This window comes from Tenacibaculum piscium (assembly GCF_021390715.1).
GTDB lineage: Bacteria > Bacteroidota > Bacteroidia > Flavobacteriales > Flavobacteriaceae > Polaribacter > Polaribacter piscius.
The window spans coordinates 1-115,343 of record NZ_JAJGWT010000002.1 but is presented as its reverse complement, the minus strand read 5'-3'; the positions used below and the strand labels follow the sequence as shown (position 1 = coordinate 115,343).

93 protein-coding genes and 1 rRNA gene are annotated in these 115,343 nt (G+C 31.3%); 67 read left to right on the top strand and 27 right to left on the bottom strand.

Translation table 11 applies throughout. The features are described from left to right. Positions 1 to 76 precede the first annotated feature (76 nt). From L0U77_RS02680 to atpG, 24 genes are all read left to right on the top strand, one after another. The gene (locus L0U77_RS02680; protein ID WP_233898874.1) at positions 77 to 1,054 is read left to right on the top strand and encodes a hypothetical protein; all 978 of its coding nucleotides are present in this window, start codon (positions 77 to 79) and stop codon (positions 1,052 to 1,054) included. A gap of 135 nt (positions 1,055 to 1,189) precedes the next feature. After that, positions 1,190 to 2,035 carry an MBL fold metallo-hydrolase gene (locus tag L0U77_RS02675; protein ID WP_233900693.1) on the top strand — a complete coding sequence of 282 codons (846 nt, stop codon included), beginning with the start codon at positions 1,190 to 1,192 and terminating at the stop codon, positions 2,033 to 2,035. 10 nt (positions 2,036 to 2,045) lie between these two features. Then, positions 2,046 to 3,686: a S8 family serine peptidase gene (locus L0U77_RS02670; protein WP_101918571.1), complete on the top strand. Its 1,641-nt coding sequence runs from the start codon at positions 2,046 to 2,048 to the stop codon at positions 3,684 to 3,686. Positions 3,687 to 3,811: 125 nt separating this feature from the next. Continuing rightward, entirely contained in the window at positions 3,812 to 5,683 is a 1,872-nt protein-coding gene (locus L0U77_RS02665) for a M1 family metallopeptidase (protein WP_233900692.1), read from the top strand. Between the two features lie 123 nt (positions 5,684 to 5,806). Continuing rightward, positions 5,807 to 7,507: a glutamine--tRNA ligase/YqeY domain fusion protein gene (locus L0U77_RS02660; RefSeq protein ID WP_233861569.1), complete on the top strand. Its 1,701-nt coding sequence runs from the start codon at positions 5,807 to 5,809 to the stop codon at positions 7,505 to 7,507. 177 nt (positions 7,508 to 7,684) lie between these two features. Continuing rightward, a complete protein-coding gene (locus L0U77_RS02655; protein ID WP_233900691.1) occupies positions 7,685 to 8,251 on the top strand; it encodes a hypothetical protein in 567 nt (188 codons plus the stop codon). Between the two features lie 292 nt (positions 8,252 to 8,543). Then, positions 8,544 to 10,268, top strand: coding sequence for a PSP1 domain-containing protein (locus L0U77_RS02650; RefSeq protein ID WP_233897635.1), 1,725 nt, complete (start codon positions 8,544 to 8,546; stop codon positions 10,266 to 10,268). A gap of 24 nt (positions 10,269 to 10,292) precedes the next feature. After that, positions 10,293 to 10,781: a gliding motility lipoprotein GldH gene (locus L0U77_RS02645; RefSeq protein WP_233897636.1), complete on the top strand. Its 489-nt coding sequence runs from the start codon at positions 10,293 to 10,295 to the stop codon at positions 10,779 to 10,781. Further along, a complete protein-coding gene (locus L0U77_RS02640; protein WP_233898868.1) occupies positions 10,781 to 13,084 on the top strand; it encodes a transglycosylase domain-containing protein in 2,304 nt (767 codons plus the stop codon). Before L0U77_RS02645 ends, L0U77_RS02640 begins: the two co-directional genes overlap by 1 nt. Before the next feature lie 93 nt (positions 13,085 to 13,177). Then, entirely contained in the window at positions 13,178 to 13,882 is a 705-nt protein-coding gene (locus L0U77_RS02635; RefSeq protein WP_101918578.1) for a CoA transferase subunit A, read from the top strand. A gap of 2 nt (positions 13,883 to 13,884) precedes the next feature. After that, positions 13,885 to 14,541, top strand: a complete 657-nt coding sequence (locus tag L0U77_RS02630) for a 3-oxoacid CoA-transferase subunit B (protein WP_101918579.1) — start codon at positions 13,885 to 13,887, stop codon at positions 14,539 to 14,541. A 7-nt stretch (positions 14,542 to 14,548) separates the two neighbouring features. Then, positions 14,549 to 15,310 (top strand): exodeoxyribonuclease III, encoded by a 762-nt coding sequence (locus L0U77_RS02625; protein ID WP_101918580.1) that lies wholly within the window; start codon positions 14,549 to 14,551, stop codon positions 15,308 to 15,310. 95 nt (positions 15,311 to 15,405) lie between these two features. After that, entirely contained in the window at positions 15,406 to 17,007 is a 1,602-nt protein-coding gene (locus L0U77_RS02620) for a lytic transglycosylase domain-containing protein (RefSeq protein WP_233900690.1), read from the top strand. Positions 17,008 to 17,043: 36 nt separating this feature from the next. Beyond that, a complete protein-coding gene (locus L0U77_RS02615; RefSeq protein ID WP_233900689.1) occupies positions 17,044 to 18,036 on the top strand; it encodes a DUF4837 family protein in 993 nt (330 codons plus the stop codon). Positions 18,037 to 18,171: 135 nt separating this feature from the next. Further along, entirely contained in the window at positions 18,172 to 20,457 is a 2,286-nt protein-coding gene (porW, locus tag L0U77_RS02610; protein WP_233900688.1) for a type IX secretion system periplasmic lipoprotein PorW/SprE, read from the top strand. A gap of 11 nt (positions 20,458 to 20,468) precedes the next feature. Next, positions 20,469 to 20,876 carry a bactofilin family protein gene (locus L0U77_RS02605; RefSeq protein WP_101918584.1) on the top strand — a complete coding sequence of 136 codons (408 nt, stop codon included), beginning with the start codon at positions 20,469 to 20,471 and terminating at the stop codon, positions 20,874 to 20,876. Then, on the top strand, positions 20,845 to 21,066 hold the full coding sequence (locus L0U77_RS02600) for an AtpZ/AtpI family protein (RefSeq protein WP_101918585.1): 222 nt from the start codon (positions 20,845 to 20,847) through the stop codon (positions 21,064 to 21,066). Before L0U77_RS02605 ends, L0U77_RS02600 begins: the two co-directional genes overlap by 32 nt. Positions 21,067 to 21,119: 53 nt before the next feature. Next, on the top strand, positions 21,120 to 21,500 hold the full coding sequence (locus tag L0U77_RS02595) for a DUF6168 family protein (protein ID WP_233861561.1): 381 nt from the start codon (positions 21,120 to 21,122) through the stop codon (positions 21,498 to 21,500). Positions 21,501 to 21,638: 138 nt separating this feature from the next. Continuing rightward, positions 21,639 to 22,808 carry a F0F1 ATP synthase subunit A gene (atpB, locus tag L0U77_RS02590; RefSeq protein ID WP_101918587.1) on the top strand — a complete coding sequence of 390 codons (1,170 nt, stop codon included), beginning with the start codon at positions 21,639 to 21,641 and terminating at the stop codon, positions 22,806 to 22,808. A gap of 42 nt (positions 22,809 to 22,850) precedes the next feature. Continuing rightward, the gene (atpE, locus tag L0U77_RS02585; protein WP_101918588.1) at positions 22,851 to 23,039 is read left to right on the top strand and encodes an ATP synthase F0 subunit C; all 189 of its coding nucleotides are present in this window, start codon (positions 22,851 to 22,853) and stop codon (positions 23,037 to 23,039) included. A gap of 91 nt (positions 23,040 to 23,130) precedes the next feature. After that, complete coding sequence (locus tag L0U77_RS02580) at positions 23,131 to 23,628, top strand: F0F1 ATP synthase subunit B (RefSeq protein WP_233883295.1); 498 nt, start codon at positions 23,131 to 23,133, stop codon at positions 23,626 to 23,628. Between the two features lie 7 nt (positions 23,629 to 23,635). Beyond that, the gene (gene atpH / locus L0U77_RS02575) at positions 23,636 to 24,193 is read left to right on the top strand and encodes an ATP synthase F1 subunit delta (RefSeq protein ID WP_233861556.1); all 558 of its coding nucleotides are present in this window, start codon (positions 23,636 to 23,638) and stop codon (positions 24,191 to 24,193) included. A 21-nt stretch (positions 24,194 to 24,214) separates the two neighbouring features. Beyond that, positions 24,215 to 25,795 carry a F0F1 ATP synthase subunit alpha gene (gene atpA, locus L0U77_RS02570; RefSeq protein WP_101918591.1) on the top strand — a complete coding sequence of 527 codons (1,581 nt, stop codon included), beginning with the start codon at positions 24,215 to 24,217 and terminating at the stop codon, positions 25,793 to 25,795. Between the two features lie 89 nt (positions 25,796 to 25,884). After that, entirely contained in the window at positions 25,885 to 26,757 is an 873-nt protein-coding gene (gene atpG, locus L0U77_RS02565; protein ID WP_233898864.1) for an ATP synthase F1 subunit gamma, read from the top strand. A 177-nt stretch (positions 26,758 to 26,934) separates the two neighbouring features. On the opposite strand, the gene dxs is transcribed toward atpG, so the two are convergent. Next, complete coding sequence (dxs, locus tag L0U77_RS02560; protein WP_233900687.1) at positions 26,935 to 28,713, bottom strand: 1-deoxy-D-xylulose-5-phosphate synthase; 1,779 nt, start codon at positions 28,711 to 28,713, stop codon at positions 26,935 to 26,937. Between the two features lie 41 nt (positions 28,714 to 28,754). Between dxs and rsmI the strand changes: the two genes are divergently transcribed. The 3 genes from rsmI to L0U77_RS02545 all read left to right on the top strand — a co-directional run bounded on the left by rsmI (position 28,755) and on the right by L0U77_RS02545 (position 31,278). Next, positions 28,755 to 29,423, top strand: a complete 669-nt coding sequence (gene rsmI, locus L0U77_RS02555; RefSeq protein WP_101918594.1) for a 16S rRNA (cytidine(1402)-2'-O)-methyltransferase — start codon at positions 28,755 to 28,757, stop codon at positions 29,421 to 29,423. Positions 29,424 to 29,523: 100 nt separating this feature from the next. Next, positions 29,524 to 30,573, top strand: a complete 1,050-nt coding sequence (locus L0U77_RS02550; RefSeq protein ID WP_233861550.1) for a ferredoxin--NADP reductase — start codon at positions 29,524 to 29,526, stop codon at positions 30,571 to 30,573. A gap of 33 nt (positions 30,574 to 30,606) precedes the next feature. Continuing rightward, positions 30,607 to 31,278 carry a LysE family translocator gene (locus tag L0U77_RS02545; protein WP_233883316.1) on the top strand — a complete coding sequence of 224 codons (672 nt, stop codon included), beginning with the start codon at positions 30,607 to 30,609 and terminating at the stop codon, positions 31,276 to 31,278. A gap of 9 nt (positions 31,279 to 31,287) precedes the next feature. Here the strand turns inward: L0U77_RS02545 and mgtE are convergent, their stop codons facing one another. From mgtE to trpS, 7 genes are all read right to left on the bottom strand, one after another. After that, positions 31,288 to 32,637: a magnesium transporter gene (gene mgtE, locus L0U77_RS02540; RefSeq protein WP_233883318.1), complete on the bottom strand. Its 1,350-nt coding sequence runs from the start codon at positions 32,635 to 32,637 to the stop codon at positions 31,288 to 31,290. 37 nt (positions 32,638 to 32,674) lie between these two features. After that, entirely contained in the window at positions 32,675 to 33,493 is an 819-nt protein-coding gene (rsmA, locus tag L0U77_RS02535; RefSeq protein WP_233883324.1) for a 16S rRNA (adenine(1518)-N(6)/adenine(1519)-N(6))-dimethyltransferase RsmA, read from the bottom strand. A 5-nt stretch (positions 33,494 to 33,498) separates the two neighbouring features. Then, a complete protein-coding gene (locus L0U77_RS02530; RefSeq protein WP_193699972.1) occupies positions 33,499 to 33,828 on the bottom strand; it encodes a DUF4286 family protein in 330 nt (109 codons plus the stop codon). A 78-nt stretch (positions 33,829 to 33,906) separates the two neighbouring features. After that, positions 33,907 to 35,718 carry a tetratricopeptide repeat protein gene (locus L0U77_RS02525; protein WP_233897644.1) on the bottom strand — a complete coding sequence of 604 codons (1,812 nt, stop codon included), beginning with the start codon at positions 35,716 to 35,718 and terminating at the stop codon, positions 33,907 to 33,909. 94 nt (positions 35,719 to 35,812) lie between these two features. Continuing rightward, positions 35,813 to 36,079 carry a type II toxin-antitoxin system RelE family toxin gene (locus L0U77_RS02520; RefSeq protein ID WP_101918601.1) on the bottom strand — a complete coding sequence of 89 codons (267 nt, stop codon included), beginning with the start codon at positions 36,077 to 36,079 and terminating at the stop codon, positions 35,813 to 35,815. A 1-nt stretch (position 36,080) separates the two neighbouring features. Next, entirely contained in the window at positions 36,081 to 36,329 is a 249-nt protein-coding gene (locus L0U77_RS02515; RefSeq protein WP_101918602.1) for a hypothetical protein, read from the bottom strand. Positions 36,330 to 36,454: 125 nt separating this feature from the next. Beyond that, the gene (gene trpS / locus L0U77_RS02510; RefSeq protein WP_233861538.1) at positions 36,455 to 37,423 is read right to left on the bottom strand and encodes a tryptophan--tRNA ligase; all 969 of its coding nucleotides are present in this window, start codon (positions 37,421 to 37,423) and stop codon (positions 36,455 to 36,457) included. A 114-nt stretch (positions 37,424 to 37,537) separates the two neighbouring features. Between trpS and L0U77_RS02505 the strand changes: the two genes are divergently transcribed. Then, positions 37,538 to 38,308, top strand: coding sequence for a lysophospholipid acyltransferase family protein (locus tag L0U77_RS02505; RefSeq protein ID WP_233883326.1), 771 nt, complete (start codon positions 37,538 to 37,540; stop codon positions 38,306 to 38,308). Positions 38,309 to 38,311: 3 nt separating this feature from the next. Then, positions 38,312 to 38,953, top strand: a complete 642-nt coding sequence (gene trhA, locus L0U77_RS02500) for a PAQR family membrane homeostasis protein TrhA (protein WP_233897645.1) — start codon at positions 38,312 to 38,314, stop codon at positions 38,951 to 38,953. A gap of 2 nt (positions 38,954 to 38,955) precedes the next feature. Here the strand turns inward: trhA and L0U77_RS02495 are convergent, their stop codons facing one another. Further along, positions 38,956 to 39,426: a CYTH domain-containing protein gene (locus tag L0U77_RS02495; protein ID WP_233883330.1), complete on the bottom strand. Its 471-nt coding sequence runs from the start codon at positions 39,424 to 39,426 to the stop codon at positions 38,956 to 38,958. A gap of 125 nt (positions 39,427 to 39,551) precedes the next feature. Between L0U77_RS02495 and recO the strand changes: the two genes are divergently transcribed. Genes recO through L0U77_RS02480 form a run of 3 tightly spaced genes read left to right on the top strand, consistent with a single transcriptional unit; the run spans position 39,552 to position 43,113 of the window. Continuing rightward, complete coding sequence (gene recO / locus L0U77_RS02490; RefSeq protein ID WP_233900686.1) at positions 39,552 to 40,283, top strand: DNA repair protein RecO; 732 nt, start codon at positions 39,552 to 39,554, stop codon at positions 40,281 to 40,283. A gap of 3 nt (positions 40,284 to 40,286) precedes the next feature. Beyond that, positions 40,287 to 42,830, top strand: a complete 2,544-nt coding sequence (locus L0U77_RS02485) for a TonB-dependent receptor (RefSeq protein WP_233897647.1) — start codon at positions 40,287 to 40,289, stop codon at positions 42,828 to 42,830. Between the two features lie 10 nt (positions 42,831 to 42,840). Then, positions 42,841 to 43,113 carry a DUF3817 domain-containing protein gene (locus tag L0U77_RS02480; protein WP_101918608.1) on the top strand — a complete coding sequence of 91 codons (273 nt, stop codon included), beginning with the start codon at positions 42,841 to 42,843 and terminating at the stop codon, positions 43,111 to 43,113. Between the two features lie 109 nt (positions 43,114 to 43,222). Here L0U77_RS02480 and L0U77_RS02475 read toward each other — a convergent pair whose 3' ends face one another. The 5 genes from L0U77_RS02475 to L0U77_RS02455 form a co-directional block, all read right to left on the bottom strand. Beyond that, positions 43,223 to 43,465: a MoaD/ThiS family protein gene (locus L0U77_RS02475; RefSeq protein ID WP_233897648.1), complete on the bottom strand. Its 243-nt coding sequence runs from the start codon at positions 43,463 to 43,465 to the stop codon at positions 43,223 to 43,225. 41 nt (positions 43,466 to 43,506) lie between these two features. Further along, entirely contained in the window at positions 43,507 to 45,768 is a 2,262-nt protein-coding gene (locus L0U77_RS02470; RefSeq protein ID WP_233897649.1) for a DUF5686 family protein, read from the bottom strand. Positions 45,769 to 45,807: 39 nt separating this feature from the next. Further along, a complete protein-coding gene (locus tag L0U77_RS02465; protein WP_233900685.1) occupies positions 45,808 to 48,510 on the bottom strand; it encodes an AsmA-like C-terminal region-containing protein in 2,703 nt (900 codons plus the stop codon). Between the two features lie 176 nt (positions 48,511 to 48,686). Continuing rightward, positions 48,687 to 49,301 carry a PAS domain-containing protein gene (locus L0U77_RS02460; RefSeq protein ID WP_233861513.1) on the bottom strand — a complete coding sequence of 205 codons (615 nt, stop codon included), beginning with the start codon at positions 49,299 to 49,301 and terminating at the stop codon, positions 48,687 to 48,689. 159 nt (positions 49,302 to 49,460) lie between these two features. Next, positions 49,461 to 50,096 (bottom strand): PAS domain-containing protein, encoded by a 636-nt coding sequence (locus tag L0U77_RS02455; RefSeq protein ID WP_101918613.1) that lies wholly within the window; start codon positions 50,094 to 50,096, stop codon positions 49,461 to 49,463. A 140-nt stretch (positions 50,097 to 50,236) separates the two neighbouring features. Here L0U77_RS02455 and L0U77_RS02450 point away from each other — a divergent pair, with 140 nt between their 5' ends. The 7 genes from L0U77_RS02450 (at position 50,237) to L0U77_RS02425 (ending at position 62,577) form a co-directional block, all read left to right on the top strand. Continuing rightward, positions 50,237 to 52,522, top strand: a complete 2,286-nt coding sequence (locus L0U77_RS02450) for an NADP-dependent malic enzyme (RefSeq protein ID WP_101918614.1) — start codon at positions 50,237 to 50,239, stop codon at positions 52,520 to 52,522. A gap of 58 nt (positions 52,523 to 52,580) precedes the next feature. Beyond that, on the top strand, positions 52,581 to 53,162 hold the full coding sequence (gene ruvA / locus L0U77_RS02445) for a Holliday junction branch migration protein RuvA (RefSeq protein WP_101918615.1): 582 nt from the start codon (positions 52,581 to 52,583) through the stop codon (positions 53,160 to 53,162). 6 nt (positions 53,163 to 53,168) lie between these two features. Then, on the top strand, positions 53,169 to 60,305 hold the full coding sequence (gene sov / locus L0U77_RS02440) for a T9SS outer membrane translocon Sov/SprA (RefSeq protein WP_233900684.1): 7,137 nt from the start codon (positions 53,169 to 53,171) through the stop codon (positions 60,303 to 60,305). A 48-nt stretch (positions 60,306 to 60,353) separates the two neighbouring features. Beyond that, positions 60,354 to 60,734, top strand: a complete 381-nt coding sequence (gcvH, locus tag L0U77_RS02435) for a glycine cleavage system protein GcvH (protein ID WP_101918616.1) — start codon at positions 60,354 to 60,356, stop codon at positions 60,732 to 60,734. Next, positions 60,700 to 61,077 (top strand): VanZ family protein, encoded by a 378-nt coding sequence (locus tag L0U77_RS11935; RefSeq protein WP_101918617.1) that lies wholly within the window; start codon positions 60,700 to 60,702, stop codon positions 61,075 to 61,077. Before gcvH ends, L0U77_RS11935 begins: the two co-directional genes overlap by 35 nt. Positions 61,078 to 61,149: 72 nt before the next feature. Continuing rightward, positions 61,150 to 61,875, top strand: coding sequence for an energy transducer TonB (locus tag L0U77_RS02430; protein WP_101918618.1), 726 nt, complete (start codon positions 61,150 to 61,152; stop codon positions 61,873 to 61,875). 117 nt (positions 61,876 to 61,992) lie between these two features. Next, positions 61,993 to 62,577 (top strand): acyltransferase, encoded by a 585-nt coding sequence (locus L0U77_RS02425; RefSeq protein ID WP_101918619.1) that lies wholly within the window; start codon positions 61,993 to 61,995, stop codon positions 62,575 to 62,577. A 107-nt stretch (positions 62,578 to 62,684) separates the two neighbouring features. Here the strand turns inward: L0U77_RS02425 and L0U77_RS02420 are convergent, their stop codons facing one another. Both L0U77_RS02420 and L0U77_RS11930 read right to left on the bottom strand, forming a co-directional pair. Next, on the bottom strand, positions 62,685 to 63,431 hold the full coding sequence (locus L0U77_RS02420; RefSeq protein ID WP_101918620.1) for a uroporphyrinogen-III synthase: 747 nt from the start codon (positions 63,429 to 63,431) through the stop codon (positions 62,685 to 62,687). 12 nt (positions 63,432 to 63,443) lie between these two features. Beyond that, the gene (locus tag L0U77_RS11930) at positions 63,444 to 64,082 is read right to left on the bottom strand and encodes a DUF4271 domain-containing protein (RefSeq protein WP_420895222.1); all 639 of its coding nucleotides are present in this window, start codon (positions 64,080 to 64,082) and stop codon (positions 63,444 to 63,446) included. 96 nt (positions 64,083 to 64,178) lie between these two features. Between L0U77_RS11930 and L0U77_RS02415 the strand changes: the two genes are divergently transcribed. From L0U77_RS02415 to L0U77_RS02405, 3 genes are read left to right on the top strand one after another with little or no spacing between them, the layout of a single operon-like run. Further along, complete coding sequence (locus L0U77_RS02415; RefSeq protein WP_101918622.1) at positions 64,179 to 64,901, top strand: polyprenol monophosphomannose synthase; 723 nt, start codon at positions 64,179 to 64,181, stop codon at positions 64,899 to 64,901. Between the two features lie 10 nt (positions 64,902 to 64,911). Further along, entirely contained in the window at positions 64,912 to 66,261 is a 1,350-nt protein-coding gene (locus tag L0U77_RS02410; RefSeq protein WP_233897653.1) for a dihydroorotase, read from the top strand. Positions 66,262 to 66,281: 20 nt separating this feature from the next. Then, a complete protein-coding gene (locus L0U77_RS02405; protein WP_233897654.1) occupies positions 66,282 to 66,710 on the top strand; it encodes a DUF4296 domain-containing protein in 429 nt (142 codons plus the stop codon). A 7-nt stretch (positions 66,711 to 66,717) separates the two neighbouring features. Here the strand turns inward: L0U77_RS02405 and L0U77_RS02400 are convergent, their stop codons facing one another. Then, entirely contained in the window at positions 66,718 to 67,719 is a 1,002-nt protein-coding gene (locus L0U77_RS02400; protein WP_233897655.1) for an NAD-dependent epimerase/dehydratase family protein, read from the bottom strand. Positions 67,720 to 67,815: 96 nt separating this feature from the next. Continuing rightward, positions 67,816 to 68,892: a hypothetical protein gene (locus tag L0U77_RS02395; protein ID WP_233897656.1), complete on the bottom strand. Its 1,077-nt coding sequence runs from the start codon at positions 68,890 to 68,892 to the stop codon at positions 67,816 to 67,818. Between the two features lie 211 nt (positions 68,893 to 69,103). Here L0U77_RS02395 and tyrS point away from each other — a divergent pair, with 211 nt between their 5' ends. From tyrS to L0U77_RS02360, 7 genes are all read left to right on the top strand, one after another. Next, positions 69,104 to 70,405, top strand: a complete 1,302-nt coding sequence (gene tyrS / locus L0U77_RS02390) for a tyrosine--tRNA ligase (protein ID WP_233897657.1) — start codon at positions 69,104 to 69,106, stop codon at positions 70,403 to 70,405. Between the two features lie 558 nt (positions 70,406 to 70,963). Next, positions 70,964 to 71,185, top strand: coding sequence for a hypothetical protein (locus tag L0U77_RS02385; protein ID WP_233897658.1), 222 nt, complete (start codon positions 70,964 to 70,966; stop codon positions 71,183 to 71,185). 114 nt (positions 71,186 to 71,299) lie between these two features. Continuing rightward, positions 71,300 to 72,190 (top strand): MbnP family protein, encoded by an 891-nt coding sequence (locus L0U77_RS02380; protein ID WP_101918629.1) that lies wholly within the window; start codon positions 71,300 to 71,302, stop codon positions 72,188 to 72,190. A 112-nt stretch (positions 72,191 to 72,302) separates the two neighbouring features. Beyond that, positions 72,303 to 73,340: a cytochrome-c peroxidase gene (locus tag L0U77_RS02375; protein ID WP_233883357.1), complete on the top strand. Its 1,038-nt coding sequence runs from the start codon at positions 72,303 to 72,305 to the stop codon at positions 73,338 to 73,340. Beyond that, entirely contained in the window at positions 73,303 to 74,298 is a 996-nt protein-coding gene (locus L0U77_RS02370; RefSeq protein WP_101918631.1) for a transporter family protein, read from the top strand. Before L0U77_RS02375 ends, L0U77_RS02370 begins: the two co-directional genes overlap by 38 nt. Positions 74,299 to 74,336: 38 nt before the next feature. Then, a complete protein-coding gene (locus tag L0U77_RS02365; RefSeq protein ID WP_233897659.1) occupies positions 74,337 to 77,417 on the top strand; it encodes a SusC/RagA family TonB-linked outer membrane protein in 3,081 nt (1,026 codons plus the stop codon). A gap of 13 nt (positions 77,418 to 77,430) precedes the next feature. After that, the gene (locus L0U77_RS02360; RefSeq protein ID WP_233897660.1) at positions 77,431 to 78,885 is read left to right on the top strand and encodes a RagB/SusD family nutrient uptake outer membrane protein; all 1,455 of its coding nucleotides are present in this window, start codon (positions 77,431 to 77,433) and stop codon (positions 78,883 to 78,885) included. 60 nt (positions 78,886 to 78,945) lie between these two features. On the opposite strand, the gene L0U77_RS02355 is transcribed toward L0U77_RS02360, so the two are convergent. Further along, on the bottom strand, positions 78,946 to 80,175 hold the full coding sequence (locus L0U77_RS02355) for a hypothetical protein (protein WP_233897661.1): 1,230 nt from the start codon (positions 80,173 to 80,175) through the stop codon (positions 78,946 to 78,948). Then, the gene (locus L0U77_RS02350) at positions 80,172 to 80,678 is read right to left on the bottom strand and encodes a peroxiredoxin family protein (RefSeq protein WP_233897662.1); all 507 of its coding nucleotides are present in this window, start codon (positions 80,676 to 80,678) and stop codon (positions 80,172 to 80,174) included. Before L0U77_RS02350 ends, L0U77_RS02355 begins: the two co-directional genes overlap by 4 nt. A 171-nt stretch (positions 80,679 to 80,849) precedes the next feature. Between L0U77_RS02350 and L0U77_RS02345 the strand changes: the two genes are divergently transcribed. The 6 genes from L0U77_RS02345 to L0U77_RS02320 all read left to right on the top strand — a co-directional run bounded on the left by L0U77_RS02345 (position 80,850) and on the right by L0U77_RS02320 (position 88,807). Then, positions 80,850 to 81,392: a DUF2911 domain-containing protein gene (locus L0U77_RS02345; protein ID WP_233883365.1), complete on the top strand. Its 543-nt coding sequence runs from the start codon at positions 80,850 to 80,852 to the stop codon at positions 81,390 to 81,392. Positions 81,393 to 81,543: 151 nt separating this feature from the next. Next, entirely contained in the window at positions 81,544 to 84,861 is a 3,318-nt protein-coding gene (locus L0U77_RS02340; RefSeq protein ID WP_233897663.1) for a class I tRNA ligase family protein, read from the top strand. 103 nt (positions 84,862 to 84,964) lie between these two features. Then, positions 84,965 to 85,585 (top strand): hypothetical protein, encoded by a 621-nt coding sequence (locus L0U77_RS02335; RefSeq protein WP_233883367.1) that lies wholly within the window; start codon positions 84,965 to 84,967, stop codon positions 85,583 to 85,585. A 99-nt stretch (positions 85,586 to 85,684) separates the two neighbouring features. Further along, positions 85,685 to 86,440: a hypothetical protein gene (locus tag L0U77_RS02330; protein WP_233900682.1), complete on the top strand. Its 756-nt coding sequence runs from the start codon at positions 85,685 to 85,687 to the stop codon at positions 86,438 to 86,440. Positions 86,441 to 86,710: 270 nt separating this feature from the next. Then, entirely contained in the window at positions 86,711 to 87,916 is a 1,206-nt protein-coding gene (locus tag L0U77_RS11920; RefSeq protein ID WP_233883369.1) for a GNAT family N-acetyltransferase, read from the top strand. Positions 87,917 to 87,931: 15 nt separating this feature from the next. After that, positions 87,932 to 88,807, top strand: coding sequence for an acyl-CoA thioesterase (locus tag L0U77_RS02320; RefSeq protein WP_233897666.1), 876 nt, complete (start codon positions 87,932 to 87,934; stop codon positions 88,805 to 88,807). Between the two features lie 239 nt (positions 88,808 to 89,046). Here L0U77_RS02320 and recJ read toward each other — a convergent pair whose 3' ends face one another. The 5 genes from recJ to L0U77_RS02295 all read right to left on the bottom strand — a co-directional run bounded on the left by recJ (position 89,047) and on the right by L0U77_RS02295 (position 93,832). Further along, entirely contained in the window at positions 89,047 to 90,732 is a 1,686-nt protein-coding gene (gene recJ / locus L0U77_RS02315; RefSeq protein WP_233900681.1) for a single-stranded-DNA-specific exonuclease RecJ, read from the bottom strand. A gap of 51 nt (positions 90,733 to 90,783) precedes the next feature. Then, the gene (locus L0U77_RS02310; protein WP_101918642.1) at positions 90,784 to 91,221 is read right to left on the bottom strand and encodes an OsmC family protein; all 438 of its coding nucleotides are present in this window, start codon (positions 91,219 to 91,221) and stop codon (positions 90,784 to 90,786) included. Between the two features lie 428 nt (positions 91,222 to 91,649). Then, entirely contained in the window at positions 91,650 to 92,054 is a 405-nt protein-coding gene (gene mscL, locus L0U77_RS02305) for a large conductance mechanosensitive channel protein MscL (protein WP_233883390.1), read from the bottom strand. Between the two features lie 52 nt (positions 92,055 to 92,106). Next, a complete protein-coding gene (gene alr / locus L0U77_RS02300) occupies positions 92,107 to 93,216 on the bottom strand; it encodes an alanine racemase (protein WP_101918644.1) in 1,110 nt (369 codons plus the stop codon). Continuing rightward, the gene (locus L0U77_RS02295; protein WP_233883374.1) at positions 93,209 to 93,832 is read right to left on the bottom strand and encodes a thymidine kinase; all 624 of its coding nucleotides are present in this window, start codon (positions 93,830 to 93,832) and stop codon (positions 93,209 to 93,211) included. Before L0U77_RS02295 ends, alr begins: the two co-directional genes overlap by 8 nt. Positions 93,833 to 93,933: 101 nt before the next feature. Here L0U77_RS02295 and L0U77_RS02290 point away from each other — a divergent pair, with 101 nt between their 5' ends. Next, the gene (locus L0U77_RS02290) at positions 93,934 to 95,148 is read left to right on the top strand and encodes a hypothetical protein (protein WP_145993246.1); all 1,215 of its coding nucleotides are present in this window, start codon (positions 93,934 to 93,936) and stop codon (positions 95,146 to 95,148) included. Between the two features lie 12 nt (positions 95,149 to 95,160). After that, entirely contained in the window at positions 95,161 to 95,907 is a 747-nt protein-coding gene (locus L0U77_RS02285; RefSeq protein ID WP_101918647.1) for a glycosyltransferase, read from the top strand. Between the two features lie 234 nt (positions 95,908 to 96,141). Here the strand turns inward: L0U77_RS02285 and L0U77_RS02280 are convergent, their stop codons facing one another. Next, positions 96,142 to 96,969 carry a universal stress protein gene (locus tag L0U77_RS02280; protein ID WP_233897669.1) on the bottom strand — a complete coding sequence of 276 codons (828 nt, stop codon included), beginning with the start codon at positions 96,967 to 96,969 and terminating at the stop codon, positions 96,142 to 96,144. A 177-nt stretch (positions 96,970 to 97,146) separates the two neighbouring features. On the opposite strand from L0U77_RS02280, the gene rimP reads away from it, so the two are divergent. The 4 genes from rimP to L0U77_RS02260 all read left to right on the top strand — a co-directional run bounded on the left by rimP (position 97,147) and on the right by L0U77_RS02260 (position 102,619). Then, a complete protein-coding gene (gene rimP, locus L0U77_RS02275) occupies positions 97,147 to 97,608 on the top strand; it encodes a ribosome assembly cofactor RimP (RefSeq protein WP_233883378.1) in 462 nt (153 codons plus the stop codon). Between the two features lie 12 nt (positions 97,609 to 97,620). Then, complete coding sequence (nusA, locus tag L0U77_RS02270) at positions 97,621 to 98,877, top strand: transcription termination factor NusA (RefSeq protein WP_233883380.1); 1,257 nt, start codon at positions 97,621 to 97,623, stop codon at positions 98,875 to 98,877. Between the two features lie 187 nt (positions 98,878 to 99,064). Next, positions 99,065 to 101,995, top strand: a complete 2,931-nt coding sequence (infB, locus tag L0U77_RS02265; RefSeq protein WP_233897670.1) for a translation initiation factor IF-2 — start codon at positions 99,065 to 99,067, stop codon at positions 101,993 to 101,995. A gap of 279 nt (positions 101,996 to 102,274) precedes the next feature. Further along, positions 102,275 to 102,619 carry a hypothetical protein gene (locus tag L0U77_RS02260; RefSeq protein ID WP_101918652.1) on the top strand — a complete coding sequence of 115 codons (345 nt, stop codon included), beginning with the start codon at positions 102,275 to 102,277 and terminating at the stop codon, positions 102,617 to 102,619. A 557-nt stretch (positions 102,620 to 103,176) separates the two neighbouring features. Here the strand turns inward: L0U77_RS02260 and L0U77_RS02255 are convergent. Then, positions 103,177 to 104,262 carry an endonuclease/exonuclease/phosphatase family protein gene (locus L0U77_RS02255; RefSeq protein WP_233897671.1) on the bottom strand — a complete coding sequence of 362 codons (1,086 nt, stop codon included), beginning with the start codon at positions 104,260 to 104,262 and terminating at the stop codon, positions 103,177 to 103,179. A 149-nt stretch (positions 104,263 to 104,411) separates the two neighbouring features. Between L0U77_RS02255 and L0U77_RS02250 the strand changes: the two genes are divergently transcribed. The 6 genes from L0U77_RS02250 to L0U77_RS02225 all read left to right on the top strand — a co-directional run. Further along, positions 104,412 to 107,228: a carboxypeptidase-like regulatory domain-containing protein gene (locus tag L0U77_RS02250; RefSeq protein WP_233897672.1), complete on the top strand. Its 2,817-nt coding sequence runs from the start codon at positions 104,412 to 104,414 to the stop codon at positions 107,226 to 107,228. A gap of 90 nt (positions 107,229 to 107,318) precedes the next feature. Continuing rightward, positions 107,319 to 109,379 (top strand): DUF5689 domain-containing protein, encoded by a 2,061-nt coding sequence (locus tag L0U77_RS02245; RefSeq protein ID WP_233897673.1) that lies wholly within the window; start codon positions 107,319 to 107,321, stop codon positions 109,377 to 109,379. Positions 109,380 to 109,463: 84 nt separating this feature from the next. Further along, a complete protein-coding gene (locus tag L0U77_RS02240) occupies positions 109,464 to 110,348 on the top strand; it encodes a metallophosphoesterase (RefSeq protein WP_101918656.1) in 885 nt (294 codons plus the stop codon). A gap of 233 nt (positions 110,349 to 110,581) precedes the next feature. Further along, on the top strand, positions 110,582 to 111,784 hold the full coding sequence (locus L0U77_RS02235) for a porin (protein ID WP_233900680.1): 1,203 nt from the start codon (positions 110,582 to 110,584) through the stop codon (positions 111,782 to 111,784). Positions 111,785 to 111,857: 73 nt separating this feature from the next. Next, positions 111,858 to 114,107 carry an inorganic phosphate transporter gene (locus L0U77_RS02230; protein WP_233883388.1) on the top strand — a complete coding sequence of 750 codons (2,250 nt, stop codon included), beginning with the start codon at positions 111,858 to 111,860 and terminating at the stop codon, positions 114,105 to 114,107. Positions 114,108 to 114,890: 783 nt separating this feature from the next. Beyond that, positions 114,891 to 115,343, top strand: a 16S ribosomal RNA gene (locus tag L0U77_RS02225); the annotation flags it as partial.

The window sequence follows — 115,343 nt, the reverse complement described above, 5'->3', positions numbered from 1 at the left end:
AAAACTTAACAATAAGTTCATGTAAAAATATTGTTAAAAAAATCAAAAAAAGTATATTTGTTCCTAAATTATTATTATGAAAAAGTTAGTATTAGTACCCTTCATTATTTTAGGTTTATTTCTCTTAGGCGCTTGTGGAGATGAAAAATCCGAAGCTAAAAAAACGCCTGAATCAGCAAAAAAAGAACTTAAAACCGTTGTTGATAATCAAAAAGAAGACAAAGTAGCAAGCTTTAATTACACACCAAAAAAACCTGTTAACGGAACCTTAAAAGGTGTCGTAGAATTAGGTGCTTCTGGTTTTAACTCTTTTATTGTTAAGGTTGATAAAGATAGCAATTACGAAGTTATCAGTAAAGAATTTGGAAATAGCCTTATTTTAGAAGGAATGACAAATGTTAATGAAGTGAGTAAAAAACTTAAAAATTATATTCAATCAATTATTGAATACGGCGTTAAATCCGAAGATATTCATTTTGTGGTAAGTTCTGGGGCAAAAATATCAGATACGTCTAAAATTATTATCAATCAATTAAAAACCATCGGATATGTAGTTAACGAAGTTACCGCAGAAGAAGAAGGGATTTATGCGTTGAAAGCTGTTTTACCAAATAATTTTAAAAGCATCGCTTATGTGGTAGATATCGGTTCTGGAAATACTAAAATTTCATATTATCAAGGGAAAGAAATAGTTGGTGAAAATTCTTATGGATCTAAATATTTTCAAAATAATATACCAGATAGTACCGTTTCGAAAGAAATAAAAAGCATCGCTGCACATATTCCTAAAGGAAAAAAATCATTATGCTTTATTATCGGAGGTGTACCATATAATATGGCAAAAGCTCTTAGAACGGATAAAAATAGGTTTACCATGCTAACTCCAGATGTAAGCCGTTATGATGATGTCGTAAAAAGAAAAGGGAAAAAAGTCGCAAGCGGATTAACTATCTTTAAAGCAATTGCAGAAGAAACAGGATGCAAAAGATTTGTATTTGATTGGGATGCTAACTTTACAATCGGATTTTTATTAGCCCTGAACGAAAACGAATAAATATCCTAATTCATTAAAAAAAAGCAAGCTTTAAAAAATAAAAATTTCAATTTTTTTAAAAGACGTTCTTATTAGAACGTCTTTTTTTGTTTTTATTAACAAAAAGTTTCCTTAAAATGCTGCATCTTTGTAAGTATGCAAATTTTTTCAATAGAAACTGGTAATTTTAAATTAGATGGAGGCGCTATGTTTGGCGTAGTTCCTAAAACGATTTGGCAAAAAACAAATCCTGCTGATGGTAATAATTTGATTTCCATGAGTATGCGATGTATGCTTGTTCAAAATGGTAATCGACTTACCTTAATCGATACTGGAATTGGAAGTAAACAATCCGATAAATTCTTCGGATATTATGCTATGTTTGGCGATTTTTCTTTAGATACTTCCTTAGCAAAACACGGTTTTCATAGAGATGACATTACAGACGTGTTTTTAACACATTTACATTTTGATCATTGTGGAGGCGTAATTCAATGGAATACCGATAAAACAGGCTATATGCCCGCTTTTAAAAATGCCAAAGTTTGGAGCAATCAAGAACATTGGAAATGGGCAACACAACCAAATCCTCGTGAAAAAGCATCGTTTCTAAAAGAAAATATACAACCAATTCAAGAAAATGGACAATTAAATTTTATCCAAAAAAATCAACAAAATCAACTCGATTTTGAGGTGCTTTTTATGGATGGACACACCGAAAAACAAATGCTTCCTAAAATTCAATATCAAGGAAAAACCATCGTTTTTATGGCCGATTTATTGCCAACCGTAGGGCATATTCCATTACCATATATTATGGGATATGATACCAGACCCTTACTATCAATAGAAGAAAAAAGAATTTTTTTAAACCAAGCTGCCGATAAAGAATTTTATTTATTCTTAGAGCATGATGCTTATAATGAGGTAATTACCGTTAAGCATACCGAAAAAGGAGTCCGTTTAAAAGAACGTTATAAATTTACAGATATATTTAATTAAGATAGAGATTATGAGAGTTTTAAAACCAATGTTTTATTCGGCAGTAGCAATTTCAATATTAACAAGTTGTTCATCCGTAAGTAAAATAGCCGTGCCTACAGGTAGTAATACTGTAGTAAATATTTCAGCAAAAAAAGCCGAACTAACAACCTACCAAAAAGATAATTGGCAACATTTAGATTTAGCAACCGATTCTATTCCTGGAATGAGTGTCGATAAAGCATACAGTTTCTTAAAAGGAAAGAAAAATGCCGCTGTTATTGTTGCTGTTGTAGATACAGGTACCGACTTAAAACATGAAGATTTAGCCGATGTTGCTTGGGTAAATACAAAAGAAATTCCAGCAAACGGAATTGATGATGATAAAAATGGCTATGTTGATGATATTCATGGTTGGAACTTCTTAGGAAAATCATACAAAGAACATTTGGAATATGAACGTATTTTAAGAAACCCTTCTTTAGTAGATGCCGCTACTTTATCCGAAGTAAAAGCAGTGCAAGAAACAAAAGTAGATGCCGCTAAAAAAACAAAAGATAGATACGCTAAATTAGTAACAGCCTGTGCAGATGCTGATAAAAATTTAACTAAATATTTTGGAAAATCAGACTATACAAAAGAAGCAGTTGCAGCGCTTAATACTAGTGATGTAAACTTAAATAAAGCCAAAGCATTAGCTAGTAATATGTTAGGCTATTTTGCTGATTTTAAAGAAGCTAAAGAATATTTTGAAAATGGAATTATCAAAGCACAAGGCGTAATTGCAGGTGATAATTTAAAAACAGATTATCGTGCAGTTGTAGGTGATAACCCATACGATATTAAGGATAAACCAGGATATGGTGATGCTAATACAGGACATTCTAAAAAAGGAGAAGCACATGGTTCGCATGTTTCTGGTATTATCGGGGCAACTCGTAATAACCAAATAGGAATGAATGGAGTTGCTGATAATGTAAAAATGATGGCAGTTCGTTCGGTTTCTGATGGAGATGAGTATGATAAAGATGTTGCTTTAGGAATCCGTTACGCAGTTGATAATGGCGCAAAAGTAATCAATACTAGTTTTGGTAAAGATTTTTCACCAAATAAAGAATGGGTTTATGATGCCATTAAATATGCCGCTAAAAAAGATGTATTAATCGTAAATGCCGCTGGTAACGATGGTAAAAATATCGATGTTGAAAAAACATTTCCAAATGATGCTCCAGATTTAGTCAATGAAATTGCAGATAATGTACTAACATTAGGAGCAATGAGCGCAAATTATAACAAAAACTTACCAGCAAGTTTTTCTAATTATGGAAAAATAAATGTAGATGTGTTCGCTCCTGGAGTAAACGTACATTCTACAACACCTGATGGTGAATATAAAAAGTTTAGTGGAACTTCAATGGCAGCACCTTCGGCAGCAGGAGTAGCAGCGTTAGTACGTTCGTATTATCCTGAATTATCGGCAAGTCAGGTAAAACATATTTTAATGAATTCTGGAACTAAAATTGATTTATTAGTAACAAAACCAGGTTCACAAACCAGAGAAAATCCTATGGGAGATTTAGTGCCTTTTGCTGATTTATCAGTTTCTGGACGTGTCGTAAATGCTTACAACGCAGTTAGAATGGCAGATAGAATGGTAAATGGAAGAAAATAATCAATTCTAAAAAATATCCAAATACCCAAAATAGTAAAAATTTAAAAAATACTAAAATTTTAAAAAGAGCATTATTTTGATGCTCTTTTTTTTTTGTATAAAAAATCAATATAACTTCTAATCATATGAAAAAAATAATCTTAGGACTTTCATTATTGTCGATGATTTCTTGTGCTTCAACAAGTGCAAAAAATATAAAAAACACGAAAAATCTAACTGAAAATAATCAACTAAAAATAGTCAATAATCCTATAATTAAAAATTATTGGCAACAACATGTCGATTATACGATGGATATTGATATGGACGTAAAAACCTATCAATATAAAGGAACGCAAAAATTAATATACACCAATAATTCACCCGATGAATTAAAAAAAGTGTTTTATCATTTATATTTTAATGCCTTTCAACCAAATTCTCAAATGGATGTGCGTTCAAAAAACATCAAAGATCCAGATAAAAGAGTTGGCGATAGAATTAGTAAATTATCAGCATCAGAAATAGGTTATATCAAAGTAAATTCTTTAAAACAAAACGGTGCAATAGTAAAACACCAAACTGTTGGAACTATTTTGGAGGTTACTTTAAATAAAGCAATTCAACCAGGAGAAAGCGTAACTTTTGATATGATTTTTGATGCACAAGTTCCTAAACAAATTCGTCGCTCTGGAAGAAATAGCGAAGAAGGCGTGGCATTATCTATGGCGCAGTGGTATCCGAAAATGGCAGAATATGATTTCGAAGGTTGGCATACGCCTCCGTACTTAGGACGTGAATTTCACGGTGTTTGGGGCGATTTTAACGTAACGCTTCATATTGATAAAAATTATACCGTTGGAGGAACTGGATATCTTCAAAATCCGCAGGAAGTAGGGCATGGATATGAAAATAAAAAAGATGCTCTAAAAATTCCTTCAGGACAAAAATTAACATGGAAGTTTACCGCACCAAACGTACACGATTTTACTTGGGCAGCCGATCCTGAATATAAACACGATATCTTGACTATGAAAAATGGTATCGATTTGCACTTTTTATACAAAAAAACATTAGATAAAAAATATCTGAAAAATTGGAAAAAATTACAGCCTAAAACCGCTGAATTAATGACCTATTTTAGTGAGAATATTGGGCAATATCCATATAAACAATATTCTGTAATTCAAGGTGGTGACGGTGGAATGGAATATGCAATGAGTACTTTAATTACAGGAAAACGTAACTGGGGAAGCCTATTTGGCGTTACAGCGCATGAGTTAGCACATACTTGGTTTCAGTTTTTATTAGCATCTAATGAAACTAAACATTCTTGGATGGATGAAGGTTTTACAACCTATATTTCTAACAAAGCCGAAAATGAAATTTTAGCTAAAAAGGATCAAAATCCACACGCTGGTTCTTACAGATATTATAATTATGTGGTAGAAAATAATTTAGAAGAATCTCTTTCTACACACGCCGACCGCTATCATACAAATATGGCGTACGGAATGGGAAGTTACTCAAAAGGAAATATTTTCTTAACGCATCTAGAATATATTATCGGAAAAGAAAATACGGCTAAAACCTTAAAAAAATATTTTACTGATTTCTCTTTTAAACATCCAACGCCAAACGATATCAAAAGAACGGCTGAAAAAGTTTCAGGAATTCAATTAGATTGGTTTTTAAACGAATGGACACAAACCACACACACCATTGATTATGGTGTAAAATCGGTAAACGGAAAAGAAATTACTTTAGAAAGAATTGGTAGAATGCCAATGCCTATTGATGTTGAGGTAGTTTATACTGATGGTTCGAAAGAATCTTTTAATATTCCGTTACGAATGATGCGTGGCGAAAAACCAACAAAAGCAACAATTATTGAAGATTGGACATTTGCACATCCAACCTATAGTTTTACTACTTCTAAAACTGTAAAATCAGTACAAATTGATGCTTCAAAATTAATGGCAGATGTTAATTTAGAAAATAATTCGTACGGTAAATAAAAAAGACAAACAAAATAATTTTAAGAAAAGCGAAAATCCTATATAGAATTTTCGCTTTTCTATTTTTAGGATAAAATTTTCTTCAACAATTTTCCGTAATTTTGCATCTCAATTCAACAAAAAATGTCAGAAGAAAAAAAATCATTGAATTTTTTAGAACAAATTATTGAAGAGGATTTGGCAAATGGAATGTCAAAAGAAAATTTACGTTTTCGTTTTCCTCCAGAACCTAATGGATATTTGCATATCGGACACACAAAAGCCATCGGAATTAGTTTCGGATTAGGACAGAAATATAACGCTCCCGTAAACTTGCGTTTTGATGATACAAATCCTGCCAAAGAAGAACAAGAATATGTAGATGCTATTAAAAAAGATGTCGCTTGGTTAGGATATCAATGGGATAAAGAATTGTATTCTTCTGATTATTTTCAGCAATTATACGATTGGGCTGTTTTATTGATAAAAGACGGAAAAGCCTATGTCGATAGTCAATCTTCTGAAGAAATGCGTGCTCAAAAAGGAACGCCAACGCAAGTAGGAACGAATAGTCCTTATAGAAATAGAAGTGTCGAAGAAAATTTAGACTTATTTAGCCGAATGAAAGCTGGTGAGTTTGAAGAAGGAATACATGTTTTACGTGCTAAAATTGATATGGAATCACCAAATATGTTATTGCGTGATCCGTTAATGTATCGTGTTTTGAAAAAAGCGCATCACCGAACAGGAAATGATTGGGTTATTTATCCAATGTACGATTGGACACACGGAGAAAGTGATTATTTAGAGCAAATTTCACACTCATTATGTTCTTTAGAATTTAAACCGCACAGAGATTTATATAACTGGTTTCGTGACAATGTGTACGAATATAGTAAAACGGAATTTCCAAATCCACCGAAACAACGTGAGTTTTCTCGTTTAAACTTAAGCTACACGATTATGAGTAAGCGTAAGTTATTAACTTTGGTAGAAAATGGCATTGTAAACGGATGGGATGACCCAAGAATGCCAACAATTTCTGGATTAAGAAGACGTGGATATACACCAGCTTCAATCCGTAATTTTATAGAAACCGTTGGAGTTTCTAAAAGAGAAAATGTCATTGATGTTTCTTTATTAGAGTTTAAAATCCGTGAAGATTTAAACAAAAAAGCCAACAGAGTTATGGGAGTTTTAGATCCTGTAAAAGTAATTATTGATAATTATCCTGAAGGTAGAGAAGAAATTCTTATTGCAGAAAATAATCCTGAAGATGAAAATTCTGGTACTAGAATTGTTCCTTTTTCAAGAGAAATTTATATCGAAAGAGAAGATTTTAGAGAAGAAGCAAATAGAAAATTCTTCCGATTAAAAATAGGAAAAGAAGTTCGTTTAAAAAATGCGTATTTTATAACGGCAACAAGTTGTGAAAAAGATGAAAATGGAGAAATTACCGTAATTCACTGTACGTATGATCCGTTAACAAAATCAGGAAGCGATACCGAAGAAAGCAAGCGTAAAGTAAAAGGAACGTTACATTGGGTTTCTATAAAACACGCCGTAAAAGCGGAGGTTAGAGTGTACGATAGATTATTTTCTGATGAAGCACCAGATTCACATAAAGATAAAGATTTTATGGAATTTGTAAATCCTAATTCATTAGAAAAAATTACTGCTTTTGTAGAACCAAGCTTGCAAACGGCAAAAATTGGTGAGCAATTTCAGTTTCAACGTTTAGGGTATTTTAATGTTGATGACGATTCGACTTCAGAAAATTTAGTTTTCAATAAAACAGTTGGATTAAAAGATAATTGGGCAAATGCAAATAAAAAAACCGATTAAATAGTCGTGTTTTTTAGCTTTATTTAAGTTGAAAAAATAAGATTACAAAAACCCTCCATTTTTATATAAAAATGGAGGGTTTTATATATTGTAAATTATTGATAAAATAGTTGTTTGTTTTATTTGTAGAACACACTGCTATTTACTTATATTTGTTTAAAATAAATTAAAACAAGCATGAAAAAATTTATATACCTGTTTTTATTAACCGTATCGTTTACCGCTTTTGCACAAACATCAGAAGAAAAAATTACACCAGCTAAAAATGAATTTAAAATAGACGCTTTCGACTTGGCTTTTATGAGAGCACTTGACGTTAGTTATGAGCGTGTAGATAATCAGAATATGGGGTATGGAGTTTCTTTGTTATTAAATTTTCAAGATGATGATCTTTATTACGAAAAATTTGCTGTAACACCTTTTTTTAGAATGTATTTTTTTAATAAACAAGATTATGGTGCAAGAGGATTTTTTGCAGAAGTATATACAAAGTTTGCTTCAGGAGAAAACCCAGAAGATTATTATGAGCCTGTTTATGATAATAATAATCACTCATCAACCTATAAAGAATATTATCATGATTTTTTTGATGTCTCTTTCGGAATGGCATTGGGTTGGAAATGGGTAAATAAAAATGGTTTTACCTTAGATGTTTCTTTAGGAGGTGGACGATATTTAGGCTTTGATAAGCATTCACCTGAATTTTCTGGTAGAGGAGGCGTTTCATTTGGATACCGTTTTTAATTTCATTAAAAATTTATAGTTAAAATATTATTTTTCAAAAACACCTAATAATTGACTTATCGTTAATTATTAGGTGTTTTTTTTGTCTGAGAATAATAATAAACAAATCGGATTTTATTTTCATTTTTTTTATACAAAAAATCCATTTTCCATTTTCGATAGAATATGTATCTTTACTGATTAAGAAAAGTTACGATAAAAATTTTATCTAACTGAAAATCAATAATAAAAAAGTGTTTTTTGATACTGGCAAAAATCAGATTTAAAAAATACTTCTAAAATATACTATTTTATGAGTTGTAACAGTTGTTCAACGAGCAAAGACGGAGTGCCAGGTGGTTGTAAAAGTAATGGAAATTGCGCTAGTGGTACCTGTGGAAGTGGCAATAAATTGGCCGTTTTTGATTGGTTATCGAATATGACTTTGCCAACAGGCGAAGCTCCTTTTAATATTTTTGAAGTTCGATTTAAAAACGGACGTAAACATTTTTATAAAAATACCGAAAAATTAACCCTTTCAATGGGCGATGTTGTGGCTGTTGAAGGATCATCTGGTCATGATATTGGTATTGTAGCCCTTGCAGGAGAACTTGTAAAGGTTCAAATGAAAAAAAGAAAAATTACCGCAGATAGCGAAGAAGTTCAAAAAATATATCGAAAAGCATCGCAAAAAGATATCGATATTTGGCATACCGCTAGAGACAGAGAACAAGAAACACAGCGAAAAGGAAGAGAAATTATTAGTCGCTTAGAACTAAAAATGAAACTTTCTGATGTTGAATATCAAGGAGATGGAACGAAAGCTACTTTTTATTATACCGCCGATGAACGTGTCGATTTTCGTCAATTAATTAGAGATTTAGCAGGTACTTTCTCCATTCGTGTAGAAATGCGTCAAGTAGGAATGCGTCAAGAGGCAGCTCGTTTAGGCGGTGTTGGTTCTTGTGGAAGAGAATTGTGTTGTTCTACCTGGTTAACCGATTTTAGAAAAGTAAATACCGCTGCTGCTAGGTATCAACAATTATCATTAAATCCGCTAAAATTAGCAGGGCAATGTGGTAAATTAAAATGTTGTTTAAATTTTGAGTTAGATACCTATTTAGATGCTTTGCAGAGTTTTCCCAAGCAAGATAAAATACTTAAAACCGAAAAAGGAGATGCTATTTTTGTAAAAATGGATATCTTTAAAAAAATACTTTGGTATACCTATAAAGAGGAAAGTTTTAAGTGGTTTAGAATCTCGTTAGAGCAAGTGCAAGAAATTATTGAACTCAATGAAAATAATGAACTTGCTTTGCCGTTAGATGAATATGAGTTAGAGATAAATCTAGCACCAGTAGTTGATTTTGAAAATGTCGTAGGCCAAGATAGTTTAACCCGTTTTGATACACCAAAAAAATCACGTAATAATAGAAGAAAATCAAGAAAACCCGTTGCCAGAAATGAAGGAAATCAACCTGTAAAAACACAACCAAATAAAAGACCGCAACGACCAGTACCAAAATCAGTAAGAAAACCTGTCGCTAGAAAAGAAGGAGAACAACCCATAAAAGCACAGCCAAATAAAAGACCACAACGACCAGTAACACCAAGATCAGCAAGAAAACCTGTCGCCAGGAAAGAAGGAGAACAACCCGTAAAAGCACAGCCAAATAAAAGACCACAACGTTCAACACCAAGACCAGTAAAAAAACCTGTTGCTAGAAAAGAAGGAGAACAGCCTGTAAAAGCACAACCAAATAAAAGGCCACAACGAATACAACGACCAACTCGTAAACCTATTGATAAAAAAGAAACAGCGCAATCTGTTCAAAAACAACCTAATAAAAGAACACCTGTAAAAATAACAAAAGACAATGTAGCTAAAAACGTAGCGACAACGTCTAACGAAAAAAACGTTTCAGGACAACATAAAAAACCAAACCCAAGAAGAAATCAACCACAAAGAAGAAAAAATACCAACGAAAATAGTAACGAAAACTCTAACGAAAATACCAACCAAAAAAAGGAGTCATAAAGCAAATTATAAAACGATCATAAAATGAAAAAGAATCGTGTATTTATCTTTTTTTTAATGCTAATAGGAATCATATCATGTGATTCTAAAGCAGAATATGATACGTATCTGACATTGCCAAATAATCATTGGAATAAAAAAAATGCCATCGAATTTAATTTTGAAATAAAAGATACCATCAACAAAAAAAACCTTTTTATAAATCTTAGAAATAATAACGAATATCAATATCAAAATCTATTTCTAATTACACAATTAAAATTCCCTGACGGACAAATAATTGTAGATACATTAGAGTATGATATGGCTGATGTTACCGGTAAATTTTTAGGGAAAGGACTCGCAACTATCAAAGAAAATAAACTCTTTTATAAAGAAAATATACAGTTTCCAAAGACAGGGAAATATACCTTTAAAATAGCACAAGCTATGAGAAAAAATAACCAAATTAAAGGAATTGAAAATCTTAAAGGTATTTCGGAAGTAGGATTTAGAATTGAAAAATTACAATAATGACAGAAAATAAAACAACCAAGAAAACAACCAATTATAGTGCCTATATCAAATGGTTTTGGGGAATATTATTAAGTGGATTACTTTTCGTTTCCTTACTATTCTTATTAGCATCTTGGGGAACTTTTGGAGCGTTACCTTCTTTTGAAGAACTCGAAAATCCTAAAAGTGATTTGGCTACAGAAGTGATTTCTGCCGATGGAAAAACCCTAGGGAAATACTACGTAAAAGCAAATAGAACCCCAATTTTATACAAGGATTTACCCGAAAATTTAATCAAAGCTCTAGTGGCTACCGAAGATGAACGCTTTTATCAACATTCTGGTATCGACTTTAAAGGTACCGCAAGAGCTATCGCTAATTTAGGTAGAAAAGGAGGCGCAAGTACCATCACCCAACAATTAGCTAAAAATCTATTTAATAAAGGAGGATCTAGTAATATTTTTAAACGTCTTTCTCAAAAATTAAAAGAATGGGTTGTGGCTATAAAATTAGAGCGTCAATATACCAAAGAAGAAATTGCCACAATGTACCTAAATACACAAGGATTTCTTTTTAATGCAACTGGTATTCGTTCGGCAGCACGTATTTATTTTGGTAAAGAACCTAAAGAATTAGATTTACAAGAATCAGCTATTTTAGTAGCGATGTTAAAAAATCCGAGGCAATACAACCCTTACAGAGAACGCTCTAAAAACAAATCCTTACAGCGTAGAAATGTCGTGTTTGCGCAAATGGCAAAAAATGAAGTTATCACACAGCAACAAAAAGATTCGCTACAAAAATTACCCCTAAAAATAAACTTTACACCAGAGAGTCATAGTGATGGATTGGCAACCTATTTTAGAGAAAATTTAAAACAACGCTTGAAAATATGGGCAAAAGAAAACCCAAAACCAAATGGCGAGTTTTATAATATCTATAAAGATGGCTTAAAAATACATGTTACGATTGATTCTAGAATGCAAAAATATGCAGAAGAAGCAACGACAGAACACATGGCAAATTTGCAATCATTTTTCTTTAAAGAACAACAAGAAAATAAAAATGCGCCGTTTTATGAATTAGATAAAGCACAAATTTTGAATATAATGAAAAGAGGAAAACGAAGCTCTACACGTTATAGACGCATGAAATCAGATGGAAAAAGTGAAAAAGAAATTGAAAAATCGTTTAATACCGATACCGATATGCGTGTCTTTTCTTGGAAAGGTGCCATTGATACCGTGATGACACCCTATGATTCTATCCGTTATTATAAGCATTTTTTACGCTCTGGTTTAGTTTCTATCGAACCACAAACAGGACATATTAAAGCATGGGTTGGTGGTATCAGTCATAAATATTTTAAATATGATGCCGTAGAACAACAAAAACGTCAAGTTGGTTCTACTTTTAAACCGTTCGTATATGCAACGGCAATTAATCAACTAAAAATGTCGCCTTGCGATAAATTACCAAATATTCTATATACCATTCCTAAGGAAAAATACGGAATGCCCAAAGATTGGACACCTAGTAATGCTAGTAATAGATACGGAGGAGAATTAACTCTAAAACAAGCATTAGCAGGTTCTGTAAACGTGATAACTGCACAATTAATTGATAAAGTATCGCCTATAAATGTAGCACGTTTAGCACAATCTGCAGGAATAAAATCAACTATTGATCCCAATCCAGCAATCGCTTTAGGAGCCGTAGATTTATCATTAATAGAAATGGTTAGCGCTTATTCAACATTTGCCAATAAAGGATTGCGTGTAAGCCCAATGATGATTACCAGAATTGAAGATAAAAACGGTACTGTACTACAAGAATTTGTTCCGCAAACAAAAGAAGTTTTAAGCGAAGAATCTGCTTATGTAGTGCTGGATTTATTAAAAGGTGTTACACAATCGGGTTCAGGAGCACGTTTGCGTTCTGGTTGGACGCGAAGAAAAGATGCCAATACAGGTTTTCCATATAAATTCACAAACCCAATTGCAGGAAAAACTGGAACTACACAAAATCAATCTGATGGTTGGTTTATGGGCGTTGTTCCCAATTTAGCAACAGGAATTTGGACAGGAGGAGAAGATAGAGCAACCCATTTTAAAGGAATCGGTTTAGGGCAAGGAGCAACCATGTCATTACCTACCTGGGGATTATACATGCGAAAATGTTATGCAGATTCAACATTGCATATCAGTAAAAAAGATTTTGAAAAACCAACAGGAGAATTAACAATTACCATTAACTGTAATGAAGTAAAAAAGAATACCGATAACAATCAAGAAAATCAAGAAGGAGATACCGATTTTTAAGAAAATTATTATTAAATAGATAGCAACAAAATAGTCGTTTTCAAAATAATATATCGCTAATTAAGATTAATAAAACTAAAAACAGCAACTAAGATGATTCATAAAAAAGTAAATAACGTACAAGAAGCACTCATGGACGTAAAAAACGGAATGACTTTTATGGTAGGTGGTTTCGGTTTATGTGGTATCCCAGAAAATGCCATTGCTGAATTAGTAAAATTAAATGTTAGCGAGGTAACTTGCATCTCAAATAATGCTGGTGTTGATGATTTTGGCTTAGGGTTATTACTTCAAAATAAACAAATAAAAAAAATGATAGCATCGTATGTTGGCGAAAATCAAGAATTTGAACGTCAAATGCTCTCAGGAGAACTTGAAGTCGAATTAACTCCTCAAGGAACTTTAGCAGAAAAATGTAGGGCAGCTCAAGCAGGTTTTCCAGCATTTTATACGCCAGCAGGATACGGAACAGAAGTCGCAGAAGGAAAAGAAACTCGTGAATTTGATGGGAAAATGTACGTGTTAGAATCTGCTTTTAAAGCCGATTTTGCCTTTGTAAAAGCATGGAAAGGAGATACTGCTGGAAATTTAATCTTTAAAGGAACAGCACGTAATTTTAACCCGAATATGTGCGGCGCAGCAACAATTACCGTAGCTGAGGTCGAAGAATTAGTACCCGCAGGAACACTTGATCCCAATCAAATACATATTCCAGGTATTTTTGTACAACGTATTTTTCAGGGAGAAAATTATCAAAAAAGAATTGAACAACGAACTGTAACTCCTAAAATACACTAAAAATGGCGTTATCAAAAGAACAAATAGCACAAAGAATTGCAAAAGAATTACAAGATAAATGGTATGTTAATTTAGGAATCGGAATTCCTACCTTAGTTGCAAATTACATTCCTGAAGGAATTGAAGTAGAATTTCAATCTGAAAATGGATTGCTAGGAATGGGACCTTTTCCAATAGAAGGAACCGAAGATGCCGACCTTATAAATGCAGGAAAACAAACCGTAACCGTATTAGATGGTGGCGCTATTTTTGATTCAGCAATGAGCTTTGCAATGATCCGAGGAAAACACGTGCAATTAACCGTTTTAGGTGCCATGGAAGTTGCACAAAATGGTGATATCGCCAACTGGAAAATCCCTGGAAAAATGGTAAAAGGAATGGGCGGTGCTATGGATTTAGTAGCATCGGCAGAAAATATTATTGTAGCGATGATGCACACTAATAAACGTGGCGAATCTAAACTTTTAGAAAAATGCTCTCTGCCCTTAACCGGCGTTGGTTGTGTTACAAAAATAGTGACCAATTTAGCCGTTTTAGAAGTTAAAAATAATGCTTTCTATCTGCTTGAAAGAGCGCCTGGTGTTTCTGTGGATGAAATAAAAAAAGCAACGAAAGGAAATTTAATTATAGAAGGAGAAATTCCTGAAATGAATATGTAAAATACTCATGAAAATACTATCATACAACGTAAACGGCATTAGAGCCGCCTTAAAAAAAGGATTTATCGATTGGTTAGAAACTGAAAATCCTGATGTGATTTGTATTCAAGAAACCAAAGCTCATAAAGAACAACTCGATGTTACAACTTTTGAAAATGCTGGATACCCATATCATTATTGGTTTTCAGCACAAAAAAAAGGCTATTCATCAGTGGCTGTTTTTTGTAAAGAAAAACCAAATCATATTGAATACGGAACAGGAATCGAAGCCATGGATTTTGAAGGAAGAAATTTGCGGGTAGATTTTGATGAAGTATCCGTGATGAGCTTATATCTTCCGTCAGGAACAAATTCCGAACGCTTGAATTTTAAATTCAATTATATGGATGAATTTCAAGAATATATTGATACTTTAAAACAAGAAATTCCGAATTTAGTGATTTGTGGCGATTATAATATTTGTCATCAAGAAATAGATATTCACAATCCAAAAATGAAAGGCGTTTCAGGATTTTTACCCGAAGAACGAACATGGATGGGTGAATTTATCAACAACGGATTTATTGATAGTTTCCGTTATTTAAATCAAGATAAACAAGAGTATTCTTGGTGGAGTTATCGTGCAAATTCTAGAGCAAATAACAAAGGTTGGCGTTTAGATTATGCTATGGTTGCTGAACCTTTGAAAGATAAAATTTCTAAAGCCTATATTTTACCAGAAGCAAAACATTCTGACCATTGTCCTATCGTTGTTGAATTAGCCATTTAAAAAATCGCTTTATAAAACAGATTGAAATACCTCAAAATATATCAAAAAATAATATCAAAATAGATTAAAACATATTAAAGTAAACTATAGCAATTATGAAAAATTTATTCTTACTTTTTTTTACCGCATTCGTTTTTGCACAACAGCCCGTTGCTGTTGATAGTGCTTTTATGACTATCAATACGACTAAAAATATCAAAAACATCAAAAATAGTCAAAACATCAAAAATATCGATAAAACGAAAATCACTATTGATTCTAATTTTATAGGAACTGTTGTCGATACGGTTATTGATGCTTCTAAACTTAAAAAATATCAAGAACTATTTACTGATGCCGATTTGAAAATTATTGATAGTTTATTAATAGAAGAAAAATTTAATTCATCGTCTTTTGATAGCATTCAATATGTAATTAATGATAAAGATATTCTTGAGAATACAACCTCAATACTTTCTACCGATTTACTCAAAAAACGTTTGCAAGATTTAAATGTAAAAACACCTTTTCATTTAGCCTATAATCCATCGTTAGAAAAAGTAATTAACAGTTATTTAAAATATCGAACAAAATATTATCCTGCTTTAATGGCAAAGGCTCACTATTATTTTCCGATGTTTGAACAATATTTAGATCAGTTTGATGTTCCGTTGGAAATGAAATATTTAGCTATTGTAGAATCAGCATTGCGTCCTGACGCACGCTCTAGAGTTGGCGCAACAGGACTTTGGCAATTTATGTATGGTACTGGAATCCAGTTTGATTTAAAGGTAAATTCTTATGTTGATGAGCGTCAAAATCCTGTGAAATCGACTATCGCTGCGTGTAAATATTTAAGTCAGTTATATAAAATTTTTGGCGATTGGGATTTAGCCTTAGCAGCCTACAATTCAGGTCCTGGAAATGTTTCTAAAGCGATTAAACGCTCAGGAGGATACCGAAATTATTGGAATATTCGTCCGTATTTACCACGAGAAACAGCAGGATATGTTCCCGCTTTTTATGCAACCATGTATATTTTTGAATATGCAGAAGAACATGCGATTTATCCTGCACCACCTACAATTTTTCATTTTGAAACTGATACCGTTCGTGTAAAAAGAACCGTAACTTTTGATCAAATAGCAGAAAAAACAAAGATTGATACCGAATTATTATCCTTCTTAAATCCGTCATATAAATTAGATATTATTCCGTATGTAGCCGATAAAAATTATGCTCTTAGATTGCCTCGAAAAAATATAATCGACTTCTTAGAACAAGAAAAAGCTATTTATCAATTAGCAAATACTGATGATAGTAAAATAGAAAAACCACTTCCTAAGTTTTTTGAAGCCGAAAAACGTACCCGATATAAAGTACGTAGTGGTGATTATCTAGGGAAAATAGCCCATAAATTTGGCGTAAGAGTTAGTGATATCAAACGTTGGAATGGTATGAGAAATCATCGCCTGAAAATAGGACAACGCTTAAATATTTATCCGAAGAAATTAGTAGCTTCTACAAAAACATCCAAAAGAAAATATCCATTGCCAAAAGGAGCACATCAGGTTTATATCGTGCAAAATGGCGACTCTTTATGGACAATCTCCAAAAAATATCCATCAGTTTCTATAGAACAAATTAAAAAATGGAACAATATTTGGAGTGTAAAAAGATTAAAGCCAGGAATGGAACTTAAAATTTTTAAAGGATAAAATTTAAAGATAAAATCTAACCCCAAAAAAAAACCTATGAAACAAATAATATGCTTGCTTGTTTTAACAATCTTTGCAACATCTTGTAAAACAAACAACGCAAAAAATAGCTACACGTTACCAACATCTAACGGAAATACCAACAAAATAATTGTAGTTGTAAAAGGAGCAGATTGGGAAGGGAAAATCGGAAATAAAATACGAACTGTATTTGGAGAATCGCAAGTGGGATTGCCACAGCCAGAAACATTATTATCGGTAAGTCAAATAGATCCTAGCGGATTTAGTAGCTTTATGAGACACGCAAAAGCCGTTCTTCTTATCAAAGAAGGCGCTAAAGAAAGTATTGCTATTGAAAAAGATAGGTATGCAAAACCACAAATTATCGTGCATGCGACCGCTAAAAATAAAACAGAAATTTTAACATTACTTGAAAAAAGAGGCAAAGAAATTATACAAATCTTTAAAGATGAAGATATTAAATTTACTCAAAATATCTTTAAAAAAGAACGTATTGATGAAACTCAATTTAAAACCATTAAAAATATCGGTGTAACTATTGATATTCCTGAAAGATTTAGATTGGTTGAAGATACAGGTGATTTTATTTGGTTTCGTCAGCATTTACGAAGCGGTATTGCCCGTGGCGATGGAACAAATAATATTCTACTATACACCGTTCCTTTAAAAGATGAAAATACTATTGCCGATAATATTACCGCAGTTCGGGATACCATTGGTAAAAAACACATACCAGGAAGCAAAGAAGGAATGTATATGATTACCGAACAAGCTTACACACCTTTTACTTTTGATGCTCAAATTGATGGTAAAAAAGCCTACGAAACACGCGGGAAATGGGAAGTGAAAAATGATTTTATGGCAGGGCCATTTATTAATTATACAATCATTGATAAAAAAAATAATCGCTTGGTGATTTTTGAAGGATTTACCTACGCACCTTCGGTAAATAAACGTGATTTTTTATTCGAATTAGAAGCAATTGCAAAATCAATGCACATAAAATAAGCCCATTTTATTTTAAAAAGAATATCAAAAAGCATCAATTATATTGATGCTTTTTTATTTTTTTATTGCTATTTTTACACCTTTACCTACAATAAATACCCAAATATACTTGTTGTACAGTAAAAGCGTAACTATATGAATAAATTATCAAAATTCTTAGTTTTTAACTTGATTTTAACTACAATATATTCTTGTAGTGTGAAAAAAGATACTTTTTTAAATCGAAACTTCCACGCACTTACTACAAAATATAACGTGCTGTTTAATGGTGAACAAGCCTACTTAAAAGGACTTCAAGAAATTCAAGATAAACATCAAGATAATTTCTGGAAACAATTACAAATTGAACCCATCACTTTTGATGAAACCGAAATCGTACTCCCAACACTACAACCAGGTGCAGGATTTGATGAAAATCAAACAACAGAAGATGATGAAAATCAAAAACCATTAACCAATTTCGAAAAAGCAGAAGAAAAAGCCGTAAAAGCAATTCAAAAACATTCCATGAATATCAATGGATATGAAAAAAATCGCCAAATTGATGACGCTTATCTACTATTAGGAAAAGCAAGATACTACACACAACGCTTTATTCCTGCGATAGAAGCCTTTAATTATAGTATCATAAATTATCCAAATGCAAGCCTTATCAACCAAACGAAAATTTGGCGCGCTAAAACAAATATTCGACTCGATAATGAAAAATTAGCCATAGAATCACTCAAATTTCTATTGGAAGTTGAAAAAAATGAAAAACAATTACCAGCTGTCATCAAAGAACAAGCACATACCGCAATGGCAATGGCGTATCAAAAAACAGATAGCATTCAAAAAGTAATTGAACACTTAACAAAAACAACTGAAATATTTAAAAATAAAGAACAAGCATCTCGAAATATGTTCGTTTTAGGGCAAATTTATAGCCAATTAAACTATAAAGATTCCGCACGTATCGTATTTGAAAAATTATCAGAAATAAAAAAAGCACCCTACAAATACCGAATTCGAGCAACCATCGAAATGGCAAAAAATACTCCAAATGATAGCACATCTGTTATTGTATTAGCCAAATTGAAAAAATTAATCCGAAATTCCGATAATCGAAAATTTTTAAACGCCTTATATTATCAAGCAGGAGTCCTCGAAATTGGTCGAAATAATCGCCAAAATGCCATCGATTATTTTAAAAAATCATTAAACGCAAAACATAATAACGAATATCAAAAAACATACGCATACGAACGTTTAGGAAATATCGCTTTCGATACCCAAAAATACGTGCTAGCAGGTAATTATTATGACAGCGTTTTAAATGTTACGCCAAAAGAATTTGAACTCGAAAAACGAATCCGAAGAATCCGAAGAAAAAATAAAGGACTCACAACCTTACGAAAATACGAAGAAATCGTTAAAAATAATGATAGTATTCTAAGCCTAGTTGCGATGACAAATCAAGAAAAAAATGCTTTTTTTCAACAGCATATCGCAAAAATAAAACAACAAGACCAAGCTCAAAAACAACAAGCGTTAAATGCTCAAAATTTTGGCAATTCCTTTGGAAGTTTTACCAATGATTTCGCAAATAAAACCAACAATGCTAATAATAAAGGAAAATGGTATTTCTATAATACGCAAGCTTTAGCGTTTGGAAAAATAGCCTTTCAAAAAAATTGGGGAACACGTCTGTTAGAAGATAATTGGCGAATCTCAGCAACAACAACTAATAATAATAATCTCGTTACTATTGTTGATGAAAAATCAACAACAAAAATAACCGATAAACGCTACGAAATAGCAACCTATTTAAACGAAATCCCTACTGATGAAAAAGAGATTACAACATTAATCGAAAAACGTAATGATGCCTTATATCAATTAGGATTACTCTATAAAGAACAATTTATAAATAGCAATCTTGCCATTAAAAACCTAATACGTTTGCAAAAAGAACAAGATAAACAACATGATAATTCCCTAGAATTACCTATAAAGTATCACTTATATCAAATTTATACAGGAATTAATAATCTTGAAAAAGCAAATCAATATAAAAATAGTATTCTAACAAAATATCCACAAACAAGGTTCGCTAAAATAATTCGAAACCCAACTCAAAAATTATCAGAAAAAAAGACAGAAAATAGTCAAGAAGCTATCGCAAATAAAAAATACAAAGAAATTTATTACTTATATAAAGAAAATAAATTCGAACAAGTCGTCAAAGAAATCGATAGGCTATCTTTAAGTAGTATAGATTCAAAATTAACCCCTAAATTTGTATTGTTAAAAGCAATCGCTATCGGTAAATATAAAGACAAAAAAACCTATATAAAAGCGTTAGAATTTGTAGCAATGGGCTATCAAAATACAAAAGAAGGCGAAAAAGCAACAGAAATATTAGCACAATTAAAAAAATAAATCCCTAAAATATGTTCGGTAAAGAAAGTAAAAAAATAAGTGAAAATAAAGTTTCTGAAAGAAATGTAATCGGAAAAAATACCCAAATAAAAGGAGATATTATTTCAGAAGGAGATTTTAGAATTGATGGAAATTTAGACGGAACTATCAATACAAAAGGTAGAGTGATTGTCGGACAAACTGGTTTTATTAAAGGAAAAGTAACCTGTACCAATGCCGATATTGAAGGGAAGTTTTCAGGAGAATTAATCGTAGCAAATACCTTAACCGTAAAAGGAACCGCCAATATTAATGGAGATGTTATTATTGGTAAATTATCCGTAGAACCAGGAGCTTCTTTCAACGCAACCTGCGCCATGAAAGGGAGCGTAAAAGAATTAAATAATAATGAACAAAAACATAAAGAAAAAACCGCGTAGTAAATATCTTCAGTTTACCAGTATCGCTTTTCAAATGGGAATCACCATTTATTTAGGGAATTTACTCGGTCAATGGCTAGATGCAAACTATATCAATGAAAACGAATTGTATACTAAAATATGTACGTTAGTAGCTGTTTTTGTAGCAATGTTTTCGGTAATATCGCAAGTTTCTAAAATATCTAAATAAATATTTGTACAATATTTAAGGGATTTTTTTAAGTAAAAATATATAAATTTATAATGAGTAAACGTATTTTGTATTTTATTACTGCAGTACTATTGTTATTTGCAGTAAGCTATTTTTTGCATACATATATCTTAAAAATGCAAGAAGTAGTATTGCCCTATTCACTACTTTCGATGTATTTATTTCATGTCATCGCAACAAGTTTGGTATATATAATCCTCGAATTTATCGCCGATACGCTGCCAAATGAAGCTGGATATGTCTATTTAGCATCGATGCTTTTAAAGATAGGTTTCTTTGTTTTAATTTTTAAAAATGACGTATTTACAGAAGTAAAACTCATCCAGCCCGCACGAATATCGCTAGTGGTACCCTTATTTTTGTTTTTGACAACCGAAGCAATGGGCGTTTTTAAGTTGTTAAACAATAAGTAGTTTGCTTTTTTTTAGCCACTTTTAAGAGCTAGTTTACAATCAAAAAAAAACTAAGATAAAAACGGTTTGTAGTTTTAATTAAATATGTACCTTTGCACGGAAATTTACAGACCTTAAACCTTTATTCAAATTTAAGATATGATGATAGCAACAAAATCTATCAAGTTTTTAACAATACTTGCACTAGTTTTTATATCATTTTCAGTGTTCGCTGAAGGTGGAAATACTACTTTACAAGAAAGTGAACCTGTTGTATTACAAGATGATGAACATGCTGTTTTAGAAGATGGTGGACGTGTAAATACAAAGGAAGAAATTGAAGCATACAAAAAGCATCACTTAGCAGATTCACACGATTTTTCATTATTTTCTTATACAAATGATCAAAATGAAAGAAAACACGTGGGATTTGCATTACCAGTTATTGTTTGGACAAGTAAAGGATTGAAAACTTTTATGTCTTCAGCATTTCATCATAATGATGATGGTCATGTAGTAGTAACTGCAGACGATGTGCAATTAACTAAAATTCACAGTAAAATTTACGAATTAAATGAAGGAGAAACTGCCGTTTCTTTTGATGAAGCACATCATGCTACTAATGCACATAAAGTAATAGATTTTTCTATCACGAAAAGTGTATTTGGAATGTTTTTAGTAGGTTTATTAATGATTTTTGGATTCAGATCATTAGCCAAAGGATATAAAAAAGGAGCTATACCAACAGGGTTTGCAAGAGTTTTAGAGCCTTTAGTATTGTATGTTCGTGATGAAATAGCAAGACCGAATATCGGTGAAAAGCATTACCGTAAATTTATGGGATTCTTATTAACTGTTTTCTTTTTTATCTGGATTTCAAACCTATTAGGATTAACTCCTTTAGGATTTAATATTACAGGACAATTAGCTGTAACAGTTTGTTTGGCTCTTTTCACCTTTTTTATAGTACAATTTTCAGCGAATAAAGACTATTGGAAACATATTTTTTGGATGCCAGGAGTACCTGTCGTTATGAAATTTGTTTTAGCACCTATTGAATTTTTAGGGATTTTAACGAAGCCTTTTTCGTTATTTGTACGTTTATTTGCTAATATTACAGCAGGTCATTCAGTAGTAATGGGTATTGCCGCTTTAATGATTGTATTAAAAGCGAAGTTTGGAACAGCAGGTGCTACAAGTGTATCTATATTTTTAACGTTATTTTTAACGTTAATTGAAGTATTGGTCGCTTTCTTACAAGCCTACATATTTACAATGTTATCTTCATTGTTTATCGGTATGGCAGTAGAAGAACATGAACACCATTAGTAAAATGAAATTTTTTGTTTAATTTAATATAAATCAATTAGTATGGAACTGACTTTAATAGGAGCAGGATTAATCGTAATCGGAGCAGGATTAGGTTTAGGGAAAATCGGAAGTAGCGCAATGGAAGCTATCGCACGTCAACCTGAAGCAGCTGGAAAAATCCAAACAGCAATGATTATTATTGGAGCATTATTAGAAGGTTTAGCATTTGGTGCTTTACTTTTAGGATAATCTTCCCGAAATTAAAAAGAAACACTTTCTGCAACGATTGGTTGCAGAAGTGTTTTATTAAACAATAAAAAAAAACACAAAATTAAGTAGTATGGGAATTTTTAATGATTTTTCAATAGGGTTGTTTGCAATGCAAGCTTTTATCTTATTAATCTTGATTTTTTTAATGATGAAATTTGCTTGGAAACCTATCTTAACTGCCTTAAATGACAGAGAAGAAGGAATTCAAAATGCATTAGATCAAGCTGAAAATGCTCGTAAAGAAATGCAAAATTTACAAGCTGATAATGATAAATTATTAAAAGAAGCACGTGCAGAAAGAGATGCAATGATGCAAGAAGCTCGTGATATTAAAGAAAATATTGTCGCAGAAGCAAAAGAAGAAGCACAAGCACAAACTGCTAGCATGATCGAAAATGCAAAAGCAACTATAAAACAAGAGCAACAAGCTGCAATTGCTACATTAAAGAAAAATGTAGGAGATTTATCTATCGAAATCGCTCAGAAATTAGTGCAAAAAGAATTAACTTCACCAGCAGATCAATTCAAATTAGTTGAAGGAATGTTAAAAGAGGTTACTTTAAATTAAGCAATCGATGAAAGGAGCAAGACCCGCATTGCGTTACGCAAAAGCAATATTAAATTTAGCAAAACAAACCAATAAAGATTCGCTAGTAAACGATAATATGAAGCTGATTGCTGATACTATTGAAGAAAGTGAAGATTTAAAAAGAATGCTTAATAGTCCAATCGTTAAAACTGAAGATAAAAAGAAGGTTTTAATAGCCCTTTTTGGTGATAAAGTAGACAAGGTTATAAAAGGTTTATTTAACGTATTAGAGCAAAATAAACGTATGACAATGTTAGCGTCAATTGCAACACAATATTCGCTAATTTATAATCAGTATAAAGGAATACAACTCGCTAAAGTTACTACTGCAGTAGCTTTAACAAAAGAATTAGAAGATAAAATACAAGCGAAAATTGTTTCTTTAACAGGAAATAGCGCAAGTATAGAAAATATAGTAAATCCATCTATTATAGGAGGGTTTATTTTACGTGTTGGAGATGTGCAGTATGATGCAAGTATTTCTAATCAGTTCAACAAGTTAAGAAGAGAATTTGACACTAGTCATAACACTTCACAAATTTAATTATACATCCAAAGAAATAAGATGGCAGGAATTAAACCAGCTGAAGTTTCAGCAATTTTAAAAGAACAATTATCAAACTTCGAATCTAAAGCTTCATTAAATGAAGTAGGTACCGTATTACAAGTAGGTGATGGTATTGCTCGTGTTTACGGTTTGTCTAATGTACAATATGGTGAATTAGTAGAATTCGGTGACGGATTAGAAGGTATCGTATTAAACTTAGAAGAAGATAATGTAGGAGTTGTATTATTAGGTACATCGACCTCAGTTAGAGAAGGATCTACAGTTAAACGTACAGAAAGAATTGCTTCTTTAAGAGCTGGAGAAGGAATCGTAGGACGTGTTGTAAATACATTAGGGCAGCCAATTGATGGTAAAGGACCTATTGAAGGAACAACTTACCAAATGCCTTTAGAGCGTAGAGCTCCTGGGGTTATTTATCGTGAGCCTGTAACTGAACCAATGCAAACTGGTATCAAATCTATTGATGCGATGATTCCTGTAGGACGTGGTCAACGTGAGTTAATCATTGGAGACCGTCAAACTGGTAAATCTACCGTAGCTATTGATACTATTTTAAATCAAAAAGAATTTTACGATGCTGGGAAACCAGTGTATTGTATCTATGTTGCTATTGGTCAAAAAGCATCTACTGTAGCGGCAATCGCTAATATGTTAGAAGATAAAGGTGCCATGGCTTATACTACAATTGTAGCGGCAAATGCATCAGATCCTGCAGCAATGCAAGTATATGCACCTTTCGCAGGAGCAGCAATTGGAGAATTTTTTAGAGATACAGGAAGACCTGCTTTAATTGTTTATGATGATTTATCAAAACAAGCAGTTGCGTACCGTGAAATTTCTTTATTATTAAGAAGACCACCGGGACGTGAGGCATATCCTGGAGATGTATTTTACTTACACTCAAGATTATTAGAACGTGCTGCAAAAGTTATCAATGACGATAAAATTGCTAGTGAAATGAACGATTTACCTGATTCTTTAAAAGCAATCGTAAAAGGTGGAGGTTCTTTAACGGCATTGCCAATTATTGAAACACAAGCAGGAGATGTATCAGCATACATTCCAACAAACGTAATTTCGATTACTGATGGGCAAATTTTCTTAGATGGAGATTTATTTAACTCTGGTGTTCGTCCAGCAATTAATGTAGGTATTTCGGTATCTCGTGTTGGTGGTAACGCTCAGATTAAATCTATGAAAAAAGTATCTGGTACGTTAAAATTAGATCAAGCACAATATCGTGAATTAGAAGCATTCGCTAAGTTTGGTTCTGATTTAGATGCGGCTACTATGAACGTGATTTCTAAAGGTCAACGTAATGTTGAAATCTTAAAGCAAGCACAAAACGATCCTTATACTGTTGAAGATCAAATTGCTATTATTTATGCAGGTTCTAAAAACTTGTTGAAAGATGTACCTGTAAATAAGGTAAAAGAATTTGAAAGTGATTATCTTCAGTATTTAAATGCAAAGCACAGAGCAACTTTAAATACTTTAAAAGCAGGGAAATTAACTGATGAAGTAACCGATGTTTTAACTTCAGCAGCAGCAGAAATTTCTGCTAAATTTAAGGCTTAATAAATAATTTTGATATTCAATATTCCAACTATTTTTAGATATTCTAAAATGTTCGGAATATTGAATATTAAATGCTAACTACTATTTGTATGGCAAATTTAAAAGAAATACGTAACAGAATTACTTCGATAAAATCAACAATGCAGATTACCTCTGCCATGAAAATGGTATCGGCAGCAAAGTTGAAAAAAGCTCAAGATGCAATTACGGCAATGCGTCCGTATTCTTCTAAGCTTACTGAATTATTACAAAGCTTAAGCGCTACTTTAGATAGTGATGCTGGAGGTGTATATTCAACTCAAAAAGAAGTAAAAAATGTATTATTAGTGGTAATTACTTCCAACAGAGGTTTATGTGGTGGTTTTAACTCTTCTATTGTTAAAAGAACAATAAAAGCTATTGATGAAAAATACAGTAATGTTGCTGTTGATTTGTTAACAATAGGTAAAAAAGGAGACGATATTTTATCAAAAGAACATACTATTATTGAAAATAGAAATGATATTTTTGATGATTTAACCTATGATAACGTTGCCCAAGTTGCACAAAAAATAATGGATTTATATGTAGCAGGTTCTTATCAAAAAATAGAACTTGTTTATAATCAATTTAAAAATGCTGCAACGCAAATTCCACAATTAGAGCAGTTTTTACCAATTGAGCCAATAGAATCAGTAGAAGGTGAAGATAAAAAGGTAGCTTTAGAATATCTTTATGAACCTTCTAAAGAGCAAATTGTTTTAGAATTGATTCCTAAATCTTTAAAAACACAATTATACAAAGCAATTCGTGATTCATTTGCATCAGAACACGGAGCTCGTATGACTGCAATGCACAAGGCAACTGATAACGCTACTGAATTACGTGATGAATTATTATTAACGTATAACAAAGCACGTCAAGCAGCAATTACCAATGAAATCTTAGAAATTGTTGGTGGTGCGGAAGCATTAAAGAACTAAGAAACTATAATTTATATAAAAAAAGCGAATCTAAATGGGTTCGCTTTTTTAGTTTTTATAAACTATCGTCATGCTGAATTTATTTCAGCATCGCACCAATAAGAGAACTGTGGAAAATCAGGATGTGAATCTGAAATAAATTCAGCATGACGGATTCGCTTTTTTTTAAAATGAAGTTTAAACAGGTTCTAATAATTCTTCAATTTTTTCTTGGATACTTTTTGAATCAATTTTTAATAAAAATTGCAATTCTTCCACCGTTCCGTGGTCAATAAAGTTATCAGGAATCCCTAAAATATCAATACTTCCTTTGTAGTTTTTTTCAGATGCATATTCTAAAATAGCAGAGCCAAAACCACCTTTTACTGTACCATCTTCTAGCGTGATTATTTTATCAAAATTAGTAAAAATAGTTTCTAATAATTTTTTATCCAAAGGTTTTACAAAACGCATATCATAATGCGCTACACTATTGCTATTTTCTAGTTGATTTATAGCGTCAGAAATAGTATTTGCTATTATTCCTACGGATAATATGGCTATTTTATTCCCTTGCTTTAAACAAACACCTTTTCCTATTTGAATTTCTTCAAAAGGAAGTTGCCAATTTTCTAAGTTCCCAAAACCTCTCGGATACCGAATTGCAATCGGATTTTTTAAGCCTAATTGTGCCGTAAACATGATATTTCGAAGTTCGATTTCGTTACGAGGTGCAAAAATTATCATATTTGGAATTAAGCGTAAATACGCTAAATCGAAAACTCCGTGATGCGTTGCACCATCTTGCCCAACCAAACCAGCTCTGTCGATACAAAAAATAACAGGTAAATTTTGCAAGGCAACATCATGAATTATTTGATCGTAAGAACGCTGTAAAAAAGTAGAATAAATGGCACAAAATGGAATAATTCCTTGAGTTGCCATTCCTGCAGCCAAAGTAACGGCATGCTGTTCGGCAATACCGACATCAAAAGTACGTTCAGGAAATTCGGCTAACATTTCATTTAAAGAACTTCCTGAAAGCATTGCAGGTGTAATGGCTACAATTTTTTTATTTTGATGCGCCAATTCAATTAATGTCTTCCCAAAAACATCTTGAAACTTGGTGAATTTACTTTGTTTTTTTGGCAATACATCGCCTGAAATTTTATCAAATTTACCAGGAGCATGATATTTTACTTGGTCTTGTTCAGCCTGAAGTAATCCTTTTCCTTTGGTGGTAATTACGTGTAAAAATTTAGGTCCTTTAACTTCTTTTAAACGGTTTAATTCTGATAAAAGTTCTTCAAAATTATGCCCATCAATAGGACCTGAATATTCAAAATTTAAGGCTTCAAAAATATTGTGTTGCTCAATACTTAATCTGCTGTCTTTTATCCGAGTTAAATATCCTTTTAAAGCTCCAACCGAAGGATCAATTCCAATGGCATTATCATTTAAAATTACTAATAAATTAGCATCCGTATCGCCTGCATGATTTAACGCTTCAAAAGCCATTCCGCTCGCAATAGAAGCATCGCCAATAATAGCAATATGATGTTTTTCACTTCCTTGTATTTTAGAAGCAATTGCCATTCCTAAAGCCGCTGAAATAGAAGTAGAAGAGTGCCCAACGCCAAAAGTATCGTAATTACTTTCGCTACGTTTTGGAAAACCTGAAATACCGCCTAATTGTCGATTGGTATGAAAAACATCTTTCCTGCCAGTTAAAATTTTATGCCCGTAGGCCTGATGTCCAACATCCCAAACTAATTGGTCGGTTGGTGTGTCAAATACATAATGCAAGGCAATTGTGAGTTCAACAACGCCTAAACTTGCGCCTAAATGACCTTCTTTTGTAGCGACAATATCAATAATAAATTCGCGCAATTCTTTTGCTAATAATGGCAGTTTATCAGCAGATAATTTCCTTATATCCGAAGGAAAATTAATATTTTTTAACAGCTTTTTTGGCATAGCGCAAATGTACTATAAAAACTTTGTTGTAGCTTTGCTGTATGAGCAAATTGTATTTGGTACCAACTCCCATCGGGAATTTAGAAGATATTACTTTAAGAGCACTTAGAATTTTAAAAGAAGTCGATTTTATTTTGGCAGAAGACACGCGTACTAGTGGAAAATTGTTAAAACATTTTGAAATTGGAACACAAATGTATAGCCATCATATGCATAACGAACACAAATCTGTTGATGGTGTTTTAAATCGATTAAAAAATGGAGAAACTTGTGCTTTAATTTCTGATGCTGGAACTCCAGCTATTTCTGATCCTGGGTTTTTATTAACAAGAGCTTGTGTACAACAAAATATTGAGGTAGAATGTTTGCCTGGTGCAACTGCTTTTGTACCTGCTTTAGTAAATTCTGGTTTACCAAATGATAAATTTGTTTTCGAAGGATTTTTACCTGTCAAAAAAGGAAGACAAACCCGTTTAACGCTTTTATCCGAAGAAAATAGAACCATGATTTTTTATGAAAGTCCTCATAAATTATTAAAAACATTAGCTCATTTTGGCGAATATTTTGGACAAGACAGACAGATATCAGTTTCTAGAGAATTGACAAAATTATTCGAAGAAACCAAACGAGGAACAGTAGCAGAAGTGTTATCGTATTATACCGCAAAACCTGCTAAAGGAGAAATTGTAATTGTAGTTGCGGGAAAATAATTCTTATAAAAAATAATATTCTTAGCGCTCATAAAATTTAAAATCTAACAAATCATTTGCTTACTATTGCTTATTTTTGTAGTTCTAACTTATACAATACATGGCTATATTTCATAAATTAAATATTGAAAAAATCATCAAAGAAACTGCCGATGCTGTTTCTATATTATTTACAATTCCTGATGAATTAAAAGAAGTTTATACTTTTATCGCAGGACAATATATTACTATTAAAGCAACGTTAAACGGTCAGGAAGTTCGAAGAGCGTATTCTATCTGTGCTTCTCCGAATAGTCATCAACTAAAAGTAGCGGTGAAAGCAGTGGAAAAAGGAATTTTTTCAACCTATGCAACTACGGATTTAACAGAAAACACCATTTTAGAAGTTTCTGAACCAGAAGGGAAATTTATTTTAGAGCCAACAGCGGATAAAAATTATCTTGGATTTGCGGCGGGTAGTGGAATTACGCCTATTTTATCGATGATAAAATCCGTATTGGAAAATGAACCAACAGCTACTTTTACCTTAATTTTTGGAAATAAAAGACCAGAAAGTACTATCTTTTATCAGGAATTAAATGCGTTATCTCAAAGATATTCAGGGAAATTTAATTTGCATTATATCTTTAGTAAAGAAGTTGTAAATGATACTAAATTTGGTCGAATAGACACAAGTTATGTTAATTATTTTATCAAAAATATTCACAAAGCGATTTCTTTTGATGCAACCTATATCTGTGGTCCTGAGGAAATGATTAATTTAGTTTCTGACACGTTACTAGAAAATGGTTTTGCTAAAGATAGCATTCATTTTGAACTATTTACAGCAAGTAGTGTCGAACAAGAAATTCCTGTGGCTTCTTCTGATGGAAAATCAGAAATTACGGTGTTGTTAGATGATGAAGAAACGACTTTTTTAATGGATAAAACCGATACGCTTTTAGCGGCATCTTTGCGCAATAAATTAGATGCGCCATATTCATGTCAAGGCGGTGTTTGTAGTAGTTGTATTGCAAAAGTAACCCAGGGAAAAGCGGTGATGTCTAAAAATTCTATTTTATCAGATGCTGAATTAGAAGAAGGTTTTGTATTAACTTGTGTGGCGCATCCTTGTACGCCAAAAGTAGTGCTTGATTTTGATGATATTTAAGAGCTATTATCTAGCTTGAATTAAAAAGAAATAATGGATTTTTACGATTTAAAAAACGCCTTTTTAGTAGGCGTTTTTATGGCCTTTATGATTGGGCCTGTATTTTTTATGCTCTTAAAAACAAGTATTTTAAAAGGAGCTAGAGCTGCCATTGCTTTTGATGTAGGTGTTATTTTAGGAGATATTTCTTTTATGTTAATTGCTTATTTTGGAAGTAGAAGTTTATTGATAAAAATAAAAGACGACCCTCGTTTATTTCTTATCGGAGGTTTTGTACTTGTTATTTATGGTTTGATTACATTTTTTGATAAAAAAAATAAAAAAGAAAATCAAGTGCCAGAAGTAACGTTATCTGCAACGAATAATTACCTAAAATTATTGATAAAAGGCTTTTTTTTAAATTTTATAAATATCGGAGTATTGGCTTTTTGGCTAGGATTGATAGTCGTCATAGGTCCTACGTATGATATGAATCCGAAGTATTTATTTTGGTATTTTGCTACCGTTATTTTAGGCTATGCACTTACCGATTTGGCGAAAATACTACTTGCAAAACAATTAAAAAACAAACTTACAGCGCTGGTTATTTATAGAATAAAGCGAGGAATGGGTGTTTTATTAATTGTTTTTGGAGCTGCATTGATGTTAAAAAGTTTTATTCCTAAAGATAAAATAGATAACTTATTGAATATCTTAATTGCTTAAATTTTTTAATTAAAAACCAATAATCATTTTAGCGATTCCGAAGTAAATTAAAATCCCAAAAATATCATTACTAGTGGTAATAAAAGGACCGGTAGCAATGGCAGGGTCAATACCTCGTTTATCTAAAAATAAAGGAATAAAAGTTCCTATTAAACCTGCGACAATTATCACCACAAAAAGTGATATCGAAATAGCACTTGCAATTTTAATGTCTTGTTCTGATATAAAAATGAATAAAAACAGTAAAAAAGCTAACGCCAAACCATTAACCATGGCTAAGGAAACTTCTTTTAATAATCTATCGGTAATACTTCCTTTTACATCATCATTGGCAATACCTTGTACTATAATTGCTGATGATTGTACGCCTACATTCCCCGCCATCGCAGCGATTAAAGGCGTAAACATAAATAAAATGGCATTATCAACCATGGCATCTTCAAAAAATCCCATAATACTTGCGGCACCAACGCCTCCTAATAATCCGAGGAAAAGCCAAGGCAAACGTGCACGTGTTAGCTCCCAAATAGTATCATCAGCCTCTACATCTTGGGTAATCCCTGCAGCTAATTGATAATCTTTATCAGCCTCTTCTTTCATCACATCAACAATATCATCGATGGTAATTCGTCCTACTAAAACACCTAATTCATCTACAACAGGGATTGCTTCCAAATCATATTTTCGCATAATATTGGCAACATCTTCGGCTTTATCTGTAACGTTTACAAAATCTACTTTTGGAATATATACTTCCGAAATTTTTGTTTTTGTTGCGGCAATTAATAAATCTTTTAACGATAAGCGTCCTTTTAATTTACCAGCATCATCAATTACATATATAGAATGTACTCTTGTAATTTCTGCAGCTTGAATACGCATTTCTTTTTCACAACGGGTAATTGTCCAATTTTCATTAACTTTTACGAGTTCTTTTGCCATCAAACCACCTGCAGAATCTTCATCATAACGTAATAGTTCTACAATTTCTTTAGCGTGTTCTTGGTCTTCAATTTCTTGCATTACTGCTTGCTTCCTTTTGTCAGGAAGTTCAGAAATTACATCGGCAGCATCATCGGTATCAAGTTCATCAATTTCTTCCGCAATTTCTTTGGCGGTTAATTGTTCTAATATTTTTTCACGAACATCATTACCAACATCCATCAGTACTTCTGATGTTGTTTCACTATCTAATAAACGGATAATATAAACGGATTCTTCAAAGGGTAATTCATCTAATATTTCGGCAATATCAGCGTGATGAATTTCATTAAACAAGGCATTAAGTGCGTTGTTATTTTTATTTTCGATGTATTTTGTTACATTTTCGAGTAGTTCTTGAGTAATTTCAAATGCCATTTTTTGCTATTTTACTCGATAATCGAGATTTAAATATTTATAATATCTGATTATCTGATTTGTCTTTTGCTATTTTATCGGTCAATTCAATAAATTTTTGTACTGATAATTGTTCAGGACGCATGGTAAAAATAGGATCTTGTTTTAAAGCATCAGAAATATTGAATGATTTTAAGCTAGAGCGCAACATTTTTCTTCGTTGATTAAAGGCTGTTTTTACGACTCTAAAAAATAATTTTTCATCAACAGGTAGGCTATAATCTTTTTTTCTGGTTAATCGAATAACACCCGAATCTACTTTTGGCGGTGGATTAAAAACAGTAGGAGGTACGGTAAATAAGTATTCTACATCGAAGAAAGCCTGTGTTAAAACAGACATAATTCCATATACTTTACTTCCTTGTTTTTCGGCAATTCTTTTGGCGACTTCTTTTTGAAACATTCCTGCAAATTCAGGAACAAAATCTCTATATTCAATGGCTTTGAATACAATTTGCGTAGAAATATTATATGGAAAGTTACCGATAATAGCGACTTGTTTTTCTTTAAAAACGTCTTTTAAGTTTTTCTTTAAAAAATCGCCTTCAATTATTTCAAATTTTTTGCTAGTCGTATCTAATTTAATATGTTCTAACGGAAAAGTATCTTTTAAATAGGCAACCGAATCATAATCGATTTCCATTACCGTCGTTTTCGTTTCTCTTTCTAATAAATATTTGGTTAAAACACCCATTCCAGGACCAATTTCTAATATATTATCGTAGTCTTTTCCAATTAATGCATCGGCTATTTTTTTAGCGATATCTTCATCGGTTAAGAAATGTTGTCCTAGATGTTTTTTTGCTCTTACTGTCATATTTTTTAGTTATTAGCTATCGTAGGAAAAAATTCATTAATTACTTGTAATTCGGTACGAAATGCTAATACTTTATCGGCAAATTGATTAAAACTAGCGGTTCTAAGTCTGTCTGCATGAGTATCGTAATATGCGTCTAAATCTTCTCGAGTTTTGGCGGTATATTGAATAGCATAGGTTGTTCCTCCCATTTCTTCTTCGACTAAAACCTGAGTTAATTTGGCGCTTAAAAAGTGTCCTGTTGCTAAAACTTCAGGAATATGATTTTTTATCCAAACAACCCATTGTTCGTGTACACTTTCATCAATATTTATGGTTACGTTATATATATACATTATTATTGTTGTAATTATTACAATTGCTATAATTAATTTTTTTAAGATTATTTTCAGCAATTTATGGTTGTTTTCAAGTTAAATTTGAGTTTTTCTCAGTTCTCTAAAATATTTTCTGGCATCAACTACATAGATGCTAGAAGCGTGGTCAAAAATAATCTTTTGATAGTATTTTTTTGCCTTTTCAGGGCTATTTAATTTTGTTCGATATAATTCTGCCATTTGAAAATATACGGCATCAATATAAATTCCATTTTTATCGAGTGTTATTATTTTGTTATAATTTGCAATTGCTTGTTGATATTTTTCTTGTTTTGTTAAAATATTGGCTAATTTAAACAACGCTTCATCTTCAATAGGTTGTCCTTTATATTTTATGATTAGTGTTTTTAAAAGTGTAATTGCTTGTTTATTTTTATTTTGAAAAGCGAATAAATCGGCTTTTGCATATTCTTTTAAGCCACTAGAAATGCTATCTTTAGGTTGATTATCAGAAATTGTTAGAAATAAGTTAGCTGCATCATTGGCAATTAATTGTGTTGCGGAACCTTTCAAAACTTTTAGTTGTGCTTTTGCCCATTTGAAATCATTTTTAAAGTAGGAAGTTTGAGCAACTTTAAACTGAGCTTGTTGTCCTATGGGATGATTTTTAAAATTAATTTGTACTTGAGAGAAGTAAATTAAGGCGTTATTGAAGCTGCCAAGATATACTAAAACGTCTGCTATTTTTAGGGTGATTATTGCTTTTGTAAATTTAGAATTGGCAAAAGTTTTGGCTTTTTCTAAGATTAGGAGTGCTTTTTCGGGATTATTTTGGGTAAAAGTTAGATAATCGGCAAAGGTTATTTGAATATCGATTGTATTTTTATTGATACCATATTTTTTGAAAATTGTTCGAAATTGTTCGTTAATATTCTCGTGTTTATTTTCGGATTTATTTTGATGTTTTATTTTGATTGCTATTTTCAAATTATTATTGATAGCATTGAATTTATCGCTTGTATTATTGGATTTTTCAATGATGATATCAAAACATTTTTGAGCAGTTTGATAAGCGTTATTTTGCAGGGCAATTTCTCCTAATTCATTTATTTTGGGTAAATAATTTGAATCTCTAGCGAGTAATGCTTTTTGTTGCACGAGTGCTTTTTCGTATTGTTTTTGTTTTATAAATAGCCAAGATAATAGGTCGTTCCAGCTATTTTTAGGCTTGCTGATTGCTTTTCGGAGTAAGGCTTTTTTGAATAAAATATTCGTATTATTTTCAGGATTTTCGGTAATATATTTACTGGTATATCGTTTTACGTTGTTTAGATATTGGTCATTTTTATCGACTAAATCAACATAGGAATCGAACATTTTACTAAACTCTCCTTTTTCGCCATAAATTTGAGCAAGTTGAAATCCGTAATTGGCTTTCGGATTTTTTTCCATTATTTTTTGATACGTTAAAATAGCCAAATCTAGTTTATTATATTCTTTAAAAAGACGTGCGATTGTTGTTGGGTAGTGTCCTTTTTTTGTTAATGATTTTAGGGCGATTTGATATTGATTATTGGCTAATTTTATTTTTTTTTGACGTTCAAAATTGTATCCTTTTATGATGGATATATAGGTTAATCTTGGTTTTTCTTTTAGGATTTTCGTTAGCTTATTTTCGGCAATTTGATATTGGTTTGTTTCTTGATAACAGGTTATTAATTTTTTGAGATAATTGGTATTATAGGGATTTTTATCGTGTAGTTTTTGATAAAAAGGAATTGCTTTTTGATAGTCATTATTTCTGAAATAATTTTCAGCAATCATAAAATCATTTTGTTGTGCATAGGAATTTGCATTACAAAATAGACTAAAAATCAGTATATTAATTAGTAGTGTTATATTTTTCATCAATCAAAAATACTGTATAAATATTATTTTTTCGAGTATAGTTTCTTAATAATCAAAAAAAAATCCGAAGTAAAATTTACTTCGGATTTTTTTGTTATGGGAAAATTTTATAAATATCATTTCGTTTTACAAAACGCACAATTGATATTTCATTTTCATTATAGTAAATTCCTAAGCGATAATCGCCAATTCGTATTCTGTAAGCATCTGGATGACCAGAGAGTTTTTTTACACTAGAAATTTTTAATAAATCATCAACATCTTCAAGTTTTATAAAAACTTCGGATAAATTTTTTAATAATTTTTTGTCTTTTATTTTTTTCAAATCTTTTTTTAAACTTTCTAGATAAATAACGTTCATTTTATTCTAACATTTTAAAGATGTCTTCTCTAGGAACTATTTTAGTTCTATCTGCTTGTTGCATTAAAAGTAAAAGACCTAAATCTTCTTTTTGCTCATTAGTTAAACCATCTAATTGTTCTTTTTCTTTGTTTTGGACAAACAATTCAATAGCTTTTTCCATCAAAGCTTTTACACTTAATCCTTCAAAAGCAGATAATACTTTCAGTTTTACAAGAATTGTATCATCGATTTCTATTAATTTTTTCATAGTGAGATGTTTTGTATATACAAAATATGATAGATGCAAATATATATTATATATATTATATATCAAAAAAAATCCGAAGTAAAATTTACTTCGGATTTTTTTATAGAAATATTAAAAAAAATGTATTAATATCCAATTTTTCCACGCACTCTTTGTAATACTTCATCGGCTACTTTGCGGGCTTTTTCTGCACCAACGGCTAGTGCTTCATCAATTTCATTTCTATTTTCCATGTAATGATTGTATTTTGCACGAGCGTCTGAAAATTTATCAATAATAAGTTCATACAAGGCTTGTTTTGCGTGTCCGTATCCGTAATTTCCACCTTCATAATTGGCACGCATTTCAGCAATTTGAGCATCCGAAGCTAATAAACTATAAATAGCAAATACGTTATCGGTATCAGGATTTTTAACTTCTTCAAGAGCTTTGCTATCGGTTTGAATTGCCATTATTTGCTTGCGTAATTTTTTATCTGGCAAGAAAATATTGATAAAATTATCTCTTGATTTACTCATTTTCTCACCATCAGTTCCAGGAACTAGTTTGGTGTTTTCACTGGTTTTTCCTTGTGGTAACACGAAAGTTTCACCAATAACATTGTTTACTCTATTGGCAACATCTCGAGTCATTTCTAGGTGTTGTAATTGGTCTTTTCCCACGGGAACAATTTGGGCATCGTATAATAAAATATCGGCGGCCATCAGCATTGGATAGGTAAATAAACCACTATTTACATCGGCTAAACGGTCGGCTTTATCTTTAAAACCGTGTGCTAATGTTAAACGTTGATACGGAAAATAACAACTTAAATACCAGCTTAATTCTGCTACTTGCGGGATATCACTTTGGCGATAAAAAACAGTTTTATTGATGTCAATTCCACAGGCAAGCCAAGTTGCTGCTACACTATAGGTGTTTTCTCTTAATTCGTTTCCGTCTTTAATTTGAGTTAACGAGTGCATATCAGCGATAAAAATAAACGATTCATTTTTAGCGTCATTTGCCATTTCGATAGCGGGTAAAATGGCACCTAATAAGTTTCCTAAGTGTGGAGTTCCAGTACTTTGTACTCCTGTTAAAATTCTTGACATATATCTGTTTTGAAAAATTATAATAATAATCGTTGCAATTATTATCAGTACTTGTATGATAGCAAAAATACATTTTAAATTTATCAAAAGAAAGAAATTAGTACATTCGCATTTATGAAATATATACTTTTTCCTTTTCGATTAATCTGGCGAATTTGGTTTTATTTTTTGATGATTTTATCGGTATTTATGATGACACCTTTTGTGTTATTTCTGTTATCGGATGAAAAAAAGTATGGTTCTTTTTGGAAATTGATGCGAGTTTGGTCATTTTTTTTAATTTACGCCATGGGTTTTAGGCTTAAATTTGATAGACAAGAAGTTTTAAATCCTGAAGAAAGTTATGTTTTTATAGCCAATCACAGTTCTTTATTAGATCCTTGGATATTGATTGCTTCGAGTAAAAACCCGATTTTATTTGTCGGGAAGAAAGAGTTATCAAAAGTGCCATTATTTGGTTTTTTCTATAAAAAAGCCGTAATTATGGTCGATAGAAATGATCCAAAAAGTCGAAGAGAAGTCTATACACAAATTAAAAAACGTTTGGATACAGGTTTGAGTATCGCTATTTTTCCTGAAGGATTAGTGCCATCGGAAGAGGTGATTTTAGCGCCTTTTAAAAATGGTGCATTTAGTTTATCGATACAATATAATATGCCGATTGTGCCACAAGTTTATTTTGATGCAAAACGTTTATTTTCTTGGGATATTTTTAAAGGATATCCTGGTGTTTTTCGTGTAAAACAATTACCATTTATAGCAACTTCAGATTTGGTTCCGAAAGATAAAAAAGCCTTAAATAAGCAAGCTTTTGAGCTATTATATAAGGAATTATCAAACGATAACTTGTATATGAAGGACACGAATCGTTTAAAAAAGAGCTAAAAAATGACTTCAAAAATATCGCCTATTTACAGTGCGAAAGAGGAAAAATTAAATGTATTAACGCATGGTTTTGGTTTATTATTGGCAATAATTGCCTTTCCTTTTTTGATATTAAAATCAGTTGTATATCAAGATTTTTGGCAGGTCGTTAGTTTTGGGATATATGGTTTTAGTTTGTTGATTTTATATACAGCATCTACTTTTTATCATGCGTCTAAAAACGCAACAATCCGCCGAAGGCTAAATATTTTCGATCATGCTTCAATTTATGTGTTAATTGCAGGAAGTTATACGCCATTTTGCTTGGTTATTTTGCCCGAAAAAACAGGTTGGTATTTGTTTATTTTTGTGTGGTTATTTGCGTTGCTAGGTGTTGTTTTGAAACTTTTTTTTACAGGAAAATATGATAAATTATCAACAATATTGTATTTAATAATGGGCTGGCAAGTACTTTTTTTAATCAAACCGTTGATGGATAATTTAGCATCAGAGGGTTTATTTTTTTTAATTGCAGGCGGTATTTTTTATACGATTGGTGCTGTTTTATATTCGATTAAAAAAGTGCCTTATAATCATGCTATTTTCCATGTTTTTGTACTTTTAGGAAGCTTTAGTCATTTTTGGGCAATTTTTAAATATGTGTAATTTCACCAATTACAAAAAGGCATTTTACTTAAATTCGAATTGTAATATTTCACAATTCCTGTAACTTCTTTTCCGAGCCAATCAGGTTTTTCAAAGGCTTCATTTTCTTCGGATAATTCTATTTCTGCAACGACTAAACCTTTATTATCGCCTAAAAAATCATCAATTTCATAAGTATGATTATTTGATTTTACTAAATAACGATACTTTTCAATACTCCCTTTTTCGCATAACTTCAATAAATTTTGGGCTTCTTGTAACGGAATTTCTTTTTCCCATTCAAAACGAGTAGTGCCACTTTTATTTGATGCGCCTTTGATGGTTAAAAAACCGCTATCATCCTTAATGCGAACTCGTACGACACGTTCTTTTTGAGAGTTTAAAAAACCTTGTTTTATATAGTTTTTTTGATGTGCTTCTTGTTTGTAGGCATCAGAAATTACTAAGAATTTACGTTCTATTTCAAAAGTCATATTTAAAATTTATAAGAAGTTATTTCAAGTTTTAACGAATGTATCATTTTTGTAGTTATTATTAAATATCTTTGAGTTTTTTTATCAAAATTATTAAAAAATTAAGCAGTAAATTTTTAAAATAAATGGCATTAATTACAACAAAAGCAATTGTTTTGAGTGCTATAAAATATGGCGATACCAGTTTAATTGTAAGCTGTTTTACCTTGGAAGAAGGCATTGCTTCTTATATGATTCGTGGTGTTTTAACATCGAGAAAAGGTGCGCTTAAAAAAGCGTATTTTCAGCCTTTAACACAGTTACAAATTGTGGCAAATCATCGTCAAAAAAACAGTAAAAATGCCTTAAATTCGATAAAAGAAGCCCAAGTAATCTATGCGTATCAAGATATTTATACATCGATTGTAAAACAATCAATTGTACTTTTTTTATCAGAAATATTGTCAAAAGTTATACGAGAAGAACAAAAAAATGACGTTTTATATCAGTATCTCGAAACGGCGTTAATTTGGTTGGATACACACGATAAAATAGCTAATTTTCACTTAGTTTTTTTGTTGAATTTATCAAAGTTTTTAGGTTTTTATCCTGATGTTTCTCAAAGCAATAAACCTGCATTTAATTTAGAAGAAGGACGGTTTACAGAGGCTCAATATGAAAAATTAATCCTTACAGGAAGTGAATTACTGCTTTTTAAAAAGCTATTGGGCATAAATTTTGATGCAATTAATACGCTTTCTTATGATAAAAAGGAACGAAAAAGTATTCTTGGTATTATAATTCGATATTTTGAATTGCATGTAGCAGGATTCAAAGAGCCAAAATCATTAGTTATTTTAGAAACCGTTTTTAGTTGATTTATGAAGCCAATTATAGTCTTATTTTTTTTATTTACAAGCCTTGTTCTTTTTTCGCAAAAGCTTACATTAATTGATGCTAAAACAGGCAAAGCAATTGATGGCGTTGCTGTATATAATAAAAATAAAACAAAATCGGCGATTAGTTCTGTTGCTGGTTTTGTGAATATTTCGGAGTTTAAAAAAGAGGAAATTTTGATTTTTTCACACGTTTCTTATGCCGATTTTCAAGAAAAAAAAGCCGTATTAAAAAAGAATAACTATCAAGTTTACTTATCAAAACATACGGAACAATTAGATGAAATTATTGTTTCAGTATTTAAAAATAAAGAAAAAACAAACAGAATTGCCGAACAAATTGCGGTTGTTTCCTTACAAGATATTCAAAAGATATCACCTCAAACCTCCGCTGATTTATTAGCAAATATCGCAGGAATTAAAGTACAGAAATCACAATTTGGAGGCGGAAGTCCTGTACTTAGAGGGATGGAAAGTAATCGTGTTTTATTAGTGGTCGATGGCGTTCGTATGAATAATGCGATTTACAGAAAAGGACATTTGCAAAATTCCATTACCGTAAATCCAAATTTATTGGAACGAACAGAAGTTGTTTTTGGTCCTTCTTCAGTTATTTATGGATCAGATGCCTTGGGAGGTGTTATTCATTATTATACGAAAACGCCAAAACTATTTAAAGTATCGAATCAAAATAAAAACGAAAATAAAAGCAAAAATAAAAGCAAAAATAGTTCTAAAAAAAGCACTATAAAAGCAAGTCATTTTTTGCGATACAGTTCGGTAAATAATGAAGTAACAAATTCAATAACTGCCGAATTACAATTTGAAAAATGGGCATCGCTTACCAATATTTCACATAGCAATTTTGAGGATTTAAAAATGGGAAAAAACCGTACGCACGGTTTCGATAATTGGGGAAAAGTTTTTTTTTATTCCGATAATTTAAACGGAAATTACACGGAAAATCCGAAGAAAAACACCAATGTAAATTTACAAAAAAATACAGGATTTCATCAAACAGATTTTTTGCAGAAATTCTTTGTACCATTATCAAAAAATACCGATTTTAAATTGAATATTCAATATTCTACCTCTTCCGATATTCCTAGATTTGATAAATTAACAGCACTAAAAGATGGCCGTTTAAAATTTGCAGAATGGTATTATACACCGCAAAATAGGTTCTTAATTTCATCAGAAGTAAACATCAATCCGAAGAAAAAATGGCTTGAAAAAGGAACCATTATTTTAGCGTATCAAAATATTGAAGAAAGTCGTATCCAACGAAAATTTGGAAGTTTAAAACGCTCGTATAAACACGAAAATGTAAACGTTTTTAGCATAAATACCGATTTTACTGTTCCACTAGCAAAAAAACGAGATTTAGCCTACGGTTTTGAACTTACGTATAATGATGTAAATTCCAAAGCTTATGGAAAAATACTAAAAATTAACAATACCAATAATTCTGAAATTAGAAATAATAGTATCGGTTTTGAAGATGATTTTATCGTGCAATCTCGCTATCCTGATGGCGGAAGTAATTATTTTAGTTCGGCAATGTATTTAGATTATCGCCAAGATATTTCACGTAATTCTACCTTAAATACAGGAATTCGATGCACCAATACCCAATTAAATGCTCATTGGAAAAATCAAGAATTTATAAAATTACCAAGCAATGATATTCATTTAGAAAATACCGCCGTAACCGCAACCGCTGGATATGTCTATAAACCTGCTGAAAATTGGCAATTAAATACGGTGTTCTCTTCAGGATTTCGCTCGCCAAATATTGATGATGTTGGAAAAGTTAGAGAAAAAAATGGTGAAGTTACTGTGCCAAATATCCACTTAAAACCAGAACACGCCTATAATGCAGAACTTGGCGCTCAAAAATATTTCAATCATAAAAAATTCCGAATCGGAGCAAATATATATTACACTTTATTAAATAATTATATTTACAGAGAAGCGTTTATTTTAGGTGAAAAAGATAAAATTTTATATCAAGAAGAACTCACAAATATCGTGGCAAATGTGAATAAAGGAAATGCCTATATTACTGGCGGAACGCTTAGTTATCAAGGACAAATATCCGAAAATTGGAAAACTTTAGGAACGATAACTTATACCAAAGGAAGGGCTTATGATACCAATTTACCATTATCATCAATTCCGCCATTATTTGGTCGTTTTGAATTGAATTATTTTAATGAAAAATTCGAATCTGGAGCAAATTTGATCTTTAATGCTAAAAAAGATATTTCAAAATATAATATAGAAGAAGGGATTGATAATCAGCAACAAACACCAGTTGTAAATCAAGATATAACAAAAGATATTGATAGCTATTATGGTTCGCCAAGTTGGGTAACGCTTGGTTTATATGCTAAATATATCGTAAATTCGAATGTTACCATACAAACACAATGTAGTAATTTATTAGATGCACATTATAAAGAATTTGCTTCAGGAATTTCAGCTTCTGGACGTAATATTTCAGTATCTTTAGTAACTAATTTTTAAATTTAGATACATGATTAATATTTTTAAAATTGTAAGTTTATTAGAAGGAATATCTTACATATTATTGCTTTTTATAGCTGTTCCGATTAAATATTTACAAGGCGATGCAAGCTATGTGAAAATGCTAGGAATGCCTCACGGATTGTTGTTTGTAGCCTACATAATTTTAGCGATTATGTTAAAACCAGAACAGCAATGGAACACGAAAACCTTCGGAATAGTTTGTGTATTATCGTTGTTACCTTTCGGAACTTTCTTTGTTGGAAAATATTTAAAAGCGTAATTTTAACAGCTTTTTTATTGAAATTTTTTATTGAAATTTTTATCAAAATGAAAACACTCGAAAATAAATAATTACCTGTTTTTGAGTGTTTTGTGCTTTTTTTTAACGATTAGCCACCGCTAACAGGTGGGATAATAGCGATAATATCATTTTCTTTAATCGTATCATTTTCTTGTGCATATCGCTCGTTAATGGCAACGGCGTAGGCACTTATATTGGCTAATTCAGGATATTGTGTTGTTAGTAATTTTTTAAAAGAAGTAACGGTACAATTTTCGGGAAGCGTTAGCTCTAAAGAGGATTTTTTGATTAAATCGGTAGCAATACCGAAACATAATACGGTTATTTTCATCAGAATTTATTAAATATATTGATTATTTTGAAGTTTTAAAATTACAATTTAATTCCGAAAACAATACTATTTTCACGTTTTCCATTAAAAATCGCATGTGCAAAATCGATTCGTAAAAACCGCCATTTTCCAAAACCGATATTATCCAAACCAATAGCCAATTCCGAATATGGTTTCTGATTGGCTGTAAGCAATCTTTTGGCACTTCCAACCAAGTGAAAATTTAGTTGATTTAACAATGGAATTTTACTCAAAATAGCGCCTTTAAAATTATATTCACTATGAAATTCAGCATATTTATCATTTGTACTTAATTGATAATAGGGCAAATTATAAAAGTTGTTTACATAGTTTTTTTTAGGAGCAATGAGCAAGCGATTTCCATTAAAATGGGCATAATCCATAAATGGAATGTCTTTTTTCTTAAAAAATAGTCCGCCTTTTATTCGATATTTAAATACGCCCCAATTGTTTAAATTTATTTTTTGACTAATTTCTGAATACATCATTTGTGAATTCCAACGAGCTTTATTTGCACCAAAATTTTTATGATATCCAACAGTTAAAGACGGATATTTATGAGTTTTGATATTGTGTTTTTTTGTAGGATAGGATACATATTTTTGACCAAAATTAACGGTGCTACTTACTCGAAATAACCACATATTATGAGGTGTAAATGAGCTTGTAAAATTGGTTGGTTCTTGCGGATTATTCGATGTGTAAATTTCATCTTTATTCGGAAACAGTACATAATCAGTGTTGTTAAACAGTGGTTTCCTATCGGCATATTCTAAGGATGAACCCAACTCGATACCATTTACAGGTTCTTGGGAAAAAGCAATTTTAGCAAATTTTTTCTCATAAATTTTGATGTAATTATTTTTAAAAAAGATAGAACTTCCTGTATTTGCTAGTCGTAAAATGGGTTTGTTATCGTTAAATTGAGCGGTTGTTGTTCCGCCAGAAATTGTTAGTATTGGTTTGTCAATATTGTTCCATTTATAGGAAAAATTAGCAACAGCAGTTATTCTTTTATCAGCAAAACCGTAATTTATTTTTGTATTTGTACTTAATTTTTGTCCTTTTTCGTCGAGATCTTTTGAAAAATTGATTCCAATAAAAGAATTCCAGCCTTGAACCGTATTGAATCTTAAATATTTTATAGGTGATGAAAAACGGAGTTTCCATTTTTCGTGTGTATTATTGTGTGAATATCCAGTAATGATGTTAAAAGCTTTAAACAGATTCTTTTTTTTATCGATGGAATCGGTATATTTCTTTGAACTTCGGATAATTTTCAAACTATCTTTGAGTTTGTAATCGGCAATTTCTTCGGATGTTAAACGTACGGGACGATTTTTTTTCCAATATGTGCTATCTTTTTGAGTGGCATTTTCATCAAAAGATAAAATTTCATTGCTAAAATATTGTTTGTCAAAATTAGGTTTAAAATCATAGTTGGAGTAGGTTGCTGAAAACCGTCCATTAAAATGAAAGCCAAAAATTCCTGCTTTAAAATCGATAATTTGACTACTAGGCATCCACGCATCATTTTTTTGTGAATACTCTTGTTTTAATCGTAATGATTTTACAATTGGCATACTTATTTGAGCGCCTGTAACTGTTACATCGATTTTATAAATTGCCCAACTATGTGCTACAATATAGATATATCCGCTAAAAACAGGGTCATTTTTTCGTTTAGGAAGTAGTTTTATTTTGCTTATTAAAGTTCCTTTTTCATCATAAAAAGTACCAGCTAGTTTGTAGTGATAATAATTAAAAGCATTGTTTGCGATGGGTGAAATTAATAGAGCATCGCCAAATTTAACGGCATTTTTATACAAATTGATATTCACTTCTTTTGCCTGATTAAAGCTAATACCGTTATCGGTTCCCGAAACTTTAGAGGCAAGAATATATTCTTTAAATCTTTCAGGTTTCTTTTGATAGGCAATTGTAGAAATTGTTTCAGAAAGATAGACAATTCCACTTCTTGTGGTGTCTAATCCTCCGCCCATATCGTCAATTTCTTTTCCTAAAAATTTTTTGGGAAGATTCTTAACTTTAAATAATCCACGAGAATAGAAATCGGCGGTGTATTCTGCAAATTTATCGGTATTTTTCTTTTTAGAAGCGATGGCTTTTTTAATAATTATATTGGCAGTATTTACTTTAGAAGCGATTAAAACCTCTTCTAAAACTTCATCTGCAATAACTTCTTTGTCTATAATTTGAGCGAAAGAATTGAAGCAGTTTATTGACAATATCAAAAAGAATACGATACTTTTTTTATTCATAATTTATTGAATACACCTGTTTTTATTTGTCGTAACAAATTATTTTTCGTCTTCTTTTTTCTTTTTCTTACCAAATAATCCGCCTAAAACATCGGTTACTTTTTTTACAGTTTCTGTAGTTTTTTCTGTTTTGGTCGTGTTTGTTTTAGTGGAATCTGTTTTTTTAGTTCCCAGTAGATTCCCGATAGTATTTACGGTTGATTTGACAGTGTTATTTACTGAATTTGTAGCTTGATTTGTAGTTTTATTTCCTGATATTTTCCCAAGTGCTTTGTTAATTAAATTTTCTTTTTGTTGTTCTATTAATTTTTGACTTAAATTTTTTACCGAAGAAGCCATATCTGTTTTTACCGAAGGGTTTTTCATATTTCCTGTAATATTTGCGGTAATTGGTATGGTCATATTTTGATCTTTTTCGCTTAGTTTGGCAAGTAAACCTTGAGTTTCGCTTCCTAAATATTTGGCGGGCACATTTAAGGTGATGTTATAATTCATATTTTGGTCAAAACTATGACTTCCGCCTACATTAATGTCAATATCGTTATATTTTAATTGAAAAGGTTTTACAACAACTTGTCCTTTTTCAAAAGATACTTGTGTTTTAAGGTCTTTTAAGTTTAGTTTATTCATATCAATAAATGAAATTTTATTACTTAAAAGGCTTAACGCTTTTGTTTTTTCTGGATTAATTTTAGTGTTTAATAATTCTGCCAATGCTTTTCCTGATAAGGATGCTAAATCGGGTGTAAAATCATTATTTAAAACTCCTGATAAATTAATGGTTGAATTTAAGTTTCCTGTCATCGCTCCTGCAATCGGGCTGATAGCTTTAAGTAATTCCAATCCGTTAAAAGATTCGGCTATATCAAAAGATTTGATGCCTAAATCCATATTAAAAGAAGGTGTTTTTTCCTGCGTGTTTACAGTTCCGTTAAAAGAAATATTTCCTTTAAATAGTTGTGCATTTACATCTTGCAAGGTTGCTTTTTGATTTTTTATCAATAAGATTCCTGTTACTTTTTTCAGGGTTAAATTATCGTAATAAACGGTATTTGCGTTGGCTAAAATTTTACAATCTAAGAATGCGGGAATTTTTAAGGAAGCCGTTGTTGTTTCTTGATTTTTATCTTGTTCTTTTTTTGAATTTTCAGTAGCAGTTTCTTGCATAAAATCATTCAGATAAAAAGCGTTGGAATTTAGCTTAAAATTTCCTTGTAAATTTTTATCAGCAAGAACAAATCCTACTAAATTTTGAAGTTCTCCAGTAGCCTTGATATCACTTTTTCCTGTGGTTGCATCAAAGTTTTCTAGGGTAACGACTGTAGGTGTAAAATTAATTTTCGTACTTTTTATATGGATTGGGTGTATCATTTCATCCGAAGAAAATACAAGATTATCTACTTCAATATGCCCATTATTTTTAATGCGATTTACCACATTATTTTGAATGGCATTTACATCGAATTGGGTATGTAAATCGGCTTTTAAAATTCCTTGTAATTCATTTTCTAAGCTAACAGGATACGCTTTATGAAGGTTTGCTAAGTTTAAAGTTCCTTTTAATTTAGCGTCAATTTTTGGGTTTTTGGTGATGTTATAAGCAGTTCCACTACCAGAAAAAATATCTTCATCAATTTTAAAAGAAAGTCCGTTGATTGTTATAAAAGTATCATCTATCATTCCAGAAGTATTTTTCAAGCGCATATCCATGGTAATATTGCGCACACTTTTAGGTAAATCAGGATATTTAAAAGAAGCATTTTCGGCTTTTACGGAAATATCTAAAAGCGGAATTTTAGTATCGGTTACGAGTCCTTTTACAGTTCCTGATATGCTAAAGTTTCCTGATGTTTTTACATTTTCGATACTTTTTGTATAGCTTTTAGGGACTAATCCTAAAAAGTTTTTAAAATCGGAAGAAGGCGTTTTAAAGCTTAAAGCTACTTCTTGATTTTTTTCATTTAATTGTACATATCCGTCAAAAATTAAGGGCAATTCATTTAGTTTGGCTTCATTTTTTAAAAATGAAAATTTACTATTAACTAAGTCTATTTTTAACAGGGCGTCTAAGGCTATTTTTTGATTTTTCGCATAAGAATTTCCATCCATTTCAAATGAAATATTCGTAGTTGTTTGCGTGTTTAATTCCGAAATAGCTTCTGAAAAATCACCTTTACCATGATGATTAAAATCTGTTAATATAAGTTTTAGCTTGCTTTTTTTATCATGATATTTTATCAATGTATTTTTGATAGCATAGGAATTAATCGCAAGTCCAAAATTGCTTGTTGCTTGATTTTCTTGATTATTTATTTCGGTGTTTTCTGGCGTATTTTTTGTTGGTTTTGCAATATCATAATTGGCAATTCCTGCTTGATTGACCAGAACATTAACCGTTGCATCTTCAATAGAAAAAGATTGAATAGTCAGTTTTTCTGTTGCTTTTTTTAATAATTCGGTAAGTTTTAAGTCCAAATTAATTTCTTTGGCAAATAATAAGGTATCGCCATCAAAAGGTTCTTTATTGATGATAGAAACATTAGAGAGTCGCACTGATGCGTTTGGAAAATCTCGAAACAAACTAAGATCTGCTTCTGAAAAATTTAACTGTGCCGTGATGTTATTATTTACTGTTTTTTTAACTAATGTGATAATTTTATCTTGAAATAAAAAGGGTATTGAAATTAATAAAATTAACAAAGCAATAAATATGGTTATCAGTATTTTATATATATTTTTCATGGATAAAAAATTTAAAAGCATCGATTTGTAGAAGATACAAAGTTCCGAAATTATTTGTTAAGAAAAAGATAATAAATGAAACTAAAAAAAATACTGTTTTAATAAAAAAAAAGCTATCTAAATTTATGAATTTAGATAGCTTTTTTATTTTCGGATAATTTTAAGTTTAAAAACGATTAGTTTTTAGAAAAAAACCATTTTAATCCTTTTTTAGGTTTTTCTTCGGCTGCTACTTTTTCTATTTTTTGATTTTTCATAGATTCATCTGTAAATAAATCTACGACAAAATCGTCATAACTTTTACCGATTTCTTCTTTTAAATAGGCATCGAAATATAATTTACTCGCAGGTTCACCTTTTATTTTTTCTATTTCTAGAAGTGTTTTATAAAGTGGTGCTATTTTTTCGACAACACTATTTGGTAAGGATTTTCTACGACCAGTATAACCAACTACATTTCCTTTTTCATCTTTATCGATGGTGAAATCAGTAATTACCCAGTAATATCTACCTGTTCTGGTTAGGTTTTTAACAATGGCATGAAAGTTCTTTTTTCCTTTTAAGTTTTCCCATAATACTTTGAAAATAATTTTAGGCATATCCGGGTGCCTAATAATATTATGAGGTTCGCCAATCAATTCAATTTTATTGTATTCAGAAACTGCTTCAAAAGCATCATTCATGTACAAAATAGTTCCAGAAGCATCTGTTTTACTAATAATTGTTTGTGTTTTGTCCCATTTTATTTCTTCATTAATAATTTGCTGGGGGCGAAGTGGGTTTTTTATCATTTGTTTTTTTTATCTTTAACACCGCAAAATTATAACATTTACTTAACACTGCAATGTTAAATCAATTAAATATTTGTATAACGCAGAAAAACTGCTTATGTTTTAAGTAAGCAGTTTCCTATAGTATTCGTGTTATTATGAGCTAGTTAGTTCCTCTGTTTAGATGAAATCACCAAAGAAAAACCAATTTAAGCCCTTTTTAAGTTTACTTTCGTATTCAGGCTCTATTTCTTTTATTTCAGCTATCTTTTTTAGCTTTTCTTCATTTAAAGATTCTTCTTTGAATAAATCTACGACAAATTCGTCGTAACTTTTACCAACTTCTTCTTTTAAGTAGGCTTCAAAATAGAGTTCACTTGCTTTTTCACCTTTTAGTTTTTCAATATCTAATAATATCTGATATAAAGGTTCGATTTTTTTAACAACACTAGGCGGTACTGATTTTCTTCGTGCAGTGTATCCCGTAACATTTCCAGCATCATCTTTATCAATGGTGAAATCAGTAATAACCCAATAATATCTACCTGTTTTTGTTAAGTTCTTTACAATGGCATGATAGTTCTGTTCTTGCTTCAAGGCATCCCATAAGGCCTTAAAAGCAACTTTAGGCATATCTGGGTGTCTGATAATATTATGAGGCTCACCAATTAATTCAATAGCACTATATTCACAGGCATCTGTAAATACACTATTGGCGTAAAGAATTGTTCCTGCAGTATCAGTTTTACTAACAATTGTTTGGGTTTTATCCCATTTTACTTCTTCGTCAATTATTTGCCTAGGGGAGGTATCCATATTCTATATTATTTGTTTTAAGTAAAAAAACAAAATTAAGAAGAAATTATCTTGTATTAGATTATTTTAGTAATATTTTTAACTTTTAACTCCCTTACAAAAATGTATATTTGTGAGTTCAAACAAACAACAACGAAACTATGAGTGATTCTAGAAAAAGACGTGAAGCTTTGTTATATCATGCCAAGCCAAAACCAGGGAAAATAGCAGTAGTACCTACTAAAAAATATGCCACACAACACGATTTATCGTTAGCATATTCACCAGGAGTTGCTGCACCTTGTTTAGAAATAGCAAAAGATAAAAAAAATGTATACAAGTATACGGCTAAAGGAAATTTAGTAGCCGTTATTTCAAACGGAACAGCTGTTTTAGGACTTGGAAATATAGGGGCAGAGGCTTCTAAACCAGTGATGGAAGGGAAAGGCTTACTGTTTAAAATTTTTGCAGATATCGATGTTTTTGATATTGAAGTTGATACCACTGATGTGGATAAATTTGTAGAAACGGTCAAGGCGATTGCACCAACTTTTGGTGGGATTAATTTAGAAGATATTAAAGCTCCTGAAGCTTTTGAAATAGAACGAAGATTAATCGAGGAGTTAGACATTCCTGTAATGCATGACGACCAACATGGAACCGCTATTATCTCTACTGCAGCGTTAAAAAATGCCATCGAAATTATTGGTAAAAATATAGCAGATGTGAAAATTGTAGTAAACGGCGCAGGTGCCGCTGCAATTTCTTGTACTCGTTTGTATTTAGCTTTAGGAGCTAAAAGAGAAAACGTGGTTATGTGCGATAGTAAAGGTGTTATCAGAAAAGATAGAGATGATTTAAGCTCGCAAAAAGCCGAATTTGCTACCGATAAAGACTTACATACTTTAGAGGAAGCGATGCATAATGCCGATGTTTTTATTGGATTATCAAAAGGAAATATTGTAACGCCAGCAATGTTATTGGCAATGGCAAAAGATCCGATTGTTTTTGCCATGGCAAATCCAGATCCTGAAATTGAATACCAAACAGCCGTGGATACTCGTGATGATATTATTATGGCAACAGGAAGATCTGATCATCCGAATCAAGTAAATAATGTGCTTGGTTTTCCTTTTATTTTTAGAGGTGCTTTAGATGTTAGAGCCACCAAAATTAATGAAGAAATGAAAATGGCAGCCGTACACGCCTTAGCAGATTTAGCTAAAAAATCGGTGCCAGAACAAGTCAATATCGTATATGATGAAGTGAGCCTTTCTTTTGGTCGTGAATATATTATTCCAAAACCTTTTGATCCTCGATTAATTTATGAAATTCCTCCAGCAATTGCAAAAGCAGCTATGGAATCAGGTGTAGCACAAGAACCAATTACCGATTGGCAAGCATATCGAGAAGAATTAATGGATAGGTCTGGTAGTGGAAGTAAAGAAATTAGATTGCTACACAACAGAGCCAAAAAAGATCCAAAACGTGTTGTATTTGCTGAAGCAGATCAAATCGATGTGTTAAAAGCTGCACAGCGAGTTTCTGATGAAAAAATAGCAATTCCAATCTTATTAGGAAGAAAAGACGTGATTTTAGAGTTGAAAGAAGAACTAGGTTTTGATGCCGATGTACTTATTATCGATCCTAAAACAGACGAACAAACCGACACTAGAAACAGATACGCAACCACTTTCTGGAAAACAAGACAACGTAAAGGAATTACCTTTTTAGAGGCGCAAAAATGGATGCGTGAACGTAATTATTTTGCCGCGATGATGGTAAATACTGGAGAAGCAGATGCACTAATTACTGGATATTCAAGATCGTACGCATCGGTGGTAAAGCCAATGTTAGAATTAATCGAAAAAGATAAAGGCGTTACTAGGGTAGCAGCAACAAACATGATGCTCACCAAGCAAGGACCGATGTTTTTAGCCGATACAACTATTAATATTAATCCAACAGCCAAAGATTTAGCCAAAATAACACAATTAACTTCCGTACTTGCTAAAATGTTCGGAATGACACCACATATTGCAATGCTAGGTTTTTCAAATTTTGGCTCATCAAAAGCTGAAAGTTCAGTGAAAATAAGAGAAGCCGTTGCGTATATTCACCGTCATCACCCAAATGTAATTGTTGATGGAGAATTACAAGCCGATTTTGCCTTAAATCCTGAATTATTAGCCAAAGAATTTCCATTCTCTAAATTAAATGGTAAAAGACCAAATATTTTAATATTTCCAAATTTAGAATCAGCAAATATTACCTACAAGTTGATGAAACAACTTGATGGTGTAGAATCTGTTGGACCTATTTTATTAGGAATGAGTAAACCTGTGCATATCTTACAACTAGGTGCAAGTGTCGATGAAATGGTAAATATGGCCGCAGTTGCCGTTGTAGATGCTCAAAATAAAGAACGAAAAAATAAGCAATCATAAATAATTTAAAAATTAATATAAATTTTTGTTTATTTTAGAACCCTTGAAAATCAAGTAAATGATAACACAACTAAAAGGAAAACTCGTAGAAAAAAGCCCTACGCATGTAGTCATCGATTGTAATGGCGTAGGATATTTATTGCATATTTCTTTACATACCTATTCCTTATTACCTGCCGATGAAAACGTACTTTTATATACGCATTTATCAATTCGGGATGATGCACACACGTTATATGGGTTTTTCAATAAAGTAGAACGAGAGATTTTTAGATTGCTAACCTCCGTATCTGGCGTAGGACCAAGTATTGCGAGAACGATGTTGTCATCGATGACATCCGAAGAAATACAACAAGCCATCGCTTCAGAAAATGTGAAAGCAATACAAGCTGTTAAAGGAATTGGCGTGAAAACTGCACAACGCGTTATTGTCGATTTAAAAGATAAAATAGTGAAAATCTTTGATTTAGACGAAGTTTCAATCACCCAAAACAATACAAATAAAGAAGAAGCGTTATCTGCTTTACAAGTACTTGGCTTTTTACCAAAACAAGCAGACAGAGTTCTTGGAAATATACTAAAAGAAACACCTGACGCTAGTGTTGAAACACTAATAAAACAGGCGTTGAAAAATTTATAAAACAGCTTGAAAAAAACAGTTATCAATATATTCTTAACAACACTTATCTTACTGATAAGTGTTGTTTCGTTTTCGCAAAACACAGGAAATAATGCAAAAAATAACCTGAAAAATACTTCAAAAAAGATACTAAAAGAGATACCAAAAGATACTATTATTCCTTTGAAATATGGTTTTAAGAACCATCAAAATGGAAGTCTTTTTTTAAACAATCCAACAGAAAAAAAAGTTACCTACGATAACGTAACTAATAAATTTATGTTGGTCGAAAAAATTGGGAATTATCAAATTGGAACACCAATTTTTATGACCCCAAATGAATATAAAAAATATCGCCTGAAAAACGATATGAAAGAATATTTTAAAGAAAAAATTGATGCCACCAATTCAAGAAAAAAAGGCAACAAAAAAGCTCAGAAAAATTTATTACCTAAATATTATGTAAATTCTAAGTTTTTTGAATCTGTTTTTGGTGGAAATACCGTAGATGTAAACCCTACAGGACAGGTAAATATCAAATTAGGAGGCGTTTATCAGAAAAATGAAAACCCTTCAATATCCATAGAAAATCAAAGTAATTTTACCTTCGATTTTGACCAACAAATAAGCACAAGTCTACAAGCAAAAATCGGAACACGCTTGAAGGTAACCGCAAATTACGATACACAATCAACTTTTGATTTTCAAAATATCATCAAACTAGAATATACGCCAACTGAAGACGATATTATCCAAAATATTGAAGCTGGAAATATTAGCATGCCTATTAAAAATTCGCTAATTAACGGCGCACAAGCCTTATTTGGAGTCAAAACAGCACTGCAATTTGGTAAAACACACATAACAGCCGCTTTTTCTCAACAAAATTCACAATCTAAAACCGTCGTTGCAGAAGGTGGTGCTACCATTGAACAATTTGAATTAAGAGCCTCTGATTATGATAACGATCGTCATTTTTTCTTAGGACATTATTTTAGAGAAAATTATACCCAAGCATTGGCAAATTATCCGCTGATAAATAGTCCAATAAATATTACAAGAGTTGAGGTTTGGGTAACCAACACAGCACAAAATGTAACCGATTATCGAAGCATTGTAGCACTTGCCGATTTAGGAGAATCAAATTTTGAAAATAAAGTAAATCAAAATTCCGTAAGCAATGCACTAACAACTGCTTCCGTTAATTTAAAAATAATTCCTTACAATAATGTTAATAATTTAAGTCAATTATTAACCGAAAATGGTGCAATTAGAGATGTTGCAACAGTAGATACTGCCATTAAAAATATCGGAATCCCTGCCAAACAAGGCGTTAATTATTCCTATTTACAAAATGCTCGAAAACTACAACCAAACGAATTTAAAATAGATAACCAATTAGGATTTATCTCTTTAAATAGACGCTTAAATGATGGCGAAGTATTAGCTGTTTCCTACGAATATACTGTGGTTGGAGCCTCTAACGGAGAAACCGTTTTTAAAGTAGGAGAGTTTTCAAACGATGGTGTTGTAGCGCCTGCAAATTTAGTCGTAAAATTATTACGTAGCGAAACTTTAAATACCATTCGTCCAAATACTAGCGCTCCTGGGTTTTTAGGAGAAGCCTTTCCGACATGGAAATTAATGATGAAAAATATTTATGCCTTAGGAGCATCGCCACTTGAACGTGATGGTTTTCGTTTTGAATTATTATATCGTGATGACCAAACAGGAACGCTACAAAATACCCTGCAAAAAGCAACGACATCAGGTATTACCAAAAAACCTTTATTGCGTATTTTTAATTTAGATAAATTAGATCAAAGTGAATATGCAGTGCCAAATGGTGATGGTTTTTTTGACTATATAGACGGAATTACCGTAAATTCACAAAAAGGATACGTTATTTTTCCAGAACCAGAACCTTTTGGAAATGACTTAAAACAAGTACTTACCACAACTAGTGATCAAGAAAAATACCTGTTCGAAGAACTCTATTTAACGACCAAAATTCAAGCTAAAAATGAATATCAAAATAAAGATAAATTCTTTTTAAAAGGATACTTCAAAGCTAAAACAACTAGCGGAATTTCTTTAGGAGGATTCAATATTCCTAGAGGTTCAGTAACCGTAACCGCTGGCGGAAGACAATTGGTAGAAGGCGTAGATTATGTGGTGGATTATCAATTAGGACGTGTTCAAATTTTAGATCCAGGATTGGAAGCTTCAGGAATTCCTATCAACGCCACCACTGAAAGTAACAACTTATTTAGCCAACAACGAAAAACATTTATCGGAGTTGATGTAACGCACCAATTCTCTGAAAAATTTAGCCTTGGAGGAACGTATTTAAATGTGAGTGAAAAACCAATCACACCAAAAGTGAATTTTGGAGGCGAACCCATTAACAATACTATGTTAGGACTGAATTTAGCATACGCATCTGAAGTGCCTTTTCTAACAAAATTAGCCAACAAATTACCCTTTGTAGAAACCGATGTACCTTCAAATGTTTCCGTTAGAGCCGATATGGCATATTTAATTCCTGGTTCGCCAAGCGGTATTAATGTTGATGGAACGGCAACTTCTTATTTAGATGATTTTGAAGCCTCACAAATTCCGATTAATTTAGGAAGTCCGCAACAATGGTTTCTAGCAAGTACACCCGAATCTCAAGGATTAAATGGCGGTTCAGGAGATTTATCCTATAATTATAAAAGAGGAAAAATCGCTTGGTATAATGTCGATCAGCTTTTTTATGGAGGAAGCAATAAACCAAGTAATATCGACCAAAATGAATTGTCGAGAAATGAAGTGCGTCAAATTCGATACAATGAATTATTCCCAAATACCGACCTCGATATTACCCAACAAAATTTAATCAGAACCTTAGATTTAGCCTATTATCCAACTGAAAGAGGTCCGTATAATTATAACGAAAATTCAGAAACGTCACAAGAACGATGGGGAGGAATTATGCGACCGCTAACCACCAATAATTTCGAACAAGCAAACGTAGAATATATTCAGTTTTGGTTGATGGATCCGTATGAAAATTATTCGATCACTCAAGCAGAAGGTTTGCCAACAGGAGTAAATCCGCAAGCACTTGGTAATCAGGTTGGAAAATTGTTTATCAACCTTGGAAACGTTTCCGAAGATATTTTAAAAGATGGACGAAAACAATACGAAAACGGACTACCTTCCGATGGAAAAAAAATAAATTCAGGACAAATTGGCGCAAATATTACCGAAACTATTTGGGGAGATATTCCCTTAAATCCATCAATATTATACGCCTTTGATAATAGTAATGAAGCTCGAGAATATCAAGATATTGGACTCGATGGTTTATCAGATGAAGAAGAAAAAAATAAATTTCCCGCCTTTGCATCACTCGATGACCCTGCGGGAGATAACTTTCACTATTTTAGAGGAGGCGCTATCGAAAGCTCAAATCCATCAGTGTTATCAAGATATAAAAACTTTAACGGAACGCAAGGAAATTCGCCAACAGCAAGCCAATCGGGAGAAGCATACCCAACCTCAGCAACCGCATATCCAGATACCGAAGATATCAACAAAGACCAAACCATGAATCCTGTAAATAGTTACTTTGAATATCAAGTTTCTTTAAATAAAAGCGATTTATTAAAAGGTCAAAATAATATTATTGATATCAAAAATGAACCCATTACACTAGCAAACGGAACCCGAAGAAGTACGACTTGGTATCAATTTAGAATCCCTGTTAGAAATGTTACAGAGGCTCAAAAAATTAACGGAATCTCCGATTTTAATAGTATCCGATTTATCAGAATGTTTTTGACAAAATTTAAAATGCCCGTAGTTTTACGATTCGCAGAACTAGAATTAGTACGTGGCGATTGGCGTAGATATACCAAAACATTTCCTGAAAATGGCGTGCCTGTTAATCTCAAACCAACAGCTTTAAATAAATTCGAAGTAGGCGTAGTGAGTATCGAACAAAATGAGAAACGATACAAATTACCTCCAGGAATTTATCGAGAAGAATTACAAGGAACAAACAGAATTCAACGTCAAAATGAACAATCCGTAACCCTAAAAGTTACCGATTTACCAGCCGATGAAACTCGAATGATGTACAAAAATATCAGTATCGATATGCGTCGATATAAAAAATTACGCATGTTTTTACACGCCGAAGCTCCTTTGCAAAGCAATACGCAAAATGATGATATGGTCGCTGTTATCCGTTTAGGAACCGATTTAAATGACAACTATTACGAAATTGAAAAATCATTGAAATTATCAACCAGTAACGCTACTTCTGAAGATGTTTGGCTTGCTGAAAATAATTTGGAAATCTCCTTGAAAGAATTAGCAAACCTAAAGCTTGAAAGACCTTCAGTAGGAGATGTTTTTTCATTAACAACCAGCAACGGCTTAAAAATATCTGTTAAAGGAAATCCAACATTAGCACAAATAAGAACCGTAATGTTAGGAATGAAAAATACGTCAAATTCAATGAAAACAGCCGAAGTTTGGTTCAATGAATTAAGAGTCGTAGGTTTTGATAACAAAGGCGGATGGGCAACCGTAGTGAATGCCGATGCGAATCTTGCCGATGTGATGGACGTGTCGTTAGCAGGAAGTATGTCAACCATCGGTTTTGGAAGCATTGAAGATCGAGTACAACAACGAAGCATCGAAGAAACCAAACAATATAGTGTCGCTACAAATATTCAAGTAGGTAAAATGATGCCTCCAAAATGGAACATGCAAGTACCGATGAGTTATAGCTATGGCGAAGAATTTAGAGACCCAAAATACGACCCGCAATTTCAAGATATTGAACTCAAAGAAGCATTAGATAAAAATCCAAATAGTAAAAATTCGCAAGATTATACCCGTAGAAAAAGTATCAGCTTTATCAACGTTAAAAAAAATAAAAACCCCAAAAGTACCCAAAAACCGAAATTCTATGACGTAGAAAATCTATCCGTATCCTACGCACATAACGAAGAATTACATCGAGATTATAATATTGAAAAATTTGAAAATAAAAACGTAATGGCAGGAGCAAGCTATCAATTTAATTTTCAACCATTCAGTATCGAACCCTTTAAAAAATCAAACCTATTTAATAATAAATACCTACAACTTCTTAAAGATATTAACTTCAATCCTATGCCCAAAACAATCGCACTGAATTCAAGAATTAATAGAAGTTATAGCTCTCAAAAATCAAGAAATTTAATCGATTTGCCCGTAGAACAAAATGCGCTAATTCAACGTAGATTCCTGTTTAATTGGGATTACACCATCGGTTTTGACCTGACTAAATCACTCCAGCTAAACTTTAATGCAACCAATAACTATATTTATGATAGCTTCGGAAATGATGAAAATCTCGAAATATATGACAAGTTCTTTACCGTGGGAAGACCCGATAATTATCATCAGAAATTAAATGCAACCTATAAATTACCTATCGATAAAATACCATATCTGAACTTTATATCCGCAGATTACGGATATACCGCAGATTTCGACTGGAAATCAAGTTCGCAAAGTTCCCTTAACTTGAAAAATGGAACCACCATAAAATATGAAGACGTTGTCGGTAATATGATTCAAAATGCCAATACTCATAATGTTAACGCTAATATCGATTTTGGTCGCTTCTATAAAAATATCAAACTAAAAGAATTATTAACCAAAAAAAATAAAAATAATCCTGCCAATAATCTAGCAAATAATTCATCAAAAATTAAACTCAAAAAAAATGCCTCTTTTGGACAAAAAATATTCAAAGGAATGTACGATGTACTAACAGCCGTTAAAAGAGCCAAAATCACCTACGCCCAAAATAACGGAACCCTATTACAAGGATACAAACCTTCCGTAGGATTTTTAGGAAGAAATAATTATCAGGGTGGAAATGCTCCATCGCTAGGATTCGTTTTTGGAAGTCAAACCGATATCTTACATAAAGCCATCGAAAATAATTGGCTAGTTACAAGAACTAGTCAAACTGATGAAAATCAACCTTACTATAGTAAAAATTATAGCAAAACAAGCTATAAAAAATTAGCCTATACCGTATCGGTAAAACCATTTAAATATGTAAGTATCGACCTAAAAGCAAACAATATTAAAACCAGTAATTTAAATCAGCAATTAGACGTAATCGCTAACGGAAAAGGAGGGTTTGAACAAGATCCAAAAATAAAAGCCTTCGAAACAGGAAATTATAGCACAAGCCATTTTATGCTAGGAACCGTATTTGCCGATGGTGAAAAATTATACAACACCTTCCTAGAAAATAGAAGTATTATCGCAAACCGATTATCAAAAAAATCAGGATTGCCAAACGATGCAACAGGAAAAGGATACAAAATTACCGGACAACAAACCATGTTACCCGCATTTATTTCGGCATATTCAGGAAATAATGCCAACAATGTAAGTACCAAAGTATTTAAAAATATTCCAATCCCAAACTGGACACTTCGATTTAATGGATTGATGAAATATAAATGGTTTAAAAAAACATTTGATGCCTTCACCGTTTCACATGGCTATCAATCATCGTATACTATTGGTAATTATACCAATAACTTACAGTACGATAAAAATAACCCAACAAACGTAAATAATTCTGGTAATTATCAACCAGAACTATTACTTTCGTCAGCAACTTTAATCGATGAGTTTTCACCCCTAATAAAAGTAGCCCTGAAAATGAAAAACGATTTCTCTTTTAAAGGAGAAATAAGAACCGATAGAAGCTTAACATTGAACTTTAATAACAATACACTAACCGATATTACTGGAACACAATATATTATCGGTTTTGGATATAAAATAAAAGATGTTAAATTTGTAACGCGATTTACAGGGAAAAAACAAACGATTAAAGGAGATATCAACCTGAGAACAGACATCTCTTTGAGAGATAATTTGACCTTAATACGAAGCGTTGATAAAGAAAATAGTCAGATAACAGGAGGTGAGAAATTATTTGGACTAAAATTTATTGCAGATTACAATTTAAGTAGTAGTTTAACAGCGTCTATTTATTACAATCACCAAACGTTTAAATACGCGGTGTCAACAACGTTTCCAAGGCAATCTATTAATGCAGGAGTCAGCATTATATACAACTTAGGAAACTAACTGAAAATTAATAATAAACAAACATCATAAAAATAATACACAATTACAATGAACATTCCAGCAGAATTAAAATTTACGAAAGACCACGAATGGGTTAAAGTTGAACAAGGAGTAGCTACAATTGGAATTACCGATTTTGCACAAGGTGAATTAGGAGATATCGTTTATGTAGATGTTGATACCTTAGATGATTCTTTAGATATTGAAGAAGTTTTTGGTTCAGTAGAAGCAGTAAAAACAGTATCGGATCTTTTTATGCCGTTATCAGGAGAGGTAATTGAATTTAACGAAAAGTTAGAAGATGAACCAGAATTAGTAAACTCAGATCCATACGGAGAAGGTTGGATGATAAAAATTAAATTATCAGACGATTCACAAACTCAAGATTTATTAAGTGCTGAAGAATATCAAGCGCTTATTAAAGCATAATTTAACAACAACAACAATAGCAATACTGATTAGCATTAGTATTGCTATTCTTAGTTTAATTAAGATTGAGAGTCGACCACCAATTAAAATAAATCATATCGATAAATATGAGCATGCAATTGCTTATTTCGTGTTGTCTTTTGCCTGGTTATTGGCTTTTCATAAAACAAAAATAAATAAATTTATAATTGTTTTGTGTTGTCTGTTTTACGGCATAATTATTGAAGGGCTTCAAAGTACAATAACTTCCTATCGTTCAGGAGAAGTTTTAGATATTGTAGCAAATACGACGGGTATTTTAATAGCTTATATTACGTACTTTCTTTTTTTTAGGAAAATGTAACTATTTAAAGAATTAGCTTGTAAAAGTTGAAATAAATTAATTAAATTAGCGAACTATTAAAAAACATTTAGGATGGAAATTAAGAAAAATCCAAAATCAAACTTAGAGAATTATAGTAAACTGTTTATGCAGTTAGGTTTGGTTTTAGCTTTATTTGTAACATATGTTGCGATTGAAAATAAAACATACGATAAAGAGTATGGAGATTTAGGAGTAGCGAATATGGCCTCTGAAATTGAAGAAGAAACGATAGAACTTCTTATTGTAGAGCCTCCAAAGCCAAAACAAAATACCCCTCCACCTCCAGCTCCAGATAAAATTGAAGTTGTAGAGGATGAAAAAGAAGTAGAAGAAACTGTTATTGAATCTACAGAAACAGATGAATCGGAAGCCGTTGAAGTGGAAGATATTGAAGAAGTAGTAGAAGAAGAAGAAGTAGTAGAAGATGTACCTTTTTCTATTATTGAAGAAGTGCCAATTTTTCCAGGATGTACAGGATCGAAAGCAGAGAAAAAAGCGTGTTTAAATAAAAAATTACAGAAACACGTACAACGTAATTTTGCTGCTGAATTAGCAAACGAATTAGGATTAGCTCCAGGAAAAAAACGTATTTATGTTCAATTTAAAATTGATAAAGATGGTTCTGTTACCAGTGTAAATGCAAGAGCTCCTCACCCAAGATTGAAAGAAGAAGCTATCCGTGTCGCTAAAAAGATACCTAAAATGAAACCAGGTAAACAAAGAGGTAGACCCGTAAGAGTAGGATATACATTACCAATTACTTTTAATGTAGAGTAATAAATATAACGTACTATTTATCTGAAAAAATAATATAAAAAAAGCAATCCTATACGGATTGCTTTTTTTATGAAAAATACTCTTTAACATTTTTTAATACGATTAATTTTAATCATCATGAAAAAAACAGCCTCTTTTTTTGCTCACCAAACCGCCGTTATAGATGCCGATTGTAGTATCGGAACAAATACAAAAATTTGGCATTTTAGTCATATTATGTCACACTGTAAAATTGGAAATCAATGTAATATTGGGCAAAATGTGGTGGTTTCTCCACAAGTTATTTTAGGAAATAATGTAAAAGTTCAAAATAATGTATCTATTTATACAGGCGTTGTTTGTGAAGATGATGTTTTTTTAGGACCTTCTATGGTTTTTACCAATATCATAAACCCTAGAAGTGCGATTGTAAGAAAAAATCAATATGTAAAAACAATCGTTAAAAAAGGTGCAAGTATTGGTGCAAACGCTACCATAATTTGTGGAAATACCATCGGTGAATATGCCTTAATAGGAGCAGGATCAGTCGTTACCAAAGAAGTATTACCTTATGCATTAGTTGTTGGAAATCCTTCAAAACAAATAGGATGGGTAAGCCAATATGGGCATCGATTAGAATTTGATAAAAACCAAAAAGCAACCTGTTTAGAAAGTGGTCAGGTATATTTATTGCAGAATAATAACGTAATTAAGATACGCTAAAAAGAATCTTAACTTATTAAAATAAAATATAAAAAACCATCAGTAATATAGAACTGATGGTTTTTTTAAGATGATTAAAATCAATAATTTATGTGATAAATAAAATACTATTTTTTATTATTCTCTTTAATATATTTATCTAAAGCCATCGTCATTGAAGGAGTATTTGGCGTAGGTGCTGCAATATCAACACGTAAACCTCGGTCTTCAACAGCCTTGATTGTTGAATTTCCAAAAACAGCAATTCGAGTATTATTCTGCTTAAATTCAGGGAAGTTTTCAAACAAACTGTCTATCCCTGAAGGACTGAAAAAAACTAACACATCATAAACAACATTCTCTAAATCAGATAGGCTACTGACAACAGTTTTGTACAAATTTGCACGCTTCCAATCAATACCTAACTTATCTAACTCTTCAGGAATTAATGGTTTTAATTTATCCGAAGAAGGCAGTAAAAATTTCTCGCCTTTATGTTTCTTTATTAATTTTATCAAATCAGGAAATGTTCGACTTCCAACATAAACTTTACGTTTTCGGTATACAACATATTTCTGTAAATAGTAAGCAACCGCTTCTGATTGACAAAAATATTTCATAGAATCGGGAACTGTAAAACGCATTTCTTCAGCAATTCTAAAATAATGATCGACAGCATTTCTGCTTGTTAAAATAATTGCTGTATAGTTTTTTAAGTCAATTTTTTGAGATCGAACTTCTTTTCCATCAATACCTTCAACATGAATAAAAGGACGAAAATCAATTTTCACTTTTTGTTTTTCAGCCAAATCAAAATACGGAGAAGTTTCCGTTTTTGGAGCAGGTTGAGAGACTAAAATAGTTTTCACTTTCATATATTTTTCTCTTTACGTAGTCGTTATTTTATAAACAATTAATAGGGGTGCTATTTCAAGGGTGCAAAAGTACAAAATAAAATAAAATAACTTGTGTATAACTATTTTTTTGTTGTTTATTAAAATTAAAAAAGCCCTGAATATAAATAAGATACCAAAAAAACTAACTAAAAAAAGCCGATTCGTAAACCCATATTGATAGACAATTAGAACAGGAAATAACCACAAACTAAGGCTGTTTAAGTAGCCTATTTTTGTAGCTGAAAAATATTGCAAGTCCTGTGAAGATTGCATAATCTTAGCTAAAATAACATCAATAAAAAAACGTACTATAAAATATACCGATACAAAACATAATAGCATCAAATAATTGAAAAAAGTATCCGCATATATGCTTGGCATTATTATCAAAAATAAAAATAAGGAAAGTATAATCGTGGAAAATAAAAATAAAAAACCATAAAAAGGCGTTAAAAAAGAAGCACTATCTGTTATTTTATTTTTGATAAATCCTGTAGTGAAAAATGCATAGGCGTAACCTCGTAATTTTTTTGGCTTGATTAATTTTAGTATCGCTAACAAAATAATAGCAACGATAAATACTAAGGTAATCCAATTATTATCAGGAATAATGCGTTCAATTGCTTGCAATCGTAGTTGTTTTATGCGATTAATTTAACACAAAATTAGTGATAATTTAGTGTATATTTGCTTAGTTTTAGATGAAAATTACAGGAAAAAAAATACATGAAATCAGACGCTTTAGTTATCATACCCACTTATAACGAAAAAGAAAATATAGCGGCGATTATACACGCAACTTTTAGCCAAAAAAAAGTGTTTGATATTTTAGTTGTCGATGATAATTCTCCCGATGGAACAGCCAATATCGTAGAAAAACTTCAAAAAGAATATCCAAATAAACTTTATCTCGAAAAAAGAACCGGTAAAAATGGCTTAGGAACTGCTTATATTCACGGTTTTAAATGGGCAATTGCTAAAAAATATGATTTTATTATTGAAATGGATGCCGATTTTTCACACAATCCAGCTGATTTAATTAAATTATACAACGCCTGTGCCATTGATGGTGCCGATGTTTCCGTAGGTTCTCGGTATTCCGTAGGTGTAAACGTGGTAAATTGGCCCATGAAACGAGTTTTATTATCGTATTGTGCTTCTAAATATGTGCGTTTTATAACCCGAATTCCCGTGCATGATACCACTGCAGGTTTTGTCTGCTGGAAACGAAAAGTACTCGAAACTATTCGATTCGATAAAATTAAATTTATCGGATATGCCTTTCAAATTGAAATGAAATTTAAAGCATGGAAACATCAATTTACCATCAAAGAAGTTTCCGTTATCTTTACAGATAGAGTTTTAGGAACTTCAAAATTAAGTTCTGGAATTATTAAAGAAGCCGTATTTGGAGTGATAAAAATGACACTAAAAGGATTACCAAAGTAATAATAAAACTATGAAATCATACTTAATTAAAAATGCGAAAATCGTTAACGAAAACAAGGTTTTTAAAGGCGATGTGCTAATCGAAGGAAATTATATTAAAGAAATTTCAACGGAAATTAAAGCCGAAAATATCAAAAATACTATCGAAATTATTGATGCTCAAGGTAAATATTTAATTCCAGGAATGATTGATGACCAAGTGCATTTTCGCGAACCTGGTTTAACGCATAAAGCAAATATCGGAACAGAAAGTAAGGCCGCCATTGCAGGTGGAATTACATCATTTATCGAAATGCCAAACACCGTTCCACAAGCTACAACTCAAGAATTATTAGAAGATAAATTTGAAATTGCATCAAAAACATCATACGCAAATTACTCGTTTATGTTTGGTGGAACAAACGATAATTTAGACGAATTATTAAAAACAAATCCGAAGAATGTAGCGGGAATTAAGTTGTTTTTAGGTTCATCAACAGGAAATATGTTGGTCGATAATGAACAAACGTTAGAAAAAATATTCTCTTCTACTGATATGCTAATCTCCGTACATTGTGAAGATGAAGCAACTATCAGAAAAAATACAGAAGAATATGTTGCCAAATATGGCGATGATATTCCATTAAAATATCACCCAATTATCAGAAGTGAAGAAGCTTGTTATTTATCTTCATCAAAAGCAATTGAATTAGCTAAAAAAACAGGCGCAAGGTTACACGTTTTTCATTTATCAACAGAAAAAGAAACGCACCTTTTTAGAAATGATATTCCGTTAGAAGAAAAGAAAATTACAGCAGAAGTTTGTGTGCATCATTTATGGTTTACCGATAAAGATTATGATGAAAAAGGAACACATATTAAATGGAATCCTGCGGTAAAATCTCAAAAAGATAAAGACGGATTATGGAAGGCTTTATTAGATGATAGAATCGATGTAATCGCCACAGACCATGCGCCACATACGCTAGAAGAAAAAGATAATGTGTACACAAAAGCCCCAAGTGGAGGACCGTTAGTACAACACGCAGTAACAGCGATTTTTGAAAAAGTAAAACAAGGCGTAATTTCAGTTGAAAAAGCAGTCGAGAAAATGTGTCATAATCCTGCAAAATTATTTAGAGTCGAAAAACGTGGCTTCATTAAAGAAGGCTATTTTGCTGATCTTGTTTTAATCGATAATAATCAAAATTGGACGGTTTCTAAAGATAATATTTTATATAAATGTGGTTGGTCGCCTTTTGAAGGAACAGCATTTTCAAGTAAAATTACACACACTTTTGTAAATGGAAATTTAATGTTTGTAAATGGTGTTTTTGATGAACAAACCAAAGGAAAACGCCTAGAATTTAAAACAGTTTAAAAATTATATCTTAAAATATAATGAAATACTTTTTTTACCTATTTATATTGATGCTATTGGCTTGTTGTACCAGCAATACCAAGTATGAAAAGCCCAAAAATCTGATTCCAAAAGATTCTATGATTGCATTATTAACTGATATGTATATTGTAGCATCTACGAAAAATATCAAAAATAAATTGTTGAAAAGAGATGAAAATTATACGTTTCTAATCTACGAAAAATATAAAATTGATACCACACGTTTTAATTTAAGCAATGTGTATTATACCTCAAAAGTAGAGGAATATGGCGATATGCTCAAAGAAGTAAAAAAAAATATCGACTCTTTAGAACGAATTTATATGGATAAAAGCAAAATCCAAGATACTGTATCGAATAATTCATCAAAAAATAACATAAAAAATAACATAAAAAATAAGCTTCAAAAAAATAAATTAGAAAAATAAAAAATAATTAAGCTCTAAAATTTTTACTGATATTCTTAATTTCAGTAGCGATTTCAGTAAATTTAAAATTGATTTTTTCTTGAATTTTTGAACTATTATAAAAGGAAATAGCATGAGAAGCCCGCGCTGTATTTTTAGTAAGCAACGGCTTCTTTTTGGTTAGTATTGAAATAAACCAAGCAAATCTCCAAAAAAATGCACTTAAAAATTTACTTACTTTTATAGACGGACGTTTTTTATGTAAATTATCGGCAATAGCAACTAAAATTTCTTTAAATGATTTGTTTTCTGAAACCAAAATAAAACGTTCGTTTTTAATGGTCGATTCCATTAATAAAATCATGGCTTTTACCACATCTTGAACGCCTACAAAACCTGTAATTCCTTCGGTATAAAAATTAAAACCATTGTTTATTTGGGTAAATAATTTACCAGAACCTTCTTGCCAAAAACCACTTCCCAAAATAACACCAGGATTTACAATAACGACTTCTAATCCTTCTTGACTGCCTCGCCAAACTTCCATTTCAGCACCGTATTTTGTGATGGAATATCCGCTGTGAATATCACTATCTGACCATTCATTTTCTTCATTGATTGGTTGAGAATTTATGGCATTTCCAACGGCAGCAATCGAGCTTACAAAACATAGTTTCTTAATCTTGGCTTCAATAGAAAAATTAATAATATTTGCCGTTCCTTCAATATTTACTTGACGCATTTTTTTATATTCCTTCGGATCAAAAGAAACCAAGGCAGCACAATGATAAACTTCCGTAATTCCTTTAAAAACAGCTTCTAAAGAAGGTGTTTCTGTAATATCTGCCTGAATCCATTGTATTTTTGAAAAAAGAGATGCAACATCATCTGTATAAAAAGAAAATATTTTTTTGACGTGTTCCCGCTTTCCTTCGGATCTATAAATTGCCCGAATTTTAGCACCTTTTTGTAGCAGATGATACAATAAATGCGACCCAACTAAACCTGTTCCTCCTGTAACTAAAATCATGCTTCAAAGATAAATTATTTTAACCAAAAAAAGAGGTCGAAATATCGACCTCTTTTAAATTAGTTAGTGTAACTATTAAAGTATAATTATTGAAAATTATAATTTGATATATTCTAAATTTTGAATTTTAATATCAAGCGTAATTTTTCCAGCACTACCATATCCAGGAGCAATCGCAGTTACTTTAATTAATCCTTTATGACCATAGGCATCTTCAAATTCTAATACATCACCAACTGATAACTTATTTACAGCTTCTGTTAAAGGTGTTGAAATTAAAGCTAACTCATTCCCTGTAACAGTATCAAAATCTAAATCTGAACCTTTTTTAATATAAAAATGATTTAAATCACTTTTAGCTACTCCAGATATATCTGAAACATTAATAACAGTGTTAGGAAAATCATTTGTTGAGGCTAAACTAGCTTCATTGGTCTTACCATAATAATAACCGAAATCCCATAAAGAAGCAGTTTCAACACCTTCTTTAAGTTCGTATTTTTTACCATTAAAAACTGATAAAAATGAACTAGATGATTTATCATCTAAAGGAGCTCCTAAAATTACTGTTGTAAATTGTTTTACACTAGCAGCTGTTGCAGTTGCATTTCCTGCTTTAATTGTAATAGTACCAAAAGCATTTTTATCTCCGTAAGCATTTCTTTTCGTAACATCTCTAAAATCTCCTTTACTAGTTGTTCCTAAAGCAGCAAGACGTGTTGTCCATAATTTATATACAACAACACCATCAGTACTTGTTGGAGCTTCAAAAGGAATTTTATAGGTAAATTCTTGCCCTTCTAAGCTACCTAAGTTGATAGCACCATCGCCATAAGTTTTAACAGCTGCGGTAACAGTTGATAAATCATAAGCAACAGCTCCTTGCTCACTTCCGTATACATTTTTAGTAATGTATAAACGTTTCATTTTCTTTTCAGCGTCTGAAAATTTTACAACAACGTCTAAAGTGGTGTTAGCTTCGGCTGTTAATTCTAATGTTGGAAAATAATCAGCACTATTGATAACTAATTCTTTAGGTGAATCAGGAGTTTCGATTACAGGTTTATCAGGGTCTACAGCAAGTTCATTCTGTTCTTCACTACAACCCGTAAAAGTTGTTCCGATTAAAAAGGCACTACATGCAATAAATAATGGTTTCAATAAATTTTTCATTCTTTTTTAGTTTTGATTATTTTTAGATTTCTTTTTTAGAAATTTAAAAGTATATATTCTTTTTCAAAATATATGCCAAAGAGGTTTATATTTGTGTTAAAAACAGGAATACTTCTAAATATTTTTAAATACGTCTAAATATGCCGAAATATTTAGTGATTTATTGTGTTTAAAAGTCATATTTCAGTAAATTTAAAGAAACACGAATCAAATGAATAACTTAGTTAAAGAATTACAATGGCGTGGAATGGTTCATGACATGATGCCTGGAACTGAAGCGCAATTACAAAAAGAAATGACCGCGGCATATATCGGTTTTGATCCAACTTCTGATTCGTTACATATTGGAAGTTTAGTACCAATTATATTGCTTGTTCATTTAGAAAAAGCAGGACATAAACCCGTAGCTTTAGTAGGTGGTGCAACAGGAATGATTGGCGATCCTTCAGGAAAATCAGACGAACGTAATTTGTTAAACGAAGAAGCATTAGCCAAAAATGTAGCAGGAATTCAACGAACTTTAGCACGTTTCTTAGATTTTGATAGCACGGCTAAAAATGCCCCGTTATTGGTCAATAATTACGATTGGATGAAAGATTTCTCCTTTATCGAATTTGCTAGAGATGTTGGTAAACGAATCACCGTAAACTACATGATGGGAAAAGAATCTGTTAAAAAAAGAATTTCTGGCGAAGCTACTGGAGGAATGAGTTTTACTGAATTTACCTACCAATTAATTCAAGGATACGATTTTTATCATCTATATAAAAACCACAACTGTTTATTACAAATGGGTGGTTCTGATCAATGGGGAAATATCACCACAGGAACAGAATTAGTCCGTAGAATGCATGTTGGTGAAGAGGCAAAAGCCTACGCAATTACTTGCCCATTAATTACCAAAGCCGATGGTTCAAAATTTGGAAAATCGGAAGGTGGAAATGTATGGTTAGATGCTGATAAAACATCCGTTTATAAATTTTATCAATTTTGGTTAAATACTTCGGATGAAGATGCAGCTAAATATATTAAAATATTTACATTTTTAGATGAAAAAACAATTCAAGATTTAATTGAAAAACATCAAGAAGCACCACACGAAAGAGCGCTTCAAAAAACATTGGCAAACGCAGTTACTACTTTTGTTCATTCGGAAGAAGCACTAGAAAAAGCAATAAAAGCTTCTAATATTTTATTTGGAAAATCAACTTCGGAAGATTTGAAAAGTTTAGATGAACAAACTTTTTTAGATGTTTTTGACGGCGTTCCACAAGCGGAAGTTTCTAAAGATGATATTTCAGAAGGGTTATCAATGATTGATGCTTTATCAGGAAAAACAAACTTTTTAAAATCAAACGGAGATGCTAAAAGAGCTTTAAAAGAAAATGCGGTTTCTGTAAATAAAGAAAAAATTAAAGAAGATTTCTTAATTACATCCAAAGATTTAATTGCTGATAAATACGTGTTGTTACAACGTGGAAAAAAGAGTTATTTTTTATTGAAATTAGTTTAATTAAGAAGTAATTAAAAAAAGATTAAGAAGCAATTTTTATATCAAAAGTTAAAGGGCATCGCTTACAGTTGATGCCTTTTTTTTGATATTTATTACAACAGCTACTTTTTGGTTTGATACAATTAGAACTACAAACAGCATCACAAATACTCACTGGAAGTACTTTTTTTGATGCCAATTTTCGGGGGATCGTACTAATACGACCTGCTTGTTTACTTTTAAGATTAGTCTTAACGTTCTTGTTTTGAGTATAAAATATAATCATAATGTACTATTATAAGGCAAATATAGTTATTTATTTAGAATAAATAAAAATAATATTTACTGCTTGTTTTTTTAGACTAAAAAGTTTTGTTAAACTATCTTTGCAGTATTGTTTAAAATTATTTTTTGTTGCAAAAATCTTGTGTATATATATTCATTTTACTGTATCTGGTAGCGATGTTGCGACCAGTAGCTCCCTTTGTGGAGTACGCGATAAATTATGATTATATCTCTAAAGTTTTATGTATTAATAAAGACAAACCCGAACTTCAGTGTAACGGAAAATGTCAATTAATGAAAAAAATAGAACAGCAACAAGAAGATGATTTTAAATCGCTTCGTATTCACATGGAAGAATATCCTATTGGTTTTGTAGAATTATTAAATTTTACAGAAAATAATACAATAGATATTTTTGCAGTTGAAGAATTTTCGTATCGTCAAACGTATTCTTACCTGTTTGAAACTGCTACTTTTCATCCACCTAATTCTTCATTTTTATATCGGTTAGCCTAATTTATACTTGTGTTTTTAATACAGGTTTCGTGGGCTGTTTATCAAAATTTAAAAAATTTAAACATAATTTTTTGATGACTTAAAAAAGTTCATCAAAATAGAAACACCTATAAAATGAAAAAAATATTTAGTTTAATAGCAATCGCTATCGCTTTTACCTTTGCTTCTTGTAATGATAATGAAACTTCAGAATTAACAGGGAAAAATAATGTTTCCATTGATTTTGATGCTTCTTTCGCAGGAGAAAATTTAGTTTTAGGCGTAGAAAAAAACTTAATTGATGGAGATACAAAACAAAAATTAACCATTAATGCTTTTGATTATATTGTCGGAAATTTTGTGTTAGTTACCGAATCAGGAGAAGAATATGTATATCCAAAGGAAAAAAGTTTTTTTATCATCAGCGAAGGCGGAAAAAAATATAATAAAACGACCAAAGAATATACAACATTACCAGCAAAAACAGCAATCAACTTAACAGATGTGCCTGCTGGAAAATATACTAAAATTAAATTTGGTGTCGGTATTGACGAAGATACTTATAAAGGTGGAAAACAATTTGCCAATAATCTTTGGGAAAGAGCCGAAGAATATTCATTAGTTTGGGCGTGGGCTACAGGATATAAATTCTTAGTATTAGAAGGAGTTACTCCTAGTTCAATAATTAAAAAACAAGAAAACACTAAAAGTGTAAGCCAAGAAGCAGCAGTTCAGATATTTAAATATCACGTTGCTGCAGCTGCAAATGATGGTGAATATGCTAAAGGAAAAGAATTATATAAAGAAATTACCCTTGATTTAACTAAAAATCCTTTTTTAGTAGCTAAAGATAAATCACCACAAGTACACCTTGCCGTAGATGCTAGTAAAATGCTTACAGGAAAAAATACCATCAATGTTTTAGAAACACCTGTTTTAATGGGACCTAAAACTACAGGGATTTCAGAAAATAGTCTGAAAATGTTCGCTTTTGATCACTTACATTATAACGAAGAAAATCATTAGGAAAATTAATAGTTTTTAGTAAAATCAGTTCCTGAAAAATATCATAAAAAATTTAGGAACTGATTTTAAAATCAGATAAACGTTAATTAAAAACCTATAAAAAACGTATAAAATGAAAAATTATTTTTTTGTTTTAGTCGTTTTTGTATCACTGTTTTCCGCTTGTAGTGAAAAAGAAAACGTGTATACAAAAATGCCTGTTGCCTTTGAAAAACCAAGTAATTTCCCAGAACCAACTTATAATTTTCAGAGAAATCCGCTTACCGATAAAGGAATCGCCTTAGGAAAAAAGATTTTTTATGATGGCGTTCTCTCTTCAGACGGAACAACTTCTTGTGCCTCTTGTCACGAACAAACCTTTGCGTTTACGCATCACGGACATCAATTTAGTCACGGCGTTGATGGTAGAGAAGGAACACGAAATACACCGCCAATTCAAAATATGGCGTTTCAAAAACATTTTGCTTGGGATGGAGCCACATCACATTTAGATATGTTTCCAATCGTGCCAATTACCAACCCAAACGAAATGGATGAAACTGTTTCGAATGTTATCGAAAAGTTGAAAAAGAAAGCTCCGTATAAAAAAATGTACGAAGAAGCTTTTGATAACGGCGAAATAACCTCAGAAAATACTTTTAAAGCATTATCGCAATTTATGCTGACAATGGTTTCTGCAAATTCAAAATATGATACATATATCAGAAATGAAACTGACAGCAATTTTTCATCAGAAGAAAAAAAAGGACTAAAAATTTTTCAACAAAAATGCGCAACCTGTCATCAAACCGATTTATTTACAGACGATTCTTTTCGAAATAATGGATTATCAATAGATCCAAAAATTCAAGATGTTGGACGCATGGAAACAGCTTTTGATAGCAAAGAAAAATATAAATTTAAAGTGCCAAGTTTACGAAATATCCAAGTAACCGCACCCTATATGCATGATGGAAGGTTCTTAACACTCGAAGCAGTACTTAATTTTTATTCCGATGGCGTTCAAAATACTGAAAATTTAGATCCAATTTTAAAACACAACGGAATACTCGGAATACCATTAACAACACAAGAAAAACAAGCAATTATTGTTTTTTTAAAAACACTTACAGATGATACCTTTCTTACAGATAAAAGATTTGAACCTTAATAAAATAGTATTTTTAATAAGTATATTTATAGGAACACAGTGTTTTTCTAAAGATATTTTCCCGCCTTCGTATAAAGCTTTTTTAGAAGAAGAATGCGATGCCTGCGGATGTAGTAACAACGGAGGAAGTTTAGGAATGGGAGGTGTTATCGATAATAATTTTGTAGGAGTTCGATATTTACATCAAAAATACCAATCAAAAGATGGAATTTTTAGCGATTCTCCTAAAATTAACGAGTTCTTTAATACTGTACAAATTTGGTCAAGAATCCCAATTATCGAAAACCTAGAACTGCAAGTTTTTGTACCATATCATTTTCATCATAGAGAATATATCACTAAAAAAACATCCATAAATGGACTCGGAGATATTAGCCTATTTGCCAATTATTCAATAATTAATCAACAAAAAGCAACCTATAATAAAATAACAGATAGAGTTCATTCAACCAATCATGTCGTAAAAATAGGAGCAGGAGTTAAATTACCAACAGGAAATTATAATGAAAAAATTAATAATTCGGTAAATCCTAGTTTTCAGCTAGGTACGGGAAGTGTCGATTATATCGCAAACCTACAATATGTGTATAAATACAACAATATAGGCGTTACCAATTATGTAAATTATTACTACAAAACAACCAACGATAAAGAATATAAATTTGGAAATCAATTCAATTTTAATAGCGCCTTCTTTTATGTTTTTAAAGATAATAAAGCACATGCTTTTGTGCCTTCTTTAGGAGTATCAGGTGAGTTTTATCAAAGTAATGAAAAATATAATTTACCCGTAAAAAATACAGATGGTCATGCTATTTTTACCAATATCGGGATTGAATATAACAGCGAAAAACTAACTTTTGGAGCATTAGCAATGTATCCAATTGACCAAAATTTATCACAAGGAATTATTGAAGTTCAATACAGAACAAGTGTATATATAAACTATAACTTCTAAAAAAATAGTTTAAAAAAAAATTCAACAAATTTACAATAATGAAAAAAATACTACTTTTATTCATAGGACTTCTAGTGCCTATATGTAACGTTTTTGCACAAAAAATATATAAAGGAAAAATTACGGATGAAAATAAAAACCCAATTATTGGAGCTTCTATTGTTTCTACGATTGATAAAAATATAGGAACAGCTTCTGATTTAAATGGTGATTTTATAATTAAATTAACAAACTCAAAAAATCAGAAAAATGTAAAAGTAACAATTACAACAGTCGGGTATCAAACAAAAATTGTAACACTTCTTGATAAACTAAACAGTATTCAGTTAAAAGAAAATCAAGAAAGTTTAGAGGAGGTTATTGTAACTGCTTACGGAACGTCTAAAAAAAGAAGTTTAATCGGTTCGGCAAATAAAGTAAGTAATAAGGTTCTTAAAAGAACAGCTTCTGCAAGTTTTGAAACAGCTTTACAAGGAAGTGTTGCAGGGGTTAATATTTATACGACAGGTCAGCCAGGAGGAAGTTCTAATGTTCAAATTAGAGGAATTGGTTCTATTAATGGAGTAACTCAACCTCTATATGTTTTAGATGGGGTTGTTATTAATTCTGATAATAATTCTCGTATCGGAGGTAATGGGGCTGTAAATAAAATGAATCCGTTATCTACGTTAAATTCTAATGATATAGAGAGTATTACTGTGTTAAAAGATGCAGCAGCAGCTTCGTTATATGGGTCTAGAGCAGCTAATGGAGTTATTGTAATTACCACAAAAAAAGGAACTAATGGCGATACAAAAATGACCTTTTATACAGAATTTGGACCTACATTTAATTTAACCGAGGAAAAAACAATAACAAATACTCAATTTAAAAATCTTTGGGAAGAAGGACAGTTACATCAGTATATTCAAAATAATGAAAATAGTGAGTTTTCTAGAGTCTATAAAGATGCAGTTCTGTATGCTAAATATAAAAAATCTTCACAAAACGATTATGAGTCAATTTATGGAAATAAGCAGGTTAATTCTGATTGGCTAGATGCTATTTATAGAACAGGTTCTGTACGTAAATATGGTCTTTCCGCTAGAGGAGGTAATGAAGATACAAGGTTTTATGCATCAGGTAGTTATTTAGAAAGAGAAGGAACTATTATTAAATCAGATTATAAACGTTATTCAGGAAGACTTAATATTGAAAATAAAGCTAAAGATTGGCTTACTATTGGTATGAATCTTTCTGTAGCAAAGTCAGAAAGAAATACAGGGCAGTATGATGGAACGTATGCAGGAGGATTAAACCCATTATATATGGCTCGAGTTTTACCTCAAGCAGCACCTATTTATGATGCTAAAGGGTATATGGGAATTGCAAATTTACCAAACGGAATTGAAAAAAATGCGAATCCTATAGGTATTATAAAAGTAGGAGAATATATTAATAATGAATTTAGAGTTAGAGGAAATGCTTTTGCTCAAATCAATTTAACGAAAGAATTTAATTTTAAAACAACTTTCGGAATCGACCATCAAAATAATGAAGAATCTTTATATGATAATAAAGAATTTGGAGCTGGTGGAGGTAAATGGAATGGTGTTTTATATGTTTCACAGGGTAAAGCTTTTCAATATACATCGTCTAATTTATTAACATTTAATAAAGAAGTTAATAAACATGCTTTTGGAGCTTTATTAGGATTTGAATCTCAAGTATCAAAAATGAAATCAATAAATAATTCAGGGTATGATATTTTAGATAATGAGTTATTATCTTCAAGTAGTATCGGTTCGTTATGGTCTTGGAAAGGACATTCTGAAAACTATGCCTTATTGTCTTATTTTTCTCAATTCAATTACAATTTTAATAAAAAATATTATTTAGCAGGAAGTTTTAGAAAAGATGGTTCTTCTCGTTTCGGAAAAGATTCGAAATGGGGTAATTTTTGGTCTGTTTCAGGAGGCTGGATTATCAGTGAAGAAAATTTTTTAAATATAGATGCACTTAATTATTTAAAACTTAGAGCTAGTTATGGAACAAATGGTAATTTACCTCCAGAACATTATGCTTCATTAGCTTTTTTCGATTCTGCTAAAAAAGGATACGGAGGTTCATCAGGGCTTTCATATGGACAGTTAGCAAATCCTAATTTATCGTGGGAGTTAAGTAATAATTTTAATATAGGAATTGATGCTGTAGCATTTAATAAGTTAAATGTTTCGTTAGAATACTTCTCAAAGAAAACGAAAGATTTACTCTTAAATATTCCTGTATCAGGAACTACGGGTTTTAGTAATCAACTACAAAATTTTGGAGAAATGAATAATTCTGGTTGGGAATTGGAGTTAGGTTATACACCTATTTCTAGTACTGATTTTTCATGGAATACCAAATTAAATCTATCATTATTAACCAATGAGGTAACCAAGTTAAAAGGAGATTTAACACCAACGTATAACTCTAAATATGGTCAAAATCCTACAATTGTTAAAGTAGGAGAAAGTTTAAATTCTTTTTATTTAAGAGATTATGCAGGAGTTAATAAAGAAAATGGATTGGCTCAATATTATGTTTTAAATCAAGGAAAGCGAACAGGAGAAATAACAACAGATGCAAAGTCTGCAGGATTTGGAATTTTTGGAAAAGCACTTCAAAACATTCAAGGAGGGTTTTACAATCAGTTTACATACAAAAACTTAAATCTAGATTTTTTATTCACTTTTGGATTAGGAGGAAAAGTATATGACAGAACAGCTTTTAAAAGAGATGATGATGGACATGCTCCACAATTTACAAATACGACAGCACAATTAAATCCATGGAATCCAAATAATCTTAGTTCAGATGTGCCTATTAGAATTAACGGTAATAATACTTTTTCAAATGATGTTTCTACAAGACATTTATATAGTGCAGATTATTTAAAATTAAAGAACGTTAAATTAAGTTTTAATTTACCTAAAATGAAAATAATTGACGGTGGAAGTGTATATATTCAAGCAGATAATTTATTGATGTTTACAGAGATGAATGATTATGACCCTGAAGCAATATCTAATGGTGTTAATTTCTTTCAAACACCAACAGCAACTAGTATTCTATTAGGATTTGAATTAAAATTTTAAAAATAAATTAACGATGAAAAAATTAAAATATATAAAGATAGCAATATTGCTTGTCGGAATCTTTGTACAACAAGGATGTAGTGATGAAATATTAACCCAAGACCCTGACCATGTAATTTCAGAAGTATTAGTTATAAAATCAGTTGATAAACTACAAAGTTTACTTAATGGCTCATATAATGAAATATCAAAAGCATCATATTTAGGTCGTAATTTGTATAAGAGAGCAGCTGTAAAGGGAACTGATTTTAGGTTTGTAAAAACAACATATAATCCTAGAGATTACGAGCAAACCGAATATAAATATAATGAAAGTAGTAATAATAATGGTGGTGCAGAAAGTTTATGGCTACAGTCTTACAAGGCAATAGGAAATCTTAATTTAATATTAGATAATATAGAAAATGCTGAAGGAAGTAATATTGATAAAAAACAAATTAAAGCAGAAGCCTTAGCACTTCGTGGAATGATATATTTTGATTTAACAAGAACATTTACCTATCCTTGGATTAAAGAAGGAGAGAAATCACAAGGATTGCCATTAAAATTATCTTCTTCAGAAATTGTTATTGAAAGAAGCAATTTAGGTGCAACTTATAATCAAATTATTTTAGATTTAAAACAAGGGCTACAATTAATTAAAAATGATTCATGGGCAGAGGGTAGCACCAAATATATTACTAAAACAGGAATTAATGCTTTATTAGCTAGAGTGTATTTATACAAGCAAGATTGGAATAATGCCCTTTTTTACGCTAAAAAAGTAATAGCTGTAAGAGGAGAAAGTTACCTTATGGGAATTGATAATTATCAATTTAATGATTATACATCAGAATCGCTTTTTGAAATTAGTATAGATAACCAGAACTCAGTAGGAAGTAATGGTTTGGGCGCTCAATTTGATTTTCGTGAAGGAGGACAAGGCGATGTTATTGCTACTCAAACTTTTGTTAATTTATTAAAATCGTATAAAGGAGACCCCCGAAAAAATTTATTAACAGATGATAAAGAAGGTACAAAGATGGGCTTTGTAAAATATATTAATAGAGAAGGAGGCTCAGGGTTAAGTATTCATAATGTTCCAGTAATACGTCTTTCTGAAGTTTATTTAATAGCTGCAGAGGCTTGTGTAAATGGAGCTTCTGGACTTTCTGAAGCTAGAATGTATCTTAATACTTTAATAAGAAAACGAACAACAGATTTTGATACTCATAAAGTAACAGTGTCAGGGAATGCTCTTAAAAAACGGATACACGAAGAACGTAGAAAAGAGTTGGCGCTTGAAGGACACGGAGTTTATGATTATATAAGAACAGGTACAAATATTAATCGCCTTATAACAGACCATATCAATACAGGTTTAAAATCTAATAATTTGAATATAGTCGCATTTTCACCACAAACAATATACCCGATACCTGCAAGTGAGGTAAAAGCATCAGGAATGAAACAAACAAAAGGGTATTAATTATTTTTATTTTTAAAAAAAAGGGTCTCAATTTTTTGAGACCCTTTTTTTTGATATTTATTAAAAATCACTTAAAAGTACATAAGCTGTTTTTATACTTGGCGTTTTATTATGGAGCGATGTCCATGCAAAATATACTTTATCTTTAACGACTTCCATTTGAGGAAATCCAGATTTTCGAGAGCTATTTATTTCACTAATAATAATAGCTTTAGATTTATATCCTGAATTATTTACTTTTACAGCCATTAAATAACTTTTATCATTCAATAATTCAATCCAAGAAACTAAGGCGTTTTTGTTGTCTAGTAATTTAATATCAACCCTACCTAAAGTTTCTTTATTATTGATTAAAACAGGTGGAGAAAAATTAGCACCACCATCTTGAGAAAAAACAACTTTAACAGTCGGTTTATCGTTTACAGCAGTGTACCAAGCTACTGCCACATCATTGTTTAAAGCATCAACTTTAGGGCCATTTACAGGACATCCTTTAATCATCCATTGGTCATTATAAATAGGTTGAGGTGTAATCCATTTACCATTTACATATCTTGTTATAGAAATATCTCTAATCTCATTATCAGTCCTATCACGATATAAAACTATAGGACCATTTTTAGTAATTGCAGCGGTAGTTTGGCAACAACTACATGTTTTTGAATCTAAAAGAGTTCTATTTGTTATTTTACCATCAGAAGAAACCTCTGCCGATCTTAGGGTCATAGTCCCTTGATGCCCTGCGTGTCCATTGTTTTTGTTAGCATTTATTGAAGCTGTATTTCTTCCGTCTAGCCAGGTTATAAAAAAATGATTATTATAAGGAATCATTGTTACAAATCCATGTTCAGTTTTAGTAGTATCATCATGAAGTGGTAAATTTACTAGCCACTCTTTTTTTTCTTTAGAGAATATATTTAATTTGATATCATAAGAATAGGTTTCTTCAGATGATTTTTTTAAAAAATGAGATAAAATAGTATTATTGTTTGCCGAAATAGAAGGGAAATCAGCCCAGTTTACAAACCAATTTTTACCTTTTATTATTTCTTTTGATTTCTCCCAATTTCCTTTTTTTAGTTGTGAATAATTAAGCTGATTTATAGAGTCGTTTATTTTTTTGTTCCACGATAACAATAGTGTTCCTTTTTTAGTTGTAAATAGATAGGGTAAACTAGTTTGATTGTTATCATCTAAAGTTATAAAATTGGTTGTTTTTTTTTGATTAGAATTACATGATATTAATGTAGAAATAATTAATAATAATATATATAGGTTTTTATTTTTCATTTATTTGAGTGTGTATTTTTAAGTTTTTTTAAATCTAAAACACCTATGTTTTTAGAAACTTCTATACCTTTTTCATTATATATAAAAGTAGTGGGTAGTGAGTAAATTTTTAAATTAATAAGGTTTTCTTTATATTTAATAAATTTTAATTTAAGATTATTTTTTTCTTTAAAATTTTTAATTTCCTCTATACTTTGATCCGAAACAAAAAGAAGAATGTAGTTTTCTTTTTCAAAAAAGGCTTTATTTTGGGAAAATAACATAATTTCACTTCTACAGTTTTTACACCAAGTTGCCCAAAAATTTAATACTACTTTTTTACCTTTATAATCACTTATATTTATGGTATTTCCATATAAGTCGATATATTTTTTTGTTGTATATGCTTTGTTATATTCGTTTGATTTGTTTTCTTTTTCAGTTGTTTTACAGCTTGTTATAGTACTTGTTGATATAAATAAACTAACTAATATACTCTTTTTTATATAGTAGAGGTACGTCATAAACTTAATAATATTTCCTAGTCAAAAATAAGAATATCTAAAAGAATAAAAATTGATTAATACTGTTTTAAATTTAACATAAGTATAGGTAATTATTAAGGTTTTTTTTCTGTAAGGATTCGTAATTTTGAAGACCAAATAGTAATAATAGCAATTTAAAAATAATTTAGAATGAAAAAAAGTCTCTTAGTAATAGCTGTTTTAATGCTAACAATATTATTTTCTAATCAAGTAAAAGCACAAAGTTTTGCAGGATTAGATAAAAGTCCGATGGATGCGGCGGCATATCCTAGTAGTTATCGAATTTCAGATAAGTTGGTAAAAGTAATTTATAGTCGTCCGCAATTAAAGGGAAGAGCCGTTTCTAAATTAGCACCCAATGAAAAAGTATGGAGAACAGGTGCTAACGAAGCTGCCGAAATTACATTTTATAAAGATGCTAATTTTGGAGGAAAAGAAGTTAAAGCAGGTACTTACACATTATTTACCATTCCTGGAGATAAAGAATGGACGGTAATTTTAAGCACCGCTAAAAATGTATGGGGTTCTTATCTTTATAGTGAATCGGAAGATGTGGTACGTGTACAAGCAACGGTTTCTAAAGCGACTAAAAAAACAGAAGTATTTTCTATTGCCTTTGATGGAAAAGATACTGATTTTAATATGTATTTAGGATGGGGAACAACAATAGTTGAGGTTCCTGTAAAAGCATAATTTTTTTATATTTAATTTCTACAAATAGGTTTAAAAATCAATTGATTTTTAAACCTATTTGTATTTATTTAAGAAGATTTTTGCTAATAAAAAATAAACAAATATAGTATTTAAAATAAACGTAAATTTGTCGCTTCTTAAACGAAATACAATGCAATATAATCATCAAGAGATAGAAAAGAAATGGCAACAGTTTTGGGCAGATAACCAAACGTTTAAAGCCAGTAATGAATCAGAGAAACCTAAATATTATGTGTTAGATATGTTTCCTTATCCTTCAGGAGCGGGTTTACATGTTGGGCATCCTTTAGGATATATTGCATCTGATATTTATGCACGTTATAAGCGTCATAAAGGATTTAACGTATTGCATCCGCAAGGATATGATTCTTTTGGTTTACCAGCAGAACAATATGCAATTCAAACAGGTCAGCATCCAGCAATTACTACAGAAACAAACATTAATACGTACCGTCGTCAGTTAGATACTATTGGTTTTTCTTTCGATTGGTCTCGTGAGGTGAGAACTTCTAGCCCTGAATATTATAAATGGACACAGTGGATTTTTATCCAATTATTTAATTCTTGGTATAATAAAGATTCAGATAAAGCAGAAGATGTTTCAACTTTAGTTTCAGTATTTGAAACAGCAGGAAATGCATCTGTAAATGCTGTATCAGAAGAAGATATCGCTGTTTTTTCTGCGGATGATTGGAATGGTTTTTCTGATAAAGAAAAAGAAGCTGTTTTATTACAATATCGTTTAACTTATTTATCTGATACCGAAGTAAACTGGTGTCCAGGATTAGGAACGGTATTGGCAAATGATGAAATTATAAACGGTGTATCAGAACGTGGAGCGCATCCTGTAATTCGTAAGAAAATGACACAATGGTCTATGCGAATTTCAGCATATTCACAACGTTTATTAGATGGTTTAGAAAACATCGATTGGCCACAACCTTTAAAAGATAGCCAAACAAATTGGATTGGAAGAAGCCAAGGAGCAATGGTAACTTTTAAAGTTGATGCTTTAGAAGTTGAAGAAGGTGTAAAATTATCATTCAAAGAATTAGAGGCATTAAAAGAAATGCGTTTAAACTTATCAAAGGCTGAAGAGGTACTTTGGAATGAGTTAAAAAATAAAAAAGGAGCATCAAAATTTAGAAAAAAATATACTATCGGTACGTTTTTAGTAGATTATGTATGTTTAGCAAAAAACATTGTAGTTGAATTTTCTGGAAAAGAAGATGAAGCGGCAAGAACTACTTATTTTACAAACGAAGGACTTCATATAGTTCGTTTTACAAATGAAGAGGTTTTAGAAAATGTTTTAGGTGTTGTTTCTAAAATTAACAATACCATTCAATTTGCAAAACCTCTTGAGAAATCAACAGTTGAGGTAGCAGAAACAGTAGTACAAAACGATTATGTAATAGACGTTTTTACCACAAGACCTGATACTATTTACGGAGTATCTTTTATGACACTAGCTCCAGAACATGAGTTAGTAGCTAAAATTACAAGTGAATCTCAAAAGAAAGCTGTTTATGCTTATATCAAAGCAACGGCAAAGCGTTCTGAAAGAGATAGAATGGCAGATGTAAAAACTATTTCAGGAGTATTTACAGGAGCGTATGCTTTACACCCATTTACGGGAAAACAAGTGCCAATTTGGATTGGTGATTACGTATTAGCAAACTACGGAACAGGTGCAGTTATGGCAGTTCCTTGTGGTGATCAACGTGATTATGATTTTGCAAAAAACTTCGGATTAGCAATTCCTAATATTTTTGCTGATGTTGATATTTCTGAAAATGCACATGCTGATAAAGAAGGAACTAAAATTGCAAATTCTGATTTCTTAGATGGTTTATCATATAAAAAAGCCATGAAATTAGCTATCTATGAAATGGAAAAGCAAGGTTTCGGTTTTGGAAAAATAAACTACCGTTTACGTGACGCTGTATTTAGTCGTCAGCGTTATTGGGGAGAGCCTTTTCCAGTTTTTTATAAAGATGGAATGCCACAAATGATTGACGCAAAATACTTGCCAATTGTTTTACCAGAGGTTGAAAAATATTTGCCAACCGAAGATGGAAAACCACCTTTAGGAAATGCTGAAGCTTGGGCTTGGGATACTGAAAAAAATGAAGTAGTTGCTAATGATTTAATTAATAACGAAACTATTTTTAATCTAGAATTAAACACAATGCCAGGTTGGGCAGGAAGTTCTTGGTATTTTAACCGTTATATGGATGCTACAAACGATGGAGAATTTGTAAGCAAAGAAGCGGCTGATTACTGGAAAGAAATCGATTTATATATTGGAGGTTCTGAACATGCAACAGGACATTTATTATATGCTCGTTTTTGGCAAAAATTCTTGTTCGATAAAGGCGCTTTACCTGTTGATGAGTTTGCTAAAAAATTAATCAATCAAGGAATGATTTTAGGAACATCAGCACTTGTTTACGAAGCATTGTTTGATGGTAAAAAACATAATTTATATGTTTCATCTGATTATTTCCAAGGAGAAAATCAAATAGAAGATACTGAAGCTGATGATAAATTAGGTTCTCGATTACATAAAAAATTAGTAGAAGCAGGTTTAACAGAAGAAACTGAAGAATCTTTAACGTACAGACCAATTCATATTTGTGTAAGTACTTTAGAAGGCGATATCAATGTAAATATTGATAAATTAAAAGCTTGGAGATCAGAATTTGAAACTGCTGAGTTTGTTTTCGGAAGAGACAATCAATTTGTGTGTTACAGAGAGGTTGAAAAAATGTCAAAATCGAAATACAATGTTGTAAATCCTGATTTAATTTGTGAAGAATTTGGAGCAGATGCATTGCGTTTATTTGAAATGTTTTTAGGTCCTTTAGAACAAACTAAACCTTGGAAAACTTCAGGTATTTCAGGAGTATATTCTTTCTTAAAGAAATTATGGAAATTATATGTTGGCGAAGAAGGAGTTATTATAACTGAAGAAGAACCAACCAAAGAAGAATTTAAAATTTTACATAAAACCATTAAAAAAGTAGCAGAAGATATAGAGAATTTCTCTTTTAACACTTCGGTTTCTACTTTTATGATTGCGGTAAATGAATTAACTGCTTTAAAATGTAATAAACGTGCGATTTTAGAACCAATATTAACATTAATTTCTCCGTATGCACCACATATTGCAGAAGAATTATGGAGTCAATTAGGGCATGAAGGTTCAATTTCTACCGTTGATTTCCCTGAATTTGATGCTTCTTATTTAGTAGAAAGTTCAAAAAACTACCCAGTTTCTTTTAACGGAAAAATGCGTTTTACTTTAGAATTAGCATTAGACTTATCGAAAGAAGAAATAGAGAAAATTGTATTAGCAGACGAGCGTACAATTGCGCAATTAAAAGGAGAAGCTCCTAAAAAGATAATTATTGTTCCTGGAAAAATAATTAATCTTGTAGGGTAATTACCTTATAAATAAGTAACTAAATTTTTTATATAAAGCCACAAACAATTAATTGTTTGTGGTTTTATTTTTTAAGCTATTTTTGATTTTAAAAATATAAAGAATGAATTTATTTAAAACAATTTCTCTTTTAGTACTACTGTTTTTAGCAACAAGCTGTGCTTCTGGTTATAAGACGATTAACCCTGAAACGCTTAATTATGTATCAAAAAGTACCGATAAAGGGGTTATTCTTGAATATAAATACGAGTTATTGAAAAAAAAATATCATAAAAAAGAACTTTCAAAAGGTATTCGGTTAATTGCAGTTAAATTGACTAATAATTCTGATAAAGATGTTGTTTTTGGTAAAGATTTAAAATTAACCTACGACGATGGCGCAGGTTTATATATTATGGAAAATGAAATGGTTTTTAAATCATTAAAACAAAGCGTTGCTTCTTACTTATGGTATTTATTATTAACACCATTAAAATTTTACACCACTGACTCTAGTAATGGTTATCATGAAGAAACAAGCTCAACACCTGTTGGTTTAATTGTAGGACCAGGAATAGCAGGAGGAAATATGATTGCTGCAAATTCGGCAAATAAAAAATTTAAAAAAGAGTTATTCGACTATAATATTACCAATACCACCATTAAAAAAGGGACAACAGTTTCAGGGTTAATCGGCGTACAATCTGACGGATATCACGCAATTAAACTAGTTGTTTTAGACTAACTTAGCGTTTGTTTTCTAATTTAAATTCTGATAAATAACCCGTTTGTTTGTCAGAATTTATAGTTTTAATTATTAATAACTTGTACTAAAAAATAGTAAATGCAAAAATTACCTTTCAAGAGTTCGTGGCTTTTTTTATTGATTCCTATTGGAATGATTTATTTTGTATTTGTACCGCAAATTCAAAAGCAATATGAAAGATATAACAATAATCAAATAAATCTTCAAAATGATATCCACACTTTAGACTCTTTAAAACACGCCAAAAAACTAAATCGAAAAGGCACACATTTACTTAAAAAACTAGAAATTACAGTTGCTGTTCATCAAAAAGTGTATGGAAAACAAAAATTTCTATATTATAAAACAGGCGGAATGTTACTTGTTTTAGTATTTATGGGAATCGGTATGCTAGTAACAAGTTATCTTTCTAATAGAAAAAAAACATCCTCTAAAAACAAACAAATCGATTTTAATTTTGATGATTTTAATGCCGATGAAATAGGGCAGAAAATTTCATGGAACGCTTTAGAAAGTTCAGGAAGCAATTTCGCGAGTGAAACCTTTAAAAAAACACCACAAGGTTATAAAATAACAGGAAGTTCGTTTACCAAAGTTTTTGCGTGGAGTTTTTTCTTGATAGGATTAAATTATGTCGCTGTTTCATTTTACGAATATTATCAAACTTCTGATATTCCGCTTACTTTTATGAAAGGGGGAAAATTGTTTTTTACATCAGGCGGTGTTTTCTTAATTGTAGGAGTTATTTTATTATTTATGTTTTCGCCCAAAGTATATATATATACCCGAAAAAGAAAAATAATTGTAGGAGCAGAATTATTAACATTTCAGTAAGTACACGCCTTACAGGTTTTAGAAAAATTCATATCAGGAAGTAGCTCTTCAGGAAGTTATTTTTCGTACGAATTAAATTTAATTACTAAAGATGGAACACGTTATAATTTATTAAATCATGGTGATAAAACCTACATTTTAAGTGATATGATGAAAATTAGTCAACTCTTAAAAGTGCCTGTTTGGAATAATGGTGTAGTTTAAATCTTTTTTATAAATCTTTAAATCCGTAAACTTTTAGTAATTTGTCATCCAAAAAGAACCCAATCTGTGCATATTTTATCTTGTAAAAAACCGAGCTTAACTGTTCAATATTTTGAGGCTATTCATAAAATATCAACCGATATTTGGACGGAATTAAATTGTACCGATAACACTTATTTTCATCCGAAGTATTTAGAAGCTTTACAGCAAAATAATTCAAAAATACAATTTTCATATCTTATTTTATTTGATGATAAAAATTCACCTGTGGCTTTTGTAACGCTTCAAATTATTGATTTCCATTTGGATAGTATTAAGAATGAAATGCAGTCAACGTTAGATTGGCTACAATGTACGGGCGAAAAATTGGGTTTTTTACCTTCAAAAAAAGTGTTTAAAATACTGGTTTGTGGTAATGTTTTTGTTAGTGGACAACACGGAATTTTCATCAAAAAGAACCTAAGAGAAACTCAATCTGAAAGTCAAATTATAGCTGCGGTAAGCAAAGCAATTTTGGAATTTTCAAGCGTACATCCGCAGAAAAATATTGATGCTTTTTTAATTAAAGATTTTGAAAATAAAACATTATTAACAACTGAACGTGTCGATAAACAGGGATATAAACCTTTTAATGTTGCTCCGAATATGGTGTTTCATGTCGCTGAAAATTGGCATTCTTTAGATGATTATTTAGCGGATTTAAAAACTAAATTTCGAGTAAAAGCTCGTAAGGCTTTAAAGCGAAGTGCGGTTTTAAAAACTGAAGATATTACTACAGAAAGAGTTACTGAATTATTTTCAGAAATGACTTTTTTGTATCAAAATGTAGCTAACAAAGCGAGTTTTAATTTTTCTGATTTCAATTTGCAAACCTATCAAATGTTAAAAGATAATTTAGGTGATGCCTATTTTTTAAAAGCCTATTGGTTGGAAGATAAATTAGTTGGTTTTTTATCAGGAATTAATAATAATGGTTCTTTAGATGCGCATTTTGTAGGTATCGATTATGATTATAATAAAGAATATGCCATTTATCAACGAATGTTATACGATTATATTTCTTTAGGAATTAAAGAACAAGTAACACGTATAAATTTTGGACGAACGGCAAGTGAAATTAAAAGTTCGGTAGGGGCTGTTCCGCAAGATTTAACGATTTATTTACGTCATAAAAAAACAATTACAAATTGTATTTTAAAGTTGTTTCTGAAAAAAATTCAACCCACAGAATTTACACAACGATTTCCTTTTAAAAACAAAGAATCAAGCTAACGATAATTTACAACTATGAAAAATACGCAAGAATTATTAAATATATTAACGTTAGAAGATTTCGGAAATAATAATTTCAACGGAATAAGTAAAGATATTGGCAGTCCAATTGTTTTTGGAGGACAAGTTTTAGCACAGTCTTTAAATGCAGCGTATCGTACGGTTTCTGATGAGCGTATTTTACATTCCTTGCATTCTTATTTTTTAGAAGCAGGAAATCTAGAACTGCCAATAACCTATAATGTACAAGTAATTCGTGATGGAGGAAGTTTTTCTACAAGGCGAGTAACGGCATCTCAAAATGATAAAACTATTTTTATTTTAGCGTGTTCTTTTCATAAAAAGGAGGAAGGTTATGAGCATCAAAAGCCAATTAAAAAAGACATAAAACAGCCTGAAGAATTGTTAAGTTGGTCTGATATGTTGGTTGAGTTTAATGATTTTTTACCTAAAAAATTAAAAGCTTTTTTAAGTATTGAGCGTCCTATTGATTTTAAACCTGTAACGCTTATAAATCCTGTTGATAGGAAAGATTTGCCTGCTGTAGTTGATGTTTGGTTCAAATTAAAAGATGCTCCAAGTAATTTAAGCTTGGCTATTAAACAGCAAATTTTAACGTATATTTCAGATTATAATTTATTAACAGCTTGTTTAAATCCGAATGCGAGTGTTGCCAATTTTGGAAATACGCAAATGGCGAGTTTAGATCATGCGATGTGGTTTCACCGCGATTTTGATTTTTCCGATTGGCTATTGTTTTCAATAGAAAGTCCTAGTTCACATGGTGCTCGTGGTTTTGCACGAGGTAATATTTACACTCGAAAAGGCGTTTTAGTGGCTTCGGTAGCGCAAGAAGGTTTGATGCGAGCAATTAAAAATAAGGAATCATAAAATCAGAATTATATAAAGTAATTTAAATATTTTTTGAAGCAATTTCCCGCTTTTCGCACTCGCTTTTTTTATTTTTTTTGAAGGAAAAAAAACAAAAAAGAGCTCAAACAATTGCTTCAATCGGGGCTAGGCATTTGTGCTAAAAAGGAAAATTTAAATATGTAGGGGCGAACCTATGTGTTCGCCTCATACGACGTAAATCAGGTTTTTATTTTTAAACAGCCTCAAAAAGATATACATTATTTTATATCTTTCAAAAGCAGTTGAATATTGGTATTTCCGTTCCAAGTATTTTCATCGAGAGCGTAGGCAATATCAAAATCATTTTGAATTAAAGGCAGTTTTTTTCCTAAATTAAATCCGATGGCATTGTATGTTTTTTTATCGGCACCATAAATAATATTGAGTTTTAAATGTGTTTTATCGGCACCGACTTGTTTTCCAAAACCATTATCTCTAACAGATGTTGTTGAAAAAGTAGGTCTCATATTTAAAGGACCAAAAGGCGCCATTTGTTGTATGATTCTAAAAAATTTAGGCGATATTTCCGATAAATCTAACTCGGCATCAATATTAATTTCAGGGGTTAATAAATTTTTATCAATAGTTTTAGCAACGACTTCTTCAAATTTATTTTTGAAATTCTCGTATTGTTCAGGCACTAAAGTTAAACCTGCCGCATATTTATGTCCGCCAAATTGTTCGATAAATTCGGAACATTCTTCTAAGGCATTATAGACATCGAATCCTTTTACCGAACGAGCCGAAGCCGCTAATTTATCGCCACTTTTTGTGAAAACTAACGTAGGTCTGTAATACGTTTCAATTAATCTTGATGCTACAATTCCGATAACGCCTTTGTGCCAAGTTTCATCAAAAACAACCGAAGTAAATTTTTCAGTTTCGTTATTTTCTTCAATTTGCGCTAACGCTTCTTTGGTAATTTTTTTATCAATTTCCTTTCTATCGGCATTAAATTTTTCAATTCCAGATGCAAATTCAATTGCTGTTTCTAAATCCATTTCGGTTAAAAGTTCCACGGCATAATTACCGTGTTTCATTCTTCCTGCGGCATTTATGCGCGGTGCGATGATGAAAACAACATCGGTAATTGTGAGTGTTTTTTTATTTAATTGTTCAATAATGGCTTTAAATCCGTTGCGTGGTTTTGAATTGATTACCTGTAATCCGAAGTACGTTAAGGTTCTATTTTCGCCAGTCATTGGAACAATATCGGCAGCAATTGCCGTGGCAACCAAATCTAAATACGGTATTAAATCATCAATAGTTTGCCCTCTTTTTGATGCTAATGCTTGAATCAATTTAAAACCAACACCACAACCACATAATTCATCATACGGATAAAAACAATCGTCTTGTTTGGCATTTAAAACCGCCACCGCTTTCGGAATTTCTTTGCCAGGTTTATGATGATCGCAAATAATAAAATCAATGTTTTTTTCAGCTGCGTAGGCAACTTTATCAATGGCTTTTATACCGCAATCTAAGGCGATAATTAAAGAGAAATCATTATCATCGGCAAAATCAATTCCCATATACGAAACGCCATAACCTTCGGCATATCTGTCAGGAATATAGGTGGAAATAGTTGGGTGAATTGTTTTTAAATAAGATGAAAGTAACGAAACTGCCGTTGTTCCATCGACATCATAATCGCCAAAAACTAAAATATTTTCGTTGTTTGCAATCGCTTTTTCAATGCGTTGTACAGCTAATTCCATATCCTTCATTAAAAAAGGATCGTGCAAATCATCCAAAGAAGGACGGAAAAATTGTCGTGCTTTTTCAAAAGTATCAATATTTCGTTGCACTAAAATTTTAGCCAATGTTTTTTCAACCGATAAATCTTTGGCGAGTTGCGTTACTTTTGATAAATCGGGAGTTTGTTTTAAATGCCAACGCATAATTTTTCTAGCTTTTTTCTGATGATGTTACACTAATTCTTGCAATCTTTTTTATTGCTGATGAAAATGATTGGTCGTTGTAATTTTGGCAAATTGTCGAAACATTTCCATAACGCCACAATATTTATCTACTGATAATTGTACGGCTTTATTAATTTTTTCTTGCTCTAATTTTGAAAATAAAGTATCATTATAAAAATGATATTCGACCAAAACTTTATGATAATATTTCGGATGTTCTTCGGTTAATTCGCCGATAACAATCATTTTAAAATCAGCGACAGAAACTCTCATTTTTTTCAATAATGAAACTACGTCTAAACCAGAACAACCAGCAAGCGAAGAAAGCATCAATGCTTTTGGTCTTAAACCATCGCTATTACCGCCATTTTCTTTTCCAGCATCGATAAAAATTTTGTGTCCACTAGGATTATCAGTTTCAAATTGCATGTTTTCTTTCCAAACTGTTGTAACGGTATTTGAAGCCATATTTTGTGTGTTTTTAATTATTATGATATTTTTTTTGATAAATAGAGCTTGTTTAAAAATTAAATAAACTGTCAGTTCGAGTGATTTTTTTCCTTCAAAAAAATTGTATCGAGAACTTTTTTGTATAAAATTCATCAAAATAAAAGAACTCAAATTCTCGATACAATTTTAATTCCTTTTAGTCATTAAAATCACTCGAATTGACAAGAATCATCAAAAAAAAGGGAATAACTACGGCAAATCAGGATGCGAAACTGAACTAAATTCAGTTTGACGGATTCGATTTCTTATTTTTATGTTACAAAACTTTTTTAGATGAAATTTAAACAGGCTCATAAAAATAATACATAAAAATAGTAAATAACAAAAAAAGGCGATAAAAATAATTTTATCGCCTTTTTATATTGTAAAATTAATTGAGAATTGAATTATTGTTTTTTTAATAAATCTCTAATTTCTGCTAATAAATCCTCTTGACTTGGTCCTTTTGGAGCTTCAACAACAGGTTCTTCTTTTTTCTTTAAAGCGTTCACACCTTTTACAACCATAAACATTACAAAAGCAACGATTACAAAATCAATCACATTGGTTAAAAATTCTCCATAAAGAATAGCAACTTCTCCAGTTACTTTTCCTGTAGCATCAGCAATTCCTTGTTTTGCGATGTATTTCAAATCTTTAAAGTTTGCATTGAAAATTAATCCAATTAAAGGAGAAACAATTCCTCCTGTAAAAGAAGTTACTACTTGTTTGAAAGCTGCACCCATCACAAAACCAACAGCAATGTCGACTAAGTTACCTTTCATAGCAAATTCTTTAAATTCTTTAAGCATACTCATAATTTTTATTTTTTTTATAGTTAATAATTCGCAATTTAAGTAAAATTTAGTGTTTCACAACTCTTTTTACACGTTGTGAAATTGCGGTAAGTGTTTCATACGGAATTGTTTCACATTTATGCGCCATATATAAAACGTGTTGCTGATGGTTGAAAATAATAACTTCATCACCTTCATTGCAATCAATATTGGTAACATCGACCATAATCATATCCATACAAACATTTCCAATAATTGGAGCGGGTTTATTGTTGATAAAAACAACGCCTTCTTTTTTACCTAATTTACGTGAAATTCCATCAGCATGACCAATCGGAACTGTAGCGCTACGAGTTGGTTTGCTGGCTACAAATGCTCGATTATATCCAACAGTTTCCCCTGGTTTAATAATATTTATTTGTGAAATGAGAGACTTTAAGGTATGCGTATTTTTTAACTGTGAAGTTTCCTGTTTGTTATTTCCGAAACCGTACAAACCAATACCGATACGAACCATATCAAACTGAGCTTGTGGATAATTGATAACACCAGAAGTATTTAAAATATGAATCATCGGTTTATAGCCTAAGTGTCCATAAATTTGTTTTACGATGTAAGCAAAATTATTGATTTGTCCGATGGTAAATTCTTGTTCATTCGGATCTTCACTAGCCGCCAAATGCGAAAAAATAGATTCGACATGAACATTATTTGATTTCTTTAATTCTGATATAAGCTTTGGCGTATCGGTGTGCCAAAAACCCAATCGATTTAAACCTGTATTGAATTTAATATGAATCGGATAATTCATCAATGGTTTTTTATCCGCTAATGCTAAAAAAGCATCGAATATCTTAAAATTATATAAATTCGGTTCTAAGCGATATTTTGCAATTTCTTCTAAATTTTGAAGCTGTGGATGTAATACTAAAATAGGTGTTTTAATTCCTGCTTCGCGTAAAATAATTCCTTCATTACAATAGGCAACGGCAAAATAATCCACTTTATCTTGTAGTAATTTGGCTATTTCTGTGGATTCACTTCCGTAACCAAAAGCTTTTACAACCGCTAAAATTTTAGTTTCAGGATTTAGTTTTTGCTTAAAATAAGCAAGATTATGAGCAATTGATTTGGCATCAATCTCTAAAATTGTTACATGATTATTTAAATTATTCATCAGTTAAATTTTCGTTCTTTTTAAGTTGTTCTTGTACGGGTTTTTGTACAGCTTTGTAATAAGCTCCTCGGCTTAACGGTTCATATTCTTGGGTTTCACCAAGTAAAACCAGCGCATCACTTGTGGCTTTTCGGTAACTATAATGTGCCAAATTACCAGTGCGTGTGCAAACTGCATGGACTTTGGTAACGTATTCGGCAGTAGCCATTAAGGCGGGCATCGGACCGAAAGGGTTTCCTTTAAAATCCATGTCCAAACCTGCGATAATAACACGTATTCCTTTGTTGGCTAGTTCGTTACAAACTGAAACGATACCATCATCAAAAAATTGTGCCTCATCAATACCAATAACATCAACATTGTTGGCTAATAATAATATATTTGCAGAGCAAGGTACAGGTGTTGAACGGATTTTGGTGGCATTATGAGAAACCACTTCATAGGCATGATAACGCGTATCGATGGCAGGTTTAAAAATTTCGACTCGTTGTTTGGCAAATTCGGCTCGTTTAAGTCTGCGGATTAATTCTTCGGTTTTACCCGAAAACATAGAACCACAGATAACTTCAATCCAACCAAATTGTTCTGTATGATTTACGGTGTTTTCAAGAAACATTTTGTATTTTTAGGCGCTAATTATTGATTTTTATGGTACTTTCGAATAGATAACAAATTTATTAAAATTAAACAGTTAATATTAAAATCAAAGAACAACTTATGCACAAAAAGTTAGCGTCAGATTTAACCAGTTTAGCACACAGCATCTTACAGATGAAAAATAAAGAAGATGTGTTTGCGTTAAAACAGAAAGCACACGAAGTTTATGAAAAAATTTCGGTTTTGGCATATGTAGAAGAATATATCAATAATACGCCTAATCCATCAAAAACAAAACAAGAATTATTACAAGATGTTTTAGTCGCCTCACAAAATAAAGAAAGACACGAAAACACAAATCTTTCTTTAACTAAAAAAAATACCGCAATTTATCAACTCGAAGAAGAACAAGAAGTTTTTCAAAAAGTAGAAGATACAATCGCTAAAGTTGTTCCCGAAATTTTTATTGATGAAGTTCAAATTCAAAAAAATATTCCAGAACTGATTAAAGTTGTTGAAAATAAAATATCCGAAGAAAAAATAACGGAAAAAACTCAAGAAGAAATTCAAGAAGAACTTGAAAAAGAAGTCGTTGAAAAAGTTGATGAAGAAATATCCGAAGAAAAAATAACAACGATTATTCCTGAAATTCAAACGGAAAAAGAAGAAATTCTTAATAATGTAATTCTTCAAAAATCCGAAGAAAAAATAACCGAAAAAACTCAAGAAGAAATTCAAGAAGAAATTCAAGAAAAATCGGAGAAAGAAGTCGTTGAAAAAGTTGATGAGAAAATAATCAACAAAGAAGAAGAGAAATTTAACGAAGCAATTCAACGAGAATTTAACGAAATCCTCAAAACAAAAAAGCTTGAAAATGAACAAGAAAAAATTGTTCCAATATCATTAAAACAAGCCTTAAAAAATAAAATTGAACAAGAAAAATTAGAAAATAAATCTGAAGAAAAATCCGAAGAAAAAGATAAAAAAGATTTTCCTGAAATAATAAGAAAAACACTTGAAGACGAATTACAAGGAACAATTTCTGTAGATGTAATGGCTGATTTATTTGAGAAAATAACCCCGAAAAAATCACTGAACGACTTCCTGCAAAAAGCTATTCAAATAGATTTAAATGATAGAATTGTTTTTGTAAGACATCTATTTGATGGAAATCAAAACGATTTTAATAGAGTCGTTTCGCAATTAAATACCTTCAAAACTGAAAGTGAAGCCAAAAGATTTATTACCGAAATGATAAAACCAGATTATAATTGGTCTGGAAAAGAAATACATGAAGCCAGATTATTTGAAATTATTGAACGAAGATTTGCCTAAAAAATAACAAAAATGAGTACTCAAAATAAAGAAATGAAGTATATATTTTGCATGAAATGGGGAACCCTATACGGCCCAGAATATGTAAATAGATTATACGCTATGGTGAAAAAAAATTTATCATACGATTTTAAAATGGTCTGCTTTACCGACGATAATACAGGAATTATACCTCAAGTTGATTGTTACGAAATCCCTGAAATGAACATTCGTACCGATATTCCTGAAAGAATGTGGAAAAAATTAACAACACTAAAAGAAGATTTATACGGACTTAAAGGAACTGCCCTTTTTTTAGATTTAGATATTGTTATTGTTGATAAAATTGACTGCTTTTTTGAAGTCGGAGGTTCGTTTAGAATCATCAAAGATCATAGCTGGAGAAGCTGGAGAATAACAGGAAATTCTTCTGTTTATCGATTCGAAATAGGAAAACATGGCTACGTTTTTAATGATTTTATCAAAAATTTTGACGAAATACGAAAAATTCATCGAAATGAACAAGAATATTTAACACATAGTATTAATGACCACGGAAATCTGCAATATTGGCAAAAAGAATGGTGTCCTAGTTTTAAATATGATTGCGTTTCTAGATTTCCACTAGCTTTTTGGAAAAAACCAACAATTCCTGAAGGTGCTAAAATTATTATTTTTCATGGTGAAATAAATCCGCATAACGCCATAAAAGGTGGAAGAGGAAAATGGTACAGATACGTGCGTCCTGCTCCTTGGGTTGCCGATTATTGGATTGAATAATCAAGAAATGAATACTTCAAAAAAGTAATAAAAAGCGAAATAATAAAAATTAATTATATACGAAAAATGCAAACTAAAAAGTTTATTTAGTTTGCATTTTTAATTTGTATTTTTTTGAGAAGTTTATTATGATGTTTATTTTGATGTTTTGAGAATAAGAAAAGATCAAAAAAACAAAGATGCTTATAAAATAACATGAAATAAATTAAATTTTAATTATATAATCTGAATTTCTTACACTTTAAAAGTAAGTACTGGTTTTAATACATTTTTTGATAAATCAATAGAAACACTTGCATTGAAAAACTGCGATAAACCACTTCTTCCGTGCGTTGCTAAAGAAACTAAATCAATATCGTGTTCTTCAGAAAAATTTAAAATTCCATCTTGTATTGAACTGTCATTATATACTTTTATAGTGTGATTTGCCATGTTATAAGGAGCGATAAATGCACTAATTTTATTTTTAGAAGCCGTTGAATTTTCAAAATTTTGAGGCGTATTTATCTTTAATAAATAAATTTTACTGTTAAATTTAGTTGCAAAATCTAAAAAGCCTTCAAAAGCTTTTGCTTCATCATTTTCAAAGGTAGAAGCGAAAACTAATTTTTCAAATTTAAAATTATCGTTATCTTTTTTAGTGATAATTACAGGAATTTCTGAATTTCGAACGGTTTTTTCAGTATTCGAACCAATTACGATTTCCTCCAAAGCAGTTTGCCCTTTAGAACCCATAATAATTAAATCAGCATCGATTTTTGTAGCATAATCACGAATCCCCTCATACGGATTTTGAAAACGAATAGCGTGTTGTACATTTTTAAAATCAGCAAAAAAAGTATTTTTATAACTAATAAGTTTTTCTCTGACCATTTTAATATATAACATGCTCTCTGGAATACTGATATTAACACCAGAACCCATGCCTCTAAAACCACTAGGGAGTTCTATCATGTGAATTAAATGAATTTCACCTGCTGTTTTTTTAGCTATTTTCGCTGCTAATTTAGCCGCATATTCTGCGTGTTTTGAGAAATCTACTGGGAGTACTATTTTTTTCATAATTTCATAATTTTAAGATACATAGTCTCTACAATTTACGAAAAATAACCCAAATAACAAAACACAAAACACATTTGAAACACATTTGCATATTAATGAATAACTTCCTATATTTGCACCAAATTTATTAATTAGATTGATACAGGGGACGAGAGTCCCCTCTTTTTATACCGTAGCATGAATCAAGAGAAAGTTAAAGAATTATTAGACGAAGCATTATTAGAAAATGAATCATTGTTCTTAATTGATTTGCAGTTTTTAGCAAACAGTAAAATAAAAGTGATTGTTGATGGTGATTCAGGTGTTCCTTTGAATGAATGTATGCGTATTAGTAGAAAAATAGAGCATAATCTAGACAGAGAAGAAGATGATTTTTCACTAGAAGTAACAACGCCAGATATTGCACATCCGCTTACCGTTAAACGTCAGTATAAAAAGAACATCCAACGAATTTTAAAAGTTAAAACAGCAACCGAAGAATTTGAAGGAACGTTAACCCAAGCAACGGATGAAAACATCACCCTGTTTTGGAAAGCAAGAGAGCCTAAACCAATCGGAAAAGGGAAACATACGGTGGAGAAAACAATAGTTTTACCGTATGAAGAGATTAAGGAAGCAAAAGTGAAGATCATATTTTAATAAGAGAATGAAATGGAAAATATTGCGTTAATTGAGTCATTTTCAGAGTTTAAAGATAATAAAAGTATAGATAGAGTTACTCTAATGTCTATCTTAGAGGAAGTTTTTCGTGCAGCATTAAAACGTAGGTTTGGTTCTGATGAAAACTTTGATATAATTATTAACCCAGATAAAGGGGATTTAGAAATTTGGAGAAATAGAATTGTTGTTGCTGATGGTTTTTCGGAAGATGATAATGAAGAAATAGAACTTGCCGAAGCAAGAAGAATTGAACCAGATTTTGAAATTGGTGAAGATGTATCCGAAGAAGTAAAATTAATTGATTTAGGTAGACGTGCAATTTTAGCATTACGTCAAAACTTAATCTCTAAAATACAAGAACACGATAGTACCAATATCTTTAAACATTTTAAAGATTTAGAAGGTGAAATTTATAGTGCAGAAGTACATCATATTCGTCATAATGCCGTAATTTTGTTAGATGATGAAGGAAACGAAATCGTTTTGCCGAAAAGTGAACAAATTCGTTCTGACTTCTTTAGAAAAGGAGACTCCGTTCGTGGTGTTATAAAATCAGTAGAATTAAGAGGGAATAAACCCGCTATAATTTTATCAAGAACTTCACCAGCATTTTTAGTGAAGTTGTTTGAACAAGAAATTCCTGAAGTTTTTGATGGACTAATTACCATTGAAGGCGTAGCTAGAATTCCTGGTGATAAAGCAAAAGTTGCCGTAGATTCGTACGATGATAGAATTGATCCTGTAGGAGCCTGTGTTGGTGTTAAAGGTTCTCGTATCCACGGAATTGTTCGTGAATTAGGAAACGAAAATATCGATGTAATTAATTATACCAAAAATGAAGCGTTATTTGTTGCAAGAGCATTAAGCCCTGCAAAAGTAACATCCGTAGATATTAAGCCTTACGAGGAAGAAAAAAATGGTAAAAAAGGACGCGTAAGTGTACTTTTAAAACCAGAAGAAGTATCAAAAGCAATTGGACGTTCAGGAGTAAATATCCGTTTAGCAAGCGAATTAACAGGATACGAAATTGACGTGCAACGTGAAGGAATTGAAGAAGAAGATGTCGAATTAACAGAGTTTTCTGATGAAATAGAAGACTGGGTAATTGCAGAATTTAATAAAATAGGTTTAGAAACAGCGAAAAGTGTACTTGAAAAAGACGTTTCAATGTTAGTACAAAGAACCGATTTAGAGGAAGAAACAATATTAGATGTTCAGCGAGTTCTAAGAGAAGAATTTGAAGAATAATCAACATAAAGGAAATCAGTCTCCTATTTAATTGATGATAATTCATCATAATTAATGCAAAATCTGATCAAAAAAGAAAAAAAACGTAACTATACCACTTAATTATTCTCTAATTTTAGAAAAAATTAAAATTAAGAATACTTAACGTATAAAGTGTGTTTTTTGAATATAAAGTATAAAATAATTTATGGCTGAAGGCAACAAATTAATAAGACTTAATAAAGTATTAAGAGAATTAAACATTTCTTTAGATAGAGCTGTAGAACACTTGGCTAAAAATGGTCATAAAATAGAAGCACGTCCTACTGCTAAAATTTCTGATGCAGAATATCAAATATTATTTGATGGATTTCAAACAGATAAATCTAAGAAAGTAGCCTCTAAAGAAGTAAGCGAAGAAAAGCGTAAGGAAAAGGAAGCTAACCGTCAACGTGCAGAAGAAGAACAAGAAAAGAAACGGTTAGAAGACGAAGCTAAAAAACAAGAAGTTTTAAAAGCCAAAGCGAAAAGATTAGAGTTTAAAACTGTCGGTAAAATTGATATCAAAACAGGTAAAGCTGTTGAAGAAAAAAAATCACCAGAAAAAATAGTGTCAGAAGAAAAGGTCGTTAAAAAACCTGTTCAAGAAACTAAAACTGTTGAGAAAACAATTGAAAAAACAACAGACAAAACTCCAAATGCTGATGCCGCTCAAAATGTTGATAAAACAGCAAAAGTAGTCGAGAAAATAACAGAAAATAAAAAAGTCGCTGTTAAAAAGGAATTTGTTAAGGTTGAACAACCTAAAGAAGTTAAAAATAAGGAAGTTAAGCCAGAGGTAGTGAAAAGAGAAGCACCTAAGAAAATAGAAATTAAAGAAGTTAAACAAGTTAAAAAGGTTACAGAAACAAAACCTGAGGAAGTAAAAACAGAAAAACCTGTTGAAATTACTGCCGAAAATGCTGTGAAATTAAAAACACAGTATAAAAAACTTGATGGTCCAAAAATTACAGGTATCAAAATTGATTTAAAACAATTTGAAAGACCTAAAAAGAAAAAACCAGAAGCTAAAACTGACGCAGATAAAAGAAAGCGTAAAAGAATTAGCAAACCAGGTACTCCTAGAACAACAGGAACCGCTAGAACCGTAAGACCTGCTCAAAATAGAACAGGAGGAAATCGTACCCCATTTAGAGGAAGAGCCGCTCAAAGACCTGCCGTTAAAAAAGAAGAACCAACTGAAGCTGAAGTACAAAAACAAGTACGTGAAACTTTAGAAAGACTTCAAGGGAAATCTAAAAGAGGAAAAGGAGCTAAATATCGTAGAAATAAAAGAGAGGCGCACAGAGAACACACTGAAGCTGAATTAGAAGCACAAGCGTTAGATAACAAAATCTTAAAAGTAACAGAATTTGTTACCGTAAGTGAAGTTGCGACCATGATGGATGTTCCTGTAACAAACATTATTTCTTCTTGTATGATGCTTGGAATGATGGTAACAATGAATCAGCGTTTAGACGCGGAAACATTAGTTATTGTTGCTGAAGAATTTAATTATAAAGTAGAATTTGTAGGCGCTGAAGTAGAAGAATCTATTGAAGAAGTTCAAGATAAACCAGAAGATTTAATAAATCGTGCGCCAATTATTACCGTAATGGGTCACGTAGATCATGGTAAAACATCGCTGTTAGATTATATTCGTAAAGCAAATGTAATTGAAGGTGAATCAGGAGGAATTACACAACATATTGGTGCGTATTCAGTACAAGTTGGAGATCAAAAAATCGCCTTCTTAGACACACCTGGTCACGAAGCCTTTACAGCAATGCGTGCTCGTGGAGCTCAAGTAACCGATTTAGTAATTATTGTAGTAGCTGCCGATGATGATGTAATGCCTCAAACAAAAGAAGCAATATCTCATGCACAAGCTGCTGGAGTTCCTATTATATTTGCTATCAACAAAATTGATAAGCAAAACGCAAATCCTGATAATATTAAAACACAATTATCAGCGATGAATTTATTAGTTGAAGATTGGGGTGGAAATATTCAATCGCAAGAAATATCAGCTAAAACAGGGCAAGGAGTTGAAGAATTACTTGAAAAAGTATTACTAGAAGCTGAAATATTAGAATTAAAAGCAAACCCTAATAAAAAAGCTACAGGAGCAGTTGTAGAAGCTTTATTAGATAAAGGTAGAGGATATGTATCAACAATTTTAGTACAAGCAGGTACTCTAAAAATTGGAGATTATATTTTAGCAGGAAAACATAGTGGTAAAGTTAGAGCTATGTTTGATGATAAAGGAGCTAAAGTTTTAGCTGCCGGACCATCAACACCAGTATCAATCTTAGGATTAGACGGAGCACCTCAAGCAGGTGATAAGTTTAATGTATTTGAAGATGAGCGTGAAGCGAAGCAAATTGCAGCAAAACGTTCTCAATTACAACGTGAACAATCTGTAAGAACGCAAAAAACATTAACATTAGCAGAAATTGGTCGTCGTATTGCCTTAGGAGATTTCAAAGAATTAAACATTATCTTAAAAGGAGATGTAGATGGTTCCGTAGAAGCATTAACCGATTCTTTCCAGAAATTATCTACAGAAGAAATTCAAGTAAATATTTTACATAAAGGAGTTGGAGCAATTACTGAATCTGATGTATTATTAGCAACCGCATCTGATGCAATTATCGTTGGATTTAATGTGCGTCCGCAAGGAAATGCTCGTGTAGTTGCCGATAGAGAAGAAGTAGATATTAGAACATATTCTATTATTTATGACGCTATTAATGACCTGAAAGACGCCATGGAAGGAATGTTATCTCCTGAAATGAAAGAAGAAATTCTTGGTAATGTGGAAATTAGAGAAGTTTATAAAATCTCTAAAGTTGGAAACATTGCTGGTTGTATGGTAATAAGTGGTAAAATTACAAGAGATGCTAAAATCCGTATTATTAGAGATGGAATCGTTGTTCATGATGGAGTATTAACATCATTAAAACGTTTCAAAGATGATGTGAAAGAAGTTACAAAAGGATACGATTGTGGTGTTCAAATAAAAGGATATAACGATATTATTGAAGGAGATGTTATTGAAGCATACACCGAAATAGCCGTTAAGAAAAAACTTAAATAATAGAAGTTTTAAAACATAAAATTATAATTTTAAAAAGACAGCTTATATAAGCTGTCTTTTTTTGTTCGTAATATTTACTGATTTCCTTTCTTTTTTCTTTACTAATTGTAATCAAAATTAATAATTAAACAAATTAACAAATCAAAAGTGGGCGAACACATAAGTTCGTCACTACTATTTAAAAAATACATTTTATTTAGAATAAATCTAAATAAATGAAAGAAAATGATATATTTGCTTCCATATAAAAAGTATTAATAAGCATTTAAAAAAGTAACTATGGAAGGTGTTCTAAAAATATACGATAATAATATTGGAATTTCGTTTTGTTGGAAAGAAGCTAATAATCGTTTAGTCCAGATAATATTCAGAGATACTGGTTTTCATTTAACTGAAAATGAAATCGAAGAATTTTCAGAAAAAGTAATCCATTCAAAAAGTCAAAAAAATTGTGCTACTTGTATCAAAGGTCAAAACTGTAAATCTATCTTATTACAAACTCCTTCGGATAAAATAAGTTTGGCCGTTTCCGCTGTTGAACTCGAACAAATACATGATTTATTAAAAGGAACTCTCTTTCAAATGCAGATAAATAAATACTTAAATGGTATCTGTAATAACTAAGAAACTGTTTAAATTTCATCTGAGAGCCTGTTTGAATTTTATTCCAAAAATGTTTGTAACATCAAAATAGTATGGCAAGGGGTTAAAACCCCTTGTTTTAAAATAAAAATGCGTCAAACTGAATTTATTTCAGTTTCGCATCCTGATTTGCCGTAGTTATTTCCTTTTTTTTGATGATTTTGTCAATTCGAGTGATTTTAATGTCTAAAAGGAATTAAAAATGATATCGAGAATTTGAGTTATTTTGTGTTGATAAATTTTGATGCTAAAAAAAATCTCGATATCATTTTTTTGAAAGAAAAAAAGTACTCTAACTCATAGATTATTTATGTATTTTTAGTTTTCTATTTTTAACTCTTATTTTTATCGGTACGAGCAAGATACTCGCGATAGCATAAAAAAAACGAAACTAAATAGCTGAAAAACAAACACAATAAATAGACTTAGCCCCGATTGAAGCATTTGTTTGAGCTCTTTTTTTTGATTTTTCTTCAAAAAAAAAGCGAGTGCGGAAAGCGGGAAATAGCTCCAAAAAATAAAAAAAAAATACTAAAACACTATTCTTTTTTAATATTTTCATCAAGCTCTTTGATTAAATACAGATACACCGGATAATGGTCGCTGTAACCTCCTGTGTATTTTCCATAAGAAAAACTTCTAAAAGGATAACCTTTATAACGACCCTTTTTTTCGGTTAAAAATCGCTTGTTGAAAATACCCGCTTTGAACATTTTAAAAGTGGAAAAATCATTCTTTTTATCAAAAGCAACCAACTCACTACTGATGATAATTTGATCAAATAAATTTATATTATCTCGATATCCTAACGTATTAAAACCACGACGAAACATATTTTCATAAGGATTATACAAATCATTTTCTTGAAGTAACTTCTTTTTCGAAACCGTTTTTAAAACATTTTTAAGACTACTATTAATAGGATCATCATTAAAATCACCTATAATTAAAATTTTTGCCTTCGGAGTATCAACTCTTATTTTTTCAATAATTTGAGTTACTTTATACGCTGCCTTTTCACGCAAGGGACGACTTTTTGCCTCACCTCCTCGGCGAGATGGCCAATGATTAACCAAAATATGAATTAATTCATCATCCAAATATCCAGCAACCCATAAAATATCACGAGTGTGAACTTTTCTGCCATCACGATAAATTCCAGGATTGAAAGCCTGATAATGAATCGGTTTAAAATATCTTTTTTGATATAATAAACCCACATCAATACCTCGTTTATCTGGAGAATCAAAATGAATAATATCGTAATTTTTATCTTTAAGGTTTTTTGAAGCAACTAAATCTTCCAAAACTTTCCGATTCTCAACCTCAGCAACACCCAAAATTGCAGGACTCGTTTTTGTTTTTTCAGCTCCTAATTGTAAAATAACATCGCCAAGTTTATCAATTTTATCCCAGTAAATTTGTTGCTTATCACCCTTAATTTCCATAATAGGACTCGCTTCATCATTTTTTTCGATATCATTTACCGTATCAAAAAGATTTTCAAGATTGTAAAATCCAACAGTTCGTATTTTATATTTCTTTTGTGCCGATTGTGAAAAACATTCCGAAAAAGAAACACAAATCATACAACTAACCAATAACCATAAAAAAATGTTTTTCATCTAAATAAAATTAATACGCTAAAGAAACATAAAAATTAATTACAAAAACATAATATATTAAATAAATAGCATAATGATAACTTAACAAACTAAACACAACGTATTTCTATTTTTCAAAATAAAATAATATTTATTTTTAACAAGTTTTTATGCGTGATTTTATAGTAACAATCGTTTTATTCTTATTATTTTTTGAAATTGTAAATGCACAAAGTAGTGTAAAAGGTGTTGTTATTCATGCCGATACTGAAATTCCATTACAAGGCGTTACTATCATACTAAAAAATGCAAAAACTTCAGAAATAAAAACCCTTACAAATTCAAACGGCGTTTTTCATTTAAAAGGAATATCAAAAAGGATATCAGAAGAAAAACAACAACTTATCATTTCTTTTAAAGGATTCGAAACTCAATATTTTCCCATACTAGTAACCGATAAAAACATCAATTTAGGTACTATTTTTTTATATGAAAATATCCAAGTATATGATGATGTAAGTACAATTATACTTACCGATGACGAATTAAATGACGATGAAAGTACCGCCGATAATATTTCAGGACTATTACAAGCCACTAAAGATACCTATTTACGTGCCGCCGCTTTTGAATGGAGTTCTTCTTTTTATAGGATAAAAGGACTCGATTCGGATAATGCAAAAATACTTATCAACGGTATTGAAATGAATAAATTATACAACGGAAGACCACAGTGGAGCAATTGGGGAGGCTTAAATGATGTGCTGCGAAATCAAGATTTTAGTAATGGATTATCACCCTCAAACCATACGTTTGGAGGCGTTTTAGGAGCAACAAATATGAGCACTCGTGCTTCCGAATATCGCCAAGGAGGACGCATTTCTTATGCTTCCTCAAACAGAAGTTACACACACCGATTTATGGCAATGTATGCCACAGGTATCCTTAAAAATAATTGGGCAATTGCCGTTTCTGCAAGTAAAAGATATGCAAATCAAGGATTTACAGAAGGTGCTTCCTACAATGCAAATTCATTTTTTATAAGCGCCGAAAATGTGCTGAATCAAAAACATAGTATTAATTTTACAGGAATTTTTACTCAAAATCATCGAGGAAAAGCAGCGGCAAATACCCAAGAAGTATACGATATCAAAGGAATTAAATACAATCCATATTGGGGATATCAACAAGGAAAAATTAGAAATGCCCGAATTAAAAGAGTCGATGAACCCTTGATAATGTTCAACCATTATTGGAATATCAACCCAAAAACACGACTGCAAACGGGTATCGCTTATCAATTTGGAGAAATTGGAAATAGTCGCATCGATTTTAACGGCGGAAACGACCCAAGCCCAACATATTATCGAAAATTACCCAACTATTTTTTAAATGATGATTATAAAATCGACCACGAAAATGCCTACAAATCATTAGTCAATTTTAAAAATGATGGACAATTAAATTGGAAAGATTTATATATCGGAAATCAAAATAGTAAAGAAAACGCTCTATTTGCACAATACGAAGACAGAAATGATGACAAACAATGGAGCGTAAATAATATTTTAAATTCCGAAATATCAGAAAATATAGCACTGACAACTAGCGCATTTTATCAAAAATTAAACTCCGAAAATTTTGCAAGTGTCCTCGATTTATTTGGAGCAGAAGGTTATTTAGATATTAATAAGTTTGGAAATTTAGGACAAGATGACTATCAAAATGATTTATTAAATCCTAATAGAATTGTGAAAAAAGGAGACCGATTTAAATATAATTATGAGATAGATGCCAATGTATATGGCGGTTTTGCTCAACTACAATTCAAATATCATAAAGCAGATTTTTTTATTGCAGGAACTGTGAAAAACACCAGTTATCAACGAAATGGCTTGTATAAAAATGGAATTTTTCCTGGTGATGCCACAAATCCTGAAATACCAACCTCTTTTGGGAAATCTGAAAAATTAAACTTCCTCGGATACGGAATTAAAGCAGGAATTACCTACAAAATCTCTGGAAGACATTTAATCGATTTTAATGGAGCATATCTTAAAAAAGCACCGTCAATTCGAAATTCTTTTGCCAATTCAAGAGCTAATAACTTAACCGTTAATCAAGTACATCAGCTAAAAATAGCCGAAATAATGCCCAAAACAAACGCACTCGATATCAGTTATATTCTAAGAACGCCATTTGTTACCGCAAAATTAACTGGATTTTATACCCAAATTACAAACGATACCGATATTGCATTTTATTTTACCAGTGCCGATAATCTTTTTGTACAAGAAATTGTAACAGGCATCAAAAAAAATCATTTTGGAACAGAATTAGGAATTGAAGCACAAGTATTGGCAAGTTTTAAAATCAAAGCCGCCGCAAATATCGGGCAATATTCCTATGCGAATAATCCAAATATTGTCTTGGCATCAGAAATAAGCGAAGATTCAAAAAAAGCAGGTTTCGATACAAAAGGTGTCAAAAATTATGGAAAAACAATGCTTAAAAATTATAAAATCGCTTCAGGACCACAAAAAGTATATTCCTTCGGATTTGAATATCGAGACCCCGAATATTGGTTTTTTGGAGTAACTGCCAATTATTTAAGTGAGGCTTATGTCGATGTTTCGCCAATAAAAAGAACCACGTCTTTTATTAGTGATGATACTCAATTCTTCCCTGAATATGACCCTAATACTGCTCGAAAATTATTATCCCAAGAAAAATTTGATAGCTATCCAACACTAAATGCTATCGGTGGAAAAACTTGGAGAATTGCTAAAAATAAATATATCGGATTCTTTGCGAGTGCAACAAATATCTTACATAAAGAATACAAAACAGGAGGCTACGAACAAGGTAGAACCGCCAATTATCAACTAGAAAATAACGATAATGCCAACCAAACGCCAAGCTTTTCTAGCAAATATTGGTACGGTAGAGGCGCAACCTATTTTCTAAATGTTAATTATCGATTTTAAAAAAGACCCAGAAAAAAACTCAAAATATTCTTAAAAATATTCTTGAAAAAATCAAAAAACATTAAAACATTAAAAAAGTAAAATATCAAAATGCAGAAAATAAACAGAATAACTATATCAAAATTAGCCGTTATTATCTTTTTAATCTCCATTTTTACTTCCTGTATAAAAGATGACGATTTTAAAATTCCTAGCCTAAAAAATCAAAAAGAATATCAAAATATAACATCCTTAAAAGAAATTGCCGATTTATACAAAGGAAAATTAGTCGAATTTAAAGACGAAATAACAACCTACGCCTACGTAAATTCAAGCGATAGAGAAGGAAATTTCTATAAATCACTTTTTGTGCAAGATGCTCCAGAGAATCCAACTATCGGTTTCGAAATAAAAATAAATGATACCAAATTAAATCAACGATACGCCGTAGGAAGAAAAATAATACTCAAATTAAAAGGACTCTTTCTAAATAAAAATAAAGACGGAAGCTATCAATTAGGTGCTGAAAATGCTTTCGGAAATGGTATTTACGGAATCGGCGTTCATGATTATGTGAAATTTATCGACAGAACTCCCGAAATAGATAGCATAATTCCAATCACGTTAAAAAGTGATGAATTAACAGAGAAACATCAAAATATTCTTGTTAAAATAACCGACATACAAGCTCAAAAAAAAGGACTGAAATACGCATCACCAAAACCTGGAAACTCAATATATACGGTTGATAGAAAACTCGTTTCATGTACTAGTTCCGATACTATAATTATGGTAAATAGTATTTTTGCAACTTACAGCGCTTTGTTAATTCCTGATAAAAAAGGAAGTATTACAGGTGTTTTTAATCGTATCGAAAATAAAAAACAATTGACCATTAGAGATTTAAATGATGTCGATTTTACACAAGAATACGGCTGTTTTAACAATCCAACAATGACCTCCGTAAAAGAATTAAGAAAATTATTTATCAGTAATAAACCTTCAAATAAAACAGCAAAAGACAAATTAGCAGAAAACAAAACAAGAATTTATCAAAATTTTAAAATAAAAGTAATCATTACTTCCGATGATTCAAATGGAAATATCATAACCAAAAATGCTTTTGCTCAAGATACTTCCGCAGGAATTGCCCTAAATTTTACCGATAAACATAGCTTGAAAATTGGCGATGAAATTGAAATAACCGTCGGAGGATTATTTTTATCAAAAGAAAAAGGATTACTAACCTTAAATCTAAGTTCGTCAAATATTAGCAATAAAACTTCAGGAACGCTACCAACTCCCGAAATAATTACCATCGAACAAGCTTTAACAGATGAATATCAAAGTAAATTAATCCAAATTCAAGACGTGCAATTTAAAGATATTACTAAAAATTATCAAGGTGAAAATATCCTAACCTCCGATTGTACAAACGAATTAAAAATATATCCAATACCAAAAACAGCCACGTTTTCAACAACGAAAGTAGCATCTAAAAAAGGAACAATTACAGGAATAATGACTCAAAATCAAGGTGTTTATATACATATTAATAAACTCGATGCAATTAATTTTACCAAAACCTACGATTGCGCACCCGTAGTCGTTACACCGCCTGTTATTCCGCCAACATCAGATACAACTTTAAGCGATGAACTGTTCTTTTCTGAATACGCAAAAGGAAGTAGCAATAATAAATATATCGAAATTTATAATGGTACTAATCAAGAAATTGATATGTCAGATTATAGTATCGAATTATATATTAACGGAGCTACTGAAAAATATAGAACACTGAAGTTAAGTAGTTTATCAAATGTGAATCTGGCAAAAGACGCTGTATTAGTGGTCTATAATTCCAAAGCAATAGACGCTATTAAAAAACAAGGCGATGTTACATCTAGTGTAATTTCTTTTAATGGTGATGATGCAATTATCTTAAAGAAAAATGACCTAATTATTGATGTTATAGGACAAGTAGGTGAAGATCCAGGAAAAGGTTGGGACGTGGCTGGCGTTACTAATGGAACACTGAATCATACTTTAATTAGAAAGAAAAATATCACAAAAGGAAATACAGATTGGGTAGTAAGCAAAGGAACGACACCCGAAAATTCGGAATGGATAGTAAAAGATAAAGATGATTTTTTATCCGTAGGAAAAAAATAATATATTTATAGCACAAAAAATAAAACAGAAAACCAAGCCTTAAAACTTGGTTTTTTACGCTTTTTTAGCATGTAAATAAATAAGATGTCATCAAATAGAAGAATTACAAATGCTTTTAAAAAAGCCAAAAAATTACCTTTAGATAAAACCTCTAAATATATTTTATTTTCAGATTGTCATAGAGGTGATAATAGTTTTGCAGACGACTTTTCTCATAATAGAGAAATATTTCAATATGCTTTGTCGCAATATTTACAAAAAGAATTCACCTATATCGAACTAGGAGATGGCGATGAACTTTGGGAAAATAAATTTTCAGATATCTTTAACGCTCACAAAGATATTTTTCTTCTATTGAAAGAATTTCATCTGAAAAAACAACTTCACTTTATTTGGGGAAATCATGATATGGATTATAAAAATCCGAAAAAAGTAATCAAAAATTTAAGTACTTATATTGATTCTGCTAATGGAAAAAAACAAGAATTATTCGTAAATCCTGCTTTCTCTGAAGCTATTCGATTGGAAAAAGAAAATGGAAAATCAATCTTTTTAGTACACGGACATCAAGCAGATTGGTTTAATTATACTTTTTGGAAATTTAGCCGATTTCTTGTTCGATATCTATGGAGACCACTACAAGTTGTTGGAATTAAAGATCCTACGAGTCCTGCTCAAAATTTTAAAGAACTCATAAAAGTTGAACATCGACTCGAAAAATGGATTCGAAAAAATAATAATCAAATGATTATTACTGGACATACGCATCGTCCACGTTTTCCAAGTGTCGATGAATTACCACATTTTAATGACGGAAGTTGCGTGCATCCTCGCTGTATTACAGGACTTGAAATTCAAAATAATCAAATTACACTCATTAAATGGCATGTTATCACCAATGAAAACGGTACAATGCAAATTGTAAAAACCATTTTGGAAGGTCCAAATGATATTACAGCCTACATTTAATGCTTAAAATAACAATTTATTAAACCACAGATAATATTAAAATAAAAAGGAATAGATATTTTTGACACATCTTATTATAAGTAGAAAGTCATTTGGTATATATTAGTTTTTGTCGACTATTTATCAGACTTACTACCTCTGGCCAAGGTAGTTTTTATTTAACATACTCTTTACAGTAAATTAACGTTAGTATTGGTTCTTTGCACTCGACAAAAACTAGTAGCCAATACCTAATGAATCTTCAAAAAAAACTTACACTTGTAGGTGTTTTTCTGTTGTCGTATACTTATGCGCAACAAATAGATACCCCAAAATTCGGAAAAGGACTGTTTAATTTAGTAGCAAAAGATAGCACATGGGCTATGAATATTGCGGCAAGAATGCAATTTTTAACAACCGCTCAATTTAATGCTAATTCAAATGGAATCTCAAATCCTTCCTCAACTTTCTTAGTTCGTAGAGCCAGATTAAAATTTAATGGATTTGCCCTTTCACCTAAATTGAAATATAAATTAGAATTAGGACTCTCTAATAATGATATCGGAGGTGCTACTGAATTTACAAACAATGCACCAAGATATATTTTAGATGCCGTTTTAAAATGGAATTTCTATGAAAATTTTGAAGTATGGATAGGACAAACAAAATTACCTGGAAATAGAGAACGTATTATTTCTTCAGGAAATCTTCAAATGGTTGATCGCTCTTTGTTAAATAAACGATTTAATATTGATAGAGATTTAGGCGTACAATTAAAACATCACTTTAAAATAGCCGATAACTTTATCGTTAGAGAAACGTTTTCAATAGCACAAGGGGAAGGAAGAAATGTAACTACTGAAAACCTTGGAGGGCATCAATATACGGCTCGGATTGAGTTTTTACCATTCGGTACTTTTACCAATAAAGGTGATTATAAAGGCGGTGATTTGAAACGAGAAAAAACATCGAAATTAGCTATCGGTTTTAGTTATGATTTTAATAATAATGCTGTTAAAAACAAGGGAAATCAAGGCGTATATATGAAAAATGATATCGGTTTTTATCAAACGAATATTTCAACCATTTTTGTTGATGCAATGTTTAAATATAAAGGATTTTCTTTTATGGGAGAATATGCATATAGAGATGCTAAAAATCCGCTAGCAAAAAATTCTGACGGAACCTTAACAGGTGATATTGTTCAAGTTGGTAACGGATTAAATTTGCAAACAGGCTATTTAATTTCTGAAAAATGGGAAGTTTCAGCACGGTATACAAGTATCAATTTAGATGAGGAAATAACACGTAAAGCTGCTGAAAATCAGTATACTTTAGGAGTTTCAAAATACATTTCAGGACACAAATTAAAAGTGCAAACAGATGTTAGTTATACCGATTTAGTTATTGGAAATAATAAGTTTATCGGACGCTTACAAATAGATATTCACTTTTAAAAAAATAACGTAAACCTAACATTGACACTATAAGAGTGTTTGTAGATTTGTCAAAAAAAATAAAAAATAAAAAATGGGGGATCCATATATTTTAATGCTAGTTGCTTTAGCTGTTTTAGCTATTGTCGATTTGGTTGTAGGAGTTAGTAACGATGCTGTAAATTTCTTAAATTCAGCAATTGGTTCTAAGGCCATTAAGGTTAGAAACATTATGATAATCGCTAGTGTTGGTGTGTTCTTTGGAGCAATCACTTCTAGTGGAATGATGGAAGTTGCACGTAAAGGGATTTTTAATCCTAATATGTTCATGTTTCAAGATATCATGTTTATATTTATGGCAGTAATGATTACTGATGTCTTGTTATTAGACATCTTTAATTCGTTAGGAATGCCAACCTCGACAACAGTTTCAATTGTATTTGAATTGTTAGGGGCGGCAGTTTGTATTTCATTATTAAAAATATCATCAAACGAAACACAGTCATTCTCTGATATTTGGAATTATATCAACCATGAACAAGCTACTAAAATTATTTTTGGAATACTGCTTTCGGTAGTAGTCGCCTTTTCTGTAGGTGCTTTGGTTCAATTTGTATCAAGATTGATTTACTCTTTTAATTTTGAGAAAAGACCTACCTATATGAGTGCTTTATTTGGTGGTTTTGCAATTACAGCAATTACTTATTTTATTATCATCAAAGGATTAAAAGGAACACCTTATTATAAAAGTATTGGAAATTTAATTGAAGGAAATACCTTATTTATTATTGCGGGAAGTTTTGTTGCTTGGAGTTTAATTTCTCAAGTATTGATTAGCTTTTTTAAAGTAAATGTCTTAAAATTTATTATTGGAGTTGGTACTTTTTCATTAGCGATGGCCTTTTCAGGGAATGATTTGGTAAATTTCGTTGGTGTACCAATTGCTGCTTGGAATTCATATCAAGCTTGGCAAACTTCAGGGGTTTCTGCGGATGCTTTTTCAATGGGAATTTTAGCTGAAAAAGTGCCATCAAACGTGTATTTATTATTAATTGCAGGAGCAATTATGGTGGCAACTTTATGGACGTCAAGTAAGGCACAAAAAGTTATTAAAACAGGGATTGATTTATCAAGACAAGGAGAAGGGCATGAGAAGTTTCAGGCAAATCCTTTATCAAGAATTATAGTAAGATCTTCGATGGTTGTAAATTTTGTTATCCGAAGAGTTTCACCACCAAAGGCATTGGTTTTTATTGATTCTAAATTTCAAAAACCAGTTATCGAATTACCGAAAGATAAAACATACGAAATGCCTGCTTTTGATTTAGTAAGAGCTTCAGTAAACTTAGTTGTTGCTGGTATTTTGATATCAATTGCAACATCATTAAAGTTACCGTTATCAACAACTTATGTAACTTTTATGGTCGCAATGGGTACTTCATTAGCCGATAGAGCTTGGGGACGTGAAAGTGCTGTTTATCGAGTGGCAGGTGTAATTAATGTAATTGGAGGTTGGTTTTTAACAGCGATTACAGCCTTTTTAGCAGCGGCATTAGTGGCGTATTTAATTAGTTTTAGTATGGTGATGATTCCTATATTATTATTAGTTGTTGCGTTATTAATCGGAAGAAATACGTTAATTCACAAGAAAAAATCAAAAGAAGTTGAAAGTAAAATTCACTTTAAAAGAGCTGAATTAATTACGATTAACGGTGTAATTGAAGAAAGTGCAGATCATATTGCAGGAGTTGCTACTCGTGTAAATAAATTATTCACGAATGTTGTAGATGATTTAGCAACACATGATTTAAATAAGTTACGTAAAACAGATAAGCATGTAGGAAAGTTAAATGATGAGATAGATGAGTTAAAAGACGGTGTTTTTTACTTTATTAAATCCTTAGATGATACTTCAGTACAAGCGAGTAGATTTTACATTTTAGTTTTGGGTTATTTACAGGATGTTGCACAATCGATTAGTTATATTTCAAGTGCAAGTTTTAAGCATGTTAATAATAATCACAAGAATTTAAAGAAGGATCAGTTGGCTGATTTAAAGCATATTGATACGACACTTTCAAAATTATTAGATGATATAAGTGTTACTTTTGAGTCTCGAGATTTCAATAAGTTAGAAGTTATTATTAATGAGAAGAAGCAGTTATTAAAGAATATTTCATCATCAATAGAGAAGCAGGTTGCTCGTATAAGAACTGATGAGGCGAGTCCAAAAAACACTACGTTATATTTCAGTATTTTGTTAGAGACACAAGATTTAGTTTCGGCATTGATGAGTTTATTAGAAACTTACGAAGAGTTCCATATAAGCAGTAAAAAGATATAGATTTATAGCTTATCATTTTATTTAGAAGAACCGAGTGAATTTCACTCGGTTTTTTTTTGGAGCTATTTCCCGCTTTCCGCACTCGCTTTTTTTGTTTTTTCGAAAAGAAAAACAAAAAAGAGCTCAAACAATTGCTTCAATCGGGGCTAAGTCTATTTACTGTGTTTGTTTTTAGCTATTTAGTTTCGTTTTTTATACGCTATCGCGAGCATCTTGCTCGTGCCGATAGTAATAAGAGTTAAAAATGGGGAAATTGATGTCGTTCAAATTTTGTTTATGATAAATAATAATTAAGGTTTAATACTTTGAAAAATCAGTGATTAGTAAAATACTTCAAAAATAAACAAATAAAAGCCCTTGTCAGTCCAATAAAAGGACGTAGATTTGCAACCGCTAACAACAAAACGCAAGTTTAAAAGTTAACAAAAGCTCATTAAAATATCGTTAAGTATCACATTAATAAAATGTAAAAAATAAGTTAAATTTAGCTTGTTTAAAACAAATTAAAAGATGTATATTTGCAACCGCTTTAAGAAATACACTAAAGCGAGAAACGATCAAGAAATTTCGGAATGACTTTTAAAAAGTCAGTTAGTTCGATTCTAACATTTCTACAAAAGAAGTCTGAGAAGATTAATAAGTTGAAAGATACTTGTGTGTGTCGACTCGACACGTTCATTGAAAATATTGAAATTGACAGCGTAAATAAGAGTAGAATAACCACGTTCTATTAGTTTAGAACAAATTCTTTTGAAACTTATTCATTAATATTATTTAAAATATACAATGAAGAGTTTGATCCTGGCTCAGGATGAACGCTAGCGGCAGGCTTAACACATGCAAGTCGAGGGGTAACAGGTAGCTTGCTATGCTGACGACCGGCGAACGGGTGCGTAACGCGTATAGAATCTGCCTTGTACAGGAGGATAGCCTTTAGAAATGAAGATTAACACTCCATAATGTAGTAGACTGGCATCAGTTTACTATTAAACATTTATGGGTACAAGATGACTATGCGTCCTATTAGCTAGATGGTGAGGTAACGGCTTACCATGGCGACGATAGGTAGGGGGTCTGAGAGGATTATCCCCCACACTGGTACTGAGACACGGACCAGACTCCTACGGGAGGCAGCAGTGAGGAATATTGGTCAATGGAGGCAACTCTGAACCAGCCATGCCGCGTGCAGGATGACTGCCCTATGGGTTGTAAACTGCTTTTATACAGGAAGAAACC

What these genes read in the sequence shown, in the direction of transcription:
- L0U77_RS02680 (WP_233898874.1), top strand. Translation starts at nt 77, where the DNA reads ATGAAAAAGTTAGTATTAGTACCCTTCATTATTTTAGGTTTATTTCTC.
- L0U77_RS02675 (WP_233900693.1), top strand. Translation starts at nt 1,190, where the DNA reads ATGCAAATTTTTTCAATAGAAACTGGTAATTTTAAATTAGATGGAGGC.
- L0U77_RS02670 (WP_101918571.1), top strand. Translation starts at nt 2,046, where the DNA reads ATGAGAGTTTTAAAACCAATGTTTTATTCGGCAGTAGCAATTTCAATA.
- L0U77_RS02665 (WP_233900692.1), top strand. Translation starts at nt 3,812, where the DNA reads ATGAAAAAAATAATCTTAGGACTTTCATTATTGTCGATGATTTCTTGT.
- L0U77_RS02660 (WP_233861569.1), top strand. Translation starts at nt 5,807, where the DNA reads ATGTCAGAAGAAAAAAAATCATTGAATTTTTTAGAACAAATTATTGAA.
- L0U77_RS02655 (WP_233900691.1), top strand. Translation starts at nt 7,685, where the DNA reads ATGAAAAAATTTATATACCTGTTTTTATTAACCGTATCGTTTACCGCT.
- L0U77_RS02650 (WP_233897635.1), top strand. Translation starts at nt 8,544, where the DNA reads ATGAGTTGTAACAGTTGTTCAACGAGCAAAGACGGAGTGCCAGGTGGT.
- L0U77_RS02645 (WP_233897636.1), top strand. Translation starts at nt 10,293, where the DNA reads ATGAAAAAGAATCGTGTATTTATCTTTTTTTTAATGCTAATAGGAATC.
- L0U77_RS02640 (WP_233898868.1), top strand. Translation starts at nt 10,781, where the DNA reads ATGACAGAAAATAAAACAACCAAGAAAACAACCAATTATAGTGCCTAT.
- L0U77_RS02635 (WP_101918578.1), top strand. Translation starts at nt 13,178, where the DNA reads ATGATTCATAAAAAAGTAAATAACGTACAAGAAGCACTCATGGACGTA.
- L0U77_RS02630 (WP_101918579.1), top strand. Translation starts at nt 13,885, where the DNA reads ATGGCGTTATCAAAAGAACAAATAGCACAAAGAATTGCAAAAGAATTA.
- L0U77_RS02625 (WP_101918580.1), top strand. Translation starts at nt 14,549, where the DNA reads ATGAAAATACTATCATACAACGTAAACGGCATTAGAGCCGCCTTAAAA.
- L0U77_RS02620 (WP_233900690.1), top strand. Translation starts at nt 15,406, where the DNA reads ATGAAAAATTTATTCTTACTTTTTTTTACCGCATTCGTTTTTGCACAA.
- L0U77_RS02615 (WP_233900689.1), top strand. Translation starts at nt 17,044, where the DNA reads ATGAAACAAATAATATGCTTGCTTGTTTTAACAATCTTTGCAACATCT.
- porW (WP_233900688.1), top strand. Translation starts at nt 18,172, where the DNA reads ATGAATAAATTATCAAAATTCTTAGTTTTTAACTTGATTTTAACTACA.
- L0U77_RS02605 (WP_101918584.1), top strand. Translation starts at nt 20,469, where the DNA reads ATGTTCGGTAAAGAAAGTAAAAAAATAAGTGAAAATAAAGTTTCTGAA.
- L0U77_RS02600 (WP_101918585.1), top strand. Translation starts at nt 20,845, where the DNA reads ATGAACAAAAACATAAAGAAAAAACCGCGTAGTAAATATCTTCAGTTT.
- L0U77_RS02595 (WP_233861561.1), top strand. Translation starts at nt 21,120, where the DNA reads ATGAGTAAACGTATTTTGTATTTTATTACTGCAGTACTATTGTTATTT.
- atpB (WP_101918587.1), top strand. Translation starts at nt 21,639, where the DNA reads ATGATGATAGCAACAAAATCTATCAAGTTTTTAACAATACTTGCACTA.
- atpE (WP_101918588.1), top strand. Translation starts at nt 22,851, where the DNA reads ATGGAACTGACTTTAATAGGAGCAGGATTAATCGTAATCGGAGCAGGA.
- L0U77_RS02580 (WP_233883295.1), top strand. Translation starts at nt 23,131, where the DNA reads ATGGGAATTTTTAATGATTTTTCAATAGGGTTGTTTGCAATGCAAGCT.
- atpH (WP_233861556.1), top strand. Translation starts at nt 23,636, where the DNA reads ATGAAAGGAGCAAGACCCGCATTGCGTTACGCAAAAGCAATATTAAAT.
- atpA (WP_101918591.1), top strand. Translation starts at nt 24,215, where the DNA reads ATGGCAGGAATTAAACCAGCTGAAGTTTCAGCAATTTTAAAAGAACAA.
- atpG (WP_233898864.1), top strand. Translation starts at nt 25,885, where the DNA reads ATGGCAAATTTAAAAGAAATACGTAACAGAATTACTTCGATAAAATCA.
- dxs (WP_233900687.1), bottom strand. Translation starts at nt 28,713, where the DNA reads ATGCCAAAAAAGCTGTTAAAAAATATTAATTTTCCTTCGGATATAAGG.
- rsmI (WP_101918594.1), top strand. Translation starts at nt 28,755, where the DNA reads ATGAGCAAATTGTATTTGGTACCAACTCCCATCGGGAATTTAGAAGAT.
- L0U77_RS02550 (WP_233861550.1), top strand. Translation starts at nt 29,524, where the DNA reads ATGGCTATATTTCATAAATTAAATATTGAAAAAATCATCAAAGAAACT.
- L0U77_RS02545 (WP_233883316.1), top strand. Translation starts at nt 30,607, where the DNA reads ATGGATTTTTACGATTTAAAAAACGCCTTTTTAGTAGGCGTTTTTATG.
- mgtE (WP_233883318.1), bottom strand. Translation starts at nt 32,637, where the DNA reads ATGGCATTTGAAATTACTCAAGAACTACTCGAAAATGTAACAAAATAC.
- rsmA (WP_233883324.1), bottom strand. Translation starts at nt 33,493, where the DNA reads ATGACAGTAAGAGCAAAAAAACATCTAGGACAACATTTCTTAACCGAT.
- L0U77_RS02530 (WP_193699972.1), bottom strand. Translation starts at nt 33,828, where the DNA reads ATGTATATATATAACGTAACCATAAATATTGATGAAAGTGTACACGAA.
- L0U77_RS02525 (WP_233897644.1), bottom strand. Translation starts at nt 35,718, where the DNA reads ATGAAAAATATAACACTACTAATTAATATACTGATTTTTAGTCTATTT.
- L0U77_RS02520 (WP_101918601.1), bottom strand. Translation starts at nt 36,079, where the DNA reads ATGAACGTTATTTATCTAGAAAGTTTAAAAAAAGATTTGAAAAAAATA.
- L0U77_RS02515 (WP_101918602.1), bottom strand. Translation starts at nt 36,329, where the DNA reads ATGAAAAAATTAATAGAAATCGATGATACAATTCTTGTAAAACTGAAA.
- trpS (WP_233861538.1), bottom strand. Translation starts at nt 37,423, where the DNA reads ATGTCAAGAATTTTAACAGGAGTACAAAGTACTGGAACTCCACACTTA.
- L0U77_RS02505 (WP_233883326.1), top strand. Translation starts at nt 37,538, where the DNA reads ATGAAATATATACTTTTTCCTTTTCGATTAATCTGGCGAATTTGGTTT.
- trhA (WP_233897645.1), top strand. Translation starts at nt 38,312, where the DNA reads ATGACTTCAAAAATATCGCCTATTTACAGTGCGAAAGAGGAAAAATTA.
- L0U77_RS02495 (WP_233883330.1), bottom strand. Translation starts at nt 39,426, where the DNA reads ATGACTTTTGAAATAGAACGTAAATTCTTAGTAATTTCTGATGCCTAC.
- recO (WP_233900686.1), top strand. Translation starts at nt 39,552, where the DNA reads ATGGCATTAATTACAACAAAAGCAATTGTTTTGAGTGCTATAAAATAT.
- L0U77_RS02485 (WP_233897647.1), top strand. Translation starts at nt 40,287, where the DNA reads ATGAAGCCAATTATAGTCTTATTTTTTTTATTTACAAGCCTTGTTCTT.
- L0U77_RS02480 (WP_101918608.1), top strand. Translation starts at nt 42,841, where the DNA reads ATGATTAATATTTTTAAAATTGTAAGTTTATTAGAAGGAATATCTTAC.
- L0U77_RS02475 (WP_233897648.1), bottom strand. Translation starts at nt 43,465, where the DNA reads ATGAAAATAACCGTATTATGTTTCGGTATTGCTACCGATTTAATCAAA.
- L0U77_RS02470 (WP_233897649.1), bottom strand. Translation starts at nt 45,768, where the DNA reads ATGAATAAAAAAAGTATCGTATTCTTTTTGATATTGTCAATAAACTGC.
- L0U77_RS02465 (WP_233900685.1), bottom strand. Translation starts at nt 48,510, where the DNA reads ATGAAAAATATATATAAAATACTGATAACCATATTTATTGCTTTGTTA.
- L0U77_RS02460 (WP_233861513.1), bottom strand. Translation starts at nt 49,301, where the DNA reads ATGATAAAAAACCCACTTCGCCCCCAGCAAATTATTAATGAAGAAATA.
- L0U77_RS02455 (WP_101918613.1), bottom strand. Translation starts at nt 50,096, where the DNA reads ATGGATACCTCCCCTAGGCAAATAATTGACGAAGAAGTAAAATGGGAT.
- L0U77_RS02450 (WP_101918614.1), top strand. Translation starts at nt 50,237, where the DNA reads ATGAGTGATTCTAGAAAAAGACGTGAAGCTTTGTTATATCATGCCAAG.
- ruvA (WP_101918615.1), top strand. Translation starts at nt 52,581, where the DNA reads ATGATAACACAACTAAAAGGAAAACTCGTAGAAAAAAGCCCTACGCAT.
- gcvH (WP_101918616.1), top strand. Translation starts at nt 60,354, where the DNA reads ATGAACATTCCAGCAGAATTAAAATTTACGAAAGACCACGAATGGGTT.
- L0U77_RS02430 (WP_101918618.1), top strand. Translation starts at nt 61,150, where the DNA reads ATGGAAATTAAGAAAAATCCAAAATCAAACTTAGAGAATTATAGTAAA.
- L0U77_RS02425 (WP_101918619.1), top strand. Translation starts at nt 61,993, where the DNA reads ATGAAAAAAACAGCCTCTTTTTTTGCTCACCAAACCGCCGTTATAGAT.
- L0U77_RS02420 (WP_101918620.1), bottom strand. Translation starts at nt 63,431, where the DNA reads ATGAAAGTGAAAACTATTTTAGTCTCTCAACCTGCTCCAAAAACGGAA.
- L0U77_RS02415 (WP_101918622.1), top strand. Translation starts at nt 64,179, where the DNA reads ATGAAATCAGACGCTTTAGTTATCATACCCACTTATAACGAAAAAGAA.
- L0U77_RS02410 (WP_233897653.1), top strand. Translation starts at nt 64,912, where the DNA reads ATGAAATCATACTTAATTAAAAATGCGAAAATCGTTAACGAAAACAAG.
- L0U77_RS02405 (WP_233897654.1), top strand. Translation starts at nt 66,282, where the DNA reads ATGAAATACTTTTTTTACCTATTTATATTGATGCTATTGGCTTGTTGT.
- L0U77_RS02400 (WP_233897655.1), bottom strand. Translation starts at nt 67,719, where the DNA reads ATGATTTTAGTTACAGGAGGAACAGGTTTAGTTGGGTCGCATTTATTG.
- L0U77_RS02395 (WP_233897656.1), bottom strand. Translation starts at nt 68,892, where the DNA reads ATGAAAAATTTATTGAAACCATTATTTATTGCATGTAGTGCCTTTTTA.
- tyrS (WP_233897657.1), top strand. Translation starts at nt 69,104, where the DNA reads ATGAATAACTTAGTTAAAGAATTACAATGGCGTGGAATGGTTCATGAC.
- L0U77_RS02385 (WP_233897658.1), top strand. Translation starts at nt 70,964, where the DNA reads ATGAAAAAAATAGAACAGCAACAAGAAGATGATTTTAAATCGCTTCGT.
- L0U77_RS02380 (WP_101918629.1), top strand. Translation starts at nt 71,300, where the DNA reads ATGAAAAAAATATTTAGTTTAATAGCAATCGCTATCGCTTTTACCTTT.
- L0U77_RS02375 (WP_233883357.1), top strand. Translation starts at nt 72,303, where the DNA reads ATGAAAAATTATTTTTTTGTTTTAGTCGTTTTTGTATCACTGTTTTCC.
- L0U77_RS02370 (WP_101918631.1), top strand. Translation starts at nt 73,303, where the DNA reads ATGATACCTTTCTTACAGATAAAAGATTTGAACCTTAATAAAATAGTA.
- L0U77_RS02365 (WP_233897659.1), top strand. Translation starts at nt 74,337, where the DNA reads ATGAAAAAAATACTACTTTTATTCATAGGACTTCTAGTGCCTATATGT.
- L0U77_RS02360 (WP_233897660.1), top strand. Translation starts at nt 77,431, where the DNA reads ATGAAAAAATTAAAATATATAAAGATAGCAATATTGCTTGTCGGAATC.
- L0U77_RS02355 (WP_233897661.1), bottom strand. Translation starts at nt 80,175, where the DNA reads ATGAAAAATAAAAACCTATATATATTATTATTAATTATTTCTACATTA.
- L0U77_RS02350 (WP_233897662.1), bottom strand. Translation starts at nt 80,678, where the DNA reads ATGACGTACCTCTACTATATAAAAAAGAGTATATTAGTTAGTTTATTT.
- L0U77_RS02345 (WP_233883365.1), top strand. Translation starts at nt 80,850, where the DNA reads ATGAAAAAAAGTCTCTTAGTAATAGCTGTTTTAATGCTAACAATATTA.
- L0U77_RS02340 (WP_233897663.1), top strand. Translation starts at nt 81,544, where the DNA reads ATGCAATATAATCATCAAGAGATAGAAAAGAAATGGCAACAGTTTTGG.
- L0U77_RS02335 (WP_233883367.1), top strand. Translation starts at nt 84,965, where the DNA reads ATGAATTTATTTAAAACAATTTCTCTTTTAGTACTACTGTTTTTAGCA.
- L0U77_RS02330 (WP_233900682.1), top strand. Translation starts at nt 85,685, where the DNA reads ATGCAAAAATTACCTTTCAAGAGTTCGTGGCTTTTTTTATTGATTCCT.
- L0U77_RS02320 (WP_233897666.1), top strand. Translation starts at nt 87,932, where the DNA reads ATGAAAAATACGCAAGAATTATTAAATATATTAACGTTAGAAGATTTC.
- recJ (WP_233900681.1), bottom strand. Translation starts at nt 90,732, where the DNA reads ATGCGTTGGCATTTAAAACAAACTCCCGATTTATCAAAAGTAACGCAA.
- L0U77_RS02310 (WP_101918642.1), bottom strand. Translation starts at nt 91,221, where the DNA reads ATGGCTTCAAATACCGTTACAACAGTTTGGAAAGAAAACATGCAATTT.
- mscL (WP_233883390.1), bottom strand. Translation starts at nt 92,054, where the DNA reads ATGCTTAAAGAATTTAAAGAATTTGCTATGAAAGGTAACTTAGTCGAC.
- alr (WP_101918644.1), bottom strand. Translation starts at nt 93,216, where the DNA reads ATGAATAATTTAAATAATCATGTAACAATTTTAGAGATTGATGCCAAA.
- L0U77_RS02295 (WP_233883374.1), bottom strand. Translation starts at nt 93,832, where the DNA reads ATGTTTCTTGAAAACACCGTAAATCATACAGAACAATTTGGTTGGATT.
- L0U77_RS02290 (WP_145993246.1), top strand. Translation starts at nt 93,934, where the DNA reads ATGCACAAAAAGTTAGCGTCAGATTTAACCAGTTTAGCACACAGCATC.
- L0U77_RS02285 (WP_101918647.1), top strand. Translation starts at nt 95,161, where the DNA reads ATGAGTACTCAAAATAAAGAAATGAAGTATATATTTTGCATGAAATGG.
- L0U77_RS02280 (WP_233897669.1), bottom strand. Translation starts at nt 96,969, where the DNA reads ATGAAAAAAATAGTACTCCCAGTAGATTTCTCAAAACACGCAGAATAT.
- rimP (WP_233883378.1), top strand. Translation starts at nt 97,147, where the DNA reads ATGAATCAAGAGAAAGTTAAAGAATTATTAGACGAAGCATTATTAGAA.
- nusA (WP_233883380.1), top strand. Translation starts at nt 97,621, where the DNA reads ATGGAAAATATTGCGTTAATTGAGTCATTTTCAGAGTTTAAAGATAAT.
- infB (WP_233897670.1), top strand. Translation starts at nt 99,065, where the DNA reads ATGGCTGAAGGCAACAAATTAATAAGACTTAATAAAGTATTAAGAGAA.
- L0U77_RS02260 (WP_101918652.1), top strand. Translation starts at nt 102,275, where the DNA reads ATGGAAGGTGTTCTAAAAATATACGATAATAATATTGGAATTTCGTTT.
- L0U77_RS02255 (WP_233897671.1), bottom strand. Translation starts at nt 104,262, where the DNA reads ATGAAAAACATTTTTTTATGGTTATTGGTTAGTTGTATGATTTGTGTT.
- L0U77_RS02250 (WP_233897672.1), top strand. Translation starts at nt 104,412, where the DNA reads ATGCGTGATTTTATAGTAACAATCGTTTTATTCTTATTATTTTTTGAA.
- L0U77_RS02245 (WP_233897673.1), top strand. Translation starts at nt 107,319, where the DNA reads ATGCAGAAAATAAACAGAATAACTATATCAAAATTAGCCGTTATTATC.
- L0U77_RS02240 (WP_101918656.1), top strand. Translation starts at nt 109,464, where the DNA reads ATGTCATCAAATAGAAGAATTACAAATGCTTTTAAAAAAGCCAAAAAA.
- L0U77_RS02235 (WP_233900680.1), top strand. Translation starts at nt 110,582, where the DNA reads ATGAATCTTCAAAAAAAACTTACACTTGTAGGTGTTTTTCTGTTGTCG.
- L0U77_RS02230 (WP_233883388.1), top strand. Translation starts at nt 111,858, where the DNA reads ATGGGGGATCCATATATTTTAATGCTAGTTGCTTTAGCTGTTTTAGCT.